The 111,837-nt window shown below is 69.7% G+C and carries 114 protein-coding genes, 1 tRNA gene, 5 pseudogenes and 1 riboswitch (2 of these 121 only partly in view); of the genes and pseudogenes, 61 read left to right on the plus strand and 59 right to left on the minus strand.

From position 1 onward, the window contains the following. The 7 genes in view from leuC to H4F70_RS00575 are tightly spaced (at most 51 nt apart) and all read right to left on the minus strand, a layout consistent with a single transcriptional unit that may run on beyond the window. Positions 1–524, minus strand: the 5' end (the start) of a protein-coding gene (gene leuC / locus H4F70_RS00545; RefSeq protein WP_443735776.1) for a 3-isopropylmalate dehydratase large subunit. It extends 907 nt beyond the left edge of the window; the window shows 524 of its 1,431 coding nt (coding positions 1–524); the start codon lies at positions 522–524; the stop codon falls past the left edge of the window. 6 nt (positions 525–530) lie between these two features. After that, the gene (locus H4F70_RS00550; RefSeq protein ID WP_182358612.1) at positions 531–2,123 is read right to left on the minus strand and encodes a sulfatase family protein; all 1,593 of its coding nucleotides are present in this window, start codon (positions 2,121–2,123) and stop codon (positions 531–533) included. Further along, entirely contained in the window at positions 2,120–3,682 is a 1,563-nt protein-coding gene (locus tag H4F70_RS00555) for a class I adenylate-forming enzyme family protein (RefSeq protein ID WP_182358613.1), read from the minus strand. Before H4F70_RS00555 ends, H4F70_RS00550 begins: the two co-directional genes overlap by 4 nt. 41 nt (positions 3,683–3,723) lie before the next feature. Beyond that, on the minus strand, positions 3,724–4,557 hold the full coding sequence (locus H4F70_RS00560; protein WP_235681260.1) for an ATP-binding cassette domain-containing protein: 834 nt from the start codon (positions 4,555–4,557) through the stop codon (positions 3,724–3,726). After that, complete coding sequence (locus tag H4F70_RS00565) at positions 4,557–6,767, minus strand: dipeptide/oligopeptide/nickel ABC transporter permease/ATP-binding protein (RefSeq protein WP_182358614.1); 2,211 nt, start codon at positions 6,765–6,767, stop codon at positions 4,557–4,559. Before H4F70_RS00565 ends, H4F70_RS00560 begins: the two co-directional genes overlap by 1 nt. Further along, positions 6,764–7,708: an ABC transporter permease gene (locus H4F70_RS00570; RefSeq protein ID WP_182348942.1), complete on the minus strand. Its 945-nt coding sequence runs from the start codon at positions 7,706–7,708 to the stop codon at positions 6,764–6,766. The genes H4F70_RS00565 and H4F70_RS00570 overlap by 4 nt, the downstream gene beginning before the upstream one ends. Positions 7,709–7,759: 51 nt before the next feature. Continuing rightward, positions 7,760–9,283 (minus strand): ABC transporter substrate-binding protein, encoded by a 1,524-nt coding sequence (locus H4F70_RS00575; RefSeq protein ID WP_182358615.1) that lies wholly within the window; start codon positions 9,281–9,283, stop codon positions 7,760–7,762. Between the two features lie 197 nt (positions 9,284–9,480). Between H4F70_RS00575 and H4F70_RS00580 the strand changes: the two genes are divergently transcribed. The 7 genes from H4F70_RS00580 (at position 9,481) to H4F70_RS00610 (ending at position 15,994) form a co-directional block, all read left to right on the plus strand. Next, positions 9,481–10,053: a VOC family protein gene (locus H4F70_RS00580; RefSeq protein WP_182358616.1), complete on the plus strand. Its 573-nt coding sequence runs from the start codon at positions 9,481–9,483 to the stop codon at positions 10,051–10,053. 92 nt (positions 10,054–10,145) lie between these two features. After that, a complete protein-coding gene (locus H4F70_RS00585) occupies positions 10,146–10,751 on the plus strand; it encodes a TetR/AcrR family transcriptional regulator (RefSeq protein ID WP_182358617.1) in 606 nt (201 codons plus the stop codon). Between the two features lie 76 nt (positions 10,752–10,827). Next, the gene (locus tag H4F70_RS00590; protein ID WP_182358618.1) at positions 10,828–11,940 is read left to right on the plus strand and encodes an alpha/beta hydrolase family protein; all 1,113 of its coding nucleotides are present in this window, start codon (positions 10,828–10,830) and stop codon (positions 11,938–11,940) included. Between the two features lie 49 nt (positions 11,941–11,989). After that, positions 11,990–13,171 carry a thiolase family protein gene (locus H4F70_RS00595; protein ID WP_182358619.1) on the plus strand — a complete coding sequence of 394 codons (1,182 nt, stop codon included), beginning with the start codon at positions 11,990–11,992 and terminating at the stop codon, positions 13,169–13,171. A 31-nt stretch (positions 13,172–13,202) separates the two neighbouring features. Beyond that, positions 13,203–14,369, plus strand: coding sequence for an enolase C-terminal domain-like protein (locus tag H4F70_RS00600; protein WP_182358620.1), 1,167 nt, complete (start codon positions 13,203–13,205; stop codon positions 14,367–14,369). Positions 14,370–14,392: 23 nt separating this feature from the next. Continuing rightward, complete coding sequence (locus tag H4F70_RS00605; RefSeq protein ID WP_182360066.1) at positions 14,393–15,313, plus strand: ketopantoate reductase family protein; 921 nt, start codon at positions 14,393–14,395, stop codon at positions 15,311–15,313. A 42-nt stretch (positions 15,314–15,355) separates the two neighbouring features. Further along, the gene (locus H4F70_RS00610; protein ID WP_182358621.1) at positions 15,356–15,994 is read left to right on the plus strand and encodes a nitroreductase family protein; all 639 of its coding nucleotides are present in this window, start codon (positions 15,356–15,358) and stop codon (positions 15,992–15,994) included. A gap of 114 nt (positions 15,995–16,108) precedes the next feature. On the opposite strand, the gene H4F70_RS20300 is transcribed toward H4F70_RS00610, so the two are convergent. Further along, the gene (locus H4F70_RS20300) at positions 16,109–16,837 is read right to left on the minus strand and encodes an integrase catalytic domain-containing protein (RefSeq protein ID WP_235681261.1); all 729 of its coding nucleotides are present in this window, start codon (positions 16,835–16,837) and stop codon (positions 16,109–16,111) included. Further along, entirely contained in the window at positions 16,834–17,370 is a 537-nt protein-coding gene (locus tag H4F70_RS21030; protein WP_420883144.1) for a hypothetical protein, read from the minus strand. The genes H4F70_RS20300 and H4F70_RS21030 overlap by 4 nt, the downstream gene beginning before the upstream one ends. A 157-nt stretch (positions 17,371–17,527) precedes the next feature. On the opposite strand from H4F70_RS21030, the gene H4F70_RS00620 reads away from it, so the two are divergent. Then, positions 17,528–18,154 (plus strand): hypothetical protein, encoded by a 627-nt coding sequence (locus H4F70_RS00620; protein ID WP_182358622.1) that lies wholly within the window; start codon positions 17,528–17,530, stop codon positions 18,152–18,154. 163 nt (positions 18,155–18,317) lie between these two features. Here the strand turns inward: H4F70_RS00620 and H4F70_RS00625 are convergent, their stop codons facing one another. Beyond that, positions 18,318–19,340, minus strand: a complete 1,023-nt coding sequence (locus tag H4F70_RS00625) for an ABC transporter substrate-binding protein (RefSeq protein ID WP_268968420.1) — start codon at positions 19,338–19,340, stop codon at positions 18,318–18,320. Here H4F70_RS00625 and H4F70_RS00630 point away from each other — a divergent pair. Together H4F70_RS00630 and H4F70_RS00635 are read left to right on the plus strand one after the other, a co-directional pair. Continuing rightward, a complete protein-coding gene (locus H4F70_RS00630; RefSeq protein ID WP_182358624.1) occupies positions 19,239–19,463 on the plus strand; it encodes a hypothetical protein in 225 nt (74 codons plus the stop codon). The genes H4F70_RS00625 and H4F70_RS00630 overlap by 102 nt on opposite strands. A gap of 15 nt (positions 19,464–19,478) precedes the next feature. Next, positions 19,479–19,661, plus strand: a complete 183-nt coding sequence (locus tag H4F70_RS00635) for a hypothetical protein (RefSeq protein ID WP_182358625.1) — start codon at positions 19,479–19,481, stop codon at positions 19,659–19,661. Positions 19,662–19,679: 18 nt separating this feature from the next. Here the strand turns inward: H4F70_RS00635 and H4F70_RS00640 are convergent, their stop codons facing one another. Together H4F70_RS00640 and H4F70_RS00645 are read right to left on the minus strand one after the other, a co-directional pair. Further along, entirely contained in the window at positions 19,680–19,898 is a 219-nt protein-coding gene (locus tag H4F70_RS00640) for a hypothetical protein (protein WP_182348953.1), read from the minus strand. A gap of 110 nt (positions 19,899–20,008) precedes the next feature. Further along, the gene (locus tag H4F70_RS00645; RefSeq protein ID WP_182358626.1) at positions 20,009–20,395 is read right to left on the minus strand and encodes a hypothetical protein; all 387 of its coding nucleotides are present in this window, start codon (positions 20,393–20,395) and stop codon (positions 20,009–20,011) included. A 194-nt stretch (positions 20,396–20,589) separates the two neighbouring features. On the opposite strand from H4F70_RS00645, the gene H4F70_RS20765 reads away from it, so the two are divergent. Next, positions 20,590–20,715 carry a hypothetical protein gene (locus H4F70_RS20765; protein ID WP_268968290.1) on the plus strand — a complete coding sequence of 42 codons (126 nt, stop codon included), beginning with the start codon at positions 20,590–20,592 and terminating at the stop codon, positions 20,713–20,715. Between the two features lie 27 nt (positions 20,716–20,742). Here the strand turns inward: H4F70_RS20765 and H4F70_RS00650 are convergent, their stop codons facing one another. The 6 genes from H4F70_RS00650 to H4F70_RS00675 all read right to left on the minus strand — a co-directional run bounded on the left by H4F70_RS00650 (position 20,743) and on the right by H4F70_RS00675 (position 26,536). After that, on the minus strand, positions 20,743–21,774 hold the full coding sequence (locus tag H4F70_RS00650) for a phosphotransferase family protein (RefSeq protein ID WP_182358627.1): 1,032 nt from the start codon (positions 21,772–21,774) through the stop codon (positions 20,743–20,745). Then, positions 21,771–22,982, minus strand: coding sequence for an acyl-CoA dehydrogenase family protein (locus tag H4F70_RS00655; RefSeq protein WP_182358628.1), 1,212 nt, complete (start codon positions 22,980–22,982; stop codon positions 21,771–21,773). Before H4F70_RS00655 ends, H4F70_RS00650 begins: the two co-directional genes overlap by 4 nt. Positions 22,983–23,115: 133 nt before the next feature. Beyond that, positions 23,116–23,736, minus strand: a complete 621-nt coding sequence (locus H4F70_RS00660) for a TetR/AcrR family transcriptional regulator (RefSeq protein WP_182358629.1) — start codon at positions 23,734–23,736, stop codon at positions 23,116–23,118. A 43-nt stretch (positions 23,737–23,779) separates the two neighbouring features. After that, the gene (locus tag H4F70_RS00665; RefSeq protein ID WP_235681262.1) at positions 23,780–24,970 is read right to left on the minus strand and encodes an ABC transporter permease; all 1,191 of its coding nucleotides are present in this window, start codon (positions 24,968–24,970) and stop codon (positions 23,780–23,782) included. 3 nt (positions 24,971–24,973) lie between these two features. Next, the gene (locus H4F70_RS00670) at positions 24,974–25,921 is read right to left on the minus strand and encodes an ABC transporter ATP-binding protein (RefSeq protein ID WP_235681263.1); all 948 of its coding nucleotides are present in this window, start codon (positions 25,919–25,921) and stop codon (positions 24,974–24,976) included. A gap of 93 nt (positions 25,922–26,014) precedes the next feature. Next, positions 26,015–26,536 carry a hypothetical protein gene (locus H4F70_RS00675; protein WP_182358630.1) on the minus strand — a complete coding sequence of 174 codons (522 nt, stop codon included), beginning with the start codon at positions 26,534–26,536 and terminating at the stop codon, positions 26,015–26,017. Positions 26,537–26,768: 232 nt separating this feature from the next. Between H4F70_RS00675 and H4F70_RS00680 the strand changes: the two genes are divergently transcribed. Next, positions 26,769–27,128, plus strand: a complete 360-nt coding sequence (locus H4F70_RS00680; protein ID WP_182358631.1) for a DsrE family protein — start codon at positions 26,769–26,771, stop codon at positions 27,126–27,128. Positions 27,129–27,176: 48 nt separating this feature from the next. Here the strand turns inward: H4F70_RS00680 and H4F70_RS00685 are convergent, their stop codons facing one another. The 3 genes from H4F70_RS00685 to H4F70_RS00690 form a co-directional block, all read right to left on the minus strand. Then, complete coding sequence (locus H4F70_RS00685) at positions 27,177–28,142, minus strand: sulfite exporter TauE/SafE family protein (RefSeq protein ID WP_220471748.1); 966 nt, start codon at positions 28,140–28,142, stop codon at positions 27,177–27,179. A gap of 58 nt (positions 28,143–28,200) precedes the next feature. Further along, complete coding sequence (locus H4F70_RS21035; protein WP_372497646.1) at positions 28,201–28,314, minus strand: putative leader peptide; 114 nt, start codon at positions 28,312–28,314, stop codon at positions 28,201–28,203. Between the two features lie 106 nt (positions 28,315–28,420). Continuing rightward, positions 28,421–29,131, minus strand: coding sequence for a TetR/AcrR family transcriptional regulator (locus tag H4F70_RS00690; RefSeq protein WP_182358632.1), 711 nt, complete (start codon positions 29,129–29,131; stop codon positions 28,421–28,423). Positions 29,132–29,306: 175 nt separating this feature from the next. On the opposite strand from H4F70_RS00690, the gene H4F70_RS00695 reads away from it, so the two are divergent. Next, positions 29,307–30,833, plus strand: a complete 1,527-nt coding sequence (locus H4F70_RS00695) for an MFS transporter (protein WP_182358633.1) — start codon at positions 29,307–29,309, stop codon at positions 30,831–30,833. 45 nt (positions 30,834–30,878) lie between these two features. Here H4F70_RS00695 and H4F70_RS00700 read toward each other — a convergent pair whose 3' ends face one another. After that, a complete protein-coding gene (locus H4F70_RS00700) occupies positions 30,879–31,772 on the minus strand; it encodes an AsnC family transcriptional regulator (protein ID WP_182358634.1) in 894 nt (297 codons plus the stop codon). 247 nt (positions 31,773–32,019) lie between these two features. Here H4F70_RS00700 and H4F70_RS00705 point away from each other — a divergent pair, with 247 nt between their 5' ends. Next, positions 32,020–33,516, plus strand: a complete 1,497-nt coding sequence (locus tag H4F70_RS00705; protein ID WP_182358635.1) for an MFS transporter — start codon at positions 32,020–32,022, stop codon at positions 33,514–33,516. 48 nt (positions 33,517–33,564) lie between these two features. On the opposite strand, the pseudogene H4F70_RS21040 reads toward H4F70_RS00705, so the two are convergent. After that, positions 33,565–33,807: pseudogene (locus H4F70_RS21040) on the minus strand (GNAT family N-acetyltransferase); the annotation flags it as partial. A gap of 97 nt (positions 33,808–33,904) precedes the next feature. Here H4F70_RS21040 and H4F70_RS00715 point away from each other — a divergent pair. Then, positions 33,905–35,164: an integrase catalytic domain-containing protein gene (locus tag H4F70_RS00715; RefSeq protein WP_182360070.1), complete on the plus strand. Its 1,260-nt coding sequence runs from the start codon at positions 33,905–33,907 to the stop codon at positions 35,162–35,164. 60 nt (positions 35,165–35,224) lie between these two features. Here the strand turns inward: H4F70_RS00715 and H4F70_RS00720 are convergent, their stop codons facing one another. Further along, positions 35,225–35,593, minus strand: coding sequence for a hypothetical protein (locus H4F70_RS00720; RefSeq protein WP_182358636.1), 369 nt, complete (start codon positions 35,591–35,593; stop codon positions 35,225–35,227). 115 nt (positions 35,594–35,708) lie between these two features. After that, positions 35,709–36,907 (minus strand): annotated as a pseudogene (locus H4F70_RS00725) (IS256 family transposase). A gap of 136 nt (positions 36,908–37,043) precedes the next feature. On the opposite strand from H4F70_RS00725, the pseudogene H4F70_RS21045 reads away from it, so the two are divergent. After that, positions 37,044–37,465: pseudogene (locus H4F70_RS21045) on the plus strand (IS30 family transposase); the annotation flags it as partial. Here the strand turns inward: H4F70_RS21045 and H4F70_RS00740 are convergent. From H4F70_RS00740 to H4F70_RS00760, 5 genes are all read right to left on the minus strand, one after another. Then, complete coding sequence (locus tag H4F70_RS00740) at positions 37,425–37,700, minus strand: hypothetical protein (protein ID WP_182358638.1); 276 nt, start codon at positions 37,698–37,700, stop codon at positions 37,425–37,427. The pseudogene H4F70_RS21045 and the gene H4F70_RS00740 overlap by 41 nt on opposite strands. Positions 37,701–37,765: 65 nt before the next feature. After that, complete coding sequence (locus H4F70_RS00745) at positions 37,766–38,023, minus strand: hypothetical protein (protein ID WP_182358639.1); 258 nt, start codon at positions 38,021–38,023, stop codon at positions 37,766–37,768. Between the two features lie 175 nt (positions 38,024–38,198). Continuing rightward, a complete protein-coding gene (locus tag H4F70_RS00750; protein WP_182358640.1) occupies positions 38,199–39,380 on the minus strand; it encodes a hypothetical protein in 1,182 nt (393 codons plus the stop codon). Between the two features lie 83 nt (positions 39,381–39,463). Beyond that, the gene (locus H4F70_RS00755; RefSeq protein WP_182358641.1) at positions 39,464–39,700 is read right to left on the minus strand and encodes a hypothetical protein; all 237 of its coding nucleotides are present in this window, start codon (positions 39,698–39,700) and stop codon (positions 39,464–39,466) included. Positions 39,701–39,844: 144 nt separating this feature from the next. Further along, positions 39,845–40,465 (minus strand): MspA family porin, encoded by a 621-nt coding sequence (locus H4F70_RS00760; protein WP_182358642.1) that lies wholly within the window; start codon positions 40,463–40,465, stop codon positions 39,845–39,847. 235 nt (positions 40,466–40,700) lie between these two features. Between H4F70_RS00760 and H4F70_RS20770 the strand changes: the two genes are divergently transcribed. Together H4F70_RS20770 and H4F70_RS21050 are read left to right on the plus strand one after the other, a co-directional pair. After that, positions 40,701–40,835 carry a hypothetical protein gene (locus H4F70_RS20770; RefSeq protein WP_268968348.1) on the plus strand — a complete coding sequence of 45 codons (135 nt, stop codon included), beginning with the start codon at positions 40,701–40,703 and terminating at the stop codon, positions 40,833–40,835. Positions 40,836–41,336: 501 nt separating this feature from the next. Next, a pseudogene (locus H4F70_RS21050) lies at positions 41,337–41,579 on the plus strand (helix-turn-helix domain-containing protein); the annotation flags it as partial. A gap of 87 nt (positions 41,580–41,666) precedes the next feature. On the opposite strand, the gene H4F70_RS00770 reads toward H4F70_RS21050, so the two are convergent. After that, complete coding sequence (locus H4F70_RS00770; protein ID WP_182358643.1) at positions 41,667–42,902, minus strand: PucR family transcriptional regulator; 1,236 nt, start codon at positions 42,900–42,902, stop codon at positions 41,667–41,669. A 148-nt stretch (positions 42,903–43,050) separates the two neighbouring features. Between H4F70_RS00770 and H4F70_RS00775 the strand changes: the two genes are divergently transcribed. Continuing rightward, positions 43,051–44,598 carry a flavin-containing monooxygenase gene (locus H4F70_RS00775; protein WP_182358644.1) on the plus strand — a complete coding sequence of 516 codons (1,548 nt, stop codon included), beginning with the start codon at positions 43,051–43,053 and terminating at the stop codon, positions 44,596–44,598. Positions 44,599–44,606: 8 nt separating this feature from the next. Here the strand turns inward: H4F70_RS00775 and H4F70_RS00780 are convergent, their stop codons facing one another. The 3 genes from H4F70_RS00780 to H4F70_RS00790 form a co-directional block, all read right to left on the minus strand. Continuing rightward, complete coding sequence (locus H4F70_RS00780; protein ID WP_182358645.1) at positions 44,607–45,527, minus strand: LysR substrate-binding domain-containing protein; 921 nt, start codon at positions 45,525–45,527, stop codon at positions 44,607–44,609. Between the two features lie 71 nt (positions 45,528–45,598). Further along, positions 45,599–49,003 (minus strand): pyruvate carboxylase, encoded by a 3,405-nt coding sequence (locus H4F70_RS00785; protein WP_182358646.1) that lies wholly within the window; start codon positions 49,001–49,003, stop codon positions 45,599–45,601. Positions 49,004–49,056: 53 nt separating this feature from the next. Further along, complete coding sequence (locus H4F70_RS00790; RefSeq protein WP_235681264.1) at positions 49,057–49,995, minus strand: alpha/beta hydrolase; 939 nt, start codon at positions 49,993–49,995, stop codon at positions 49,057–49,059. Between the two features lie 223 nt (positions 49,996–50,218). On the opposite strand from H4F70_RS00790, the gene H4F70_RS00795 reads away from it, so the two are divergent. The 15 genes from H4F70_RS00795 (at position 50,219) to H4F70_RS00865 (ending at position 62,717) form a co-directional block, all read left to right on the plus strand. Continuing rightward, a complete protein-coding gene (locus H4F70_RS00795) occupies positions 50,219–51,694 on the plus strand; it encodes a 2-hydroxymuconic semialdehyde dehydrogenase (protein ID WP_182358647.1) in 1,476 nt (491 codons plus the stop codon). Positions 51,695–51,779: 85 nt separating this feature from the next. Continuing rightward, positions 51,780–52,559 (plus strand): 2-keto-4-pentenoate hydratase, encoded by a 780-nt coding sequence (locus H4F70_RS00800; RefSeq protein ID WP_182358648.1) that lies wholly within the window; start codon positions 51,780–51,782, stop codon positions 52,557–52,559. After that, a complete protein-coding gene (locus H4F70_RS00805) occupies positions 52,556–52,993 on the plus strand; it encodes a RidA family protein (protein ID WP_182358649.1) in 438 nt (145 codons plus the stop codon). Before H4F70_RS00800 ends, H4F70_RS00805 begins: the two co-directional genes overlap by 4 nt. Positions 52,994–53,017: 24 nt before the next feature. After that, positions 53,018–53,539, plus strand: a complete 522-nt coding sequence (locus H4F70_RS00810; protein ID WP_182358650.1) for a 3-hydroxyanthranilate 3,4-dioxygenase — start codon at positions 53,018–53,020, stop codon at positions 53,537–53,539. A gap of 2 nt (positions 53,540–53,541) precedes the next feature. Then, a complete protein-coding gene (locus H4F70_RS00815) occupies positions 53,542–54,573 on the plus strand; it encodes an amidohydrolase family protein (RefSeq protein WP_235681265.1) in 1,032 nt (343 codons plus the stop codon). A 167-nt stretch (positions 54,574–54,740) separates the two neighbouring features. Next, positions 54,741–56,087 (plus strand): MFS transporter, encoded by a 1,347-nt coding sequence (locus H4F70_RS00820; protein ID WP_182358651.1) that lies wholly within the window; start codon positions 54,741–54,743, stop codon positions 56,085–56,087. Positions 56,088–56,305: 218 nt separating this feature from the next. Next, positions 56,306–57,142 (plus strand): MBL fold metallo-hydrolase, encoded by an 837-nt coding sequence (locus tag H4F70_RS00825; RefSeq protein ID WP_182358652.1) that lies wholly within the window; start codon positions 56,306–56,308, stop codon positions 57,140–57,142. Between the two features lie 29 nt (positions 57,143–57,171). Then, positions 57,172–58,122, plus strand: a complete 951-nt coding sequence (locus H4F70_RS00830; RefSeq protein ID WP_182358653.1) for an ABC transporter substrate-binding protein — start codon at positions 57,172–57,174, stop codon at positions 58,120–58,122. Continuing rightward, the gene (locus tag H4F70_RS00835; RefSeq protein WP_182358654.1) at positions 58,119–58,952 is read left to right on the plus strand and encodes an ABC transporter permease; all 834 of its coding nucleotides are present in this window, start codon (positions 58,119–58,121) and stop codon (positions 58,950–58,952) included. Before H4F70_RS00830 ends, H4F70_RS00835 begins: the two co-directional genes overlap by 4 nt. Position 58,953: 1 nt before the next feature. Further along, positions 58,954–59,712: an ABC transporter permease gene (locus H4F70_RS00840; RefSeq protein ID WP_182349248.1), complete on the plus strand. Its 759-nt coding sequence runs from the start codon at positions 58,954–58,956 to the stop codon at positions 59,710–59,712. A gap of 59 nt (positions 59,713–59,771) precedes the next feature. Next, a complete protein-coding gene (locus H4F70_RS00845) occupies positions 59,772–60,554 on the plus strand; it encodes an ABC transporter ATP-binding protein (RefSeq protein ID WP_235681266.1) in 783 nt (260 codons plus the stop codon). Between the two features lie 53 nt (positions 60,555–60,607). Further along, positions 60,608–60,838: a CopG family ribbon-helix-helix protein gene (locus H4F70_RS00850; protein ID WP_182358656.1), complete on the plus strand. Its 231-nt coding sequence runs from the start codon at positions 60,608–60,610 to the stop codon at positions 60,836–60,838. Further along, positions 60,825–61,172 carry a type II toxin-antitoxin system PemK/MazF family toxin gene (locus tag H4F70_RS00855; RefSeq protein WP_182358657.1) on the plus strand — a complete coding sequence of 116 codons (348 nt, stop codon included), beginning with the start codon at positions 60,825–60,827 and terminating at the stop codon, positions 61,170–61,172. The genes H4F70_RS00850 and H4F70_RS00855 overlap by 14 nt, the downstream gene beginning before the upstream one ends. A gap of 70 nt (positions 61,173–61,242) precedes the next feature. Then, positions 61,243–61,707, plus strand: a complete 465-nt coding sequence (locus H4F70_RS00860; RefSeq protein ID WP_182358658.1) for a pyridoxamine 5'-phosphate oxidase family protein — start codon at positions 61,243–61,245, stop codon at positions 61,705–61,707. Positions 61,708–61,745: 38 nt separating this feature from the next. Continuing rightward, on the plus strand, positions 61,746–62,717 hold the full coding sequence (locus tag H4F70_RS00865; protein ID WP_182358659.1) for a zinc-binding dehydrogenase: 972 nt from the start codon (positions 61,746–61,748) through the stop codon (positions 62,715–62,717). 52 nt (positions 62,718–62,769) lie between these two features. On the opposite strand, the gene H4F70_RS00870 is transcribed toward H4F70_RS00865, so the two are convergent. After that, on the minus strand, positions 62,770–64,302 hold the full coding sequence (locus tag H4F70_RS00870; RefSeq protein ID WP_182358660.1) for a DHA2 family efflux MFS transporter permease subunit: 1,533 nt from the start codon (positions 64,300–64,302) through the stop codon (positions 62,770–62,772). Positions 64,303–64,425: 123 nt separating this feature from the next. On the opposite strand from H4F70_RS00870, the gene H4F70_RS00875 reads away from it, so the two are divergent. Further along, positions 64,426–65,058, plus strand: coding sequence for a TetR/AcrR family transcriptional regulator (locus H4F70_RS00875; RefSeq protein WP_235681267.1), 633 nt, complete (start codon positions 64,426–64,428; stop codon positions 65,056–65,058). 23 nt (positions 65,059–65,081) lie between these two features. Here H4F70_RS00875 and H4F70_RS00880 read toward each other — a convergent pair whose 3' ends face one another. After that, a complete protein-coding gene (locus tag H4F70_RS00880; protein ID WP_235681268.1) occupies positions 65,082–65,867 on the minus strand; it encodes an IclR family transcriptional regulator in 786 nt (261 codons plus the stop codon). Between the two features lie 81 nt (positions 65,868–65,948). Between H4F70_RS00880 and H4F70_RS00885 the strand changes: the two genes are divergently transcribed. The 3 genes from H4F70_RS00885 to dmpG are packed head-to-tail and all read left to right on the plus strand — an operon-like array spanning position 65,949 to position 68,812. Next, positions 65,949–66,803 (plus strand): 2-keto-4-pentenoate hydratase, encoded by an 855-nt coding sequence (locus tag H4F70_RS00885; RefSeq protein WP_182349238.1) that lies wholly within the window; start codon positions 65,949–65,951, stop codon positions 66,801–66,803. Then, positions 66,800–67,780: an acetaldehyde dehydrogenase (acetylating) gene (locus H4F70_RS00890; RefSeq protein WP_182349237.1), complete on the plus strand. Its 981-nt coding sequence runs from the start codon at positions 66,800–66,802 to the stop codon at positions 67,778–67,780. The genes H4F70_RS00885 and H4F70_RS00890 overlap by 4 nt, the downstream gene beginning before the upstream one ends. Before the next feature lie 3 nt (positions 67,781–67,783). Continuing rightward, the gene (gene dmpG, locus H4F70_RS00895) at positions 67,784–68,812 is read left to right on the plus strand and encodes a 4-hydroxy-2-oxovalerate aldolase (RefSeq protein WP_182349236.1); all 1,029 of its coding nucleotides are present in this window, start codon (positions 67,784–67,786) and stop codon (positions 68,810–68,812) included. Between the two features lie 62 nt (positions 68,813–68,874). Here dmpG and H4F70_RS00900 read toward each other — a convergent pair whose 3' ends face one another. Both H4F70_RS00900 and ribB read right to left on the minus strand, forming a co-directional pair. After that, positions 68,875–69,318: a VOC family protein gene (locus H4F70_RS00900; RefSeq protein ID WP_182358662.1), complete on the minus strand. Its 444-nt coding sequence runs from the start codon at positions 69,316–69,318 to the stop codon at positions 68,875–68,877. 11 nt (positions 69,319–69,329) lie between these two features. Beyond that, positions 69,330–70,643 (minus strand): 3,4-dihydroxy-2-butanone-4-phosphate synthase, encoded by a 1,314-nt coding sequence (gene ribB, locus H4F70_RS00905; RefSeq protein WP_235681269.1) that lies wholly within the window; start codon positions 70,641–70,643, stop codon positions 69,330–69,332. A gap of 48 nt (positions 70,644–70,691) precedes the next feature. Next, a riboswitch (FMN riboswitch) is annotated at positions 70,692–70,887 on the minus strand. A gap of 158 nt (positions 70,888–71,045) precedes the next feature. On the opposite strand from ribB, the gene H4F70_RS00910 reads away from it, so the two are divergent. Beyond that, positions 71,046–71,870: a siderophore-interacting protein gene (locus H4F70_RS00910; RefSeq protein ID WP_182358663.1), complete on the plus strand. Its 825-nt coding sequence runs from the start codon at positions 71,046–71,048 to the stop codon at positions 71,868–71,870. Here the strand turns inward: H4F70_RS00910 and H4F70_RS00915 are convergent. From H4F70_RS00915 to H4F70_RS00935, 5 genes and pseudogenes are all read right to left on the minus strand, one after another. Then, on the minus strand, positions 71,836–72,447 hold the full coding sequence (locus H4F70_RS00915; RefSeq protein ID WP_182358664.1) for a DNA-3-methyladenine glycosylase I: 612 nt from the start codon (positions 72,445–72,447) through the stop codon (positions 71,836–71,838). The two genes, H4F70_RS00910 and H4F70_RS00915, sit on opposite strands and share 35 nt — an antisense overlap. Beyond that, on the minus strand, positions 72,447–73,208 hold the full coding sequence (locus H4F70_RS00920) for a methylated-DNA--[protein]-cysteine S-methyltransferase (protein WP_182358665.1): 762 nt from the start codon (positions 73,206–73,208) through the stop codon (positions 72,447–72,449). The genes H4F70_RS00915 and H4F70_RS00920 overlap by 1 nt, the downstream gene beginning before the upstream one ends. A 149-nt stretch (positions 73,209–73,357) precedes the next feature. Continuing rightward, a pseudogene (locus H4F70_RS00925) lies at positions 73,358–73,819 on the minus strand (RNA polymerase sigma factor); the annotation flags it as partial. A 184-nt stretch (positions 73,820–74,003) separates the two neighbouring features. Next, on the minus strand, positions 74,004–74,495 hold the full coding sequence (locus tag H4F70_RS00930; RefSeq protein ID WP_235681270.1) for a methylated-DNA--[protein]-cysteine S-methyltransferase: 492 nt from the start codon (positions 74,493–74,495) through the stop codon (positions 74,004–74,006). Positions 74,496–74,561: 66 nt separating this feature from the next. After that, complete coding sequence (locus H4F70_RS00935; RefSeq protein WP_182358668.1) at positions 74,562–75,071, minus strand: hypothetical protein; 510 nt, start codon at positions 75,069–75,071, stop codon at positions 74,562–74,564. Between the two features lie 243 nt (positions 75,072–75,314). On the opposite strand from H4F70_RS00935, the gene H4F70_RS00940 reads away from it, so the two are divergent. Genes H4F70_RS00940 through H4F70_RS00950 form a run of 3 tightly spaced genes read left to right on the plus strand, consistent with a single transcriptional unit; the run spans position 75,315 to position 77,988 of the window. Then, positions 75,315–76,139, plus strand: a complete 825-nt coding sequence (locus H4F70_RS00940; protein ID WP_235681271.1) for an acetoacetate decarboxylase family protein — start codon at positions 75,315–75,317, stop codon at positions 76,137–76,139. Then, positions 76,136–77,194, plus strand: coding sequence for an ATP-binding cassette domain-containing protein (locus H4F70_RS00945; RefSeq protein ID WP_182358669.1), 1,059 nt, complete (start codon positions 76,136–76,138; stop codon positions 77,192–77,194). Before H4F70_RS00940 ends, H4F70_RS00945 begins: the two co-directional genes overlap by 4 nt. Further along, the gene (locus tag H4F70_RS00950) at positions 77,191–77,988 is read left to right on the plus strand and encodes an ABC transporter permease (protein WP_182358670.1); all 798 of its coding nucleotides are present in this window, start codon (positions 77,191–77,193) and stop codon (positions 77,986–77,988) included. The genes H4F70_RS00945 and H4F70_RS00950 overlap by 4 nt, the downstream gene beginning before the upstream one ends. 113 nt (positions 77,989–78,101) lie before the next feature. On the opposite strand, the gene H4F70_RS00955 is transcribed toward H4F70_RS00950, so the two are convergent. Further along, the gene (locus tag H4F70_RS00955; protein WP_235681272.1) at positions 78,102–79,358 is read right to left on the minus strand and encodes an integrase catalytic domain-containing protein; all 1,257 of its coding nucleotides are present in this window, start codon (positions 79,356–79,358) and stop codon (positions 78,102–78,104) included. Positions 79,359–79,526: 168 nt separating this feature from the next. Between H4F70_RS00955 and H4F70_RS00960 the strand changes: the two genes are divergently transcribed. Continuing rightward, positions 79,527–79,952, plus strand: a complete 426-nt coding sequence (locus H4F70_RS00960) for a large conductance mechanosensitive channel protein MscL (protein ID WP_182358671.1) — start codon at positions 79,527–79,529, stop codon at positions 79,950–79,952. Between the two features lie 47 nt (positions 79,953–79,999). On the opposite strand, the gene H4F70_RS00965 is transcribed toward H4F70_RS00960, so the two are convergent. Then, positions 80,000–80,191, minus strand: coding sequence for a hypothetical protein (locus tag H4F70_RS00965; RefSeq protein WP_182358672.1), 192 nt, complete (start codon positions 80,189–80,191; stop codon positions 80,000–80,002). 58 nt (positions 80,192–80,249) lie between these two features. Continuing rightward, a complete protein-coding gene (locus H4F70_RS00970) occupies positions 80,250–80,447 on the minus strand; it encodes a hypothetical protein (RefSeq protein WP_182358673.1) in 198 nt (65 codons plus the stop codon). Between the two features lie 97 nt (positions 80,448–80,544). On the opposite strand from H4F70_RS00970, the gene H4F70_RS00975 reads away from it, so the two are divergent. After that, positions 80,545–81,087 (plus strand): peptidylprolyl isomerase, encoded by a 543-nt coding sequence (locus H4F70_RS00975; protein ID WP_182349224.1) that lies wholly within the window; start codon positions 80,545–80,547, stop codon positions 81,085–81,087. A gap of 2 nt (positions 81,088–81,089) precedes the next feature. Further along, complete coding sequence (locus tag H4F70_RS00980) at positions 81,090–82,052, plus strand: rhomboid family intramembrane serine protease (RefSeq protein ID WP_182349223.1); 963 nt, start codon at positions 81,090–81,092, stop codon at positions 82,050–82,052. A 153-nt stretch (positions 82,053–82,205) separates the two neighbouring features. Here the strand turns inward: H4F70_RS00980 and H4F70_RS00985 are convergent, their stop codons facing one another. Together H4F70_RS00985 and crgA are read right to left on the minus strand one after the other, a co-directional pair. Then, on the minus strand, positions 82,206–82,679 hold the full coding sequence (locus H4F70_RS00985) for a PH domain-containing protein (RefSeq protein ID WP_182358674.1): 474 nt from the start codon (positions 82,677–82,679) through the stop codon (positions 82,206–82,208). Positions 82,680–82,776: 97 nt separating this feature from the next. After that, the gene (crgA, locus tag H4F70_RS00990; RefSeq protein WP_182349221.1) at positions 82,777–83,052 is read right to left on the minus strand and encodes a cell division protein CrgA; all 276 of its coding nucleotides are present in this window, start codon (positions 83,050–83,052) and stop codon (positions 82,777–82,779) included. A gap of 212 nt (positions 83,053–83,264) precedes the next feature. On the opposite strand from crgA, the gene H4F70_RS00995 reads away from it, so the two are divergent. Then, the gene (locus H4F70_RS00995) at positions 83,265–84,035 is read left to right on the plus strand and encodes a DUF881 domain-containing protein (protein WP_182360077.1); all 771 of its coding nucleotides are present in this window, start codon (positions 83,265–83,267) and stop codon (positions 84,033–84,035) included. Between the two features lie 53 nt (positions 84,036–84,088). Beyond that, complete coding sequence (locus tag H4F70_RS01000; RefSeq protein WP_182358675.1) at positions 84,089–84,739, plus strand: aminodeoxychorismate/anthranilate synthase component II; 651 nt, start codon at positions 84,089–84,091, stop codon at positions 84,737–84,739. A 39-nt stretch (positions 84,740–84,778) separates the two neighbouring features. Here H4F70_RS01000 and pknB read toward each other — a convergent pair whose 3' ends face one another. The 7 genes from pknB to H4F70_RS01035 all read right to left on the minus strand — a co-directional run bounded on the left by pknB (position 84,779) and on the right by H4F70_RS01035 (position 94,649). Continuing rightward, positions 84,779–86,683, minus strand: coding sequence for a Stk1 family PASTA domain-containing Ser/Thr kinase (gene pknB, locus H4F70_RS01005; protein WP_182358676.1), 1,905 nt, complete (start codon positions 86,681–86,683; stop codon positions 84,779–84,781). Further along, positions 86,680–88,101: a serine/threonine-protein kinase gene (locus tag H4F70_RS01010; protein ID WP_182358677.1), complete on the minus strand. Its 1,422-nt coding sequence runs from the start codon at positions 88,099–88,101 to the stop codon at positions 86,680–86,682. Before H4F70_RS01010 ends, pknB begins: the two co-directional genes overlap by 4 nt. 1 nt (position 88,102) lies before the next feature. Beyond that, complete coding sequence (locus tag H4F70_RS01015) at positions 88,103–89,593, minus strand: peptidoglycan D,D-transpeptidase FtsI family protein (protein WP_182358678.1); 1,491 nt, start codon at positions 89,591–89,593, stop codon at positions 88,103–88,105. Continuing rightward, positions 89,590–91,053: an FtsW/RodA/SpoVE family cell cycle protein gene (locus tag H4F70_RS01020; RefSeq protein WP_182349166.1), complete on the minus strand. Its 1,464-nt coding sequence runs from the start codon at positions 91,051–91,053 to the stop codon at positions 89,590–89,592. The genes H4F70_RS01015 and H4F70_RS01020 overlap by 4 nt, the downstream gene beginning before the upstream one ends. Next, on the minus strand, positions 91,053–92,510 hold the full coding sequence (locus tag H4F70_RS01025) for a PP2C family protein-serine/threonine phosphatase (RefSeq protein WP_182358679.1): 1,458 nt from the start codon (positions 92,508–92,510) through the stop codon (positions 91,053–91,055). The genes H4F70_RS01020 and H4F70_RS01025 overlap by 1 nt, the downstream gene beginning before the upstream one ends. Next, complete coding sequence (locus H4F70_RS01030) at positions 92,507–92,971, minus strand: FHA domain-containing protein FhaB/FipA (protein ID WP_182349174.1); 465 nt, start codon at positions 92,969–92,971, stop codon at positions 92,507–92,509. The genes H4F70_RS01025 and H4F70_RS01030 overlap by 4 nt, the downstream gene beginning before the upstream one ends. Before the next feature lie 280 nt (positions 92,972–93,251). Then, on the minus strand, positions 93,252–94,649 hold the full coding sequence (locus H4F70_RS01035) for a DUF3662 and FHA domain-containing protein (protein ID WP_182358680.1): 1,398 nt from the start codon (positions 94,647–94,649) through the stop codon (positions 93,252–93,254). Between the two features lie 220 nt (positions 94,650–94,869). Between H4F70_RS01035 and H4F70_RS01040 the strand changes: the two genes are divergently transcribed. From H4F70_RS01040 to H4F70_RS01060, 5 genes are all read left to right on the plus strand, one after another. Further along, positions 94,870–94,952, plus strand: a tRNA-Leu gene (locus H4F70_RS01040). Between the two features lie 682 nt (positions 94,953–95,634). Next, positions 95,635–96,642, plus strand: coding sequence for an amidohydrolase family protein (locus tag H4F70_RS01045; protein WP_182358681.1), 1,008 nt, complete (start codon positions 95,635–95,637; stop codon positions 96,640–96,642). Positions 96,643–96,666: 24 nt separating this feature from the next. Further along, on the plus strand, positions 96,667–97,896 hold the full coding sequence (locus H4F70_RS01050) for an FAD-dependent monooxygenase (protein ID WP_182358682.1): 1,230 nt from the start codon (positions 96,667–96,669) through the stop codon (positions 97,894–97,896). Between the two features lie 51 nt (positions 97,897–97,947). Further along, positions 97,948–99,336 carry an FAD-binding oxidoreductase gene (locus H4F70_RS01055; RefSeq protein WP_182358683.1) on the plus strand — a complete coding sequence of 463 codons (1,389 nt, stop codon included), beginning with the start codon at positions 97,948–97,950 and terminating at the stop codon, positions 99,334–99,336. Between the two features lie 22 nt (positions 99,337–99,358). Further along, positions 99,359–101,029, plus strand: a complete 1,671-nt coding sequence (locus tag H4F70_RS01060) for a CocE/NonD family hydrolase (RefSeq protein ID WP_182358684.1) — start codon at positions 99,359–99,361, stop codon at positions 101,027–101,029. 4 nt (positions 101,030–101,033) lie between these two features. Here the strand turns inward: H4F70_RS01060 and H4F70_RS01065 are convergent, their stop codons facing one another. From H4F70_RS01065 to H4F70_RS01075, 3 genes are all read right to left on the minus strand, one after another. Continuing rightward, positions 101,034–101,930, minus strand: a complete 897-nt coding sequence (locus H4F70_RS01065; RefSeq protein ID WP_235681456.1) for an Lrp/AsnC family transcriptional regulator — start codon at positions 101,928–101,930, stop codon at positions 101,034–101,036. Between the two features lie 214 nt (positions 101,931–102,144). Further along, the gene (locus H4F70_RS01070; RefSeq protein ID WP_182358686.1) at positions 102,145–102,789 is read right to left on the minus strand and encodes a dihydrofolate reductase family protein; all 645 of its coding nucleotides are present in this window, start codon (positions 102,787–102,789) and stop codon (positions 102,145–102,147) included. Between the two features lie 88 nt (positions 102,790–102,877). Next, on the minus strand, positions 102,878–103,507 hold the full coding sequence (locus H4F70_RS01075) for a mycothiol-dependent nitroreductase Rv2466c family protein (RefSeq protein ID WP_235681457.1): 630 nt from the start codon (positions 103,505–103,507) through the stop codon (positions 102,878–102,880). A 146-nt stretch (positions 103,508–103,653) separates the two neighbouring features. Between H4F70_RS01075 and H4F70_RS01080 the strand changes: the two genes are divergently transcribed. The 5 genes from H4F70_RS01080 (at position 103,654) to H4F70_RS01100 (ending at position 108,706) form a co-directional block, all read left to right on the plus strand. Beyond that, on the plus strand, positions 103,654–104,430 hold the full coding sequence (locus H4F70_RS01080) for an SDR family NAD(P)-dependent oxidoreductase (RefSeq protein WP_182358688.1): 777 nt from the start codon (positions 103,654–103,656) through the stop codon (positions 104,428–104,430). Between the two features lie 22 nt (positions 104,431–104,452). Continuing rightward, positions 104,453–104,968: a GNAT family N-acetyltransferase gene (locus H4F70_RS01085; RefSeq protein WP_182358689.1), complete on the plus strand. Its 516-nt coding sequence runs from the start codon at positions 104,453–104,455 to the stop codon at positions 104,966–104,968. Positions 104,969–104,993: 25 nt separating this feature from the next. After that, positions 104,994–106,331 carry a DUF2252 domain-containing protein gene (locus tag H4F70_RS01090; protein WP_220471750.1) on the plus strand — a complete coding sequence of 446 codons (1,338 nt, stop codon included), beginning with the start codon at positions 104,994–104,996 and terminating at the stop codon, positions 106,329–106,331. A gap of 116 nt (positions 106,332–106,447) precedes the next feature. Further along, on the plus strand, positions 106,448–107,116 hold the full coding sequence (locus H4F70_RS01095) for a YoaK family protein (protein ID WP_182358691.1): 669 nt from the start codon (positions 106,448–106,450) through the stop codon (positions 107,114–107,116). Positions 107,117–107,203: 87 nt separating this feature from the next. Beyond that, positions 107,204–108,706 carry an MFS transporter gene (locus H4F70_RS01100; protein WP_235681273.1) on the plus strand — a complete coding sequence of 501 codons (1,503 nt, stop codon included), beginning with the start codon at positions 107,204–107,206 and terminating at the stop codon, positions 108,704–108,706. Positions 108,707–108,716: 10 nt separating this feature from the next. Here H4F70_RS01100 and H4F70_RS01105 read toward each other — a convergent pair whose 3' ends face one another. Beyond that, a complete protein-coding gene (locus H4F70_RS01105) occupies positions 108,717–109,103 on the minus strand; it encodes a VOC family protein (RefSeq protein ID WP_182358693.1) in 387 nt (128 codons plus the stop codon). 151 nt (positions 109,104–109,254) lie between these two features. On the opposite strand from H4F70_RS01105, the gene H4F70_RS01110 reads away from it, so the two are divergent. The 4 genes from H4F70_RS01110 to H4F70_RS01125 all read left to right on the plus strand — a co-directional run. Continuing rightward, positions 109,255–109,815, plus strand: coding sequence for a maleylpyruvate isomerase family mycothiol-dependent enzyme (locus tag H4F70_RS01110; RefSeq protein WP_182358694.1), 561 nt, complete (start codon positions 109,255–109,257; stop codon positions 109,813–109,815). 102 nt (positions 109,816–109,917) lie between these two features. After that, positions 109,918–110,565: a phosphatase PAP2 family protein gene (locus tag H4F70_RS01115; protein WP_182358695.1), complete on the plus strand. Its 648-nt coding sequence runs from the start codon at positions 109,918–109,920 to the stop codon at positions 110,563–110,565. 65 nt (positions 110,566–110,630) lie between these two features. Beyond that, positions 110,631–111,281, plus strand: a complete 651-nt coding sequence (locus H4F70_RS01120; RefSeq protein WP_182358696.1) for a TetR/AcrR family transcriptional regulator — start codon at positions 110,631–110,633, stop codon at positions 111,279–111,281. Beyond that, positions 111,278–111,837: the beginning of a carboxylesterase/lipase family protein gene (locus H4F70_RS01125; RefSeq protein WP_182358697.1), read on the plus strand. It continues 1,078 nt past the right edge of the window; the window shows 560 of its 1,638 coding nt (coding positions 1–560); the start codon lies at positions 111,278–111,280; its stop codon lies off the right edge, out of view. Before H4F70_RS01120 ends, H4F70_RS01125 begins: the two co-directional genes overlap by 4 nt.

Consider the following 111,837-nt stretch of genomic DNA (forward strand, 5'->3'; position numbering starts at 1 on the left):
TCCATGGCGTGCGGCCGCGGCATCCACAGTGTCTGCGTGGCCAGCACGTGCTCCACCTCGGACGTGCCTATCCCGAAAGCGAGCGCGCCGAAGGCGCCGTGTGTCGCGGTGTGCGAATCGCCGCACACCAGCGTCATCCCGGGCTGGCTGAGGCCCTGCTCGGGGCCGATCACATGCACGATTCCGTTGCCGGCGCCGCCCATCGGGTTGTGCGGCACACCGAACGCGGCGCAGTTGCTCCGCACCAGATCCAGCTGCAGTCGGCTGAGCGGGTCGGTGACGGCCGCCTCGCCGCCGAGCGTGGGCACGTTGTGATCCTCGGTGGCCATGGTCAGGTCGGGCCGCCGCACCGCCCGGCCCGCGGCGCGCAAACCCGCGAAGGCCTGGGGAGAGGTCATCTCGTGCAGCAGATGCAGGTCGACGTAGAGCAGGTCGGGGCGGCCGTCCTCGCCGGGCACCACCACGTGCTCGTCCCACAGCTTGTCCAGCAGCGTGCGCGGCGCGGTGGGTCCGGGCGGGTGCATCATCGGTCAGGCCATCGCCGTGGGACGCAGTGTGGCGTCCGTGTGGTCGAGCTGGGCCTGCATCAGCGTCTGCAGCATCCGCGTCTTCAGTCCGGCATACCCGGGATCATGCCAGCGGTTGTGCATCTCATCGGGGTCCTCGGCGTGGTCGTAGAGTTCCCCGTCGTCGCTGCCGTGCAGGACGGTGATCCGGGCGTCGTCGGAGATCGCCGTGCGCATCTGCATGGGGCGTCCGACCCGGAAGACGTCGAACATCTGGTCTTCTTCGATGTACACCGCGTCGCGCACTGTCGCTCGGGGGTCGGCGAACAGCGTCGTGAGCGGTGTTCCCTGCATGCCCTGGAACAGGGGGGTCCCGGCGAGCTCGAGCACCGTCGGACCCAGGTCCAGCGAGGAGACGAGCGAGCCGCTCGCTCCCGCGGCTATACCGGGCCCCGCGAACACCATCGGCACCCGCACGCATCCCTCGTAGTGCATTCCGAGCTTGAGCATGAGTCCGTGGTCGCCGAACATGTCGCCGTGGTCGCTGGTGACCACGATGACGGTGTTCTCCAGCACGCCGGCGTCCTCCAGCGATCGCACGATGGCGCCCACCGCGTCGTCGATGAAGCTGATCGCCCCGTACTCGCGTGCGGCGGCCTCGCGGAACTGCTCCGCGGTGGGCGCGAACGGGGCCATGACGCTGCCGCGCTGCTCGCCGCGGTGCGCGACGAGGTTGCGCAGCCGCTTCCATGAATGCTCGTGCGTGTCGTGGAAGGTCGCGGGCAGCGGGATGTCCGCGGGGTCGTACATGTCGTAGTAGCGCCCAGGAGGGGAGAACGGGTGGTGCGGGTCGGGGAACGAGCATTGGATGAAGAACGGCGCATCGTCTGCGGCGGCCTCGGAGATCATCTCCGCGCTGCGTGAGCCCACCCACGCGGTGGGATAGCAGTCCTCGGGCATGTCCGGCTGATACACCTGGTCCCAGCCCGCGTACGCCTGCTTCGCGTGCTCCACGCCGCGACGTGCGGGGTCGACGCCGCGCTCACGCAGCCAGTGCTCGTAGTGGCCGCCGGCATAGTCTGCATGGTCGATGGCCAGCTCGACCCGGTCGAACCCGTAGAAATCCGGCGGGATGTCCACCCACTGTTCACGGTGCAGGTCGATGTCCTCCCACCGGTCCCAGCCGGGCTCGCGGCGGCGGTCCGCCCCGGGGGAGGCCGGATCGTCGGCGGTGATCCGCGCGGCGAACTCCCGGTTGTTGCCGATGTTCTGGAAGTGCGCCTTGCCCACGAGCATCGTCCGGTAGCCGTCGCCGCGCAGTGCGCGGACGAAGGTGTTGGCGTCGGGATCGAGGGAGATGCCGTTGAACCGGGTGCCGTGCGCCGAGGGCACCCGGGACGTGAGCAGGCTCGCGCGGTTCGGCATGCACACGGGATTGGCCACGTGAGCCCGGTCGAAGCGGGTCCCCCTGGAGGCGATCGCATCGAGGTGCGGGGTGCGCACCACCGCGTTGCCGCCGAAGCCGAGGTGGTCGGCGCGCAGCTGGTCGGCCATGATGAGCACGACGTTGGGGCGGCGCGCGCCCTCGCTTCCTGCGTTCGTGTTGCCGGTGCTCATGCCACGCCCCGTTCGTTTCCGGCCCAGTGTTTGTCGCGCAGCGTGCGTTTGAGGATCTTTCCGGTGGCGTTGCGGGGCAAGGTGTCGAGGAACTCGACCGACGCGGGGCACTTGAACCCGGCGAGACGCTCGCGGCACCAGGCCCGCACCGCGTCCTCGTCCTGCGACAGCCCCGGCTCGAGCACGAGCACCGCGTGCACCGCCTCGCCCCACCGCTCATGGGGGACGCCGATCACCGACACCTCGCGCAGTCCCGGGTACCGGGCCAGCACCGATTCGACCTCGGCGGGGTAGACGTTCTCGCCGCCGCTGACGATCATGTCCTTCTTGCGGTCGACGATGGTGAAATAGCCGTCCGCGCTGCGGATCGCGACGTCGCCGATGCGCCAGTAGCCGTCGGGCGTCATCGCGTCGGCAGTGGCCTCCGGGTTGTTCCAATAGCCGTCGATGGGGTCGGAGCCGCGCACGATGATCTCGCCCGGCTCCCCGTCGGGCACGTCGTCGCCGACGTCGTCGACCAGCCGCACATCCCAGCTCAGCGCGGCACGGCCTGCCGTGTTCAGGTGCGGCGAATCGGGATGGTGGTCCGCAGGCTCCAGTGTGGTCACGGGGAAACCCCCCGTCTCGGTGCAGCCGTAGTGCTGCCGGAACCGGCAATCCAACGTCTCGATCGCCGCGCGCAGCGCCTCCGGGTCGATGGGGGACGCGCCATAGCAGATCTCGGTGAGCGCGGACAGGTCGACGGGCGTGGTGCGACCGCGGACCTCCTCGACGGCCATGGTGATCGCGCTGGGCACCAGGTTGGTGAAGTTGATCCGCTCGCCGGCGAGCGCGTCGACGAAGTCGGCGGCGCGGAACGACGATTGGATGCGGCAGGTGCCGCCGGTGAACAGCGGGAAGGTGATGTTCGCCAGCCCGGCCATGTGGAACATCGGCATGGCGCGCAGGTGCCTGGCCCCCTCGCCGGCCTCGGGGATGACCAGCTTGAGGTACGCGGCGGATGAGACGAGCCGTCCATGCGTGATGGTGATGAGCTTGGGCACCGCACTGGTGGTGCCGCTGGTGTGCAGCAGCACGCACGGCGACGACGAGCGCAGGTGGTCGGCGGGCCATGCCGGTGCGGGGCCGTGGAAGTCGTCGGATGCGCGCCCGGCGATCGTTCCGTCCGGGCCGGGCGCGCGCAGGACGACGCGCTCGAGGTCCGGCGCGGCCTCGGTGAGCAATTCCAGCTCCGCCTCGTCGACGACGGCGGCGCGCGGTCGCATCACGTCCAGCAGCGTCCGCAGCTCGGGGGCGGCGAGCCGCCAGTTGACGGCGGCGGGCACCGCGCCGACGCGGGCGAGCGCGAACATGTGCGTGATCCAGTCCACCCGGTTGCGCGCGATGATCGGCACCAGGTCGCCGGGGCGCACGCCGAGTCCGGCCCAGCCGCCCGCGAGCCGTTCGACCTCGTCGGCGAGCTCGCCGTAGGTCAGCGACTGGCCGTGGTCGTCGGCGAGGGCGAGCAGGTCGGGGTGGCGCTGGGCGCGCCACTGGAGAATGTGGATCCACGAGATCACGGTGATCGTCCTTTTCCTCTGGATTTGCGGTGCGCGTGGGGTCAGGCGGCAGTGGTGGAGGCGCGGCGAAGCTCCCGCTTGCGGCGTTGCTCGGTCGGGTCGAACCCCGGCGCCGCATCCAGCAGCATCCGCGTGTAGTCCTCGCGCGGGTCGCGGTAGACGTCCTCGGCGGGGCCCTCCTCGACGAGCTTCCCGTGGTACATCACCGCGAGCCGGTCGCTCATGTGCCGCATCAGGCCCAGGTCGTGGCCGATGAACAGGTAGGCGACGCCGGTGTCGCGCTGCACCTGGTTGAGCAGGTTGACGATGGTGCTCTGGGTGGAGACGTCGAGGGCGCTCACCGGCTCGTCGCACACGATGAGGTCCGGCTGCGTCGCCAGCGCGCGGGCGATGCCGATGCGCTGACGCTGGCCGCCGGAGAACGCGGCGGGCCGTTGATGGTCCAGCGCCGGATCCAGGCCCACCTGATCAAGCAGCGTCGCCACGCGCCCGACGATCGCGCTCCCGCGCAGGTCCGTGTGCACCCGCAGCGGTTCGGCGACGATGTCGCGCACCGACCACGAGGGGTTGAGGCTGGCGGTGGGGTCTTGGAAGATCGCTTGCACCCGGCGGCGATACCAACGTGGGACCCGGCCGAACTCCGTGACTTCGGTGCCGTCGAACCGGATGCTGCCGGAGGCGGCCCGGACCAGGCGCAGCACCGCCCGGGCGGCGGTGGTCTTACCGCTGCCGGATTCGCCCACCAGGCCCAGCGTCTGCCCGCGGCCGATCGACAGGCTCACGTCGTCGACCGCGACGAACGGGTCCTTGCGGCGCAGAAATCCCGGACTGCGGTACTCCACCCGCAGGTTCTCGATCTCGAGGAGTGCGGACATCAGACCATCTCCAATCCGTCTGCCGCCGGAACGGCTGCGGGGTGGGGCAACGGAACCGCGTGCCCGGACCGAGGGTGGATGCAACGAACGGCGGAGTCGCCGTCGACGGTGAGCGCCGGCGCGGCGGCGGTGCAGTCCGCGGTGGCGAAGGCGCAGCGCGGGGCGAAGCGGCAGCCGGTGGGCCGGTTGCCGGGAGAGGGCACGCTGCCGGGGATCGTGCCCAGCTCGGTGCCGCGGGGCGTGCCCTGGGCGCTCGATTCGAGCAGGGCCGCGGTGTAGGGGTGGCGGGGTGCGGCCATGAGCTCGTCGATCGCCCGCTCCTCGACCACCTCGCCCGCGTACATCACCGCCACCCTGTCGGCGACCTCGGCGACCATGCCCAGCTCGTGGGTGACGAACACCATCGACATCCCGCTCTCTTGCTGGATGTCCTTGAGCAGGTCGGCCACCTGGATCTTCAGCGTGACGTCGAGGGCGGTCGTCGGTTCGTCGGCGATGAGCAGCGCGGGGTCGCAGCTGATGGCGAGCGCGATCATGACGCGCTGCGCCATGCCGCCGGACAGCTCGTGGGGGTAGCTGCGCATCCGCCGCCGTGGCTCGCGGATGCCCACCCGCTCGAGCAGGTGCTCGGCCTTCTCGCGGGCATCGGCCTTGCTCAGGCCCTTGTGGTGACGCAGCACCTCGATGATCTGGTTGCCGATGGTGAACGCCGGGTCCAGCGCCGAACCCGGCTCCTGGAAGATCATCGCCATCCGGCTGCCCCGCACATCCCGCAGCTGCGCGCCGGACATCGCCGCCAGGTCGGCGCCGTCGAGCCAGATGCCGCCGCGGGTGCGGCGCGCGTTCTGCGGCAGCAGGCCCATGACGGCCAGCGCGGTCATGGTCTTGCCGCTGCCGGACTCGCCGACCAGACCGAGCGTCTCGCCGGGGTGCACATCCAGCGACACGTCGTCGATCACGGGGATCACCGAGGATGCGCGGGCGGCGAGCACGTCCATCCCGCGCACGCTCAGCGTGGCGTGGGGATCCGGGGCGCCGGTGTCCGGCGACTGCGTCCGAGGCGCCCCGGTGGTGGATGCGGGGGTCGTGGATGTGCGGGTCGTGGCTGCGCGGGTGGCGGAAGTCCTGGACGGAGTCGCTGCGGTGGCACTCTCCCCGGGCGTGGCGACCGGGGTCAACGCCGCACGGTGCTTGCGCCAGCGGGTGCGCACCGGCTCGTCGCGCAGCGCGCCGAGCACGGTGTCGGCCAGCACGTTCAGGCTCAGTACGGTCAGGCCGATGGCGATGCCGGGCGGGAAGATGAGGAACGGATCCTGCGCGAGCATCGTGCCGGCCTCGGAGATCATCACGCCCCAGCTGGCGTCCGGGGGCTGCGCGCCCAGCCCGAGGAAACTCAGCGCGGCCTCCACCAGCAAGGCGGCGGCGAGGGTGAGGGAAACCTGCACCGCGATGGGGCCGACCACGTTCGGCAGGATGTGGCGCACCATGATCGCGGGCGAGCGCGTGCCGATCACTTCGGCGGCCTCGACGTACTGCTGACGCCGCGCGGAGAGCACCTCGCCGCGTGTCACCCGCACGAATGTGGTGGAGAAGACGAGGCCGACGGCGAGCATCGCGTTGTGGATGCCGGGGCCCATCGCGGCGATGACGGCGATGGCCACGATCAGGCCCGGCAGCGAGGTGAACCCGTCGACGATGCGCATGACGATGTTGTCGAGCCGACCGCCCACGAAGCCGACGATCAAGCCCACGGGGATGCCGATGAGCATGGCGATCCCCGCGGCCTCGGCGGCGGCGAGCACCGCGATGCGGCTGGCGAACACCAGGCGCGAGAACACGTCCCGGCCCAGGTTGTCGGTGCCCAGCCAGTGCGCCCCGGAGGGTCCTTGAAGCGCGTCGGGCAGGTTGGTCGCGATGGGATCGTGCGTGGCGATGACGCCCGGGATGAGCGCGCACACCACGACGATGACCAGCACGACGAGCGCCGCCATGGCGACCGGATCGTGCAGCACCCGCCGGCGGATCTTGCCCCATCGGGTGCGGGGCGGTTCCCCGGGAAGACGTCGACGACGCTGCGGTGCTTCGCTCTCGGCGGTGGTTCCTCCGCCCGCCCCGTCCGGGATGATTCCGGTCGTGTCGTCCATCGTGCTCACCTCGTCGGATTGCTGGGGTTCGCGTCGGCTGCTGCGATCGGCCGTTGTCGCGGTCATGACACCCGCACCTTCGGGTTGAGGTAGCCGTACGCGACGTCCACCGCGAGTTGTGCGAGGGCCACGCAGATGCCGGTGGTGACGATGACGGCCTGGATGATGGGGATGTCGCTGTTGATCACCGCGTTGAGGGCCAGATCGCCCATGCCCGGGATGCCGAACACCTTCTCGATCACGACTGCGCCGCCGAGCAGGTAGGCGAATTGGAAGCCCATCGTCGTGACCACCGGGCTCAGTGAACTCTTCAGCGCGTGCTTGCCGATCACCGCGCGGGCGGGCAGCCCCATCGCCCGGGCGGTGCGGATGTGCGGCATCTGCAGGACCTCGATCATCGAGGCGCGGGCGTGCCGGGCGAGCATCGCGGTGACGATCAGGCCCAGGGCGAACCCGGGCAGGATCACCGACCGGAACCAGGCGGCGGGGTTCTGTGTCAGGGGCACGTACCCCGTCGCCGGGAGCCAGCCCAGCTTGAGCGCGAACACCGAGACCAGGATCAGGCCGATCCAGAATGCCGGCATCGCCAGCGCGACCGACGCGAGCACCGTGATGGCGCGGTCGATGAGAGACCCCGAACGCAGTGCCGCGAGGGTTCCCGCCGTCACGCCGAGCACGATGCCGATGATCGCGGCGACCACGGCCAGCGACAGCGTCACGGAGAGCCGGTCGACGACCAGCGTGAGGACATTGCTGCCGTCGATGAGCGACTGGCCGAAGTCGCCGCGCACCGCCCCGGTGAGCCAGTTCCAGTACTGCTCGTACCAGGGCTGGTCCAGCCCCAGACTCGACTGGATCTGGGCGATCTGCTCGGGAGTCGCGGCCTCGCCGGCGATCCTCTCGGCCGCGTTGCTGGGCAGCAGTGCGGTGAGGCCGACGCTGACGATGCTGATCACCAGCAGCACCGGTACGAGTGCCAGGATCCGGTACCCGACGAGTTTGAGCATGGCGGGCTCCTCAGGAGGTGTGCGGTTGCGTTGTGGTCACGGCGGAGACGGTCAGCCGACGGTGACGCCGCGGAAGGACGGGCCCATCGGCCAGCCGACGGTGTTCTGCACGCCGTGCACGGCCTTGGAGTTCCAGCCGACGACCGACTGGTCCTGGAACAGTCCGCACCAGAGCGCGTCGTCGGCCACCGCCGTCTGCATGTCCGCGTAGGCGGCGACCCGCCCGTCTTCGTCCGTGGCCTGCAGCGCCGCCTCGTGGGCCGCGTCGACCTCGGGGTGGTTCACCTTGAACGGGTTCTGCGGCCCGTCCGCGGCGAGGCGGTCGACGAAGAGCTGCTCGGGGTGCACCTGCTTGATCGGTGTGATGATGGCGGGGAAGTTGGTCTGGCGGTTCTCCTTGTCCAGCGTGCCGGGCTGCACCAGGGTGATCTGCATGTCGATGCCGACATCGCGCAGGTTGCCCTGGATGGCCTCGTCGATCGGCTTGATCGGGCCGAACGCGGGCACCGAGAAGCTCGCATCGGTCACGCCCGACTCGGCGAGCAGCCGGCGGGCCTGATCCTGGTTGTACGCGTAGATGTCGTCGAGCGCGTCGACGTGGAACCGGTTGCCCTGCGGGAACACCTGACTCTGCGCGGTGCCGTGGCCGAAGAAGGTCGTCTGGACCACCTGGTCGGCGTTGATCGCGGTGCACACGGCCTGCCGGAACTTCTTGTTCTTCAGCGCGGGTGCCACGGTGCCGTCGAGATCGGTGAACTGCAGCATCCAGTAGTTGCCGGGGAAGGTGCCGATCTCGATGCCCGACGACTTCGCCGCTTCCACCTGGCTGCGGGCGATCTGCGCCAGATCCACCTGGCCGGAGCGCAGCGCCGAGGCGCGGGCCGCATCGTCGGTGAGCACGCGGATCTCGATGCGGTCGAGGGTCTGCTGACTCTTGTCGGTGAACTTGTCGTTGGGCGTGTAGACGTACTTCACGCCCTTCTTGGAGGCGGTGGCGTCGAGCACGTACGGGCCGGATCCGACGGGGTTGGTGCCCAGGTCGGGGGCGTCGAGCGCGTTCGGCGCCACCAGAACGCCGGCCACGTCGGTGAGCGCGATGGGGAGAGCGGGCGACGGCGCCGACAACTCCAGCGAGACCTCGGTGGGGGAGACGACGGTGACGTCCGCGACGTTCTCGAACGCACCCGATGCGGGGCCGGCCGAGGCCTTGCGGCTGACGATGTTGGCCTTGACGGCCTCCGCGTCGAGCGGTTCGCCGTCGCTGAACACGCGGCCCTGCTCGAGCGTGAGGTCCAGGCTCTGCGGCGTGAGCTCGAACGCGGTGGCCACGCCGGGCACGACGTTGCCCTTCGGGTCGGTACGCAGCAGCGTGTCGTACACGGGGTCGAGGAACACCCGCTGCCCCTGGCCGGGATTGACCGCCGGGTCGAAGCTCTGCACGTCGACGAGTGTCGCGACGGTGAGCTGACCGGGCGTCGCGGAACTCGCGGCCCCGCCGCAGGCGGCGAGGGTGCCCGCCGCGATCATCGCGGCTGCCGAGGCCGCGAGGGTTCTGAGGGTCTTCTTGCGCGTCATGTCTGGGTCCACCCGCCTGTGACTGAAGGCCTGCCGGATTACAAATCTGACTTCAGATTTAGTTATAGAGTGTGACGCAGGTCGCTGTCAACCACCGAATGTGACCCGGGATGCTCCGCTCTCTAGCGCAAATCTAAATCTGATGTTAGCGTCAGTTGTGTTGGACGACACACCCCGCGATGCAGAGGAGAGAACCGATGGCAGGGACGAACGAGCAGTTCGAGATGCGCGGCTTCAGCCACGTCGCACTCGTCTGCGCCGACATGCAGCGGACGGTCGACTTCTACACCCAGGTCCTGGGAATGCCGCTGATCAAGACGGTGGAACTGCCGGACGGCAGCGGACAGCACTTCTTCTTCGACGCCGGCAACGGCAACTCACTGGCGTTCTTCTGGTTCCCGGATTCGCAGGATGCCGTTCCGGGTGTTTCGGCTCCTGTGACGCTGCCCGGGTTCGGGGAGTGGATCAGCGCGGTCTCGTCGCTCAATCACGTCGCGTTCGACGTGCCGGCCGACAAGTTCATCGAGTACCGGGCCAAGCTCAAGGCCAACGGCGTGCGGGTGGGGCCCATCGTCAACCACGACAACTCGCCGTCCCAGGTGGCGATGGAGATGAACGACGACGTCTACGTCCGCTCGTTCTACTTCCAGGATCCCGACGGCATCCTGCTGGAGTTCGCCTGCTGGATGCGCGAGTTCACCCCGGACGATGTGGGCCACACGCCCAAGACTGCGGCCGATCGGACCGGTGCCCCGCTCGTGGAGGCGTGAGCGCGACACCCGCCGGGATCGCCGGTCTCCTGACCGCGGCGCCGGGTTCGGGTAGAACTACTCGTGAACGCACCCGGGAAGGAACGGACACCGTGACGGAGCAGGCGGTCAAGCCGACGAGGCGCGGGCGCGCCACGCAGGAGGCCATCGACGCGGCCGCCCGCAAGGTGATCGCCGAGAAGGGCTTCCTCAAGATGACGGTGTCCGACATCGTCAAGGAGGCGGGCAAGTCGCCGGCGTCGTTCTACAACTATTACGACTCCAAGGAGGCGCTCCTCGAGTCGTGGGCGCGTCAGTTCCAGGAGGAGGCGCGCCGCCGGGTCAGCGAGGGCGAGCGCGGCGGTGATACCCGGGAGCGGGTGCACGCTGCCGCGCGCGGACACTGGGAGACCTACCGTGAGCACCTCGCGGAGATGGTCGGGGTGTTTCAGCTCGCGATGATCAACGACGACTTCGCCCGGGTGTGGGACGAGCTCAGCCGCGAGGCCGTCGACGGCATCGTGCACGGCGTCTCGCGCGCGCAGGAGAAGGGGTACTGCCCCGGCCAGGACCCGCGGCTGGTGGCGCGGGCGATCGTGAGCATGCTGCACCAGTTCTGCTACGAGAACCTGGCCAACGGCCGCGCCGCCGACGCGGACGACGAGGCGTGCATCGCCACGCTGACCGAAATCTGGTACCGCGCCGTCTACTGGCGCTGACACCATGCCGTGCGCGCCGAGCGGCGACGCACGCGATCAAAAATAAATCTAGCGTCATATTCATATAGGAGCGACCATGGCCATCGAACGCGAATTCATCGGTCTTCCCAGCGTCAACCTGCCCCGGTTCGGCGCGGGCGGACACCCCTGCCAGGGCCTTTACCACCGCCCGGCCGGCAAGAACCCGAAGATCGCCGTGATCGCCACCCACTACCAGATCGACTTCTCCGAGCACTACATGGCGGAGTACCTGGCCGAGCGCGGGTACGGATTCCTCGGCTGGAACACCCGCTTCCGCGGGGACGAGTCGCACTTCATCCTCGACTTCGCCCTGAGCGACATCGGTGTGGGCGTGCGCTGGCTGCGCGAGCAGGCCGGGGTGGAGACCGTCGTCCTGCTGGGAAACTCCGGCGGCGGCTCCCTCATGGCGGCGTACCAATCGCAGGCGGTGGCGCCGTCGGTCACCCCGCTGCCCGGCATGCGGCCGTGCCCCGGCGTCGAGGAGCTCCCCGCGGGCGACGCGTACATCTCCTCCGCCGCGCACCTGGGCCGTCCGGACGTGCTCACCCACTGGATGGACGGCTCCGTCACCGACGAGAACGATCCCGTGGCCACCGACCTGTCGCTCGACCTGTTCAACCCCGACAACGGCCCCGCCTACGGCGAGGAGTTCCTCGGCCGCTACCGGGCCGCCCAGGTGGAGCGCAATCATCGCATCACCCGCTGGGCCAAGGCGGAGCTCGAGCGGCTTGCCGCCGCCGGCTACCACGACCGCCCCTTCTCGGTGGCGCGCACGTGGGCCGATCCGCGCATGGTCGACCCGACGATCGAACCGACTCAGCGTGAGCCCAACAGCTGCTACGCGGGCGTGCCGCAGCGGGCGAACCGCTCCGTGTTCGGCATCGCGGCCGCGACCACGCTCCGCTCGTGGCTTTCGCTGTGGAGCCTGGAGGACTCGCAGACGCGGGCGCATGCGCACCTGCCGAACATCACGGTCCCCGCCCTGGTGATCAACGGCAACCGCGACACGGGCGTGTTCCCCAGTGACGCCGCGGCCATCCGGGACCAGCTCGGCGCGGACGACAAGGAGAACCACGAGCTCGACGCCGACCACTACTTCTTGCGTCCCGGCGCGCGTGACGAGCAGGCCGACCTCGTCGCGGCGTGGATCGAGAAGCGGTTCGGCTGACCCGGCACCGCCGTCCCTCCTCATCGACCTCATTTCAAAGGAACAACCCATGCGCAATGCAGTGATCGTCGACGTCGTCCGCACCGCCTCCGGCCGGGGCAAGCCCGGGGGCGCGTTGTCCTCGGTGCACCCGGTCGAATTGCTCACGTCCGCGCTCGATGCGCTGATCGAACGGACCGGCGTCGACCCGGCGGCGGTCGACGACGTCATCGCCGGCTGTGTCGGCCAGGCCGGCGAACAGGCGCTGAACATCGGCCGCCAGGCGGTCCTGGCGGCCGGGTGGCCCGTGTCGGTGCCGGCGACCACCATCGACCGGCAGTGCGGTTCGAGCCAGCAGGCGGTGTCCTTCGCGGCGCAGGCGATCATGTCGGGATGCGCCGACATCGTCGTCGCGTGCGGTGTCGAGTCGATGAGCCGGGTGCCGATGGGGACCGCGCCGATGGGCCAGGACACGCTGGGGCCTTCGCTGCGCGCCCGCTACCCGGAGGGCCTGGTGGGGCAGGGCGTGTCCGCGGAACTCATCACCGGCAAGTGGGGCTTCACCCGCGGCGAGCTCGACGAGTACGCCGCCCGCTCGCACGCGCTCGCGGCGGAGACTGCGGCCGGCGGCGGGTTCGACGCGGAGATCATCCCCGTCACCACGCCCGAGGGGGTCGTCGTCGACGCCGACGAGACGATCCGGCCGGCGACCACCGCCGAGGGGCTCGCGGGTCTGCGCCCTGCGTTCGCGGCCGACGAGATGCGTGCCCGGTTCCCCGACCTCGAGTGGTCGATCACCCCCGGAAACTCTTCGCCGCTCACCGACGGCGCTTCCGGTGCGCTGATCATGGGTGAGGACACGGCGGCTCGGCTGGGGCTGCGGCCGCGCGCCGTCCTGCGCTCGTTCTCGGTGGTCGGTGACGACCCGCTGCTCATGCTCACCGGCCCCATCCCGGCCACCCGCAAGGTGCTCGAACGTGCGGGAATGGGCATTGACGATATCGACGCCTTCGAGGTCAACGAGGCGTTCGCGCCCGTGCCGCTGGCCTGGTGCCGCGAGCTGGGCGCCGACCCGGAGCGGATGAATCCCCGCGGCGGCGCGATCGCGCTGGGGCACCCGCTCGGGGCGTCCGGAACCCGGCTGCTCACCACCCTGGTCTGCCACCTCGAGGCCACCGGCGGGCGCTTCGGGCTGCAGACGATGTGCGAGGGCAACGGCATGGCCAACGCCACCATCATCGAGCGGGTCTGAACCCGACCGCGCCGGCAGGAGTGGAGAGCACATGAAGATCACGGAGATCCGGGAGGCGGCCGTGCCGCTGAGCGGCGCGGTGTCCAATGCGGTCGTGAGCTTCGACCGGCACACGGTGTCCCTGGTCTCGGTGCACACCGACGTGGTGAAGGCCGGCCGGCCGCTCGTGGGCGTCGCCTTCAACTCGATCGGTCGGCACGCGCAGGGCGGCATTCTGCGCGACCGGATGATCCCGCGCGTGCTCGAGGCGGATCCGGCGTCGCTGGAGGACCCGGGCAGCGGTCTGATCGACCCGGCCCGCGTGCTGGCACGGATGCTCGTCGACGAGAAGCCCGGCGGGCACGGCGACCGCGCGGCGGCGGCCTCCGCCGTCGAATTGGCCTGCTGGGACCTGCTGGCCAAGTACCACGACGAGCCGGCGTACCGCACGATCGCGCGCGCACACGGCCGCGCGCCGCTGGCCGACGGCGCGCCCGTGTACGCGGCCGGCGGCTACTACCAGCCGGAGGACGGTGTCGCGCGGCTGCGCGCGGAGATCGCCGGCTATCTTGACGCCGGCTACTCGGCGGTGAAGATCAAGATCGGCGGCCTGCCGCTGGGGGAGGACATCGACCGGGTCGCGGCGGCCGTCGACGAGGCCGGGTCCGGCGCGCGGGTGTCCGTCGACGCCAACGGCCGCTTCGATCTGGACACGGCGCTGGCGTACGCGGAGGCGATGGCGCCGTTGGGGCTGCGGTGGTACGAGGAGCCGGTGGACCCGCTCGACTTCCACCTGCATCACGAGATCGCCGACGCCTACCCCGGCGTACTGGCCACCGGCGAGAACCTCTTCTCCGCGCGTGATACCGAGAACCTGCTCCGCTTCGGCGGGCTGCGTGCCGACCGCGACATCCTGCAGATGGACGCGGGACTGAGCTACGGGCTCACCGAATACGCGAAGATGATCGCGCTGATGGAACAGCGGGGCTTTCCGCGCACATCAGCCATGCCGCACGGCGGGCACCTGCTCAACCTGCACATCGTCGTCGGTCTCGGCCTCGGCGGGTGCGAGGCCTATCCGGGGGTGTTCCAGCCCTTCGGCGGCTACAGCGACGATTGCGCGCTTGAAGCCGGGCGTATCCATCCGTCGGACGCGCCCGGGTTCGGGCTCGAGCGCAAGGCCGATCTGGCCGGAGAGATCGAAAGGCTGTTGTCATGAGCAACGGTGCAACATCGCAATGGATGCGCATCGCCGTGGTCGGCTGCGGGGCGATGGGCTCGGTGTACGCGGCGCGGCTGGCCCGTGCAGGCCACGACGTGCTCGTCGTCGACGCCTGGGCGGAGCACGTGCGCGCCATCGGCGAGAACGGGCTGCACGTGTCGGGGCCCGACGGTGCGTTCGCGGCGCCGGTGCGGGCCCTCACTTCGGCGCCCGATGAGCCGGTGGACCTGGTCGTGCTTGCGGTCAAGGCCGCCGATGCCGCGGCCGCCGCGCGCACACTGGGCGGACTCGTCGGCCCCGACACCGTGGTGCTGACGATCCAGAACGGTCTCGGCTCCGCGGAGGCCGTGGCGGCAGAGGTGGGCGGCGCGCGGCTTGCGGTCGGCATCGCCAAGGGATTCGGCGCCTCCCTCGAGGGGCCCGGACGCGCCCACCACAATGCGATGCGGGCGCTGCGGTTCGGTTCCTACGACTCGCTGGCCCCCGGCGAAGTCGAACGGGTGGCGGATGCCTGGCGCGGTGGCGGGTTCGATTGCGCCGCAGTGGACGACATCGCCGCAATGCAGTGGGAGAAGCTCATCTGCAACGTCGCCTACAGCGCGCCGTGCGCGCTCACCGGCATGACGGTGGGCCAGGTGCTCGAGCACACGGAGATGGGGACGGTGAGCCGTGACGCCGCGGCCGAGGCGTGGGAGATCGCCCGCGCACGGGGGATCGCCGTGCAGGTGGACGATCCGGTGGAGTTCGTGCGCGACTTCGGCGCACGGATGCCCGACGCCAAGCCGTCGGCCCTCCTCGACATCGAGGCGGGACGTGTGAGCGAGATCGGCTTCATCAACGGCGCGATACCGCGCGAGGCCGATAAAGTCGGTGCACACGCGCCCGTGAACGCCACGCTGACGGCGCTGGTGCACACGCGCGAGGCGGTGTTCGGGGCGTAGGCGGGCCGTCAGCAGGACACGAGCGGTGTGCGGGAGGCGACCATGGACGTGATCGAGGCGATGAGGACCACCGGAACGTGCCGGTACTACCGGGACGATCCGGTGCCGGATGACGTCTTGTACGCGGCGTTCGACGCGGCCCGCTTCGCCCCGCAGGGCGGCAATCGGCAGCCCGTGCGCTGGATCGCGGTGCGTGACCAGGCGCTGAAAACTGCGCTGGCGGAACGCTACCTGCGGCTGTGGCGCGAGGAGTTCGCGCCGACGGGCCCGTCGGCGCCGGTTGCGGACCGGCACAGTAAGGCCCTCACGCCGTCGCGGGATCATGCCGAGCATTTCGCCGATGCGCCCGTGATCCTGGTGCTGTGCGCGCGGGAGTCGGCGCTGAAGGTGACGGACTCGAACCTGGGGCGCACCAGCGTGGTCGGCGGCGCCTCGATCTATCCGACGATGCAGAACCTGTGCCTGGCGTTGCGCAGCGTGGGCGTGGCGACGACGGTGACGACGATGCTGTGCCGGGAGGAGCCGGCGGTACGCGAACTGCTGGGCATCCCGGACGAGTACCTGACGGCGGCGTACGTGTGCGCCGGATACCCGGCCCGGCCGTTCCCCGCGCGTCTGCGGCGCCGGCCGGTGGAGGAGTTCGTCTACCTGGATCGGTTCGGGGATCCGCTGTACGAGTGAGGGGTTGGGCGCGCCGGCGAAGAGTTTCCAGCCGGGACGAGGTGCCTCACGTAAAAGTGAGCGCGAAGCGGGTGGCCGGTGCCTCACGCAGTGTGAGCGCGTGGGAGGCTTGCGCTACTTCGCCTGGGCCAATCGGTTGATTGACGGTTGTAATGCTTCCAGGTCCATGTGGCGGGCGGCGGCGAGGGCTTCGGTCTTGTCTCGCGCCAGGTCGAGTAGCTGCATCTGGATGGCGTTGATCTGCCGGGTCAAGTCGGCCGGGTTGATCCCGTCGATCCGAGCCGAGACCCGCGAAAGTTGTTGTGCATCAAGGGTTCCCGAGTCTTGCAGGCGCTGCCATGGGGTGGCCGGCTTGTCGTAGATCCGCTTTCTGCGGCCGTCCGCGCCGGCGGTGTAGCCGACGGCTTTTTTCGTGGGGGTGAAGAAGTTCAACCGCAGCGACACCAGCCGCCACAGCCGGTCGAGCAGCTCGAGTTCGTCGGCGGTGTCGTAGCGCCAATAGAAGGCGTGTTTGCGCACGACGTGGTTGTTCTTCGACTCCACGTGCGCCTGGTCGTTCTTCTGGTACGGCCGAGAGCGGGTCTGTGCGATGTCGCGGTCCTGCAGCCACCCGGCGACCTCATGGTTGATGAACTCCGAACCGCAGTCGCTGTCGAAGGTGGTCATGGCGAAGGGAAACCAGCCCTGCAGCTGTTCGATCCCGTGGAGGATCCACTTCGAGGCGTTGTTGCGGATCGAGCAGTTCTCCGTCCACCCGGTCACAATGTCGGTCATCGTCAGCGTGCGGGCGAACTCGCCGATCAGCGTGGGGCCGCAGTGCGCCACGGTGTCGGCCTCGATCACCCCTGGCGTGTCGGGTGCCTCGTCCGTGCAGGTACGGATGGCAATCGAGTTCCGCAGCAGCGGTGACGGCGCGTCGTCGTCGATATGCCCTTGATCCGCATTCTGTCGCGTGCCGGTTTCAAGTACCGGTCAACGGTCGCGGCGCTCATCGCTTTCAGTTCCGCGGTCGTCTCGTCGGTGGCGAACGGCGTGTCCAGATCACCCGCCTCGGCCAGCAGCGGTAGCCACAGATCGACCATGACGACCAGATACTTGCCGCACGGCATGCCCATCAACGCCCACACATGCTCAAGCAGGGTCCTGGCGTCGTCGCTGAAGCGCCGAGTGCGCAGTGTGCGTCCGTCGACCTGCTCGGCCGGGTCCGGCAGCGCAGGGCCGCGAAGCATCCGCCGTGCGGTCGAGCGGCCCACACCCGTGGTCTCCACCACGCGGTCGAGGATCTTGCCTTTGTCCGCCTTCGACGCCTTGCGGTACTGATTCCGCAGCTTGTTCGTCACCTGCCGTCTCGCGGCCATGTCGATCTTGCCTTCCACATCGGGCAAGCTTTCCTGGCTACGCGCTCAAAGTAGGTGAGGCACCACCCGGCGCCACGCGCTCAAAGTAGGTGAGGCACGCCGCGGGATGGGCCCTGCTCCCTGGACGTGGCCTAGGATGACGCCCATGGGGCATGGGTCGGTGAAATCGGGCGGCGTGGTCGCACTCTGTGCGCTGGCGGCATGCGGCTTATCGGCCTGCGGCTCCGGCGGCGACGGCGGAGCCGCGGTGGACGACACCTGGTTCATGCAGAACGGTGCGCAGGTGCAGGGAATCGTCACGGCCACGGCGGGGGAGGACGCCGTCGGCGGGTTCATGCTGACCGAGGTGGAATTCCGCGACGGCGACGACGAGGTGGTTGCGAGCGCGCAGGGTCCGGCAATGGTGTCGTGGGCGGATCAGCAGTTCGCCGTGCCGGTCGAGGCCACCGTGCCGGGCGACGCGGCGGTGGAGTCGATGACCGCGACGACGCGTGTGAGCGACGAGAAGTTCTCCGACTCGTGGACCCGGATCGAACCCGCCGACTCGTACGCAATCACCGGCGACGGACCGAGCGAGTTCACGGCGCAGTTCCTGCTGCACGATCTGCCCGACGAGACGCAGGTGGGTTCCGGCGTCACGATGAACCTGGGAGTGGCGTGCTACGACGCGGCCGGCGGGCTGATCGGCGGCACCGCGAAACAGGTCCCGGTGCCGGCCACGGGCGGGCTTCTCCGGGTGGACGCGCAGGTGGCCGCCGAGGGCCGGCCGGACTCGTGCCGGGCGTTCCCGGGGCATCTCTGAGAAATCAGTTGAGGAACTTCCGCAACGTCCCGGCGCTGAATCAGCAAGGCGCCGAACCGATCGGCATTGTTTGGCGGTAGGCGGCAGCGCGGAGAACGCCGGGGCCCGCACTGGGCGCGCGGGCCCCGGGGTTCACCTTGTCGGCTCGTGTGGAGGGAGTCCCCTACTGCGCGATCCAGGTGTTGCCGAGCAGCATGATGCCGTCGTTGCTCGGGGTGGCGCCGTGCACGTCCGGGGTCCAGGCGACGAAGTCCGCTCCCCAGCCCAGCCCCAGGTAGGGCACGTCGTCATGGATCTTCTGCTCCACCGCCTGCAGCGCCGCCTTCTTGGCATCGTGGCCCACGGCGGTGCGCGCGGCGTCGAGGAGCGTGTCCATCTCAGGATCGCTGTAGCCGACGAGGTTGTTGGGCGAGGTGCTGCGCAGCGCCGCGTCGATGCGCAGCACCGGCACCGCGTCGGATATCGATCCCGAACCGTAGGTCAGGTCGAAGTCGTGGTCGACGTAGAGGCGCTTGACCATGTCGGTGATCGTCGCGGTGTACTGGACGTCCACGTTGAAGCCCACCGCATTGAGCATCGCCTGCGTCGCGGTCGCGATCGCCTGGGCCGCTGGGCTGTTCACGCGCACATAGGTGATCTTTCCGTCGAACCCGTTCGCCTTGGCGGCGTCGACGAGCTGCTTGGCCTGCGCGGTGTCCTGCGTGAACGCGGGCACGTCGTTGTGCCACTCGGACCGCTCGGCGAAGATCTTCGTTGTCGGGTGTCCGTCGCCGCTGAACGCGCGCTGATAGATCACACCCGGGTCCACGGCCAGGGCGATGGCCTTGCGGATGTTCGGGTCCGCACCGGGGTGCCCCTCGCGGTTGATGCCGGATCGCCGGATCAGGATGCCGGCCGCGAAGACATGGAGCGGGGAGAGATGACGCAGGCGACGACCGACGATCCGCGCCGCATCCTTGTTCGCGAAGTAGTGGGAGATGTACCCGGTGGTGGTGCCGAGGCGCGCGGCGACCCGCCGCATCGTCGCGCGCTCCAGGCCGCCCTCTGCCACCAGAGCGCAGGCCGCATCCGCGATCTCGCGCTGTTGCAGGCGGCGCTCAGCGCCGCGCTCGACGACGTCACCACCAGAGTGACCGCGGTCGGCGGATCCTCGGGGCTCGAGGAGTGGCTGGGGCTGGTCGAGCAGGCGTTCCCGCACGACGAGGCGTCCGAACGGTTCTGGCGGGTCCTCGTGGCATTCGAGGCGGCAAGCCTGGTGAGCGACAAGCTGTCCCGGGTCCTGCAGACCTACGCCGCGGACGGCGAGTGACGGCTGGCCGAGCTTTTGGCCGCGGAACTGCCGGACAATGCCGACAACGAGGTGCGCAGGACGGCGCGGGCGATCTGGGTGGTGGTCGACGGGATCGGCACCACGGCCGTGACCAACCCGGGCGCGCTCACGGCGCGGCAGCGGTCCGTGGTGCTGTGGTCATCGGTGCGGGCCCTCATCGAGGCGGCGGGGGTGTGACCGGGGCGGTGTGTTGGATCAGGCCGGCCGCTGATCGTCGATGCCGTCGACAATGCGGAGAGCTTCGGTGAGACTGCGCCGCAGGTCCTGAAGTCCCGCGTCGGGGGAGAGTGATTTCTCTGCGTCCAGCCGTTCGAGCACCCATCGACGCATCAGTGCGGAAGGTTGCTCGCCCAGTTCGTGTGCAGCGCGGCGAATCTCCTCCAGCCGATCGACGGGCATGCGGATCGTGTACACCTGGCTTGCTCCGCGTGATCCCGATGTGCTGCGGTGCATTCGGCCTGGTGCTGTAGTTGCGCGTTCTTCCGCGGAGGCGGCCTCGGCGGCCAGGGTGTTCCGCACGGTGTTCATGGCAACTCCTCGTAGTAGCGACGATCCGCCCGGTTGGCGTCCATGGCTGTGGCTCCCCACCAACGACTCCTGGGCGGATGATCCTTGGGTATGACGATGACCTTCAGCAGCCGTCCGAAGCCGTTTCCGTGCCTTGCGGGTGCGCTTGGCGACCAACCGAGGACCAGCACGGCGATGCCGGAACGGCTCCGGGCGGAGCCGACGAGACGACGTGGATCGGATAGCGCCTCGGAAGCCCACTCGGGTTCCACGTCGAACTCGTTGGTGCGGCCGGTTCGTCGTGACCGGGTTCGGATATGGAGCGCTGATTCAGTCCAATCAACCTCCCTGAAGCTTAGTTGCTCGTACGCCACCCCGTCGTATTCATCTTCCCCCGCGTGCACTCGTCAAGTGTATCACGTTCGTAATACATTCGTGCTGATTGCGAGTGCGCCACCGGAGGGCATGGTTTTAATTCAATGAGAAGAGTAGTGTCTGGGGCGCAATCGCGCGCCGCCTGCCCGCGTGGCCCACGAGCCCGCATCGGCTGAGCCGCCCGCACAGGCGACGCCGTAACTCTCCAGGCCAAGGAGGAATCATGGGATCGGAAGTCGTCTTCGGCAGCCTCAGCGACTGGATCACGGACAATCTGAACACCAGCCCGTTCGCCCGCTTGTCCGCCGTGGTGCTGGTACCGATCTTCGCGCTGTTCCAGTCGTTGTGATCGGATCGCGGGCCGCACGGCCCGCGATCACCCCCGGCCCGCCAGTGCCGCGAGGCCCAGGCTGATGTACTCGGGTACCGCGGCGGCGGCGTGGTCCTCGCCGGCGTCGGCCCCGGCCTTCGTGCGATGGGCGATTCCGGCGGCGATCACCCCGATCTTGAGGTAGGCCAGGCCCATGTGGAAGTCCCAGTGCGGCAAGTCCGCGCCGGTGGCCGAGGCATAGCCCTCCGCGAGGTCGTGCGGTGCCGGGATGCGCGGCTGCGTCCACGCCGCCGGGAACCCCAGCACGCTGTCCAGCGCCGGGTGCCGGTAGGCGCACATCATGGCGACGTCCGCGAGCGGATCGCCCAGCGTGGACAGCTCCCAGTCGACTACGGCGACGATCCGTCCGGGGTCGTCAGGAGCGAGCATGACGTTGTCGATCCGGTAGTCGCCGTGCACGATCGACGCGGCCGACGATGCGGGGATCCGCTCCAGCAGAAGTCGTCCCAGCGTCTCGACGTCCGGCAGGTCGCCCGTCGCCACGTATTCCCACTGGCGCAGCCACCGCGTGGCCTGCCGCTCCAGGTACCCCTGCGGGCGGCCGAAGTCGCCCAGCCCCGCCGCCGCGTAGTCCACCGCGTGCAGCGCGGCGAGCACCCGCATCATCTCGCCGGTGCACGCCGTGATGTCCGCGTCGGAGAGTGCCGCGAGCTCGTCGGCGGTGCGGACGACCGACCCGTCGACGAAGCCCATGACGGTGAACGGCGCGCCGATCACGGACTCGTCCTCGCACAGCGCCACCGCGGGCGCCACCGGGACCCCGCTGCCCGCCAGTGCGCTGGTCACCCGGTATTCGCGGGTCATGTCGTGTGCCGACGGGGTGAGCCCCGCGAGCGGCGGCCTCCGCACCACCCACGCCGTGCCCGCCTCGTCGGCGACGCGGAACGTCAGGTTGGACTTGCCGCCCGCGAGCCTCGTCGCGGTGAGGGCACCGACGACGTCGGTCTGCTCGGCGAGATATGCACCGAGGGGGTCCAGCGCCAGGGCGCGCTCGGTGTCGGCCGCGTTGCTGCTCATCGTGACCCTTCTTCCCGGGAGTGCACGGCGCGCCGCACGGCCCTCTTTGCGATCGACCACCGGTGGACTTCGGAAGGCCCGTCGTAGATGCGGAACGGGCGCACCTCGCGCTGCAGACGGCTCAACGGCAAGTCCTCGGACACGCCCATTCCTCCGCACAGTTGGATGCTGCGGTCGACTACCCGGTTGATGGCCTCCGCCCCGTACACCTTGGCGATGGAAGCGGAGGTGGCGCCCAGGTCCCCCGCGTCCAGGTCGGCGCACGCGGTGAGCAACAGCGCGCGCGTCGCGGCGAGGTCGATCTCGTTGTCCGCGATCATCTTCTGCGCCATGCCCAGGTCGCCGAGCCTGTGGCCGAACAGCCGCCGGCCCGCGCTGTAGTCCAGCGCGATGTCGTGGGCGCGGCGCGCCGACCCCAGCCACCGCATCACGTGCGTCATCCTCGCGGGGCCCAGGCGCACCTGGGCGTAGCGGTACCCCTCGTCCACCTCGCCCAGCACGGCGTCGTCGGACAGCTGCAGCCCGTCGAACGCCACTTCGCAGTGCCCGCCCACCATCGAGCGGTCGATGGTGGGGATGTGCCGGCCCACGCGGATGCCGGCGGCGTCGGCCGGGGCGAGGAACATCGTCGCCCCGCCGCGGTCGCCAGGTGCACCTGCCGTGCGCGCCATGATGATGAAGAATCCGGCGCCGTCGGCCCCGGTGATGAACTGCTTGGCGCCGTCGATCCGCCAGCCGCCGGGCACCCGCGCGGCCGTCGTGGCGAGTGCGGCGGGATCGGCGCCCGCACCCGGTTGCGGTTCGGTCATCGCGAACGCCGAGCGCACCTCGCCGCGGCACAGCGGCGCCAGGAAGCGTTCCTTCTGTTCGGCGGACGCGATGTGGGCGAGCATGTGGATGTTGCCCTCGTCCGGGGCGGCGATGTTCAGGGCGGCGGGCCCGAACACCGAGTATCCGGCCTCTTCGAACACCGACGCGCGGTCGCGCATGTCCATGCCCAGGCCGCCGTACTCGGTGGGGGCGTGCGGTGCGAACACCCCGGCATCGCGGGCGAGCTGCTGGATTGTTGCGCGGAACGCGTCCCCGCCGGCGGCGGTGATGTCGCCGGCGTGTGCGTTCTCGAGCGGCAGGATGCGTTCGCGGACCAGCCGCCGCGTCGCCTCTGCGACCTGGCGGGCCTGCGCCGTGTGCGTGAGGTCGATGGCCATGGGCACCTCTTCTGTGCGGGGTGTCGGCGCAGGAGCCCTCCGGTGTTGATGCGTGGTCGGGAAGGCGATCCCACGAAACCGACCGAGCGATCGATCGGTCCGTGCCAAGGTTGGCACCGGCCGCGCACGCCTGTCAAGAGTCGTCGGCGGACACGACGGGGGGAGGGAGACCTGCGATGCGGCGTGCGATCTCGAGCTGGCGCGCGACGACCTCGTCGGCGGACAGCGCGCCTGCAGGGTCGTACCAGCCAGCGACCGCCACGCACAGCGATGCCGCTGCGCGAGCCGCATCACCGACGTGACTGCAGCGGAACGTCCCGTCGGACACCCCCTGCGCGATGATGTCCGCGATCATGCGCTGCTGCTCGTCGCGCTGCGCGATGTGCCGGCGCAGCAGCGTGTCGTCCATGCTCCGCATCTCCGTGGACGCGACGAACGCGTCGTCGCGCCGGAGCATGTGGAACCGCAGCAGGCACTCCAGGACGTTGTCGAAGCGGCCGAGCGCGCTGCCGTCCGCATCGGCGTCCGCGGCGCGCGTGTGCGTCAGCATGCGGTCCATGGTCGCGTCGACGAGGGCGCCCAAGATCGCCTGCTTGGACCTGTGATGGTGGTACAGCCCCGGCACCGACAGCCCGGCCGCGTCCGCGACCGCGCGGATCGATGTCGCGTGGTAGCCATTGCGGGCGAACAGCCCGCGCGCCGCACGGAGCGTGTCCGTCAGCCCGTCGTCGGAGAAGTCCCGCCAGTCCGTCACGACACGAGCGTAGCGAGCGAGCACTCGGTCGGACAATGGGTGATCAGGCGATCCGGACAGCCTTCGGGAGCTTGCGTGCGGGCACGCGCAGTCGGCGCGCGGCGAGGACCACCCCGATGCCGCCGAAAACGAAGTTCGCCAGCAGGCCGAGTGGCCAGCTATCGCCCACATGCGATTCCGCGTGGGCATTCTGAGCTTGATAGAACGACCGGCCGGAAGTTTCATAGGTGCGATATCCGGTCACCAGCTCATTACAGCGCGGAGCGCCGAGGTAGGGGCCCGACCGCGCGCTGGACAGCAATCCTGCGATCGGGGCGACGATGGTCCGGTCAGGAGGCCGGTGGCCTGTGACCCAGCCGTTGTCGGGGCCCGGGTCGTCATGCCCGGCGACAACGTCCGGAAGAAGGAGGAACGGGTTCGGCGCGAGAAGCCACCAGATCCGCTCGGTGTGGTGAAAGGTTTCGTTCTGCTCGACGTCTCGGCAGACAGGTTCCTCTGCAGACGACGCGCCTGGCGCGACGGAAAGCGCTGGGTAGCTGAATTTCCCGCGGACGACTGGGTGATCCTGCGACGTGGTGGGGTACAGGAGCCCGAACAGCGCCGGCAGGCCGAGGATCAGGAAGAACACCGTGGCCTGTGTGAGTACCGCGGAACCCGCCGGCCGGGCGGTGAGGGCGGAGAAGCCCAGCCCGATGCCGCCGTAGCAGGCGAACAACAGGCACAGGACGACCACGCCGAGCAATCCGGTCCCGATGCCATACGGTGCCTCGATGATCCCCCAGACGAGGAAGGGGGCAGCGATCACGACCATAGCCAGGCAGGACACCCAGTTTCCAGCCAGCTTGCCCAAGGTCAACTGCCAGTTGCTGATCGGTGTCGCCTGGACCACCGCGAGAGTGGCGTCTTTACGATCGCCGTTGATGGCGGTGGCGGTCAGCGTCGGTGCCAGGATGATGCCGAAGAACAGTTCGACCGCCATCACGATCACGTACAGATTCCGCGCCCAGTCGCGGTAGCTTGCACCGCCGGAGACCATCGCAAAATACATCGAACCGAAGACGGCGACGGCGAGCACGAACAACGCGATGCCGAGCGTCGTCTTCCACCGGGTGGTCCGCAACCGTTGCCGGAGCTCGAGTTGTGCGAGGACGCCGACGACAGACCACCATCGGGCAATCCGGTCCAAGCGCGAATCCGAAACATCGACGCCGGGATCGTGCATTGTGCTGGTCACAAGTCAGGTCCTCTCGGCGTCCGACGCGAGGTAGGCATTCTCGAGGGCGGAGTCGATCGGGGAGAACTCGGCGATCTGCGCTCCGTCGGCGATCAGGCCGTGGAGGTGGCGTGCGGCGGCCTCCTCATCGGCGAAGCTCATTGTCGTGGCGGAGGCCCCCGAGCGACCGGCTTCGCGGATCCGCCAGAGACGAGCGTCTGGCCGCGTCGAATCCCGGGTGCGGCCGTCCGTCATGATCACCACGTCGTCGACCAACTCCGACAGTTCGGTGAGAATGTGCGATGAAATCAGCACAGCGCAGCCCTCGTCGGCCATCGCACGAAGATGATCCCGCAGCTCCCTGCGCGAGCGTGGATCCATTCCGGATGCGGGCTCATCGAGCAGGAGCACCCGTGGTCGGTGGACGAGTGCTCGCGCGAATCCGAGCCGTTGCTTCTGGCCCCGCGAGAGTTCGTGAGCCGGGCGATCAGCGAACTCGTCGAGATGAACCAGCTCGAGGAGCTCGGCTGCCCTCAGGCGTGCATTCCTGGTCGATCGTCCGTGCAGGCGTCCGAACAGAATCAGAATCTCCGTGGCCGTCAGGCTGTCCCAGGTGCCGAACGCGTCCGGCATCCATCCGATCTCCGTGCGCAACTGCGTCGACTCCGCTTCGACGCCGTCGAGCTCGATGCAACCGGAATCGGGGGCGAGGAGTCCCGCGAGCATCAGGAGCAATGTCGTCTTGCCCGCGCCGTTGGGCCCGACGAGTCCGGTGATCCTGCCGGAACTCAATGTGACGGCAGCGTGCTCGACGGCGACATTCCGGCCGAAGGTGCGCGTCAGGCCGCGTGCGGTAAGTCCCATCCCGAGACTGTATCGACTGTTCACCGTCGCGCGTGAAGTCGATTGGGTTTGTGCTCTGAATCCATTGCGGGAGATCGGAAAGCGCGCCCCGCGGGGCCCTGCGTGCACAGTGCGCACTGGTACGGACGGCGCACGGCGGCTCAATCAATGCGTAGGCGGTCCCGGGGCGCGGAAGCCGGTTTCCGCGCATGCCGGCGGGTGTCAGGAGATGAGAATCGAGAGTCCGGGGAGCACACCATCGGCCACCGGCGGCGACATGTACTCGGTGCGGAAGTGCGTCACGGTCGCCACGACGGGGCCGCTGCCGGTCTGCACGGTGGCGGCGGTGGGCAGGGTCGCGGGGAACCCGGGCGGAAGGTTGGGCGTGCCGCCGGACTCCTCGAGGCTCTGCCAGTACCGCAGCGGCACGTCGCCCGATGCCCCCGTCTGCAGGTTCTGCCAGTGGACTACGACGAAACGCGAGGCGTGCATGTAGTAGTACGGGAACGGCTGGGGGACCGAGAACGTCGTCTCGCCCGGGGCGCGGCCGTCGGAGGCGGCGACGTGGATCAGCGGGAACATCCCCTCGGGCGTCGACGCGGGCCCGATGTCCGGTCCGCTGATCACGGGGGTCTGCCACAGGGTGTGCACGGGGTTCGCAGACGCTGCGCCCAGGCCGAGGATCCCGGTGGCGAGGACTGCGGCGCCGGCCGCCGCCGCGGTGCGCAGGAGGGTGCGTCGCATGATGTCGTCCTTCCCGGGCCCGCTCGACGCCGACCCCGCCGCCCCGGGCCGTGTTCGTCCGTATCCTCCGTATCGTCCCGCGGTCCGGCGCGGTTAGCAGGGTGACCAGAAAAACAAGCCGGTCATCCGGCCGTGCATCGGTTGGCCCGGTGGAAACGGTGCGCGGGAACGACGCGACAATGGAATCCGCACCGCGGCACCGCGCCGCGTCGACGAGGGGAGCACGGTACCGATGAGTCCGCAGACCGCAGCGACCGGCGGCGTGGTGGTCCACCTGCCGGAGGCCGATCCGCAGCGCCAGGCGGCGGTGCTCCGCAATACGGCCAACCTCATTCGCGCGCTGGGGCCGGACACCGAGGTGGAGGTGGTCACGCACGGCCCCGGCGTGGAGCTGTGCACGGGCGAGACGGGTCTGGCGGAGACGGTGGCACGGTTACGGGGGCAGGGCGCGACCGTGTGCGCCTGCGCCAACACACTGACGGCCCGGAAGCTGTCCGAGGACGACCTGCTGCCCGGTGTCGCCGTCGTCGACTCGGGAGTGGCGCACCTGGTGCGCCGGCAGCGCGAGGGGTGGTCCTACCTGCGGCCGTGAGCAGCCGTGCGTGCCGGCCCGGAGTGCGCCGGACCGCGGTGTGCGGACCTACAGGAAGTGCGGCACCGCCTTGACCAGCATCGTCACGCCCGTCACCCCGAGCAGGGTGAGCACGAGCGCGCTGAACACGGACGGGTTGATGCGGCCCCAGCGGCGCAGCGCCGTCCCCGCCGCGAGGCCGACCAGCGTCACCAGCGCGATCACCGAGCCCAGCCACAGCAGCTGCGCGGTCATGAGGCCGTTCACCGACATCTGGCCGATGCGCTCGGCGAACACCAGCGTGAACACCAGGGACATGCCACCGATGTAGCGGCGGGCGTCGCGCTCGAAAGTGTGCAGGTAGGCGGGCAGCAGCGGGCCCATGTTCACCGCGCCCAACAGCACGCCTTCGGCCACGCCGACTGTGCCCAGCGAGACGGGGTGCGCGGTGCCGGTGGCCGGCTTGCCCTTGCGCGCCACCGACCAGATCACGTAGCTGACCAGCACGACGCCGATGATCACGCCCAGCAGCTGCTTGGCGGGGAAGTTCTTGAGGATGAAGACCCCGATCACCGAGCCCACGAGCGCCGCCGCGACCAGCGACCAGTGCTGCCGCAGGTACTGCCAGCCGGTGCCCGTCTCGCCCACCTGGAACAGATTCATCACCAGGGCAGGGACGGCGAGCACGATCACGGCCACCGACGGGTCGATGAGCACCGCGGCCAGCGGCGTGGCGATCAAGGCGTACCCGAAGCCGGAGAGTCCCTTGACCGCGGCGGCGACCAGTGCGATGGCGACGAATGCCAGCAGGTGCGCCATCGTAAAGCCGTCGTTGAGGCCCTCGGTGAGCGCCTCGCGGCTGGTGCCAGGGAACAGCACGATCGCCGGGATCAGCACCAGCAGCACGGCGATCGTCATCATGGTGCGCCGGTAGTCGAAGAACGCACGCAGGCGCGCGGGCGTGGTGGCGACGGTGGCCGCAGGAGCGTCGGTAGGCGAGGCGGCGTCGGAATCGGAGACGGCAGCGGTGGTCACGGGGGTACCTCGGGATCTCGGGGAACGCGCCGCGGGCGGGGGCCGGGCGGCGGGGGGCTCAGCGAGAAGCGGTACAGCCGGAGCTGCTCACGCGCAGCAGGTCCACGTGCCGCCGCATGGTCAGCCGCACGCCGCAGCCGTGTCCGCGGAGCGGGACGGTGATGCGGCGCATGGGGACCTCATGACAGGAGAGCGGGCGGAACGGGGGCGGGGCGGCCGGAATGCCGCCTGCGGGTCAGTATACGGTGCCGGCGCCGAGATCAGGCCGCGTGACCCGATCAGCGGGTGACGGGCGCCGTCCACAGCCCGGTGAGCGCGTCGACGAGGTCGGCGCTGAGTTCCTCCCAGGTGCCGGCGTGATCGTCGGCGGGGGCGCCCGCCCAGTGCGGCTGCCCCGGGTCGGCGGTGCCGGCGGCGGCGAGGGCGAGGTCCCGCTCCCGCTCGGAACACATGTGGACGAGAAGTTGGCGCGCCATGTCGGCGCGGGTGCGCCGGATACGGGGCGGGATCGCGCCGGCCGTGGCGCGCAGGCCCTGGAGCGTCTCCTGCAGCGACGTCGAGGCGAGAGCGTCCTCGTAGATGAGCGCGCGCAGGGCGGGATCGGTCATCACCTGGGCGTTGAACCGCGCGTACCAGGACGGCGCGCCGAGGACGGCGAAGTGCTCGGTGGACGGCAGGACCAGGCACCGGATCCAGTCGCGGATGTCCGCGGAGCCGCGGACGCTCTCCAGCATCGGCGTGCGCCGGGCCTCGATGTCCTGCGCGTGATTGCGGATGATCGCCCGGATCAGGTCGGTCTTGGTGCCGAAGTGGTAGGCGACGGCGGTGTTGTTGGCCTGCCCGGCGGCCTCGCCCACCTGCCGGTTGGACACCGCGGCGACGCCGCGCTCGGCGAAGAGCCGCTCGGCCGCCGACGTGATGGCGGCGCGGGTCGCGGCGGTGCGCGCATTGCGCGTGCCCGGGGTTGTCGGGGCGGTCGCGGGGGTCATGAGGCCGAATCCTTCCAGTGCGCCGGAGAGCGTTTCCGGTCCGAGAGTTCCGTCACCCTACCGCGAAGACGGTTGTTCTAAGTCAGGTGACTGATATATCGTCGCGCAAGTCACTTGACTTAAAATGCCGTCGCGGTCGATCGCCCGCCGGCGGCGTAGATCAGATCGGACGCGTATGCCAGTGAGGACAGGACCCGCCGGCTCGGCAGAAGCCGCAGGGGTGGACGACAAGAAGAACTCCGCCATCGTCGCGGTACTCGCGCTCGGCGGCATCGTCGTCGCGCTCATGCAGACACTGATCATCCCGATCATCCCCGACCTTCCGGATCTCGTCGGGGCATCGGCGGGCGACACGGCCTGGGCGATCACCGCGACGTTGCTCGCCGCCGCCGTCGCCACCCCGGTTATGGGCCGGCTCGGCGACATGTACGGCAAGCGCCGCCTGCTGCTGGTGAGCCTGGTGATCCTCGTGGCCGGATCGCTCATCGCCGCGTTCGCGACCAGCCTGGCGCCACTGGTGATCGGCCGCGCCCTGCAGGGATTCGCGTCCGGCGTGATCCCCCTGGGCATGAGCCTGATGCGCGACATCATGGCGCCGGAGAAGCTCGCCGGCGGGGTCGCCGTGATCAGTGCGTCGCTCGGCGTCGGGGGTGCGCTCGGGATGCCGCTCGCCGCATTCATCGCGCAGTACGCGGACTGGCACATGCTCTTCTGGGTGTCCGCCGGTCTCGGCGTTCTCTCGTTCGTGCTCACCGTGATCGTAGTGCCGGAATCGCACCTGCGCGCCTCCGGCTCGTTCGACTACCTCGGGGCCGTGGCCCTGTCCGCCACGCTCGTGTCGCTGCTGCTTGCGATTTCCAAGGGCGCCGATTGGGGCTGGGGCTCGGGTCTGACGGTGGGCCTGTTCGTCGCTGCGGCCGTGCTGGCGGTGGCGTGGGTGTTGTGGGAGCTGCGCGCGCCGCGCCCGCTGGTCGACGTCCGGGTGGCGGCGGGCAAGCAGGTGCTCATGACCAACGTCGCCTCCGTGGTGTTCGGCTTCGCGATGTTCGCGCAGTCGCTCGTGGTGCCGCAGATCATCGAGATCCCCGAGTTCACCGGGTACGGACTGGGCCAGTCGATCCTGGTGGCCGGCCTGGCGATGGCGCCCGGCGGTCTGCTGATGATGGCGATGGCCCCGGTCTCGTCCCGCATCACGATGACCGTGGGCCCCAAGTACACGTTGATGACGGGCGCCGTCGTGGTGGGCCTCGGCTACCTCATGGGCGTGTTCTGGATGAACTCGGTGTGGCAGCTCGTGGTGCTCTCCGGCATCATCAGCGCCGGCATCGGACTGGCCTACGCGGCCATGCCCGCCCTCATCATGGGTGCCGTCCCGCCGGAGGAGACCGGCGCGGCCAACAGCTTCAACACGCTCATGCGCTCGCTGGGGACCTCGTTCGCCAGCGCCGTGGCGGGCGTCATCGTCGCCTCGGTGACCATGGAGATCGGCGGAGCCGTGTTGCCGAGCAACTCCGCGTTCCAGATCGTCATGGGCGCGGCGGCGGGGGCGTCGCTGGTGGCTCTCGTCATCGCGGCGCTGCTGCCGAAGTACCGTCCTTCCCAGGGCGACGAGCAGACGGTCGAGGTCGAGGCGGTCGAGGGTGCCGCGGGGATCGCCGGCGAGGCGGACGACGCCGAGGGCCTGGCGGCGTCCCGGGCCTGATGCCCGGCCGCGCGGCGACGCCGGGGCAGGGCGCGCGACTCGGGATCACACCGCGTTGCGTTTCAACGACCGGCCCATGGGGACGATCTCCACTCCGGCGACGCCGAGGTCGGCGAGGACGCCGTCGACGAAGTCCACCAGTGCGGGCCCGTCGAGCACCTGCACGTGCGCCACGAGGTCGCACCGTCCGCTGGTGGCGGCGGTGAAGCGTACATCGTCGCGGCCGCGCAGGGCGGCGCCGACGGTGCGGATGCGGCCCGGCGGCACGGACATCCACAGCATCGCGTCGCCGGTGCCGCCGAGCGCGGCGGGATGCACGTCGGCTTCGAAGTAGAGGATCCCGTCCTCGACGAGGCGCCGGCGACGTCGGGACACCGTGCTCGCGTCGACGCCCAGGCGCGCAGCGATGCCCCGCAGATCGCCGCGACCGTCCACGGCGAGCTCCGCCATCAGTGCGGAATCGAGCGCGTCGATCTCACGGGAGGGGCGCAGCACCGCGTCACGGACCGCCCCCCACACGTGCAGCAGCTCCATGGTGTCGAGAGAACGCAGCGCCGGCTCCGAGGGGAGGCCGACGAGGACCGGATCGCGGGCCGGATCGTGTGTCACCACACCGCACATCAGCTCGGAGCCGTCGCGCGAGATGCGCACCCAGCGCGAGTTGTCCTCGGCCGCCACGGCGGCGGCCAGACGCGCGACGGCGGCCGGCGCCGCCTGCGCGCGCGCCAGGTACGCATGCCCGCCGTCGAACCCCGGAAGCGTGCGACCCACGACGCGGACCACCGAGTGCCGGCGCAGCCGCCGGTAGCGCGCGGACAGCGCCGCCGGTCCCACCGGCAATCCCTCCGCCAACTCGGCGAACGGGGCCGTGGGCCGGTGCATCAGTGCCAGCAGCAGCCGGCGGTCGAGCGGGTCGACGCTGATCGGTGGTTCCGCCATCGCCGTCGCCCCGCCTCCGTGTCGCCACCCGCCTCCGTGTCGCCGAACCGGGATCCCATGCGACACCAGTGTCACGCCCGGTGCGATGTGATGCAACAGGAATGATCCTGTTGTGAATCCAGCGGAGACAGAGGGGATGTTCCGCAGTGCGTTGCATTTCTGACCGGTTTCGATGCACGACATGATTGCCTGTCGGCGACGCGACCGCGGTGTGCGGCGCGCAGTCGCACAGGAAGGTGCCCCCACCGTGTCCACCAAAACCCCACCCGCAGGCGACGGGCCCGTGACGCCGCCTCCGCCGCACGCACGCGCCGATGCTCCGACAGGTAAGAACTCACGCCCCGGCACCGCGCTCATCGTCGTGGCAGGCTTCTCCTGCCTCGTCGTGGCCCTGCAGCAGACGCTCGTGGTGCCCGCGGTGCCGGAGTTCCCCGGGATACTGGGCACGACGCCGGAGACCGTGTCGTGGCTCGTCACAGCGACGCTGCTCACCGGAGCGGTGGCGACGCCGATCCTCTCCCGGCTGTCCGACATGGTCGGCCGCCGGCGCATGATGATCGCCGCGATGCTGTTCGTGCTCGCCGGATCCGTCCTCGCCCCGCTGGGCGGGATCGCCACACTGATCGCGGGGCGGGCTCTGCAGGGGATGGGGACCGCGCTCGTCCCCGTCGCGATGGCGCAGATGCGGGACGGGCTCCCGCGGCACCGGGTGGCGCCGTCGCTCGCAGTGCTCAGCGCGACGCTCGGGGTCGGCGGAGGGATCGGCATCCCGCTCGGCGGCGTCATCCTCGACGCTGTGAGCTGGGAGTGGATGTTCTGGTTCTCGGCGCTGCTCTCGGTCGTCGCCATCGTGGCGATCGCGGTCGTCGTGCCTCCGCGCGCTCGCGTGGAAGGCTCGGGCGGGTTCGATATGACCGGTGCCGTGCTGCTGACCGTCGGCCTTGTCGCGTTGTTGCTGGGCATTTCGCAGGGTGAGACGTGGGGATGGGGGAGCGCCCCGACGGTCCTCGCCTTCCTCGCCGCGGTCGTCGTGCTCGTGGCGTGGGGCCGGCAGCAGTTGCGCAGCGCCGACCCGATCGTCGACCTGCGCGCCACCTCGACGGCGCCGTTGTTGTTCAACAACATCGCCTCGTTGCTGCTCGGGATCGTCATGTTTGCGAACTTGCTCCTCACCACCGAGCAGTTGCAGGGCGCCGTGGGCGAGGGAGGTTTCGGCTGGTCCTCGGCATCGGCCGGCCTGGCGATGCTGCCGAACGCCGCCGCGATGTTCGGCGTCGCACCGCTCACCGCGTGGTTGGCGCAGCGGTGGAGTCCGCGCGTGGTGCTGGGCATCGGGGGTGTCGTCACCGCGCTCGGCTATCTGCTCCGGATCGTCGCATCGCCGAATCCGGCAGCGGTCATCGTGTGGGCGACGGTGATCGGCATCGGTGTCGGCATCGGGTACGCGGCGCTGCCGATGATCATCGTGCGGCACGCGCCCGGCCACCAGATGGGCGCGGCCAACGGGGTCAACGCGCTCGTGCGTGCGATCGGCACGTCCATCGCCAGCGCGGGCGTGGGTGCCCTCGGCGTCGCCATGGCGGTCGAGGCCGGCGGGCGCTCGGTCCCGTCCGCGACGGCGTTCTCAGTGATCGCGGCGATCGGCGGCGCCGTCGCCCTGGTGACGGTGGCGTGCGCGGTGCTCGCCGGCGGAAGCCACAGTGCGCCGGCACCGGTCCGGAACGGCGCAAGCACGCCGGAATAGTCGGTCGGCGATTGGCTCGACCTCGGGGTTCGCAGTGCGGTGGACGGCTCAGGCCGTGCGCTCGTAGTGGATGAGCGCGAGGGCGTGGCCCGACGGAGCGGTCCCCATGACGCGTCCGGTCTCGGCGAAGCCGGCCCGGGGGAGGACGCGCCGAGACGCGGCGTTATCGGTGGCGGTGCGGGCCGTGAGCCGCGCCAGGCCGCTGCGGCGCGCGAACTGCGTGCTCAGGTCCAGTGCGGCGGAACCGGTGCCGCCTCCGCGGTGGTCCGAGTGTACCCGGAAGCCGACCTCCCCGCGGTCCCCGCGGCGTGCCTCACCTACTTTGAGCGCGTGGCGCCGGGTGGTGCCTCACCTACTTTGAGCGCGTAGCCAGGAAAGCTTGCCCGATGTGGAAGGCAAGATCGACATGGCCGCGAGACGGCAGGTGACGAACAAGCTGCGGAATCAGTACCGCAAGGCGTCGAAGGCGGACAAAGGCAAGATCCTCGACCGCGTGGTGGAGACCACGGGTATGGGCCGCTCGACCGCACGGCGGATGCTTCGCGGCCCTGCGCTGCCGGACCCGGCCGAGCAGGTCGACGGACGCACACTGCGCACTCGGCGCTTCAGCGACGACGCCAGGACCCTGCTTGAGCATGTGTGGGCGTTGATGGGCATGCCGTGCGGCAAGTATCTGGTCGTCATGGTCGATCTGTGGCTACCGCTGCTGGCCGAGGCGGGTGATCTGGACACGCCGTTCGCCACCGACGAGACGACCGCGGAACTGAAAGCGATGAGCGCCGCGACCGTTGACCGGTACTTGAAACCGGCACGCGACAGAATGCGGATCAAGGGCATATCGACGACGACGCCGTCACCGCTGCTGCGGAACTCGATTGCCATCCGTACCTGCACGGACGAGGCACCCGACACGCCAGGGGTGATCGAGGCCGACACCGTGGCGCACTGCGGCCCCACGCTGATCGGCGAGTTCGCCCGCACGCTGACGATGACCGACATTGTGACCGGGTGGACGGAGAACTGCTCGATCCGCAACAACGCCTCGAAGTGGATCCTCCACGGGATCGAACAGCTGCAGGGCTGGTTTCCCTTCGCCATGACCACCTTCGACAGCGACTGCGGTTCGGAGTTCATCAACCATGAGGTCGCCGGGTGGCTGCAGGACCGCGACATCGCACAGACCCGCTCTCGGCCGTACCAGAAGAACGACCAGGCGCACGTGGAGTCGAAGAACAACCACGTCGTGCGCAAACACGCCTTCTATTGGCGCTACGACACCGCCGACGAACTCGAGCTGCTCGACCGGCTGTGGCGGCTGGTGTCGCTGCGGTTGAACTTCTTCACCCCCACGAAAAAAGCCGTCGGCTACACCGCCGGCGCGGACGGCCGCAGAAAGCGGATCTACGACAAGCCGGCCACCCCATGGCAGCGCCTGCAAGACTCGGGAACCCTTGATGCACAACAACTTTCGCGGGTCTCGGCTCGGATCGACGGGATCAACCCGGCCGACTTGACCCGGCAGATCAACGCCATCCAGATGCAGCTACTCGACCTGGCGCGAGACAAGACCGAAGCCCTCGCCGCCGCCCGCCACATGGACCTGGAAGCATTACAACCGTCAATCAACCGATTGGCCCAGGCGAAGTAGCGCAAGCCTCCCACGCGCTCACACTGCGTGAGGCACCGGCCACCCGCTTCGCGCTCACTTTTACGTGAGGCACCTCGCCCCGGAGATGTCGAAGAGCACGAGACTGCCTGCGAACTCGTCCGTGTCGGGTCGGGCGATCGCAAGAACCGCCAGGTCGCCGGGATCGAAGCCGACGCGAATGTCGCCGTCGAGGTCATCGCCCGCGAGTCGGTCGGTTTGCTGGACGCCGGCGGACTCCGCGCGCTGACGGTCCGCGCGCTGACGGTCCGCGCGCTGACCGTCCGGGCGGTGGCGGCCCGCCTGGGGGTAGCGCCTGCGAGCCTGTACTCGCGGGTGCAGTGCGTCGAGGATCTGTTCGACCTCGCTCTCGACCAGGCAATGTGCGATGACGAGAGCGTGCAGGAAGCGTTGCGCGAGTCGAACATCCACGACCTCATGCTCGCCTTGCACCGGCATCTGTTCGAGCATTCGTGGGCCTGCCAGGTCATCGGCTTGATCAAGCCCCTGGGAGTGGTGCAACTGAATTGTGATCCTTCGTTGGTGGTCAGGCTGGTAGTTGCATCAGTGGATCGGTGGTCACCTCCGTCTGTGAGCTGGTGTCGGTGGCGATGGTCAGTCGGCAGCGGGTGAGGACTTCGAGGCCGAGGTAGCGGCGTCGGATCTCCCGGTTGAGGCGCTCGGTGGGATTTTTGGACCAGATCTGGCGCCACACGTCGTCGGGGAATGCGGTGAAAGCGAGCAGGTCCTCGCGGGCGTCGCCGAGGTGGTCGGCGACCTCGGGCAGGCGGTCTTCGGTGTACTCCAGTAGCCGGTCGAACTGGGCATTGACGGCTTCGGCGGTGGGTTGGTCATAGACGCTGTGCAGCATCGCTTTCACGGCCGGCCACATCGACTTGGGGCACGCTCCCATCAAGTTCGCGGCGTAGTGGGTGCGGCAGCGTTGCCATGCGGCGCCGGGCAGGTTCGCCGCGATCGCCTCCACGAGCCCGGCGTGGGCGTCGGTGGTCACCAGCCGCACTCCGCCGAGGCCGCGGGCGATCAGGTCGGCGAAGAAGGTGTTCCACGAGGCCTTCGTCTCGCTGGTGGCGACCTGCATGCCGAGGACTTCGCGGTGCCCGTCGCCGCCCACACCGGTGGCCAGAAGCACCGGAGCCTTGACGACCTGCTTGTTCTCGCGGACCTTGATCGTGAGAGTATCGGCGGTGACGAAGGTGAACGGGCCGGCCTCATCGAGGCGCCGGTGTCGGAAGGCGGCGACGTGCTCGTCGAGGTCTTCGGCCATGCGTGAGACCTGCGACTTCGACAGCGAGTCGATGCCCAGGGTCTTGACGAGCTTGGGGGTACCGCCCGCTGCGATAATCGCGAAGCGCGCAGCGGGGGAGCCATCCGGCGGGTGGAGACTCCGGCGAGGTAGCAGTCGGCGACGACGGTGATCAGCGCCGACTCGGCCCGTTTGCGGCGCTCGAGCAGCCACTCGGCGAAGTCGCTGGCTGAACGCAGTTTGGGGACGGCGATGTCGACGGTGCCGAGCCGGGTGTCCAGCGGGCGGTGCCGGTAGCCGTTGCGGCGGTTGGTGCGCTCGGTGGTGCTCGTGTTCCATTCGGCGCCGCATACGGCGTCCGCATCGGCTGAGATCAGCGCGTTGATCATGGTCTGCAGCAGGTCACGCATCAGGTCCGGTGATGCTTCGGACAGGGCTTGGCCAAGCAGGCCGGCAGGGTCGACAATGTGGGGTGCGGTCATCGTGATGACTGAAGTTCGAGGGTTCTGTGAGAGGTTCACTCGAAGGATCACACGGTGGCCGCACTGCGTCCGTCAACGACGCGGCGTCACAGACGAACTCGGCCACCGAGTTACACCACTGTATGGGGCACTACTCATGATCTGCGGCCTTCCTGCAGGTAAAAGCGCCGATGGGCTCGCGGATGTGCTCATCGATACCGTCAGCGACATGCCGAAACACATCCTCGGCGCGCTCACCTGGGACCAGGGCACCGAGATGGTCCGGCACGCCGCGCTCACCACGGCAACGGATCTGCCGGTCTACTTCGCCCACCCGCACTCGCCGTGGGAGCGGGGCACCAACGAGACTCCCCCAAGCACTCCGTGCAGGGAGGTACCCCCACCAACGGCCTGATCCGCGAGTACCTGCCCAAGGGCACCGAGATCACCGACCACCAGCCCTACCTGAACGCGATCGCCGACGAGCTCAACGACAGGCCGCGAGCGACGCTCGGCTTCCTGACCCCGCGGGAGGTGTTCACGAAACTACTGACCGAGCCTGTTGCTTCCACGAGTTGACACCGCCGAGCCATTGGCCGCGATACGGGTCCCAATACGACAGCGGCGTCGGTGGCTCTCCGACGGGCTCGACGACGAATCGGTGCCACACGCCCGCATCGGCGTCGTACTGGAGGTCTTGCGTGCCGAACCGGTTATCGGCCGACACGGGAGCATTGTCCTGATCGCCCGCGATCGATTCGCCGTCCGGCCCGACGACGCGCCTGCCGTCCTCGTCGTCGATCAGCGTGTACACCTGGCCACCGACTCCTGTTCTATGTCGATTGTAGGAAAATACATCGTCAGGAGAACGGGACGCAGTTATTTCTGGCAGAATTCGCCAAGCTCATCTATGCGCTGGTTTATTTCCCTGAACTTGTTGTTCAGTTCAGACAGGCATTCTTGATTCACCGCTTGATCACAGCCGGAGAAGTCCACCACGGCGCCGAAAGCGCTCGCAACATGCGCCAATGACTCAGACAACTGTTGCGTATTCACCCTACGTGAGGCGTCATCGTACACTTCCTCCAAGTGCCTGTAATTATCAAGTTTCTCATTTCTGTATTGTTCGTAACTCATTTCACCTTGGGGAAACTCCCTTGTGTTCGCGAGTATCGCGTTACGCGAGCTGTTTACCTCTGAAACAATATCGCAATCCATACGGTTCGCTTGGTGTGTGGATCCACCTCCCGAACAGGCTGTGCATAGGACCGCCGCAAGCGCGATTGCGCCTCTGCCCGTGTGCATGCGAACCCTACCGTGCAGAAGGAACATAGAACTGAGCATCAGGGTTGCTCCGAATAATTTCGTGCATGGTTGCTGCATCTATATATTCCCATTCGGATGGCAATGGGTAAAGGGCGGATTTTCCGGCTACATTCTGCTGCACCACTGTTGACTTCATCATCTCGTAGTTGTACGAATAGTATGTTTCTTTATAATACTGTCCTCCATCTTCTACGACATGCACTTCTTGAGCAGTCATGCTGACAATCCTGAACCGATATTGTACATACACGTCACCCATAGTCTGGTCCATTGTGTCACCTGCGCGGATCTGGCTCGACCAGCCCCCGTAAATCGGTTCATCCAACTTGATGTACTCGTCCGCAAACGGCCCATAGGGGAGGTCCTTGCTTGGCAGTGGATTCGGGTCGCGAACCCACTTTCCATCAGCGGGGCCGATAGACGGGAGACTCAATGCTGCATCTTTACGGCTAAATCGAGCCAAGTGGCGAGTACGAAATCGAGGTGCTCCCTTTATTGCTCCGGCTAGGCCGATCAGTAGCAGCAGTAATTTCTCGGCCGGTGCGGGCTCCTCGTCGCCGCCGGAAGGTTCCACCTGCGGCGGCGGAACAGCACCGCCGTCGTTCGCTGTACTCGGCGTGCCCTGCGTGCCCGGTTCGGCTCCGGTCCCGCCGGCAGGCTCGTCGGCGGTTCTCGGCGCGGATCGGTTATTGGGGCCCACGGGGGCCGCGGGATCGGATTCGCTGCCCGGCTGCACGTGCGCTTCCGGTGCGGGGGCGTCCTGCGGCGCAGTCGTATCTCCCGGCAGGGGTGCCGTGGACTCGGGTGGGTGTTCCGGCACAGGCACGATCACAGCGCCGGGCGGTGCGACCGGGATGTCGGTGGGCGCGTTGGTCCCCACCGAAGGGCCCGGCTGATTCCCGCCGATGCCGGTCGTTTCCGTACCGTCGGTCGTCGGGTTGTCCTCTTGGGCCCCCGGCGCGAAGGACGGGTCCTCCGGTACGCACGGGTTCACGTATTCCGGAGGCGGCGGTGTTCCGGGCGGCAGCTGGGCGACCATGTCGAGCCACAGCTGATGGTCCCGTGCCCGCACCGCCTCACACTGCTGCTCGGGGGTCATACCGTCGTAGCCAGGGATATCCGACGTCCCCGGGGCAGCGGCGGCCACCGCCGCCGTCATCGTGCCCACGAATCCCACGGCGAGCGCGGCACACGCGGCCCGGGCTGCCGCAGCACCGGCCAGGCTGCGGACGGTCCTCCGCGCGGCGCCCGTCACTCGTCCGACGGGCCGCCGGCGGTGTGCGGCCGCGCGGTCCGAAACTCGGCGATGAGGGTGTCGACACCCCACCAGAACACCCTGCCGAACACCGAGGCGTAGAGGAAGAACCCCAAGTACACCCACGCACGCCCGTACTCGAGCGCCCACATCTGGACACGGTCCAGGTGCGCGAAACCCACCAAGAGCCCTATCACGCCGATCAGCACCGCTGCCGTCGCTCGCAGCGTCATCGACGCTCCGGCGGCACCCTCGCCCGCCGGCTCGCTACCTGTGGATCTATCGCGTTGATCGTCGACCTCTCGATCAGCCGAAGTCACTGCCGTCATCGCTGTCCTCCCCGTCCCATGCAATGTCTCGTTATGGCTGCGTGCCGGTTACAGCCACGTCGGATCGGAGTAGACGTAGGCACTGTCGTCGGAGGTGTCGGTCGAGATCGCCACCATCGCGAACGTGCGGACCGAGACGGGCCCCCAGCATCCGTCCACCTTGAGATGGACGCCGTGCGCGGAGATCGTGGCCGCCGGGCCCTGCATCTGCTTTTCCCCCAGCGACAGTGAGGTGATCTGCCCCGGCTTGACCTGGATCGATACCGACGGGCCTGCCGTCGCACTAAGTCCGGCTGACGGGCCCGCCATCGTGATGCCCACGTTCGGGCCGAAGGTCGCGTTCAACCCCAGCGTCGCACCACTGGACACATCGACTCCGCAGCCGATCTGAATGCCCTGCTCCACCTTGCCTGAACGCACTGGTGCAGTGCCCTGACCCTGCACCTCGCCGGTGACCGTCGCGGAGACGAACCCCTCACGGGTGAAGGGGGAACCGGCCAGATTCGGTACCGGGTGGACCGACAGATCCGATGCCGTCACCGATACATCCCAGCCGTCGACCGTCGTGACCGTAGCCGTGCGTGGCGCCAGTTCTTCGGCCGACGCCGTGCCGGCAGACAGGAACGCGGCCGCCGCCCCGAGCGCGGTTGCCACTGCGGCGGTGCGCACAACTATTGAGAACCGAGTCATCAATACTCCCCTGAAAAGACCGATCCGCTCCCCTCCTGAAGCGGATCACCGGCACGGACCTTAACAGCACCCGTACGTGCCAGAGCGGTCAACCGAGGCCACACGACCTTGTTCGGCGACGCCTGGCCCGTTCCCGCAACCGGGCGCGGCCGCAGTAGTGCCCCATACAGTGGTGCAACTCGGCCACCGAGATACGCCACTGATGGAGGGCCCGGTGAACACGCAGATCACGAGAGTGGCGGCGGTGGACGCCGCCGCGCTGGCGGTGCTGGCGTGCGGTGTCGCGCTGCTGCGATCGCCCGGACACGAATCGGAGCAACGACGCCGGAGGCGTTCGCGGCAGGCGTGACTGTCGCTAGACCGGCACGCCTGCGACCCTGGCATGGACGACCACGGCATGGACCCTGTGACCGCCTCTGCGCCCGTCGGAGCCACCCGCGTGGTGTGGCTGTGGGCCGGTCATGCCGCATACCTGGGGCCGTCGTTCCAGCTGGGGGCGCATTCGACGCCCGTGCACTGCTTCGCCCTCGGTGTCGACGGCCCGTTCAGCGTCACGACCGCTGCCGATGGAGCACGCACATGCCGCAGCGCGCTGATCCCGGCACGCACGACCCACCGGATCGACTCCGGTGACGGGCGCATGCTGTTCTCCTACACGGACCCCCGCTCGGTGCACGCCGACCGCCTCCGCTCTGCAATGCGGGACCGGGCGGGCACCATCACGTCGACTCATCGCGCCGAGGGCCGGTTGCTCGCTGCGTTGCGCGGCGATGTCGATCCCGGGCACCTGTGCCGGACTCTGCTGGGCGGCGATCAGCGCGATACCGTCGACCACCGTGTCCGGCAGGCGATGGACAGGATCCTCGACGACCCGGCGGCGGACGCGGGCCTGTCGACCTCGCGATTCCTGCACGTGTTCTCCGCGGGTGCCGGCACGAGCCTTCGGCGCTACCGGCTGTGGTCCCGGCTGCTGGCAGTGGCGGCGGCGATCGAAGAGGGAGGCGGCATGACCGATGCCGCTGCCGACGCGAGCTTCGCCTCGCCGAGCCATTTCAGCGACACCTTCCGCGCGATGTTCGGTCTCACCGCCACGGACCTGCTCGCCCGGGGGACCACGATCATTCCGGTCGACCGACGGTCGGCGCGACCATGGCCCGGGACACGAGCATCCGGACCGCGGTCACCGTGCCCCGGCGTGGCCGCCGGCGCCCCGCCAGTGCACGATGTCCAGCGCCACTGCCACGTCGACCGGGTTGTCGGCCAGCGGCCGGGGCAGCGCCTCCTCGGCGCGTTCGAGCCGCCGCAGCAGCGTGTTGCGGTGCGTGTAGAGCAGCTCGGCGGCGCGGGTGGCGTTGGACTGACTGCGCACGTAGGTCGACACCGACTCGCGCAGTGCGATGTCGGCGTGCTCGAGCCCGCCCAGCGTGCGGGAGACGAAGCGGGCCGCGCGCTCGGAATCCTCGGTGGCCAGCGCCACCAGCGCGATAGCGTCGTAGTAGGCGACCTGCCTGGTCGACCCCAGCCGGGCGAGCATCCGCTGCGCCGTCAGCGCGTCGAGGTGCGTGCGCCGGAATCCCGTGACCCCGTGCGCGGGCCCGGCCAGGGCCACGCGCACGTCCGGCGCCGCGTCGGCCGCGGCCTCCACTGCGGCGAGGTCCGGCGCGGACTGGCTCCACACCCACCGCGTCCCCGATCCCGCCGACACCATCAGCGACGGCTCCCCGCCCGCCGGCCGGGCCAGGATCTCCGCCACGTGGTCCACGGTGGTGACGTCCGGGTCCGGCCCCTCGCTCCACACCACCGCCGCATGGTGGGTGCGCTCCAGTGCGTAGCCCAGCCGGGATTCGGCGCGCTCGCGGGTGATGGGGGCGCCCTCGAGCAGCAGCGCGATCACCTCGCGGCGCTCGGCCTGCGAGCCGCGGGTCAGCTCGGCGCGCTCCGACCGCATCCGGGTGGCGAGCGCGGTGACGACGTCGTCGACGAACGCCGAGATCGACTGCGACGTGACGTCGAGCAGCTCCTCCAGCTCGGCCGGATCGCGGGTGAGCGCGAAGGCGATCTTCATCCAGTACCGCCAGGCCACGCTCTGCCCGGCTCGGTAGGCGTCCAGCGCCGCCTCGTCCAGGCCGCGCCGCACCATGTCCCGGGCGACGGCGATCTGCGCGTCGTCCACCTGTGCGGTCACCGGCTCCCCGGGGGCCCGCACGTTCGCGGCTGCCCAGGTGAGCAGGTTGGCGCGGTTGGTGCGACGGGTGGCCTCGGCGAGCACCGGATCATCGGCGATCCGGCTGCGCGCCGCGCCCGAGAGCGTGACGGTGTCCAGGTCCGCCATCCACTCCTCGGGCACGTGCAAGGCGATGCCGGCGCCCTGCCGGATCAGCTCCTGGACGCGCGGGGAGGGGGTCGGCCACGGCATGGTGCCCACCATAACCGGCCCGGATGGTGCACACTGCACAAGTTGCTGTGTATGTAGGTGCACATTGACATTCCGCGCGGTGACGACGGCGGGGAAGATGGAATCAACGAAGACGGCAGCGCAACCAGACGACAGGGCAGGAGCGGGCATGACGGCGACGGATCTCATCGACAGCAGCACCGGCGCGGGCGCGGGCGGCCCCCGCGAGCACCTCGACGTGATCATCATCGGCGCGGGGATCTCCGGCATCGGCGCCGCGTACTACCTGCAGCGCGAGCATCCGGGGCGCAGCTACGCGGTGCTCGAGGCGCGCGGCGGCACCGGCGGCACGTGGGACCTGTTCCGCTACCCGGGCATCCGCTCCGACTCCGACCTGCACACCTTCGGCTACGACTTCAAGCCGTGGAACGACGACGACGCCATCGCCCCGGCGGGAAAGATCCTGTCGTACCTGCGGGAGACGGCGGCAGAATTCGGGATCGACGAGCACGTGCGTCTGCACCACAAGGTGGTCGGCGCGTCGTGGTCGTCGGCCGACGCGCGCTGGACCATCGACGTCGAGCACACCGACACCGGTGCGCGGTCCGCGATCACCGCGAACTGGGTGTTCTCCGCCGGCGGCTACTACCGCTACGACGAAGGCTTCACGCCGCACTTCGAGGGCCGTGCACGGTTCCGCGGAACCGTGGTGCACCCGCAGCACTGGCCGGAGGACCTCGATTACGCGGGCAAGAAGGTGGTGGTCATCGGCAGCGGCGCCACGGCCGTCACGCTGGTGCCGTCGATGTGCGACGACGCGGAGCACGTCACCATGCTCCAGCGCACGCCCACCTACATCATCCCGCTGCGCTCCGAGGACTTCGTGGCCAACACGCTGCGCAAGGTGTTCGGCGAGCGCATCTCCCACCCGGTGGCGCGCACGAAGAACATCATCCGCCAGCAGATCATGTTCCAGCTGTGCCAGCGGTTCCCGCGCCTGATGCGCCGGGTGATCCTGGGCATCAACAAGCGGCTGCTGCCCAAGGGCTATCCGGTGGAGACGCACTTCAACCCGCCGTACGACCCGTGGGACCAGCGGCTGTGCGTGGTGCCCAACGGCGACCTGTTCCGCGCCATCCGCGGCGGGACGGCCTCCGTGGTCACCGACCGGATCGCGGAGTTCGACGAGACCGGTATCCGCCTCGAATCCGGCGGGCACCTGGAAGCGGACATCATCATCACCGCCACCGGGCTCAACGTGCAGCCGTTCGGCGGGGTGCCGTTGATCGTCGACGGCCGCGAGATCGACCTGCACCAGACCCGCGCCTACAAGGGGTTCATGCTCTCCGGGGTGCCCAATCTGGCGTTCGCCATCGGCTACACCAACTCTTCGTGGACGCTGAAGATCGGCATGCTGTGCGAGCACTTCTGCCGCCTGCTGGGTCTGATGGACGCCCGCGGCGCCGACACCGTGGTGCCCGAGGCGCCGGAGGGCATGCCGACGCGGCCGTTCCTCGACTTCGGCGCCGGCTACATCCAGCGCGCGGTGGATCGCCTGCCGCAGCAGGGCGATCGCGCGCCGTGGCTCACGTCCATGAGCTACTGGCAGGATGTGAAACTGCTGCGCAAGTCGCCCGTGGAGGACGACGAGAACCTGCGGATGAGCGCATCGGGCGATCGCACGGCTCCTACCGCCTCGGAGCGTGCGACGGCCTGATCGAGCCCCTACCGCAGCCCGGCCGCCACGGCGCGCAGATCGTCCACGAGCACCAGGGCGGACGGGCCCAGCGGCCGGCCGGCCACCAAGGTGAGTCCCACGCTGTGCCCGATGGTGCTCAGCGCCACCGGCAGCACGCTGAGCCGCGCGTCGCTGTGCCCGATGAGGCTGGGCAGCACGGCCACGGTGTCGGTGTCGTGCAGCAGCTGCCGCACGGCGAGGAACGACGTGGCCTCCACGCGGTTCTCCGGCAGCGGCACGCCGGACCGCGCGAACGCCTGCTCCAGCTCGGCGCGCAGCGCCGTCTCGATGCCCGGCAGGATCCACGGGTAACCGTGCAGGTCGTGGAGGGTCAGCGCGTCGGCGCCGACGAGAGGATGGTGCGCCCCGGCGAACACCTCCACCTGTTCCTCGTACAGCGGGGCCCGCACGATGGAGCTCGTCGACGGCGCGGTGAGCCGGCCGACGATGAGGTCGATCCGCCCGGCCTCCAGGTCCACCATGAGCGCGTCGGGGGCGCCCTCGCGCAGGACGACCGTGAGCAACGGCCGGCGGGACTTCAGCCGCGCGATCGCCTGGGGCAGCAGGACGTTCGACCCGGCCAGATGGGTGCCGACCACCACCGTGCCCCGGTCGGCGTCCGCGAGCTCCACCACGTGCCGGCCCGCCTGCCGCAGCTGCGCGAGCACCGCGCGGGCGTGGTCGGTGAACGCCGACCCGAAAATGGTCGGCGTGACCCCGCGCGGGCCGCGCTCGTAGAGCTCCACCCCCAGGATGGTCTCGATGTCCCGCAGGCTGCGGGTGGCCACCGGCTGGGTGATGTGCAGCTCCGAGGCCGCGCCGATCACGCTTCCCTGCCGGGTGAGAGCGTCGATGAGCACCAGGTGCCGGATCTTGAGCCGCCCGTCCAGCAGCTTGGGCAGGTCCACTCCGCCCTCCTGGGGATCGCCGGGCCGTGTCGCCCCCGAGCGTAGTCCGTCATGGGGCCCGTCGACGGCCGTCAGGGTTCGATCACCACCAGCAGGTCGCCGCCCTCGACCCGGGCGATGTCCGCGACGGCGGCGCGGGTGACGGTGCCCGCCACCGGCGCGGTGATCGCGGCCTCCATCTTCATCGCCTCGATGCTCCCGACGACATCGCCCGCCGACAGGCGGGCCCCGGCCTGGACGGCCAGGGTGACCACCCCGGCGAACGGCGCCGGCACGTGACCGTGGTTGCGCGGGTCGGCCTTCTCGGCGCGCGGCCGGGCGTCCTCGACGGCCCGGTCGCGCACCACCACCGGGCGCAGCTGCCCGTTGAGCGTGCACATCACCGTGCGCATGCCCCGTTCATCCGGCGGCGAGATCGACTCGAGCCCCACGATCAGCGTCTTGCCCGGCTCGAGTTCGATCCGGTGCTCCTCGCCCGGGGTGAGCCCGTAGAAGAACTCACGCGTGCCGATGGACGCGGTGTCGCCATACCGCCCGCGGTGCTCCGCCATCTCCCGCGCCGGCCCCGGGAACAACAGCTCGTCGAGCATCGCCCGCCGCCCGGCCGACCCGCCTTCGAGCGCCTCCCGCTGCCCGGCGGTGATCTCGACCACCGGCTCGGGGGCCGCCCGCCGCCCGCCGAGCACCGCGGTGCGCAGCGGCTCGGGCCAACCGCCGGCGGGCACGCCCAACTCGCCGCGGAAGAATCCGGTCACCGAATCGGGAATGTCGAACGCGCCGGGGTCGGCGGCGAAATCCGCCGCCGACCCGCCCGCACCCACCAACGCGAGCGCCAGGTCGCCGACGACCTTCGACGACGGGGTGACCTTGATCAGCCGGCCCAGCATCCGATCGACCTCGGCGTAGGCGGTCTCGATGTCCTCGAACCGGTCGCCGAGCCCCAGCGCCACCGCCTGGGTACGCAGATTCGACAGTTGCCCGCCCGGAATCTCGTGGGTGTACACCCGGCCCGTCGGGGCGGGCAGCCCGGCCTCGAACGGCTTATACACCCGCCGCAACGCCTCCCAATACGGCTCGAGCCCGCACACCGCGCCCAGATCGAGGCCCGTATCCGATTCGGTGTGCGCGGTCGCGGCGACGATCGCCGACAACGACGGCTGACTCGTCGTCCCGGCCAGCGGCGCCGCCGCCCCGTCCACGGCGGAAGCGCCGGCGGCCGCCGCCGCCAGATAGGTGGCCAACTGGCCGCCCGCGGTGTCATGAGAATGCACATGCACCGGCACCTCGAACTCCTGTACGAGCGCTCCCACGAGGCGCGTGGCCGCCGCGGGGCGCAGCAGCCCGGCCATGTCCTTCACCGCGAGGATGTGCGCCCCGGCGGCGACGAGCCGCTCGGCGATCCGCAGGTAATAGTCCAGGGTGTACAGGTCCTCGGCCGGGTCGGCCAGATCCCCCGTATAGGCGAGCGCCGCCTCGGCGACCGCGGTGCCGGTGGCGCGCACCGCGTCGATCGCCGGGCGCATCTGATCGACATTGTTGAGCGCGTCGAAGATGCGGAAGATGTCGATGCCGGTGGCCGCGGCCTCAGCGACGAACGCGTCGGAGACCGCCGCCGGATACGGGGTGTAGCCGACGGTGTTGCGCCCGCGCAGCAGCATCTGCAGACAGACGTTCGGCACCGCCTCCCGCAACGCCGCCAGCCGCTCCCACGGATCCTCACGCAAAAACCGCAGCGCCACATCATAGGTGGCCCCGCCCCACGCCTCGATCGAGAGCAACTCCGGGGTCATCCGCGCCACATACGGGGCCACCGCCACCAGATCCCGCGTCCGCACCCGCGTGGCCAGAAGCGACTGGTGCGCATCCCGGAACGTCGTGTCCGTCACCCCGAGCGCCGACTGGTCGCGCAGCGCCGCGGCGAACCCCTCGGGGCCCAGCGCGGCGAGCCGCTGGCGTGACCCGCCGGGCGGCGGCGCCGACAGGTCCAGCCCCGACACACCGGCCGCGGGCAGTTTCACCGCCGGCCGCACCCCGGCCGGCCGCTCACCGTGCGGGGCGTTGACCGTCACATCGGCGAGATAGTCGAGGATCTTCGTGCCCCGATCGGCCGGGCGCCGGGCGGTGAGCAGCCCCGGATGGGCGGCGATGAACCCCGTATCGACCGGGCCGGCGGTGAAATCATCGTCATCGAGCACGGCCTGCAAGAACGGGATGTTCGTCGCCACCCCACGGATGCGGAACTCCGCGAGCGCCCGCCGCGCCCGCGATAGAGCACTGCCCCGGTCTGCGCCGCGGCAGGTGAGCTTGACGAGCATCGAATCGAAATAGGCGCCCACCTCCGCGCCCACTGAGGTGCCCCCGTCGAGGCGGATGCCCGCCCCTCCCGGGGTGCGGTACGCGGTGATCCGGCCGGTGTCCGGGCGGAAATCGTTGGCCGGGTCCTCGGTGGTGATCCGGCACTGGATCGCCGCGCCGCGGACCCCGATCGCCTCCTGGGACAGGCCCAGCTGCGCGAGCGTGGCCCCGGCGGCGATGCGCATCTGCGCGCCCACCAGGTCCACGTCGGTGATCTCCTCGGTGACGGTGTGCTCGACCTGGATCCGCGGATTCATCTCGATGAACACATACCGGCCCGCCGCGTCGAGGAGGAACTCCACCGTCCCGGCACACCGGTAGCCGATGTGCCGGGCGAACGCGACCGCGTCCGCGCACATCCGCGCCCGCAAACCGGCATCGAGGCCCGGGGCCGGGGCCTGCTCGATGACCTTCTGATGGCGGCGCTGCACCGAGCAGTCCCGCTCGAACAGGTGCACCACCTCGCCGGCGGAGTCGGCGAGGACCTGCACCTCGATATGCCGCGGGCCGAGCACGGCCTGCTCCACATACACCGCCCCGTCACCGAACGCGGTCGCCGCCTCGTGCGAGGCCGCTTCCAACGCTCCGGGCAGCTCCGCCGGATCGTCGACCCGGCGCATGCCCCGCCCGCCGCCGCCGGCGACGGCCTTGACGAACACCGGAAACCCCATCGCCGCACCCTCGGCGGCCAGGACGTCGAAATCGGTGCCCGGCGCCGTCGACGCGAGCACCGGCAACCCGGCGGCCCGGGCCGCCTCGATGGCACGCGTCTTGTTGCCCGCCAGCCGCAGGATGTCCGCGTCCGGGCCGATGAAGACGATCCCCGCCGCCGCACACGCATCGGCCAACTCCGGATTCTCCGACAAGAACCCGTAGCCCGGATACACCGCGTCCGCCCCGCACTCACGGGCCACCCGCAGAATCTCGTCGACGTCCAGATACGCGCGCACCGGATGACCCGGCGCCCCGATCTGGTAGGCCTCGTCGGCCTTGAGCCGATGCGGCGAGTTGCGGTCCTCGAACGCGTAGACGGCGACCGTGCGCGCACCGGCCTCGACCGCCGCACGAAACGCGCGGATCGCGATCTCACCTCGATTGGCCACAAGGATCTTGCTGAACATTCGGACCTCACTGGGGATGGGAGACCCGCCGGTGACGGGGGGTTCTCCGGTGGTCAGGATGCGCTGCCGGCCCGCACCGCCGGGGCCGCTGCGGCACCGGCGGTCGTCGCGAACAGGCCTGTGAGCGCCTGGAACAGGTCGGTGGAGGGATCGGCCAGGTCGAGGAACACGTCGTAGTGGTTGCGTCCCGGGATCGTCAGCAGCTTGGCGTCGGCGCGGCGTGACCAGGTCTCATGGAAGCGCCGGCTCTGTTCCAGGAAGCCCTCGCCGTCGTGCTCGGCCACCGCGATCACGGCGGGCGGCAGGTAGGAGCCGACGGTGGGCTGCAAAGCGGGGCTGAGCGCGGCAGCGTCGTCCGGGCTGAGCGACAGCCACTCGTTGGGCGACGCGTGCACCAGCGGGCGCAGGTCGAACAGCCCGCTGATGGGCATTGCGGCGCGGACGGCGTCGCGCGGCACGCCCGTCTCCTCCTGCCAACCGGGCGTCATCACCGCGCCGGTCAGGTGCCCGCCCGCCGAGCTGCCGCCGACGACGATCCGCCCGGTGTCCAGCCCGTATGCGCCGCCGTGACGGTGCACCCAGGCGACGGCGGCGCGCACCTGGCGGACGATCTCGTGCAGCCGCGTGTCGGGGGCGAGCCCGTAGTCGACGGTGACGGTGGCGATGCCGTGGTCGGCCAGCGCCCGGGCCATGAACGCGGTGTCGTGGCGGGACAGCGCCCGCCAGTAGCCGCCGTGGATCACGACGAACACCGGGCGAGGGGACGCCGCGGTGCCGGGGGCCCAGACGTCGAGCTGCTGCCCGCTCGCGGCGTCGTAGACGAGGTCGCGGTGGCCGGCGAGGCCGCGCACCGCGTCGTCGGAACGCGCCCGGTAGGCGGCCATGTTGGCGTCGAACACGTCGGGGGTGACGGTGCGGCGGACGTTGTAGAGCGCCTCGATGCGCGGGTCGATCACGTGCGCCTCCCGGTCCGGCGGTGTGCGGGCAGTCATGGGTGTCAGGGGTGGAGCGTCAGGGGGTGGGGGTCTCAGGGGATGGTTCATCTTGTGCCGCCGGACACATGCCTGTCCAATGTTGCAACGGTGGCGAGATATGCCCATTTCGGCATGGTGTGCGGCGCGCGAGCGCGAGGACTGCATCGGCATAGCCATTTTGGCATACCCCCTTTCGGAATGAGTATTGGAATCGCATGGCGATGGGGATCACAGTGGAGTCATGACCGCACAGCCTGAGCAGTGGATTCGGAACTACGTGGACGGCGGTTTCGTCGATCCGGACCCGACCCGCGCGTTCCCGGCGATCGACCCGGCCGCCGGCACCGCGTACGCGCGGGTCCATGAGGCGGACGAGGACCTGGTCGACCGCGCCGTGCGCTCTGCGCGCGCCGCGCTGGACGCCGGCTGGGCCGATTCCGCGGTGAGCGCGCGCGCCGCCCTCATGCGCAAGGTGGCCGACCGCATCGAGGAGCGGTTCGACGAGTTCGTCGCCGCCGAGATCGCCGACACGGGCAAGCCCATCACCCAGGCGCGCAAGCTGGACGTTGCCCGCGCGCCGATGAACTTCCGCGCCTACGCCGACGTGGTCTCGGCCGCCGGGCAGGACTCGTTCATCACCGAGACGGCCGACGGCGGGCGGGCGCTCAACTACGCGGTGCGCAAGCCCCTCGGTGTCGTCGCGATCATCGTGCCGTGGAACCTGCCGCTGCTGCTGCTCACCTGGAAGGTGGCGCCGGCGTTGATGAGCGGCAACGCCGTGGTGGTCAAGCCCAGCGAGGACACGCCGGCCACCGCGTCGCTGCTCGCCGAGGTCATGGACGAGGTGGGCGTTCCGCGCGGCGTCTACAACGTGGTGCAGGGCTTCGGTGCGGACTCCGCGGGCGCGTTCCTCACCGGCCACCCGGGCATCGACGGCGTGACGTTCACCGGCTCGTCGGCCACGGGCACCCACGTGATGAAGACCGTCGCGCCACGCGTGCGCCCGGTGTCGCTGGAGCTGGGCGGCAAGAACGCCGCCGTCGTGTTCGACGACGTGGACCTGGGCGAGGCGATCGACGGGCTGTCCCGTTCGATCTTCACCAACACCGGGCAGGTGTGCCTGTGCACCGAGCGCGTCTACATCCAGCGCGGCATCTTCGACGACGTCGCCGCCGGGCTGGTCGAGCGTGCGGAGAAACTGCGTCTGGGCCCGCCCACCGACTTCGACACCACCACCGGCCCGCTCATCTCGCAGAAGCACCGCGAGAAGGTCCAGCACTACATGGACCTCGCCGTGCAGGAGGGGGCGCAGGTCATCACCGGCGGCGGCGTGCCCCGCATGGAGGGCGGACTGGCCGGGGGCTCGTGGATCGAGCCGACCCTGTGGACCGGCCTGACCAACGACGCCCGCGTGATGCGCGAGGAGGTGTTCGGCCCCGTCGCCGGCCTGGTCCCCTTCGACTCCGAGGACGAGGCGATCCGCCTGGCCAACGACACCGAATACGGCCTGGCCGCGGCCGTGTGGACCAACGACCTGCGGCGCGGCCACCGCGTCGCGCAGAAGATGAACGTCGGCATGTCCTGGGTCAACACCTGGTATCTGCGCGACCTGCGTTCGCCATTCGGCGGCGTGGGCCTGTCCGGCATCGGCCGCGAGGGCGGCGAGGCGGCGCTGCACTTCTACACCGAACCCACCAACGTGTGCGTGGCGCTGTGACGGCCGCATTCGCGGCCGACACCGCACGATCAGACACAGCACCGCCTGCGAGTCCCGCACCCGCACGGATCCCCGAGGAGACCCGATGAGCGACACCACCACCGACGCCGGCGTCGACGCGCTGGCGCGCCGGCTCGACGACGCGCAGACCTCGCGCACCGAGACCCCGAGCATCGAGGCCGGGCAGCCGCTCGACGTCGACACCGCCTACCGGGTGCAAGAGGCGCTCGTGGGCCTGCGCACCGGCCGCGGCGAGCGGGTCGTCGGCGTCAAGCTCGGCTTCACCAGCAAGGCCAAGATGGCCCAGATGGGCGTGTCCGACGTGATCGTCGGCCGCCTCACCGACGCGATGCAGGTCCGCGACGGCGGCGGCACCGACCTGACCGCCTACATCCACCCCAAGGCCGAGCCCGAGGTGGCCTACCGCCTGGCCCGCGACGTGGACCTGGACGACCCCGACGAGGACATCCTGGGCGCGGTCGACGCCGTCGCCCCGGCGATCGAGATCATCGACTCGCGTTACCTCGATTTCAAATTCACCTACGCGGACGTGGTGGCCGACAACACCTCCGCCGCCGGGTTCGCCGTGGGCACGTGGTCGCCGATGCGCAGCGCCGCCGACCTGGACGTGCGCCTGTCGGTGGGCGACGAGGAGAACGCCGGCACCACCGCCGCGATCCTCGGCGACCCCGAGCAGGCGCTGCACGCGCTGCTGGACATGTGCCGGCGCCGCCGCATCCCGCTCAAGGCCGGGTACGTGGTGCTCGCCGGCGCGGCCACCGCGGCCCTGCCGCTGGGGGAGTCCGAGGCGCGGTGCGCCGTCGCGGGACTCGGCGAGGTCAGCCTGAAAGGAGAGCGCAAGTGAGCACGGCGAAAACCGAATCCGGCGGCACCGTCGTCGAGGGCAAGGCCACGCCCCGCGGGCGCTTCCCGCACGTGAAGGTCGTCGGCGACCTGGTCTTCGTCTCCGGCACCAGCTCTCGCCGCCCCGACAACACCTTCGAGGGCGTCGAGGTGGACGAGATGGGCAGCACCGCCCTGGACATCAAGGCGCAGACCCGCGCGGTGATCGAGAACATCCGCGACATCCTCGCCGAGGTCGGTGCGGAACTGTCGGACGTCGCCCAGATCACCACCTTCCTGGTGAACATGAACGACTTCCGCGGATACAACGAGGTGTACGGGCAGTACTTCGACGAGGCGGGCCCCACGCGCACCACCGTCGCGGTGCACCAGCTTCCGCATCCGCACCTGCTCATCGAGATCCAGGCCATCGCGCACAAGCCGCAGGGCCGCTGACCATCCGCATCGGAGCTGATCACAATGACGAACATCCCCCCGGTCATCGACTTCCAAGGCTGGATCAAGGACCACGAGCACCTGCTCAAGCCGCCGGTGAACAACCAGATGATGGCGCTGGGCGACGACTTCATCGTCCAGGTCGTCGGCGGCCCCAATGAGCGCTACGACTACCACTTCGAGCCGTACGAGGAGTGGTTCTACCAGATCCGCGGCGACATCCACGTCAACGTCATGACCGAGGACGGCCCGCACCGCGTGGACATCCGCGAGGGCGAGACGTGGCTGATGCCGTCGTGGATCCCGCACTCGCCGCAGCGCCCCGACCCGGACTCCATCGGGCTCGTCATCGAACGGGTCCGCAAGGAGGGCACGCTCGAGAGGTTCCAGTGGTACTGCGAGGAGTGCCACGCCAAGGTGCACGAGGTGGAGCTGCAGGTGCGCAGCCTCGTCGACGACATGCCGCCCGTGTTCGAGAACTTCCACAATGACATCGACGCTCGCACCTGCCCGCAGTGCGGCGCCCTGCACCCCGGAAAGGGCTGAGAATGGCCGCACAGGACCCGTCGTTCACGGGGGAACCGGTGAAGCACAAGATGATCGACGTCCACACGCACTACGTGCCCAAGGGCTGGCCGGACGTCACCGCGGAGGGCGGCGCCGATGCGCCGTGGCTGCGGCTCGAGTCCGAGCACGAGGCCATGATGATGACCGGGACCACGGAGTTCCGGCGCATCCAGTCCGACTGCTGGGATGCCGCCGTGCGGCTGGCCGACATGGACGCCGACGGCGTGCACACCCAGGTGGTCTCGCCCACCCCGGTGTTTTTCAACTACGGCCGCAGCGGCGAGCAGTCCGCGAAGATCGCGAAGATCTTCAACGATCTGGCACTGGAGATCACGGCGCCGGCCGGTGAGCGGATGATCCCGTTCTGCCAGGTCCCGCTGCAGGATCCGGACCTGGCGTGCGCCGAGCTGGACCGCTGCCTGGACAACGGGCACAAGGGCGTCGAGATCGGCAATCACGTGGGCGACCGCGACCTCGACGACGAGGGCGTGGTGACCTTCCTGCAGCACTGCGCGGAGCGGGACGTGCCCGTGTTCGTGCACCCGTGGGACATGGCCAACTCGCCGCGGCTCGACCGGTGGATGGCGCGCTGGCTGGTGGGCATGCCCTCCGAGTCGCACCTGTCGATCCTGTCGATGATCCTCGGCGGCGTGTTCGACCGGGTGGACGAGCGGCTCAAGATCTGCTTCGCCCACGGCGGCGGGTCGTTCGCCTTCTGGCTGGGGCGCATGGAGAACGCCTGGCACGGTCGCAACGACATCATCGGCACCTCCGAGTACCCGCCGTCGCACTACCTGGGGCGGTTCCACGTCGACTCGGTGGTGTTCGACGAGCGTGCGCTGCGGCTGCTCGTCGACACCGTGGGGCGCGATCGCGTGATGGTGGGCAGCGACTACCCGTACCCGCTGGGCGAGCGCCCCGTGGGCGAGGTGGTGCGTAAGAGCGAGTTCCTCGATGACGCCACGCGCGCGCTGATCACGCACGGCAACGCGGAGCGGTTCCTGGGGCTGTAGGGCCGCGGGGAACGGAAACGAGGACGCGCCCGGAGCCGGTGCGGGGCGGTGCCTTCGAGCTATTGCCGTGAGGGCATAGCCCGAGGGAAAAGAGCATTAGTGTGCGGCACGCCACCGGGCTCTACTGGATGAGACCTTCGTCTAGTAGAGCCCTGGGAGGCCGCACGATGGACAACCAACCGGCACGGCGACTCACGGTCGGGGCGGCGCGCCGCCGCACCGCCGCCGCGATGCTCGTCGGCACCACGCTCGAGTGGTACGACTTCTTCCTCTACGGCACCGCCGCGGCGCTGATCTTCAACACGCAGTTCTTCCCCGAACTCAGCCCCACGGCGGGCACCCTGGCGGCATTCAGCACCTTCGCCGTCGGCTTCGTGGCGCGCCCCATCGGCGGCCTGGTGTTCGGCCACTTCGGCGACCGCATCGGCCGGCGCAACACACTGATCGTGTCGCTGCTGATGATGGGCCTGGCGTCGACGGCCATCGGCCTCATCCCGAACTTCGACGCCATCGGGTTCTGGGCGCCGGCACTGCTGGTGATGGCGCGGGTCATCCAGGGCATCGGCCTCGGCGGCGAGGGCGCCGGCGCCACACTGATGTCGATGGAGCACGCTCCGGCGGGCAAGCGCAACCTGTATGCGGGCTTCCCGCAGATGGGCACGCCGGCCGGGCTTGTCGTCGCCAACATCGTCTTCCTGAGCACCAGCGCACTCCTGCCGACGGGGGCGTTCGAGTCCTGGGGCTGGCGCATCCCGTTCCTGCTCAGCATCGTGCTGGTGGCGGTGGGCCTCGCCATCCGGCTGCGCGTCGAGGAGTCCCCGTCGTTCTCACAGGTCGTCGAGGACAAGGGCGTGGCGCGGTTCCCGCTGCGCGAGGCGCTCGACGCCGGCTTCCCCCGCCTGGGGCTCACGCTGTGCGCGGTGCTCGCGAATTCCGCGGTGGCCTACGTGTTCATGGTGTTCACGCTCTCCTACGGCACCAAGCAGCTCGACTACAACAAGGACTTCCTCATCGCCTGCGTCTCCGTCGCCGCCGTGGTGTGGTTCGTGAGCATCCCGTACTGGACGGGCGTGGCCGACCGCTTCGGCCGCCGGCGGATGTTCGTCTGGGGATCGCTCGCCATCCTGGTGTGGTGCATCGCGTTCCTGCCCATGCTCAACACCGGCAACGTGGTGGTCGCGGCGCTCGCGTTCCTGGGGATGGGTCTCATCGTCCCGGTGACGCACAGCGTGCAGGGCGCGATCATCGCCGACACCTTCCCGGCGTCCGTGCGGTACTCGGGCACGTCGCTGATCCTGCAGCTCGGCGCCATCCTCGGCGGCGGCCTGGCCCCGATCATCTCCACGGCGCTGGTCGGCGGCTCCGGCGGTTCGGCCGGCGTGACGGTGTACCTCGTCGTCATCTGCGCGATCAGCCTCACCGGCGCCGTGGCCCTGTTCCGCCGGGTGCCGGAGGGCGAACGGGACGACGAGGCGATCGTCGCGGAGGTCCGACTGGCGGAGGTCGTCGAGTAGCAACCCCACGCTTCTTCCTGGGCGGGGCGCCCGGCACCGCACGGTGCCGGGCGCCCCGTTTGCGTGCGCCGGAGTCACTATGCGCAAAAGGGCATGACTCGGTGGGGAATCGGCATTAGACGCGCATCACGTGTGACCCTAGTCTCATTACTGCGACCTTGTAGACCAGCAACACAGTGCGCGTAGCCGACGAGGCGCAGTGCAGCCGAGGAGTGGTGATGGAACTCGTGATCCTGGGAAGCGGCGGCGGCCCGCAGCCGAATCCCAGCCGCAGCGCGCCGGCGATGGCCATCGAGCACGACGGCGCCGTCTACGTGGTGGACTGCGGCAACGGCGTGGCCCGTCAGCTCGTCTCCGCCGGCTACCGGCTGCGCGACCTCGGCGGAGTGCTGCTCACCCACCATCACATCGACCACAACGCCGACTACGGCAACCTGGTCGCGCTGGCGTGGACGGCCGGCCTCGTCGATCCGGTCCCCGCCTACGGCCCGACGCCGATGGCGCAGATCACCGACCAGTACGTCGCAATGAACACGATCGACGTCGACCATCGCGAGGCTCTCGGCCGACCGAAGCTGCGCTCGCTGTTCGACCCCCAGGACGTCGCCGGCGACGGCACGGTCTTCAGCGTCGACGGGCTCACCGTCACCGCGGCGGCCGTCGAGCACCCGCCCCTGGAGGCGTACGGCTACCGCTTCGAGACCGAGCGGGGCGCCATCGCGGTCTCCGGCGACACCACGTACTGCCAGGCGATGGTGGAGCTCGCGCGCGGGGCCGACGTGATGGTGCACGAGGCGTTCTCGCCCGAGCACCTGCACCTGCTCACGCGCGGGACCAACACGAAGGTCGAGCGGCTGCAGCAGCACTTCCGGCAGGCCCACACCACCGCGGAGGACGCGGGCCGGGTGGCGGCGGAGGCCGGAGTCAAGACCCTTGTGCTGTGGCACCTGATCCCCACCGAGGGCGTCACCGACGACGAATGGATCGCTCAGGCCCGCAAGCATTTCGACGGCGAGGTCCTCGTGAGTCGCGACCTGCTGCGCGTCACGGTCTGATCCGCCGCCCCACCAGCAAAGGAATCACGATGAAGAAGCTGAGCGCGCTCCTCGCGGCGGTGACCGCGTGCGCCGTTCTCGCTGCGTGCGGAACCGCCTCGGGCGAGGTCGAGGGCAACACATTCCACGTGGGCACGATCCCCAACCCCAGCGACGTCGCCATCTACCTCGGCAACACGCAGGGCTTCTACGCCGACGCCGGGCTGACGGTGGAACCCAAGATCGCCACCGGATTCGCGCCCAACCTGGCCTCCGTCATCAACGGCGAAAGCCAGGTGGGCTTCGCAGCGGTGGTGCCGCTGATCGTCGCCAAGTCCAAGGGCGCGCCGATCACGATCATCGCCGGGGCGGACAAGGCGCCCGCCGAGTACGACCCCGCCACCGACCCGGACCGCGTCTTCGTGGCCGCCGGCAGCGACATCGACTCGCCGAAGGACCTCGAGGGCAAGACCGTCGCGGTCAACGCGCTCGGATCCATCCAGGACCTGGGCATCAAGATCATGGTCGAACGCGACGGCGGCGACCCGGGCAAGATCAAGTTCCTCACCCTGGCGTCCAACGACATGGCGGCGGCCATCGCAGGCGGCCGCGTCGACGCCGGGGCACTGAGCGAACCGTTCAGCACCGCCGCGGGCAAGCAAGGGCTCAAGCCGCTGTTCTCCTACGTCACCAGCCCCACCCCGGGTGCCCCCGTGGGCGCGTACTTCACCAGCGAGGCGACGGCGGAGAACAACGTGGGGCTGATGGACGCATTCGTCGCCGCGCTGACGAAATCCAATGAGTTCGCGCAGCAGCACCCCGAAGAGGTGCGCAAGGAACTGGGCGAGTACACGAGGATCCCGGAGAACCTCATCAACGAGATCAACACCTTCGAATACTCGTCGACGATCACCGACGAGCAGATCGCGCGGCTGTCCGACCTGCTCATCGAGTACGACTACATCACGAAGCCCGTCACGGGTGAGGAGATCCTCCGATGACCGTCGCAGTCAGTACCCGCAGCGTGCGGAGCATCGGCGCAGACGCGCTGGGCCCCGCCGCGCAGAAGATCCGCAACGGCCTGATCAGTGGGGGCACGCTCGTCGCCTTCGCTCTGATCTGGCAGTGGCTCGGCGTCATCGACGCCTTCGGCCACAACGTGCTGCCCACGTTCACCGACACGATGCGCGCCCTCGGCGAGGTCGTCACCACCGGTCAGTTCTGGCAGAACGTGCGCCACACCATGGTCCAGTGGGCGATCGGCCTCATCGGCGCCGCGCTCATCGCCATCCCCGTCGGCCTGTTCCTGGGCCGCGGCCGGCTGCGGCACAGGTCCACGCGCACCACCATCGACTTCCTGCGGACCATCCCGCCGGTGATGCTGCTGCCGCTGTTCGTCCTGGTGTGGGGCACCGGCCTGCAGATGGTGGTGCTGCTGGCGATCTACGCCGCCGTGTGGCCGATGCTCACGCAGACCATCGACGGCGTCCGGCAGATCGAGCAGATGACGCTCGACACCGCGACGGTGTTCAAGATCAGCAGGCGGCGCACGTTCTTCAAGGTCCTGTTGCCGTCCGTCGCCCCGTTCATCACCAGCGGTGTGCGCGTGTCCGCGGTCATCTCGCTGTTCATCGCCATCGTCTGCGAACTCGTGGCCGGCAGCCCCGGACTGGGGCAGGCGCTGGCCCAGGCGCAGCACGGCGGCGACTCGCCGCTGATGGTCGCGCTGATCCTCGTCACCGGCGTGCTCGGCGTCCTCATCAACCTGGTGTTCCGGTACGGGGAGCGCAGGCTGCTCGCCTGGCACCCGACCTACGCGAAGGAGGCATGACATGTCACGCCGCATGGTCACTGTTCTGCAGATGTTCGCGCTGCCGGTCCTCTTGATCGTGGCGTGGTGGATCATCTCCACCGTCGCGTCGTCGCTGTACTTTCCGCCGCTCGGCACGATCCTCGCCAACCTCGGCGACTGGCTCACCTCCGGCGGGTTCGTCGACGACGTGATCCCCAGCGTCGTCAATCTGCTCGTCGGCTACGCGCTGGCCGTGCTCGGCGGCATCGTGTTCGGCATGCTCATCGGGCGGATCCGCGTGCTGGAGACCGCCTTCAACCCCATCATCACCTTCGCCCGCTCCATCCCGCCGGCCGCCATCCTGCCGTTCTTCATCCTGGCCATGGGCGCCACCGACTGGATGCGCATCACCGTCATCGCGGTGGGCTCGGTGTGGCCGACGCTGCTGGCCACCATCGACGGCGTCCGCGGCCTCGACCCCCTCGTCGAGGACGTCACCCGGATCTACAAGACGTCCCGCATGCGCCGGATCTTCAAGGTGCTGCTGCCCGCGGCGAGCCCGCTCATCCTCGCCGGCATGAAGACGTCGCTGGCCTTCTCGATCATCCTCGTGGTGGTCAGCGAGATGATGGCCTCCACGCAGGGCATCGGCCACTACATCTTCTCGTCGCAGCAGTACTTCGACATGCCCGGCCTGTGGGCCGGCACCATCGCCATGGGCGTGCTCGGCTACCTGCTCAGCGAGATCTTCTTCGCGGTCGAACGCCGCGTCCTCGCCTGGAAGGGTGACCAGTCATGACCGGCGCGACCGCAACCCGTACGCCCGCCCCGCACCGCACCTACGCTGAGGAGAATCCCGTGACGGTCAACGCACTCGAGGTGGACCGCCTCGCCAAGAGCTACGGCAAGGGCTCCTCGACCAAACAGATCCTCAAGGAGATCAACGTCTCCGTCGCCAAGGGCGAGCTGGCGTGCATCGTCGGCCCGTCCGGCGCGGGCAAGACCACGCTGCTGCGGTGCCTCGCCGGCCTGCAGCCGCCCACGGCCGGGACCGTCAGCGTCGACGGCCAGGAGATCGCCGGGGTGCCCGACAACCTCGCCGTCGTCTTCCAGGACTACAGCCGCTCGCTGTTCCCGTGGCTGCGTGTGGCGGCGAACGTGGAGTTCCCGCTGTTGGAGAAGAAGATGCCGAAGGCCGAGCGCACCGCGCTGGTCGACCAGATGCTCGCGGCGGTGGGTCTGTCCGCGCACGCGAAGAAGTATCCGCGCGAGCTGTCCGGCGGCATGCAGCAGCGCGTCGCCATCGCCCGCGCGCTGGCCTACCGGCCGACGATCCTGCTCATGGACGAGCCGTTCGCCGCGCTCGACGCGCAGACCCGCGCCGACCTGGAGGACACGGTGCTCAAGCTGCGCGACGAGTTCGGGGTGACGATCGTGTTCGTCACCCACGACATCGACGAGGCCGTCTACCTGGGCGACAAGGTGGTGGTGCTCTCCGGCGCCCCGGCCACCGTGGACGAGATCGTCGAGGTGAAACTGCCCGCGCCCCGCAATCAGGTGGACACCAAGGCGGAGCCGGAGTACGGCCGGCTGCGCGGCGAGGTGTTCAAGCGCATCGCGCAGGCGCAGCACAACAACTGACGCGGTGCGGTGATACCGCCGACGCATCGTGGCCACCGTAGTAGCATCCAAGTATGAAGATCAGCGTGAGTCTGCCGGAGGAGGACCTCGAGATCCTCGATACGTACATGCGCGAATCCGGGCTGCCGTCACGTTCCTCGGCAATCCAGCGGGCGGTCAGGATGTTGCGGAATGTCGACCTGGAGGACGACTACGCGGCGGCGTGGAGTGAATGGGAGTCGTCCGGGGACGCCGGCGTGTGGGAGTCGGCCTCGGGGGACGGTCTCGCCGATGCTGCGCGGTGAGGTGCGGCTGGTCGATCTGGAGCCTGCTCGGGGAGGCGAGGCGGACAAGCGACGGCCGGCGGTCATCGTCAGCAATGACGGAGCCAACGCGACGGCGGCGCGCCTGGGCCGGGGAGTGGTGACGGTGGTGCCGGTGACCAGCAACACCGCTCGGGTGTTTCCGTTCCAGGTGCTCCTCGATACCGAGACCACCGGGCTGCGCATCGATGCGAAGGCGCAAGCGGAACAGGTGCGTTCCGTGGCGGTCGAACGGGTCGGACCGGCTATCGCACGACTGCCGGGGCCGGTGATGGGCGCAATCGACGATGCGCTCCGACTGCATCTGCAGCTGTAGGCGGCCACCGGCAAGAGTAGTAAGGATGGCGGGGCCGGCGCGGGGCCGGCCACCGGCGAGGAGGACTCCGATGGCGATGATCACCGAAGACATGCGGCGCATTGTGGCGGATGCGATGCTCTCGTTCGCGGCGACGGTGTGCGAGGACGGTGCGCCGAACCTGTCGCCCAAGGGATCGGTGTTCGTCTACGACGACGCGCACCTGGTGTTCATGGACATCGCCTCGCCGCACACCATGGCGAACCTGCGACGGGACCCGCGCATCGAGATCAACTCCATCGACGTGTTCCGCCGCCGCGGGTACCGGTTCAAGGGCACGGCCGAGATCCTGCCGCCGGGGAGCGGACCGTACGAGTGGCTCAACGAGAGGCTGCTGGCCGCCAACGGCCCCGGCTATCCGGCCAACGCAGCGGTTCTCGTCGCGGTGGAGCGCGCGGCGGCGATCGACTCGCCCGCCTACACCTTCGGTGGAGCGCAGGAGGCGGAGTTGACGGCGGCCTGGCGCGACAGGTACCTGCAAGCCCATCGGACCTAGCGCGGCGGTGCGCCCGGCGGAGGCGCACGATGGAGGCCATGCGCGCAGTGTTCATCAACAGCCTCGGCGGGCCGGACGTCATCGAGACCGGGGAGCTGCCGGTGCCGGCCGGTGGACCGGGCGACGTCCTGGTGCGCGCCGAGGCCGTCGCCGTCGACCACGTCGACCGGTTCGTGCGCTCCGGCGCCTACGCGACACCGACGCCGTTCCCGTTCGTCATCGGTCGCGACGCGGTGGGCACCGTGGTGCGTAGCGGCGCGGCGTGCGCGCACGCGTTCGCGCCCGGCGACCGCGTGTGGACGAACAGTATGGGCCACCACGGACGCCAGGGCGCGTTCTCCGAGTATGTGCTGGTGCCGGCCGACCGGCTGTACCCGCTGCCGGACGGGGCGGACGCGGTCGCCACGGTGGCGCTGCTGCACACCGCGGCCACCGCCTATCTCGGGTTGTTCCGGCATGCGCGGCTGGCCTTCGGAGAGACGGTGGTGATCGAGGGTGCCGCCGGCGGGGTCGGCAGCGCCGCAATCCAGCTGGCCGCGGCGGCGGGCGCCCGTGTGGTCGCCACCGCCTCGGCCGCCGACGCGCAGTGGTGCCGCGACCTGGGCGCCGAGCATGTGGTGGACTACCGCGCCGGCGACCTCCCGGACCGCCTCGGCGCGGCGCTGCCCGACGGCGCCGACGTGTGGTGGGACAACTCGGGGCGCAACGACCTTGAGCTGTCGATCCCGCTGTTGGGGCATGGCGGGCGGGTGGTGCTCATGTCGGGGCTCGGCGCCCGGCCGCCGCTGCCCGCCGGTGGGATCTACACCCGCGACGCGTCGATCACGGGCTTCGCGATCTCCAACGCCTCCCTCGATGACCTGGCCGCCGCGGCAGTGGTCATGAACCGGATGCTCGCCGCCGGGGCACTGCGGGTCCGCCCGCCCCGGGTGCTGCTGCTGGAACAGGCCGCCGAGGCGCACCGGCTCATGGAGGACGGGGTGAAGGAGCGGATCGTGCTCGTGCCGTAGGGCGGGGCGGGTCTGCCGCAGTCGGGTTCGAACTTCGAAGGCGACGTGATCGTCACGCTCGAACTTCGGGCGCGACAAGTGTCGGTGCTGGTGCGCGGTCACCAGGTGCGGGATCAGCCGGCGCCGCGCCGTCCGATGGCGCCTGCGGACCCGCCTCCGCGCTCCGCCCCGGCAGAAACAGCGCGGCCACGGCGCCGGCGGCCACCACGGCGGCGCCGACGAGCAGCGCCGGCTGCAGCGCCCCGTCGAAGCCGACAGGCGAGATCTGCCCGCCGGCACCGAGGAACACCGACGTGAGCACCGCGATGCCCAGCGCCACGCCCACCTCGCGCAGCGTCGAGTTGGTCGAGCTCGCCGCCGCATGGTCCGCGTCCGCGAGATCTGCGAGCACGGCGGTGGCCACCGGTGCGAAGGTGAGGCCCATGCCGACGCCGGCCATCACCATCGCGGGGATGAGCGCGGCGTACTCCATCGGCGGGCCCAGCAGCGCGGCCATCCAGGCGAGGGAGCCGGCCTGCAGGGCGAGCCCGGCGGTGAGCAGCGGCCGCAGCCCCACCCGCGGGGCGAGTGCTCCGGCAAGCGGGGCGACGACCATGGGTGCCGCCGTCCACGGGAGCGTGCGCAACCCGGCCTCGAGGGGGCTGTACCCCATCACCACCTGCAGATACTGCACCAGCAGGAACACGGCGCCGAACATGCCCAGCGAGAACGCGACCGCGATGATGTTGGCGAGCGTGAAGTTGCGGGAACGGAACAGGCGCATCGGCATCACCGGCTGGCGGGCGCGCAGCTCCCAGGCAACGAAGGCCCCGGCCAGGGCGGCGGCGACGATCAGCGGCACCACGACGCCGGGCGACCCCCACCCGTCGTCGTTGCCGTGCACGATGGCCCACACCGTGAGGAACACGGCTGCGCCGGCGAGCAGCACGCCGCCCGGGTCCAGGTGCACGCGCATCGACCGGGTCTCGTCGACCGTGGCGAGGACCAGCGGGATCGCGATGACGGCGACGGGCACGTTGAGCCAGAAGATGGCCTGCCACGAGATGCCGTCGACGATCGCACCGCCGATCACCGGGCCCAGCGCCACGCCGAGACCGGACACGCCGCCCCACACGCCGATCGCGAGCGCCCGCCGCGATTCCGGCACCGCTCCCGCGAGGAGGGCGAGCGACAACGGCAAGATCGCGGCCGCGCCGATGCCCTGCACGGTGCGGCCGATGATGAGCGTCTCGGGGCTCGTCGACAGCGCCGACGCGATCGAACCCGCGGTGAACAGCGCGATGCCCCAGACGAACACGCGCCGGCGACCCCACCTGTCGCCGAGGCCGGCCGCCGCGAGCATCAGCGTGGCGAAGGCGAGTGTGTAGGAGTTCATGAACCACTCGAGCTGCGTCACCGATGCGTGCAGGTGCGCCTGGACGACGGGCAGCGCGCTGGTCATGACGAGGTTGTCGAGCGTCGCCATGAACATGGGCAGCGACACCGCGAGCAGGGTGAGCCACAGCGGCCTGGCGCGGAGCCGGGGTACGGCCGCTTCGCCGTGGGTCGACGGGGACGGGAGCTCCGGCGTGGATGCGGTGGTCATGATGTGCACCTCGATTCGGTGGGGTCGTGGGACGGTGCTGCGGAAAGGCCGCGGAGTCAGTGGTAAGCATCGACTGATTACTTAGGGATCCGAGTATTAAGCATCGACTGATAACCTGTCAATATGTCCGCCCAGAAAAGCACCGAACGCAAGCCGGAGCGGGTCGTCGACGAGGCCCCGGCCGCGCGCATGAGCCGCGAGGACCGGCGGCTCTCGATCATCGCCGCCGCCACCGAGCAGTTCGCGCGGGGCGGTTACGCGGGCACCACCACGGACGAAGTGGCGCAGGCGGCCGGCGTCTCGCAGCCCTACGTGGTGCGCATGTTCGGCGGCAAGAGCAAGTTGTTCCGCGCGGTGGTCACGGCGGCGTTCGAGCGCACCGTGGCGGTGTTCGAACAGAAGCTGGACGAACTGGACCGCACCCCCGCGATCACCGCGGACACGGCCGAGTACTGGGAGTCGCTGGGCGGCGCATACAAGGAGCTCGTCGCGGACCGCTCACAACTGCTCGTGCTCATGCACGGGTTCGCGGCGGGGGCGGAGCCGGAGATCGGCGAGCTCGCACGCGGGGGGATGGCGAGCATCTACCGGCTGCTCGTCGCCCGCACCGGATGCAGCCCCGACCAGGCACGCGACTTCCTCGCGCACGGGATGCTCATCAACGTCCTGCTCGCCATCGAGGCGCCCGCCCACGTCGCGGGCGACGATGCGTTGGCGGAGCTGACCGGCTGCACCATCGACGTGCCCGGGCGGTAGCCGGCGGGCCCCGCTGCCGCCGCTCACCCCTCGCGCAGGCCCGCGCGGCGTTGCAGCGTGGAGGCGATGCCGCCGGCGGCCGCCCGCACGGCGGCGACGTGCGCGTCGGGCCGGAACCGTGCCACCGGCCCGGTGACGCTGATCGCGGCGACGGGCGCGTTGGTGGCGACGTCGAGGATCGGCGCGCCCACGCAGGCGATGCCCATCGTCGATTCCTCGTACTCGAACGACACGCCCTGCTCGACGACGGCGTCCAGCTGCCGGGCCAGCAGCCCGGGCGCGACGATGGTGCGGGGCGTGCGCCGTTCGAGCGGGCCGCCGAGCACCTGGCGGCGCAGCTCCGGGCCGGCGTGCGCCAGCAACGCCTTGCCGATCCCGGTGCAGTGCAGCGGCATCCGGCCCCCGGTGCGCGAGGGGGCGCTGGCCTGCCGGTGGCCGCCGATCTTCGCCACGTACACCACCTCGCGGCCGTCGAGCACGCCCAGGTGCACCGTCTCGTGGGTGCGCTCGTAGAGGTCCTGGAGGAAGGGCATGGCCAGTTCGAGCAGGCTGCGTTCCACCGACGCGCGCATGCCCAGCTCGAACAGCCCACCGGAGAGCCGGTAGCCGCCGGCGACGCGGTCCAGCAGCCGGACCGCGGTGAGCTCCTCGGCGAGACGCCGCACGGTGGCCTTGTGCAGGCCCGTGCGCCGGACGAGCTCGGCCAGGCCCACGGTGTGATCCTCCGCGGAGAACGCGCGCAGGATCAGCACCACCTTGCCGATGACGGTGTCCCTGTCCACGCCGCCCCGGTCCGCGCCGTCGTCCACGCCTGTCACGGTACCCGCGCGTGTATCGCTCAGCGATACGCAAGCCTGGTGGGCGCGCCCCGCGCGGGCCATGCTGGTCTCATGACGCAATCCATCGACGGCGCCGGTGCGCCCACCGCGGAGCAGCTCGCGGCCGAGGAGAAGGCCGCCCAGCGGCTGCTCGACGCGCTCAATTCCCGCGTGGCCTGCGACCCGGTGCGCGAGTTCATCGGCTCCACCGACCTGCCCGCCGCCTACCGGGTGCAGGAGCGCCTCACCCAGGGCCGGCTGGCCGGCGGCGCGAAGATCGTCGGCCGCAAGATCGGGCTCACCTCGAAGGCCGTGCAGGCGCAGATGGGCGTCGACCAGCCCGACTTCGGCGTCCTGTTCGACGACATGGACTACGCCCCCGGTCACATCGTGCCGATGGGCCACCTGCTCCAGCCCAAGGCCGAGGCAGAGGTCGCGTTCGTGCTGGCCAAGGACCTCGCCGACGGCGACCTGGACGCCGCGCAGATCCGCGACGCCATCGACTACGGCATGCCCGCCATCGAGGTGTGCGACAGCCGGATCGCCGGATGGGACATCCACTTCGGCGACACGGTGGCCGACAACGCGTCCGCCGGCGTCTACGTGCTCGGCGCCGAGCGCAAGACGCTGAGCGAGTTCACCCCGGTGGAGGTCGGCATGACAATGCTGATCAACGGTGAGGAGGTCTCCTCGGGCACGGGTGCCGACTGCCTGGGCGACCCGCTCAACGCGGTCGCCTGGCTGGCCCGCGCGGCCCGCGATTTCGGCGAACCGCTGCGCGCAGGCCAGATCATCCTCTCCGGGGCGCTCGGCCCGATGCGCCCCATCAGCGCCGGCGACGAGGTCACCGTGGAGATCAGCGGGCTCGGCAGCGTCACCGCCCGGTTCAGCGAAGGCGCGGACACTTATGAAGGGAATGACAAGTGAGTACTAAGACCAAAGTCGCGATCATCGGCTCCGGCAACATCGGCACGGACCTGATGATCAAGGTGATCCGCACCGCCAAGCACCTCGAAATGGGCGCCATGGTGGGCATCGACCCCGATTCGGACGGCCTGGCGCGCGCGAAGCGCATGGGCGTCCCCACCACCCACGAGGGTGTCGAGGGGCTGCTCAAGCTGCCGAACTTCGACGAGATCGAGATCGTCTTCGACGCCACCTCGGCCAAGGCGCACGTGCACAACGCGGAGATCCTCCAGCCGCTGGGCAAGCGCATGATCGACCTGACCCCCGCCGCCATCGGCCCCTACGTGGTGCCGGCGGTGAACCTGGGCGAGAACCAGGACGCGCAGAACGTCAACATGGTCACCTGCGGCGGCCAGGCCACGATCCCCGTCGTCGCCGCCGTCTCCCGGGTGGCCCCCGTCGCCTACGCGGAGATCGTCGCGTCGATCGCCTCGAAGTCCGCGGGCCCCGGCACGCGTGCCAACATCGACGAGTTCACCGAGACCACGTCCGAGGCCATCGAGAAGGTCGGCGGCGCCGAGCGCGGCAAGGCCATCATCATCCTCAACCCGGCCGAGCCGCCGCTGATCATGCGCGACACGGTCTACTGCCTGGTCAAGGCCGACGATCCGACGATCCACGAGGAGATCAAGCTCTCGGTCGACAAGATGATCGACGAGGTCGCCTCCTACGTGCCCGGCTACCGGCTCAAGCAGAAGGTGCAGGTCACCGAGATCGACGAGAACCGCCCGGTGGACACGCTGCTCGACGACGACATCGCCGACGACGACAAGCCCACCCACCAGGTGTCGGTGTTCCTCGAGGTCGAGGGCGCCGCGCACTACCTTCCGGCCTACGCCGGAAACCTCGACATCATGACGTCCGCGGGCCTGCAGGTGGCCGAGCGGATCGCGGCCGGCAAGACCGTCCCGGCCGGCAGCCAGGCGCAGGAGGCATAACACATGAGCACCCCCATCTTCGTCCAGGACGTCACGCTGCGCGACGGCATGCACGCCGTGCGCCACCAGATCAGCACCGACGACGTCAAGCGCATCGTCACCGCGCTCGACAAGGCCGGCGTCGACGCCATCGAGGTCGCCCACGGCGACGGGCTGGCCGGCGGATCGGTCAACTACGGGCCCGGCTCCAACACCGACTGGGAGTGGATCGCCGCGGCCGGCGAAGTGCTCGAGAACGCGCGCCTGACCACGCTGCTGCTGCCCGGCGTCGGCACCGTCGAGGAGCTCAAGAAGGCCTGGGACCTGGGCGTGCGCTCGGTGCGCATCGCCACCCACTGCACCGAGGCCGACGTCTCGGCACAGCACATCGAGGCCGCCCGCGAGATCGGCATGGACGTCGCCGGCTTCCTCATGCTCAACCACATGGCCGAGCCGGCCGTGCTCGCCCAGCAGGCCAAGCTCATGGAGTCCTACGGCGCGCACTGCGTGTACATCACCGACTCGGGCGGGCGCCTGACGATGAAGGGCATCCGCGACCGCGTCCACGCCTACCGCGACGCGCTCAAGCCGGAGACCGAGATCGGCATCCACGCCCACGAGAACCTGTCGCTGTCCGTCGCCAACTCGGTGACCGCGGTGGAGGAGGGCGTCTACCGCGTCGACGCGTCGCTCGCCGGCCACGGCGCGGGCGCCGGCAACTGCCCGCTCGAGGCGTTCGTGGCGGTGGCCAACCTCGAGGGCTTCGAGCACCGCTGCGACCTCAACGCGCTCGAGGACGCGGCCGACGACATCGTGCGTCCCCTGCAGGACCGCCCGGTGCGCGTCGACCGCGAGACCCTCACCCTCGGGTACGCGGGCGTGTACTCGTCGTTCCTGCGCCACGCGGAGACGGCGGCCAAGCGCTACGACTTGGACGTGCGCGACATCCTCATGGAGTGCGGCAAGCGCAAGCTCGTCGGCGGCCAGGAGGACATGATCGTCGACATCGCCCTCACCCTCGTCGCCGAGCGTGAGGAGGAAGGCGCGGCCTGACCTCACACACTGTGGTGCCCTGACGACGGCGCCGACGTCCCCGGGGCGTCGGCGCCGTCGTGTCAACCGAGCTCGACGTTCCCGTCGGCGTCGACGTGCCAGCCGGGATTGTGCGCGATCTCCCAGACGATGCCGCCCGGGTCCTCGACATGCGCGTGGAAGACCCCGCCGAAGGCGCCGTCCGCGGGTTCGGTGCGCACAGTGCCGCCGACGCGGCGCATCGCGTCGACCACGCGGGAGACCTCGTCGCGGGTGCCCACGTTGTGGGCGAGGGTCACGCCGGAGACCCGCGTACGGGTGGACGCGTCGCCGACGCCGCGGGGCAGGTCCTCGTCGAACTTGCGTGCGTCGAACAGACCGAGCACCTGTCCGGGGGCGCTCTGGAAGAAGATGATCTCCCCGGCCACGTCCAGCAGCGGCGTCCAGCCGAGACCGTCGACGTAGAAGCGGCGCGCGGCGTCGAGGTCCTCCGTGGCGAAGGTGATGAAGTCGATGCGTTGATCCACGGAGCCCCAGGTTACGCGGTGGCGGCGGCCGTATCGGGGTTTCCGCCGACGACGGGGGCGACCTCCACGACGTCGATGCCGTGCCGGGCGAGGATCTGCCTGCCGGCACCCGACAGGGCCGACTCGTCCGCGTCGCAGGACAGGAGCCGGACGGAGTCGAAGCCGAGATCGGCCAGCATCTGTGCGGCGACGTGCAGATCGCCCGCAGTGGGGGCCGGGGGCATCGCGACCGCGGCGGACTCGTCGGCGGCGAAGGAACGCAGCGTGTGCACCAGCCCCTCTCCGCGCGCGGACTCCTCCCGGAGGTAGAGGACGACGCCGGAGTCGGCGGCCGACACCGCGTCCATCGCCGAGCCCAGGTCGTGGCCGCAGCCGCAGCGAGTGGACCCGAACACGTCGCCGGTGAGGCACTCGGCGTGGATGCGCACCGTGGCGGGGCCTGGCGTGGGGGCGGCCTCGGCGGCCGCCGGTGCGGTGGGCTTGCCGGAGAGCAGCGCCACGTGCTCGCGGCCGTCGACGACGCCGGTGTATCCGACGGCGCGGAAGGTGCCGTGCGTGGTGGGGACGTTCGCCACCGGCCCGCGCGTGACGAGCTGTTCGTGGGTGCGCCGCCATTCGGCGAGGTCGGCGATGGTGATCAGGGCCAGGCCGTGCGTGTCGGCGAACGCGCGCAGTTCGGCGGTGCGCGCCATCGTGGTCGGGTCCTTCTCGCTGACGATCTCGCACACCACGCCCACCGGGTTGAGCCCGGCGAGGCGGGTGAGGTCCACGGCGGCCTCGGTGTGGCCGGGACGCACGAGCACCCCGCCTTCGCGGGCGCGCAGGGGGACCACGTGGCCGGGGCGTGAGAAGTCGGCGGCCGCGGAGCCCCTGTCGGCGAGGGCGCGGATCGTCAGTGCGCGGTCATGGGCGCTGATGCCCGTCGTGACGCCGGCGCGCGCGTCGACCGTGACGGTGTAGGCGGTGTGGTGCGGGTCCTCGTTGGACCGGTGCATCGGCGGCAGGTCGAGCCTGTCGCAGTCGTCGCCGGTCATCGGCACGCAGAGGTATCCGGAGCTGTAGCGGACGGTGAACGCGACGAGCTCGGTGGTGGCAGCCTCCGCGGCGAAGATGATGTCGCCTTCGTTCTCCCGGTCCTCGTCGTCGACGACCACGACGGCCTTGCCCGCGGCGATGTCGGCGATGGCACGGTCGATGCCATCGAACCGGCTCCCGGCGACGCGATGATGCTCTGCTCCGGTGGGGTGCGACCGGCGTCCCTGTGCACCGTGCCCGACGATCTGCGCGTCTCCGGTCAACATGTCCTCGCCCACTTTCTCGATCACTACGGTGATCCCAGGGCGGTGGCCGACGGTATACGGAAACCCCGTCGGTGGCGTTCTCTCTCATCCGGACTATGACCGTCGGCTCCGGGATCGCACCGGAATCTGCTCGTCCCCCCGGGCGGATCACACCACCCGAGGGCGCTCGCGGGCTCGATGCCGACGCGCAGTGCGGCCCTGTGAGGAGGCCACTGCGCGCGGCGTCATTACCGCCGGTGGGGAATTGCACCCCGCCCCGAGAACTTCCGGCTCCGACGTTACCACCCGGTGCAGTGGTCCTGTCGTGCCTGTTTCCCGCCGGATGGAACTGCGGCGCCCGGCCCGTCAGATCTGACGCAATGAGGTTAGGCTGAGCTAAGTAACGACGGGGTGGCGGTGCAGCCGCCCGGACGCAGGGGAGGCCGGATGGCGCGCGAGAACATGAGATCCCGGGGCATCAAGCCCGAGGACGCCGAGCTGCTGACGCTGAAGGTCGTAGGGTCGCAGCGGCTGTCGAAGACGTTCACCAGGGTGACCCTCGGCGGCGGGGAGGCCGACCGGTTCCGGTACATGGGCTTCGACCAATGGTTCCGCCTGTTCATTCCGGTGGCGGAGGATTCGTTGTCGCGCCTGCCGGCGAAGCTCGACACCCTCGCCTACATGCGGTACCTGACGATCTCGAAGACGACGCGGCCGGTGCTGCGCAACTACACCGTGAGCGGCTATCGCGCAGACGGCCCGCACGGGCCCGAGCTGGACGTGGACTTCGTGCTCCACGGCCAGGACGAGCCGGGCTCGGCGGGACCGGCCGCGGCGTGGTCGCTCACCTGCAGCCCGGGGGATGCGGTGGCCATTTATGACGAGGGCGTCGGCTTCAACCCGGATCCGTCGCTGCGCAGCGTGGTCCTCGCCGCCGACGAGTCGGGGCTGCCCGCGATGGGCGGGGTGCTCTCGTCGCTGGACTCCGACGTGACCGGCACGGCGTTCATCGAGGTACCCGATGCGGACGATCGCCGCGCCCTGCAGCACCCCGAGGGCGTCGACGTGCAGTGGATCGTGCGCGATTCCCGCGTGGCCCCCGGAAAGTCGGTGCTGGCCGCGGCGTGTGCGGCGGTACCTCCGGCGGAGCCGTTCTACGGGTGGGTGGTCGGCGAGCAGAGCCTGGCGTCGGGGCGGCGCCGCCACTGGGTGCGCGGCGGCGTCCCGAAGAACGACATCATGTTCTGCGGCTACTGGCGCAATCGGCACTGACCCCGCGGCGGTGGCAGCCGGCCAAGTGGGTGTCGATGATCCCCGTCGCCTCCATCAGCGCGTGACACGATGTGGGGCCGACGAAGCGGAAGCCGCGCGCGCGCAGGTCCTTCGCCATCGCCTCGGAGGCGGCGCTGCGGGTGGGCACCTCCTCCGCCGTGCGTGGGGCGGCCGGGTCCGCGTCACGGTAGCCCCACAGCACCGCATCGAGGCCCTCCCCGTCGCGGAGACGTTGCACGGCACTGGCGTTGCCCACTGCAGCCGCGATCTTGGCGCGGTTGCGGACGATCGCGGCATCGGCGAGCAGCCGCTGAACGTCGTCATCGGTGAAGGCGGCGACCTTGTCGACGTCGAAGCCCGCGAAGGCGTCGCGGAACGCGGGCCGCTTGCGCAGGATGGTCAGCCACGACAGGCCGGCCTGGAACGACTCGAGGCAGATCCGCTCGAACAGCGCCCGCTCGCCGTGGACGGGCACGCCCCACTCCATGTCGTGGTACTCCGTGTTGAGCGGGTCGGTGACCGCCCAGGGGCAGCGGGCCACGCCGTCCGCGCCGACGATCGCCGTCGTCTCCGGCATCACGCGCCCCCCGTCCCGCCGCACGCGGCGTGTCCGTCGCCGGGGGCTCCGGTTTCCGAGGGCTGCCCGGCGGTCTCGAGGTCCAGCAGATACTTCTTGGCCGCGGGACCGGCGATATACCCGCCGAGGGAACCGTCGCTGCGCGTGACCCGATGGCAGGGCACCAGGATCGGGATCGGGTTGCGGGCGCACGCGGTTCCGACGGCGCGGGCCGCACCCGCGCTGCCCGCGGCCTGGGCCACCTGTGCGTAGCCGGCGGTGCCGCCGCGCGGGATCTCGGGGAGATGTTCGAGGACGCTGCGCTGGAAGCCGTGCGCCAGCCGCAGGTCCACCGGGACGGTGAACGCTGCGCGGACGCCGCGGAAGTACTCGTCGATCTCCGTCGCGACGGCGTCGAGACGCCACGGCATGCGGAGCACCCGCGGCGAGACCCGTGCGGCCAGATCCTCGAGGACGGCATCGTGTCCCTGCACGCTGAACGCCACCCGGACGACCCCCGACGGCGTCGCGGCGATCAGCAGCGGTCCGAGCGGCGAATCCATCGTGCGGTATGCGACGTCGATCAGGCCCTCGTGATCGGCGCCGGACAGGATGCCGGCGAACAGTTCCTCGACCAGAGAGCGCTCGCCGGCGTCGGGGCCGGCCGCCTGCAGGAGTGCGAGCGTATCGAGCGGATCGGTGCGGGCGGCGCCGGCCGCGCGCACGGACGCGGAGTCGTGGGGGGCGGATCCCGGGTGCACCGGGATCGTCGTGGAGTTCATGGCCTGTTTCCTCCGGTCGTGGGATCTGTGCGGCCGCCGGCCGCTGCGGTGGGCCGCCGCGGCGAGGGGGCGCGTGGGATGTCGGTGGTCTGCCGAGTGTCGGGGGTGGGCTGCACGTCGGGGGTGGACTGGGCGTTCGGGGCCCGATCGGCGAACGTCCTGCGCAAAGCCGCGACGCCGTCGGATCCGGCGCGGCGTGCGGCTGTCGCGGAGTTTCCGATGATCGTGGCGGCCTCGGCGTATGGCATACCGACGAGGTGGTGGTAGACCACCGCCTGGCGCTGTACGAGCGGCAGATCTCCCAAGGCCTGCCACAGCGGGGCGAAATCGTCCGCGGCGCCGGGGATACCGACGCTGCTGTGCGCGGGCGGCGGCTCGGCCACCGGCACGGGATTGCGGCCCCGGGCGCGGAGCATGTCGATGCACTTGCGTTGCGCGATGGTGACCAGCCAGGCCTCGATGTTGCGGCCGGGTGGCAGCTTCGGGTAAGCGCGCAGCGCGGCGAGGAACGTCTCCGACCAGGCGTCATCCGCGTCCACCGGCCCGACCAGGGCGCGGCACACCCGGAGCACGGAGACGCCGTGGGCCTCGACGACCCGTTGGAACGGCATGCCCGGAGCCGCGGTGGTGCCGGCCCCTGCAGCGGCGCTGCGGGGCGGGGTGCGGGAGCGGCTCATGTTCACAGTATGTATACGTCGGGGAGCGCCGGAATGTGAGACGAGCCCGGAAAGCCGAGGTCAACGGGGCGCGTCGGGGTTCGGCAGGGTTCAACTGGGCTCTCCGCAGGGGCGGCGGTCAAAACAGCGCGTCTTGACCGCCGCCGGCCTCGAGGCGCAGCAGGAACTCCTTGCGCGCCAGGCCGCCGCCGTAGCCGACGAGGCTCCCATCGCTCCCGATCACCCGGTGGCAGGGCACGATGATGCTGATGGGGTTGCGTCCGTTGGCCGCCGCGACCGCGCGCACCGCCGACGGCCTGCCCAACTGCGCGGCCACGTCGGCATAGGAGCATGTCCGGCCGTACGGTATGGCGCGCAGCCGGTCCCACACCGCTAGCTGGAACGGGGTCCCGTGCGGCGCGAGGGGCAGCGTGAACCGCTCCCGCTCGCCGGCGAAGTACTCGCCGAGCTGTTCCGTGGCCTGGGCGAGCGTGCCGTGCACGTGCTCGCCGAGGGCGTCCGCGGCCGGCGGGTGGCGGCGCGTCTGCATGTACAGCCCGCACAGCACTCCGTCGTCGCCGATCAGCGTGAGAGGGCCGATGGGCGAATCGATCACGGTGTGGGTGCGCACAGGCACCGACGTTACGCCCGCTCCGCGGCGGCGCCTCGGCTCAGGACGCGGCCGGCACGCTGGGGATCAGGCGGTGCGCCAGACGCTGTAGCGGCCGTTGTCGAGCGCCACGACCGCGGCACCGTAGGACCGGGAGGCGTCGGGGAGCATCGCAGGGAAGACGAAATCGACGATGACGGACTTGCTCTGCACGTCGGGGCCGCAGGCGGAGATGATCTCCTGACCCACCGGTCCCGCATCGGAGCGGGTGGCGCCGGCGACGTATGCGCCGGCGACATTCCTGTCCGGGAAGCTGTTACCCAGCGACTGCTGCGCCACGTCGGTGGCCCGGTGAAGCGCATCGGGCGTCAGCGTGTCAAGCCCGGTGGGGCACTGCGTGGCAGCAGCCGCTGTGCCGCTGAATGCGAGCGCCGCAAAAGCCGCCGACACTACAGTCGCCGCTCCCGTGAGCAGCATCCGGCGTGCAGTCTTCTGTGCCATGATCGTCCAGTTCCTCGGCGTCAGTACCGATAACGTAACCGATTCGTTACTGTTTCGCATCCCGGCAGTGATATTCAATGAGGTTGCGATCGTCACCTGTGCTGAGACCCCGAGGTCGAAGGGTGTTGCGGTCGGAATATGTCGGGCGTCACACGTACGATGGTTCGGCGCGGCGCGGAGGTGCGCCCGGGTTGTCCGGCGGCCGGGCCGTTGCGCGCTCGGAACTGTCATGCGCCTCGATGCGGTCATCCGTCCAGGTCGGGTGGTCCCACGGGGTGCTGCTCACCCCGAGGCGCGTCCGCAGCCCGAACCCGCACGAGGCCCACAGGAGGCGAGGACGTGTCGACAACCTTCCGCATTCTCGGCGAGCAGATCGCGATGCCCGTCCACATCCGCGACGCCGAGGTGTACGCGGCGATGTTCCCAGTGCCCGCCGCGCGCGCCCAGAACGTGATCGAATATTCGGGGCTCTCGGTGCTCCCGTATCGCCCCGGCCGCACGGTGTGCGCGTTGATGTTCATCGAATACCACGACGGGGATCTGCACCGGTACAAGGAATTCGGTGTCGGCTTTCTCGTGCACGCGGAGGCGGGCGGCGGCCCGGCCGGCGCGTTGGGCGACCTGCGTGCGCTGCTGACGGGAGGCGCCGGCGCCTTCGTCCACCGGCTTCCCGTCACCGAGGAGTTCACCTGTGCGGCGGGCCGGACGATCTGGGGGTTTCCCAAAGTGCTGTCGCGGATCGACCTCACCCGCTCACCGGCCGGCGCCCGCGGCGTCGTCCGCATCGACGACCGGCTGGTGGCCGACGTGCGGTTCTCCCGCGGAGTGCCGGTGCCGGTGCCGGGGGCGGGCGCGGCATCGTCGGACATCGACGTCTACTCGCACATGGACGGTGTGACGCGCAGGATCCCGTGGACACTGTCGGCCACCGGCGCCCGGATGCGCCCGGGCGGCGCCGACGTCATCCTGGGGCCGCACCCGTGGGGCGAGGAGCTGCGCGGGCTGGGAATGCCGCGGCGGGCCCTTCTGACCAGCGGCATCGCCCACGCGCGCATGCGATTCGACGAGGCTGAGGTGGTGGCCCGTGGAAGCGGCCCGGCCGCAAGCGCGGGCCCGGACGGGCCCGTCGGCGAGGCGGCGGGCGACGGCGAGGCCCGCGCATGATCCACGCGCAGGGCCTGGCACGCACGTTCCGCAAGCGCCGCCGGCAGGTCCGCGCGGTGGACGGGGTGGACCTGGACGTCGAGGCGGGCGAGATCGTCGGCTTCCTCGGCCCCAACGGCGCAGGCAAGACCACCACCTTGCGCATGCTCACCACACTGCTCCGGCCGACGGAGGGCACGGCCACCGTCGCGGGCTGCGACCTGCGCAAGGACCCGGTGGGGGTGCGACGACGCATCGGCTATGTCCCCCAATCCGGCGCGGCGAATCCGGAGGCGCGTGCGGGGGAGGAACTCGTCGATCACGCCATGCTCTACGGGATCGGCAAGGCGCAGGCCACGGCGCACGGCAAGGAACTGTTCGAATCTCTCGACCTGCACGGACTGTGGGAGCGTCAGCCCAAGGCGATGTCCGGCGGCCAGAAGCGCCGCCTCGACATCGCCATGGGCCTGGCGCACAAACCTGGCTTGGTGTTTCTGGACGAGCCCACCACCGGTCTCGATCCGCAGGCGCGGGCCAACCTGTGGGAGCACATCTCCGGGCTGCGAGACCGCCGCGGGACCACCGTCTTCCTCACCACGCACTACATGGACGAGGCTGATTCGCTCTGCGACCGCATCCTCGTGATCGACTACGGGCGCATCGTCGCGGAAGGGACCCCGGATGCGCTCAAGGCGCGGGTCGGGGGCGATGTGATCGATGTGGAGCTCGAACGGCCCGAGGAGGCCGCCCGCGTCGGCGACCTGCTGGGAAGGCTGCCCGGGGCGGACGCCCCGAGCGCGAGCGGGACCCGGGTGGGCGTGCGGGTCCCGCACGGCGGAGCGGCGCTGATCGCCCTGGTCCGCGAACTCGACGCGGCCGGGATCACCCCGCTCTCGCTGGAGACCCGGAGGCCGAGCCTCGATGACGTGTTCCTCACGCTCACGGGACGATCGCTGAGGGAGGGCGATTCCGGGGCGGTCGAGGGCGGCGACGCGGCGATCACGGGCGAGGACGGGCCCCCGGGAGCAGACCGGGCCCGGGGCGACGCGGAGCACGGAGCGGAGGGACGACGATGAGCGCCGACGACCAGACTGCGCCGGCCGCGGCGCCGAGGAACTCGCTGTGGCGGGACTCGCTGCTGATCTTCCGCCGGTCCATGCGGATCTCGCTGCGCAATCCGGCATGGGTGGCCATCGGACTGTCCCAGCCGATCCTCTATGTGGTGCTGTTCGGCCCCTTGCTCAAACCTCTGGCCGGGCAGCTGGGCACCGGCAATGCCTACCAGCTGTTCGTGCCGGGGATCCTGGTGCAGTTGGCGATCTTCGGATCGTTGTTCGTCGGGTTCGGCCTGATCGCCGAGTACCGTGCCGGCGTGATCGAGGCGCAACGCGTCACGCCCGCCTCCCGGCTGTCGCTGTTGCTGGGCAGGGTGATGCGCGACATGATCGTCCTGCTCTTCCAGAGCGTGATCCTCACACTCGTGGCGATTCCGCTGGGGCTGCGCGCGCCGATCCTCGGGGTGGTGCTCACCCTGATCATCGTGGCGTTGCTGGGGTTCACGTTCGCGTCGGTCTCCTACGGCCTCGCGCTCACGCTCAAGAGCGAGGACGCTTTCGCTCCGCTGCTCAACATCTTCGCGCTGCCCGCGCTGCTGCTGTCGGGCATCCTGCTGCCGATGACGCTGGCCCCGGGCTGGCTGAACTGGATCAGCAACATTAACCCGCTCAAACACGTCGTCGACGGCGTGCGCGACTTCTTCGACGGCGAATACGGCACGGCCACGGCGTGGTGGGGGGTGGGCCTGACGATCGCGATGCTGTTGCTCGCCGCCTGGTTCGGATCACGGCGGTTCAAGAAGGAGGCGGGGTGACCGGCTGCGCGGGATCCTGTCGTGCGAGAACGTCCCTGACCGCGTGGTGCCTCATGTCAAGATGCCCGCGAATCTCTTCCCGTGCCTCATATGAGAATGCCCGCGTAACCGCGCTAGCTTGCCGGCCGGATCTTCACGCCGCGTCCGGTGTCCGGCGACGCTGTGGTGGCCTGGGCCTGCAGGGCAAGCGTGGCATCGCGGGCCAAGCCTGTGAGTCGATCCTGGATGGTCTGGATGCGCCGTGCGAGGTCGGCCGGGTTGAGGCTGTCGCGGTAGGCGATCAGTTCCGCTTCCTGCGCCGGTGAGAGCACGCCGGCGTCGAGCAGGCGCTCGAGCGGCGTCGCCGGGGTGTCGTAGACGCGTTTGCGGCGGCCCGCCGCGTCGGTGGTCCAGCCGATGGGCTTCTTCGTCGGCGTGAAATAATTCATCCGGTCACCCACCAGCGGCCACAGCGCATTGAGCAGCTTCAACGCCTCGGGAGTGTCGTAGCGCCAGTAGAACCCGTAGCGGCGCACCAGGTGGTTGTTCTTCGACTCGATCGTGGCCTGGTCGTTCTTCTTATACGGCCGCGAGCGGGTGAAGAAGATGTCCCGTCCGGCGGCCCAGCCGATCACGTCGTGGTTGATGAACTCGCTGCCGTTGTCGAAGTCTAGGCCGGTGATCATGAACGGCACAGATGCGACAGCCGCATCGAGCCCGGACAGGATGTGCACGTGTGCGTTGTTCCGGATCGAGCGGGTGAACACCCAGCCGGTGCACATGTCGGTCAGGTTCAACGTGCGCGCGAACTCCCCCTTGAGCGTCGGGCCGCAGTGCGCGACCGTATCGCCCTCGAAGAACCCGGGCTCGCCCTCGGCCTCGTCGCCGGCCTTGCGCACTCGGATCGAGTTACGCAGCAGCGGAGACGGTTTCGTCGTGGACTTGCCGTACAGCGGGTCGCGTGCCCGGGCCGGGGCCAGGTACCGGTCGATCGTCGCCGCGCTCATCTGTTCGAGTTCGGCGCGCACGGCGCGGCTGTAGCGGCGCTTTCCGGCCACGAGCTCACCGTGGCGTTCGAGCGAGTCGAGCAGCGTCGGCATGGCCACGGCCAGGTACTTGCCGCACTCGTAGCCCGAGAACGCCCACACGCGTTGGAGCACTTTGAGCGCGTCGTAGGAATACTTACGGGGCCGGCGCCGCCGACGCGGGCGCGCCGGCCGTGGCTTCGCGGCGGTCCGCAACTGCCGGCGGGCGTTGTCGCGCGACCAGCCGGTGACCGCCACGACCCCGTCGAGCAACCGGCCCTTGTCCTTCTTCGACGCCCGGGCGTACTGCCGGGCGTACTTCGCGGTGATCTCCGCTCGCGCGGCCATGGACAACCCACTTCCCATGCCCCTGAGCGTCGTCGCTTTCGCGGGCATCGGTACGTGAGGCACCGAAGATGTTTCGCGGGCACATTAGGTGAGTCTCGTCGGACCGTTGCGCACCGGCAGTCACCGCTTTAACATTCGGGAGTATTGCTGTTTCCCATTGAGGGCGAGGGACGGAAAGGTTCAAGCATGCTGAAGGGTTTCAAGAACTTCATGATGCAGGGCGAAGTCGTCGTCGTGGCGGTCGGCCTCGTCGTCGCCACTGCCTTCAGCAATCTGGTCAAGGCGTTCACCGACAACGTCATCAACCCGCTCGTCGCGGCAGCCGGCGGCAGCGGCGACAGCATGGGGCTCGGCTGGCTCATCAATGAGAACCAGCCGGAGACCTTCGTCGACATCGGAGCATTCATCTCCGGCGTCATCTACTTCATCATCTTCATGGCCGTGGTGTACTTCGTCATCGTGGTGCCCTACCGCGCCTATCAGGCGCACCGCGGCAACGAGGTGTTCGGCGAGCCGGCACCCACCAAGAGCTGCCCGGAGTGCCTCTCGAGCGATCTGCCGATGAAGGCGACCAAGTGCAAGTACTGCGCGAGCCCGGTGTCCGCGGCCTGAGCCGTGCCGTCGCACGACGGCGCGGCCTCCGGTGACCGGGGCCGGGGTCAGCGATCCGGGTCGTCGACGCGCGGCGGGTGCGCGGCCGGCGGCGGCAATGTCTTCCTGCCGCCTCGCACCGCAGCGGCGATTCCTCCCGTGAAGACGGTGATCACCGCGACCGCCGCGGCGAGAACCGCGATCCGCACGGCCCACGGCGGGCTGGTCGGACGGTTCGACAGGGCACGTGCAGAAGTCATGCCGTCCAGCATGGCACACGCGCCGTAGCAGGACCGGGACCCGCGGGCGGCACCACGCTCAGGTCTGCGGGGCGGACGGCAGATCGGGGTGGCGGGCCATCGCCTCGAACTCGTCGCGGTGCAACTGCGCATACACGGCTGCGCCCAGCGCCGAGGCGATGCCGACTGCCGCCGCCGCCTTGCGCCCGCGTCGCGCCGGAGCGGGTCCGGCTGCGGTGGCGTGGCCCGGTGCGGAGTGCGATGAGGTCTTCGGCATGGGAACTCACCTCGTGGGGTCGGGGGTGTCCATGCCTGTGAGGATAGTCCCGTCGAGGCGGCGGGGTAATCCTCCCGAGCGCGTCGATGATGGCACGATGGTGGTCGTGACTTCACCGATTCAGACCGCAACAGCGACCCTCCACACCAACAAGGGCGACATCAAGATCGCCCTCTTCGGGAACCACGCCCCGAAGACGGTGGCCAACTTCGTCGGCTTGGCCGACGGCACCGCCGAGTACAGCACCCAGAACGCCTCCGGCGGCACCAGCGGCCCGTTCTACGACGGCGCCGTCTTCCACCGGATCATCGACGGGTTCATGATCCAGGGCGGCGACCCGACCGGCACCGGCCGGGGCGGCCCCGGCTACCAGTTCGCCGACGAGTTCCACCCGGAGCTGCAGTTCAGCAAGCCGTACCTGCTGGCCATGGCCAACGCCGGTCCCGGCACCAACGGTTCGCAGTTCTTCATCACCGTCGGCAAGACGCCGCACCTGAACAACCGCCACACCATCTTCGGCGAGGTGGTGGACAAGGATTCGCAGGCCGTGGTGGACGCGGTCGCGACCGTCGCCACCGACCGGGCCGACCGGCCCAAGGACGACGTCGTCATCAACTCCATCACCATCGAGCAGGGCTGACGATGAGCACTCCCGGCGGGGGAGAGATGCATCAGCCCCTGCCGGGGTGCTTCCGTCATCAGGACCGGCCCACGGGTCTACGCTGCTCGCGCTGCGGCCGGCCGGCCTGCCACGAGTGCCTGCGGCAGGCGCCCGTGGGGTTTCACTGCGTCGACTGCATCGAGCAGGAACGTAAGGGCGCCGCGGCGCGGATGCCACGTGCGGCGCGGCCCGGCACGGCGACCGCAGGCCTGCGCACCACGCTGTCCGCGCACCCCACGGTGACCTACGCGCTCATCGGGCTCAACGTCCTCGCCTACCTGATCACCGCCGTGCAAGCCGGCAGCATCCTCGACAACAACCGCGGATCGGCGCTGTATGAGCGGTTCGCGCTGGTGCCGGGGCTCGTCGCCAACGGCGAGTGGTGGCGGCTGATCGGCAGCGGCTTCCTGCACTTCGGCATCCTCCACCTGGCCGTCAACATGTATGCGCTCTACGTGGTGGGCATCGCGTGCGAGAATGCGCTGGGCAAACTCCGATACTCGCTGGTGTATCTGGTGGGCCTGCTGGGCGGGTCCGCGGCAGTGATGTTCGGCGCCTGGAACGGCCAGACCGCCGGCGCCTCGGGCGCGATCTTCGGTCTGTTCGGCGCCGTCCTGATCATCCTGCTGCGTCTGCGCCGCAATCCCAACATGATGATCGCCGTGATCGTCATCAACGTGATCATCTCGGTGTCGGTGCCCGGCATCTCCTGGCTCGGCCACCTCGGCGGCTTCCTGGCCGGGACCGCGGCGACGGCGGCGATCGTGTACGCGCCGGAGGCGCTGCGCGCCGTCGGAATGCGGGCGCCGACGCGCAAGGCGGTCGTCGGCGCGGGCTTCGGAGTGCTCGGGGCGCTGTTCGTCGTCGAAATCGTCCTGATCGCCGTGCAGGTGGCGTCCATCCAGGACCGGTACGCGCTCATCCTTCCTCATCTGCGGTTCTGATCAGGACGGCGGCACCCCGCGGCGACGCCCTGGCGATCCGCGGGTGCCCGCGCAACTTTCCCCACGTTATCCACAGGCCTATCCCCAGCTGTGAGCAAGTTACACCGATGTTATTCACAGGCCCGCGGACAATGCGTGCGCGGCGGGGCGTGGTCAGAGTCCGTGGGGCTCCGGCGGCACCGCGCGGGCCTCGACGAGTGCGGAAAAGACCCGGTCGGGGTTGGTGCCCAGATCCCACCGTGAGAGCAGCAGCAACCGTTCATCGGGCTCGCGCACGTCGATCTCGAGGATCGGCACCTTGCGCGCCAGGCGCGGGTAGCGGACCACGCGCAGGCGGTAGATCTGGTCGATGCGGTACTCGCGGCTGGTGAAAGGCGTGCGCACGGCCAGCCGGGGCGGCGTGCCGCCGGTACCGGGGACCACGCGCAGGCGCGGGCGCACCAGGCCGCCGATCGCCGCGATGATCAGGAGCAGCACGGCGGCGAGTCCGAGGAGACCGCGGCCGACGACGTCGTCCGAATAGGATGCGGAGCCTGCGCCCAGAACCGCGGCGCCGACGAGCGCGGCGAGCACCGTCGCCCATTTCGGTGCCCACGCCAGCTGGGGCGTCGCTTCCGGCCCGGTCATCGCCACATCCTGTCCCCAACATTATCCACAGGGCTTCTCCACAGGTGTGGAGAAGTTACATCAGTGTCATTCGCCCGCCGGGCGGACACAGCCGGGGTTAGCGCCACCCCATCGTCATCAGCAGTCCGGCGATCATGAAGCCGAATCCGATGAGGTAGTTCCAGCCGCCCAGGTCCGCCATCCACGTGAGCCACGACGCCGAGCCGGACAGGTACATCAGGATCAGCCATGCCAGGCCGATGATCATCAGGCCGAGCATCACCGACACGTAGAGGGTGCTGGACGGGCCGCCGGAGACCTTGACCGGCGTGCGGTTGGACGGGGCCGCCGCGGCGGCGCCGGCCTTCTTCTTGCGAACCTTCGACTTGGGCATGGGTCCTCACTTGCTCGCGTCCTGCTACGGGTGGGTGGGCGCCGTGTCCTCCCCGGGGGGCGCGTCCGCTCGTGCGACGCGCCGCCTCCGGCACCCTCGCCTACACGCTAACCTAACCGCAGGGTATGACGCATGGACGGAACCGGCTGCACGGTTGGAAGGTGTGATCGTCCGTGACGGACAATGACGCGCAGGATCCGCGGGACGGCCCCATGCCCGACGGCCCTGTGCGCGATGACGGGCCCCGGCGCGGCCGGACGTCGGCGTGGCGCTGGGGTGTTCCGGTCGTGTGCGCGGTGATGGGGCTGCTCATCGCCCTCACCTACGTCAGCTCGCAGGGCAGGGAGCTGCGCACGGCCGACTCCGCTCGCCTGTCCGACCTGGTCCGCCAGGCGCGCGACGACACCGACGCCGCCCGAGCCGACCGCGACGGCCTGCAGTCGCGGCTCGACGCGGCGCAAGCGCGCGCCGCGCGCAGTGATGCGGGGGTCGCGGGGCTGCTCGACCAGGCGGAAGCGCTCGGCGAGCAGGCCGGCAGGGAGGCCCTGACCGGCCCCGGGGTCACAGTGACGCTCACGGACGCGCAGCGTGATGCCGCGGGCAACTACCCGGCCGGCGCACGACCGGACGACCTGGTCGTGCACCAGCAGGACGTGCAGTCGGTGCTCAACGCGCTGTGGGCGGGCGGCGCCGACGCCATCCAGGTGCAGGATCAACGCGTGACCACTCTGTCCGCCCCGCTCTGCATCGGCAACACTCTCCTGTTGGGCGGCCGCACCTACAGCCCGCCCTACATCATCACGGCGATCGGGCCGGTCGAATCGCTGCGGCGCGCGCTGGACCGGGAACGCGGCGTGCAGATCTACAAGCAGTACGCCGAGCGCTACGGGCTGGGATACGACGTGACGAGCTCCGATGCGCAGCACGTCGCGGCGGCCGGCGCCACCCCGCCGCTGCGGTACGCCAGACCGCTCGGCGGCTGACTGCGGCGCACCGACCTGCAGCGATGACAGCGCACGCGGGTAACATCCGCGCCATGCGGATCCTCGTCATCGACAACTACGACAGCTTCGTGTTCAACCTGGTGCAGTACTTGGGCCAGCTGGGAGTGGACGCGGACGTGTGGCGCAATGACGACGAACGGCTCGCCGGCCTGGACGCGGTGCTCGACGGGGTGGACGGCGTGCTCATCAGCCCCGGCCCGGGCACCCCGCAGCGGGCCGGCGCGTCGATGGACATCGTCCGCCGCTGCGGTGCCAAGCGGATCCCGCTGCTGGGCGTGTGCCTGGGGCATCAGGCGATCGGCGCGGTGTTCGGGGCCACGGTGACCCGCGCCCCCGAGCTGTTGCACGGCAAGACCAGCGTGGTCACGCACGACGGCTCGGGCGTGCTCAGCGGCGTCCCGAGCCCGTTCACCGCGACCCGCTACCATTCGCTCACGCTGGACCCGGCGACGGTCCCGTCGGAGCTGGTGGTGACGGCGCGCACGGACTCTGGCGTGGTGATGGCGGTGCGCCACCGCGACCTGCCGATCGACGGCGTGCAGTTCCACCCCGAGTCGGTGCTGTCCGAGGGCGGGCATCGCATGCTCGCGACGTGGCTGCGCTCGTGCGGGCTCTCCGTCGACCCGCGGCTCGTGGACCGCCTCGAGGCCGAGGTGGCGGAGACCGCCGCGGGCGCGCGCTAGCGACACCGCCCCGCCGGGATGCGGCCCGGCGGGCGCGGCTCAGTCGGGGATGCCGAGTTTGCCCACATCCACGTTGACGATGCCGTTCTTGGCGACGGGCTGCCCCGCGGCAGGCGACTGCTTGATGATCTTGCCGACGTCGGCCGGCACCAGCGTCGACACCGGGTGCTGGGTGACCGCGGTACCGGTCCAGCCCACCTCGCGGAGCGCGCTGGTGGCCTGCGACGGCGTCATCCCGGAGAGGTCAGGCATGGTGACCTGATTGCCGCGCGAGACCGTGATGGTGATGGTCTTGCCCTGTTCCAGCTTGCTGCCACCGCCCGGATCGGTGCTCAGGACCGTGCCGCTGGGCTGGGTGCTGTCCGCCTCGCGGACGGTGAACTGGAATCCGGCACCTTCGATGTTGCCCTGCGCGCGGCTGATGTCCTGGCCGACGACGTCGGGCACGCGCACCATCTGCGGTCCGCTGCCCAGGGTGAGGGTGATGGCGGTGCCGGCGTTGACGGTGACCCCGGCCGACGGATCCTGGGCGACCACCTTGCCGGTGCGCCCGTCGGTGGACGGCTTGTGCTCGACCTCGTCGGCGACGATCAGCCCCGCGTCGGCGAGCGTCTTGGCGGCGTCCTCCTGGGTCAGGCCGTCGAGTCTGGGCACCGACACCTGTTTGGGCCCGTCCGAGACGACGAGGGTCACCGTGCGCCCCTTGTCCACCACGGTCCCCGCGGCGGGTGCGGTGTCGATGACGGTGTCCTTGGGCACGGTCGGGTCGGGTTTGCGCTGAAGCAGCACGTGCAGGCCGAGATTCTGCAGCGACAGCTGAGCGTCGGACGCGGACTGGTCGGTGACGTTCGGCACCGTCACCTGGCCGCCCCCGCCGGATCCCACCCGATTGACGAGGAAGAACGTGGCTCCGCCGACGACGATGAGTAGCGCCACCAGCGCGAACACCCATCGCATGCGCGAACGGTGTGCGGGCGGCGCCTGCTGCGGCTGGTCGGCGACAGCGGCCGCGGTGACCCCGCCGATCCTGTGCGGCGCCGCCGGCGCGGTGCCGAAGATGGTGGTGCGCTCTTCGTCGGACATCACCAGTGGGGCGCTCGGCCGTTGGCCGGAAAGCACCTTGACCAGGTCGGCGCGCATCTCGGCGGCGGTCTGGTAGCGGTTGGCGGGATTCTTGCTCAGCGCCTTGAGCACGATCGAGTCCAGATCGTCGGACACGTCCGGGTTCACCAGCGACGGAGCGGACGGCTCCTCGCGCACGTGCTGGTAGGCGACGGCGACGGGGGAGTCGCCGGTGAAGGGGGGCTCCCCGGCCAGGACCTCGTAGAGCACGCAGCCCAGCGAGTAGATGTCCGAGCGCGAGTCCACGCGCTCGCCGCGGGCCTGCTCGGGCGAGAGGTACTGGGCCGTGCCCACCACCGCGGCCGTCTGCGTCATCGTGCTGGTGCTGTCGGACATCGCGCGCGCGATGCCGAAGTCCATCACCTTCACCTCGCCGGCCCGGTTGATCATGATGTTCGCGGGCTTGATGTCGCGGTGGACGATGTCGTTCTGGTGGCTGAAGTCCAGGGCGGAACAGACGTCGGCGATGACGGCGGTGGCGCGGCGCGGATCCATGGGCCCGTCGCGGCGGACCAGGTCGCGCAGCGTGTCGCCGTCGACGTACTCCATGACGATGTAGGGCAGCGGCCCGTCGTCGGTCTCCGCCTCGCCCGTGTCGTAGACGGCGACGATCGACGGGTGGTTCAGCGCGGCGGCATTCTGCGCTTCGCGGCGGAACCGCAGGTAGAACGAGGGGTCGCGGGCGAGGTCGGCGCGCAGCACCTTGATGGCGACGTCGCGGCCCAGGCGGTCGTCGCGGGAGAGGAACACCTCGGACATGCCGCCGAAGCCGATCGTCTCGATCAGCCGGTATCGGTTGGACAGTTCGCGCGGCGTCGTCATGGCGTCAATTCTCGGGAGTCAGCGGCGGTGGTGCGCTGGGCGGTGGTGCGCCGCGGGGTGGAACGTTCGGAGGTGCTCTGGTTCGAGGCGCCCTCGTTCGTCCCGCCGGTGGTCGTCGGGGCGGTGGTGCGGGTGGTGGTCCGCCGGCTGGTGGTGGTCGGCGGAGCGGTGGTCGTGGTGGTCCGTTCCGTCGTCGTCGCGGGCGTCGTGGTGGTGGTCGGGGCCTGGGTCGTGGTGGGCGGTCGCGTGGTGGTGGGGGCCTGCGTGGTGGTGGGCGGTGCCACCGTGGTGGTGGGGATCAGCGGCGGTGTGGCGTCCGTGCCCCCGCCGCCGTCGACGGCGTCGGCGAACAGGATGCCGCCGGTGATCATCGCCGCGGCGAGCAGTACCAAGGCCGCGGCCCAGGCCACGGCCTTCTGCCCGGTGGTCCACTTGCCGCGGTCTGTGGCGCCCGCGGCGGGGACCGCGGCGGGCGCGGCGTGCGTCATCCCCGTACCGGCAGGGCCGCCCATGCGGGTCGGCGGCATGGCGGACGTGGCGGGCGCCGCAGCCGCGCCGGCGACGCCGAGCGGACGCGGCGGGCGGCCACCGGCGCGCACGGCGGCGACGGCGGCCGCGAACTCGCCGCCGTCCCGGTAACGCTGCGCGGGGTCCTTGGTGAGAGTGATCTGGACGAGCTCACGCACCGGCGCGGGAATGGACTCCGGCAGCGGCGCGGGCGCCTCGCCGATGTGCTGCTGCGCGATCGCGACCGTGCTCTCCGCGCGGAACGGCCGGGCGCCGGTGAGCGTCTCGTACGCGATCACGCCCAGCGAATAGACGTCGGACGCGGCCGTCGCCTCCTGCCCCAGCGCCTGCTCGGGCGCGATGTACTGGACGGTGCCCATCACCATGCCGGTGCGGGTGACCGGCGCGGCGTCGATGGCCTTGGCGATGCCGAAGTCGGTGACCTTGACCTGGCCCGCAGGCGTGATGAGGATGTTGCCGGGCTTGACGTCGCGGTGCACCAGGCCCATCCGGTGGGCCGCCTGCAGGGCGTTGCCGCACTGCTCGAGCATGTCCAGCACCAGGTCCACCGGCACCGTGCCCATGCGGCGGATCACCGCGTTGAGCGGCTCGCCACGTACCAGCTCCATGACCAGGTAGGGGATCGAGGACCCCTGCGAATCGGTGGTCTCGCCGTAGTCGAACACCCCGGCGATGCCGGGATGGTTCAGCCGCGCCGTGGTGCGCGCCTCCGTGCGGAAGCGCTCGAGGAACTCCGGGTCGTCCGAGTACTCCGGTTTGAGGATCTTGACCGCCACGTCGCGGTCCAGCCGCAGGTCCACCGCCTCCCACACGGCGCCCATGCCGCCGGTCGCGATGTGCCGCTGAAGCCGATAGCGCTCGGAGATGATCGCGCCGCCCTGCAACGCCATGTCACTGCCCCCCTTGCACGGCGGCCTCGATGACCGCACGCCCGATCGGCGAGGCGATCTTGCCGCCGGTGGCGGACAGGCCCGCGTTTCCGCCGTCCTCGACGATGACGGCGACGGCGATGACCGGGTTCTGCGCGGGCGCGAAAGCGATGTACCAGCCGTGTGGAGGCGTCTGCTTGGGGGTGGAACCGTGTTCGGCGGTGCCCGTCTTGGAAGCGATCTGCACCCCGGGCACGCTGCCCGCGCCGGTGGTGCCCTGCTCGGAGGCGATCATCATCTGCGTGAGCTCGTCGGCCACATCCGGCGGGATGGCCTGCCCGGGGGAGGTCGGCGCAGTGGTGGACAAGGTCTTCAGATCCGGGCCCTCCAACTCTTCCACCAGGTAAGGCTGCATCCGCACCCCGCCGTTGGCGACTGTAGCCGCGATGACGGCGTTCTGCAGGGGCGTGAGGGCGACATCGCGCTGCCCGATGCTCGACTGGCCCAGAGCGGCGGCGTCGGGAATGGTGCCGACGGTGGAGTCGGCGACCGGCAGCGGGATGGACGGCGTGTCCGGCCCGATCCCGAAATCTTCGGCGGTGTCGCGCAGGGCGTCGGCACCGTACTTGATGCCGAGCTGCGCGAACGCCGCGTTGCAGGAACGGGCGAACGCCTCGATCATCGGCACCGTGTCGCCGGGGCCGCAGCGCTCGTCGGCATAGTTGTGCAGCACGGTGTTCGTGCCCGGCAGCGTGAGCCCTGCGGCGGCCGTGAGGGGGTCGTTGATGGTGGCGCCGTTCTCCAGCGCGGCGGCCGAGGTGACCACCTTGAACGTCGAACCGGGCGGGTAGGTCTGCGAGATGGCACGGTTGAGCATCGGTGAACGCGGGTCGGTGTGCAGACGTTTCCAGTTGGCCGCAACCTCGGCGCCGTCGTGGCCGGCCAGCAGGTTCGGGTCGTAGCTGGGCGCGCTGACCATGGCGAGGATCGCGCCCGTGCGCGGATCCAACGCCACCACGGACCCGGTGAGGTTCTGCGAGGTGAGTTGGTCGTAGGCAAGCTGCTGGAGGACGGGGTTGATCGTCGTCTCCACGTTGCCGCCGCGCGGATTGCGCCCGGAGACGAGGTCGAACAGGCGGTTGCCGAACAGCCGGTCGTCGGAGCCGCTGAGAATCTGATCCTCGGCCTTCTCCAACCCACTGCTGGCGTAGTTGAGCGAGTAGAAGCCGGTGACCGGCGCGTTGGCCTCGGGGCTGGTGGGCGCGTGGGGATTGGCCGGGTACACCCGCAGGAACTTGAAGCGGTCGCCGGATTCGACCGACGCGGCCAGCACCTGGCCGTCCGCGGAGATCTGGCCGCGCTGCCGCGAGTACTCGTCGACGAGCACGCGCTGGTTGCGCGGGTCGGCGCGCAACTCGTCGGCCTTGAACACCTGAAGATAGGTGACGCCGGCGAGCAGCACGACGACCATGGCCATCACCAGCATGGCGACGCGCCGCATGGGTGTGTTCACTCGACCCTCCTCACCATCTCCGTGGGGGCGTCCCCGATGGGCGTGGGATTGCGGCGCGCGGGCGGCGCCGGCGGCCGGCGGGCCTCGTCCGAGACGCGGACCAGGACCGCCAGCAGGATGTAATTGGCGAGCAGCGACGAGCCGCCGTAGGACATGAACGGTGTGGTCAGTCCGGTGAGCGGAATGAGCTTGGTGACGCCCCCGACCACGACGAACAGCTGGAAGGCCAGCGTGAACGCCAGGCCCGCCGCGAGCAGCTTGCCGAAGCTGTCGCGGACCGCGAGCGCGGTGCGCAGGCCGCGGATCACCAGGATCGCGAAAAGCATGAGCACGGCGGCCATGCCGATCAGCCCGAGCTCCTCGCCCACCGTGGCCATGATGAAGTCGGTCTTGGCGAACGGCACGGTGTTCGGCTGGCCGCTGCCCAGGCCCGTCCCTGCGAGCCCGCCCGTGGCGAAACCGAACAGCGCCTGCGAGATCTGGTAACCGCTGGTGTTGTAAGTGGCGAAGGGGTCGAGCCACACCTCCACGCGCTGCTGGAAGTGGTCGAACATGAAGTACGCGGCGGTGGCGGCCAGCAGGAACAATCCGATGCCGATGAACAGCCAGCTGGCCCGGTCGGTGGCGATGTAGATCATCACCAGGATCGTCCCGAAGATCAGCAGTGCGAAGCCCAGGTCCTTGTTGAGCACCGCGATGCCGATCGCCAGGACGACGGCCACCAGCAGCGGGGCCAGGTCGCGCGCGCGGGGCACGTCGAGGCCGAACACGTGCTTGCCGGCGGTGGTGAACAGGTCCTTCTTGGACACCAGGAACGCTGCGGCGAACACGATGATGAGGATCTTGGCGAACTCGCCCGGCTGGATCGAGAACCCGGCGAAGCGGATCCAGTTTCGCCCGCCGTTGACCTGGCTGAACCGGGCGGGCAGCAACGCGGGGATGATGAGCAGCACCAGGCCCGCCAGGCCCAGGGTGTAGCTGTAGCTGGACAGCACGCGATGGTCGCGCAGGAAGTACAGCACCACCGCGAAGCAGACCAGCCCGATGAGCGTCCAGATGATCTGCTGGTTGGCGTCGGAGCTGGGCGCGGGGTGACCGAGGAATGCCTGCGTCTCCTCGTCGGCCAGGTCCAGGCGGTGTATGAGGACCAGTCCGAGCCCGTTGAGCAGCGCCACGATCGGCAGCATTATCGGGTCCGCGTACGGCGCGAACCGGCGGATGACCAGGTGCGCCAGCACCATCAGCACCGTGTACGCGGCCGCGTACTTGGCCAGATCCCACGTGAGGTGCTGTTCCATCGCCACCTCGACGATGACGAGCGCCGCGAATACGACGGCGATCGCGAACAGCGTCAGCCACAGCTCCGCCGTGCGGCCGCTCTTGGTCTGCGGCGGAGGTGCGAAACCGCCGGGCGGGCTGTGGAAGGCGGTGTCCTCGGCGGAGGGCTCGGGCGTGCTCATCAGGCGCCCACCCGGCAGTTCTGCCCCGGGACCTGGCCGGGCGCGAGTTCAGTGCTCCCGGTCGGTGCGGCATCGGCCGGCGCGGGCGTAGTGGTGGTCTCCGCAGGGGAGGAGGGTTCTGCGGGCGCGGTGGGCTCGGCCGGCGGCGGGGCGCCCGGAGCCACGTCCGGCCCGGGTGCGGGCGCCGCCGGCTCGGCGGTGCGGCACACGGGCAGCAGCTCGGTGCGCACCAGCTGGCCGATCTGCTGCTGCGCGTTCTCCAGGCTGCCGCCGGGCAGGCCGGAACGCACCTGCTCCCGCGCGGCGGGCTGCAGGTCGTCGATGGTGAGCACGTCGCAGTCGGCGGGGTCGGCGTCGGGCGCCACGAGCTGCAGGGTGCCCTCGTCGTTGACGCACCCCACCTGCTGCACGCTCTGCATCGAGATGCCGAGGACGCTTCCGGGCACGCCGCGGTGCACCGCGACCAGGCCGTCGGATTCGCCGACGTAGTAGCTGCTGCGGATCCACATGACCGCCACGGTGACGCCGATGCCCGCGAGGACGACGAGCAGCGCCGCGACGAAGCCGATACGCCCCCAGCGCCGCTTCGCCGCCGGGGCCGGCTGGGTGGCGAGGACCCGGCGCGGTTTGGCGGCCGGCGGGCGCATCGCCGCAGCACGACCGGCCGAGGTGTCCGGGGGAGGAGCGTCGTCCTCCTCGTCCGAGGCCGCGCCGGCGACGATCGGACGGCTCTGTCCGTAGTCGAGGTCGATCACGTCGGCGACGACGACGGTGATGTTGTCCGGCCCGCCGCTGCGCAGGGCCAGCTCGATGAGGCGGTCCGCGCATTCGCGGTGATCGCCCTGGCGCATGGTGTCCGCGATGGTCTCGGTGCTGACGACGTCGGACAGTCCGTCCGAGCACAACAGGTAGCGGTCGCCCGCGCGGGACTCGCGCATGGTCAGCGTGGGTTCGATGTCGTTGCCGGTGAGGGCGCGCATGATCATCGAACGCTGCGGGTGCGTCTTGGCCTGTTCGGCGGTGATGCGTCCCTGGTCGACGAGCGATTGGACGAAGGTGTCGTCGCGGGTGATCTGTGTGAGCTGGTCGTCGCGCAGCAGATAGCCGCGGGAGTCGCCGATGTGCACCAGGCCCAGGCGGCTGCCGGCGAACAGGATCGCGGTGAGGGTGGTGCCCATCCCCTCGAGCTCGGGCTCCTCGTCCACGTGGTCGGCGATGGCCTCGTTGCCGGCCCGGGTGGCCTCCTCCAACTTGCCGAGGATGTCCCCGCCCGGGTCGTCGTCGTCCAACGGCGCGAGCGCCGCGATGATGAGCTGGGAGGCCACCTCGCCGGCGGCGTGCCCGCCCATGCCGTCCGCGAGGGCCAGCAGCCGTGCGCCCGCGTAGACGGAGTCCTCGTTGTTGCCGCGCACCAGGCCGCGGTCGCTGCGCGCGGCGTACTTGAGTACCAGCGTCACGAGCGCAACTCGATGACGGTTTTGCCGATGCGCACCGGGGTGCCCAACGGGACGGGCGTGGCGGTGGTGACCTTGACCCGGTCCAGATAAGTGCCGTTGGTGGAGCCCAGGTCCTCCACGTACCACTCGGCGCCGCGTGGAGACAGGCGTGCGTGCCGGGCCGAGGAGTAGTCGTCGGTGAGCACGAGAGTGGAATCATCGGCCCGGCCGATGAGCACCGGTTGCGTCCCCAGTGTGATCCGCGTGCCGGCCAGCGCACCCTGCGTGACCACGAGATGCTTGGCGACCTTGGCGCGGCGGCCGCTGATGCGCGCGGGCTTGACCGGGTACCGGGCGCTGGAGAAGCGGGAGCCGGAGGCGGCGTAGACGTCGGTGCGGAGCACGCGGAGGACCGCCCACACGAACAGCCACAGGAGCAGCAGGAAGCCGCCACGCGTCAGTTGCAGCACCAGGGCTTGCACGGTGGTCCACCTCCTGGGGTCGGCGGGTGCGGGCACCCGGCGTTCTCGGGGTCGGTGCGGCCGGGGGCCGCGTTGTCGGGGTCTGCTTCGTCGGTAGGGCACGGCCAGGGCGGGCGGCGCAGATCGCAGCCTACTGGCCGGAACCGCCGTCCGGGCGCGGAGCATGAGCCCGCGCCGGTCGCGTGCGCCACCGAGAGATCATCGTACTTGTGCGGCCGGACATCCCGCCCGTCTCGTCGACATATCCGCCCGCGACCTGCGTCGATGGTGCGGTACGTGATCAGCGGAACTGCACTGCGATGTCCGTGTGGCCCACGCGGATGATGTCGCCGTGCGCCAGTTGCCACTCGGTGACGGGATTGCCGTTGACGACGGTGCCGTTGGTGGAACCCAGGTCCACGAGCAGCGCCACCGCCCCGTCCCATTGGACGTCGGCGTGCTGCCGGGACACCCCGGTGTCCGGCACCCGGAAATGGGAGGCCTGGCCGCGGCCGATCACATTGGAGCCTTGTCGCAGGTCGAAGGTGCGGCCGCTGCCGTCGTCGAGCACGAGCCGCACGCCGTGGGTGCGCGGTTGGGACCAGGCGCCGTAACCGCCCGTCTGCGGGTGGTCCTGCTGCGGGTAGCCCTGCGTGTGGTCCTGCGGCGGGTACCCCGTGCGGGGGTCGGGCTCCGGTCGGCCATAGGCGCGGGGGTCGAAGCCCTGGAAGGCATAGCGTTGTGACGCATAGTCCTGCGATGCATGGCCCCAGTGGTCAGATCCATACTCCTGCGCACCGTGGCCCTGCGGCGGCTGCGGCGACCCGGCGCCATAGGCGGGTGCCGCGTACCCCTGCGAGCTTTGGTCCGGGGGCGGAGAGGCGGGCCGGTCTCCGTACTGCCGGCCGCCGAACTCCCGTCCCGGTTGGTCCTGCCCGGTGTCCGGCCGCTCGGCCGCGAGATCCTGTCCGTAGTACGGCGCCGGAGGAGCGTCCGGCCCGGGATGGCGGTCGCGACCGTAGCCCTGCCCGCCCCACGCGCTGTAGGACTCGCCGCCGTACGCGGGCGGGCGGTCGCCCCGTCCCGTGGGGTCGTGCGGTGGTTGCTGCCAGGCCCCGGGCGCGTCACCGCGCCGCGCGGAAGCGGCGTCGGGCGGCGGAGCCGGGGAGGCGGTGAGCCGGCCCTCGCTGCGCGCACGGTAGCGCTCGGAGGGCAAGCCGCTGTCCGCTGCGCCGGCCTCCTCTCGGGGGGGCTGGGGCCGCTGCGCGGAGTCGGCACGGCGCTGGGGCGCTTGGCCGGGCACGGGATCCGAGGAGACGGAGAAGCCGGCGTCCGGGTTGATCGAACTCTGCGCCCGGAACTGTCCGGTGTGCAGGTTGGGAGACGACTGCAGCTCCACCGACACGTCGCCGTAGGTCTGCCACCCCTGCTCGTCGATGAAACCGGCGAGATGGGTGGCGAACGATCGGAGCGTGAGCTCGGCGTCCGCCGTCAGGTTCTGCTCGTCCGAATCGCTCACCGTGAGCACATAGTGATTGGGGACCACCGGCTGATCGCCCTGCATGCGGAGGCCGTCGGACGCCTCCCGGCGCAGCGCGGCCTCGACCTCCGCCGGCATGATCTTGCCGCCGAACACCCGCGCGAAGGCGTCGTCCACGGCGCCCTCCAACCTGCGCTCGAAGCGTTGCACAAACCCCACCGACTGCCTCCTCTCCCGCCGCGCGGCGTAACCACAGTGAGCAGGAGCGGGGACTCCTGACCCTTAGAGGATACTGGGCGGGTACTGCTACACCGGTCCGTATGGCCTGTCAACCATTGTCGCCGCATCTCGGGCCGCGCGCATCGATGCAGATCACACGTGTGTGAACAGGGGATTTGAGGGGCTGTGAGACGCCGTGCTAGTCTCGATCGCGTTGCTCGGGCGAGTGGCGGAATGGCAGACGCGCTGGCTTCAGGTGCCAGTGTCCTTCGGGACGTGGGGGTTCAAGTCCCCCTTCGCCCACAGTGAGCGGTTCAAGCTAGGAACCGACACGAGGTCAGACTGGATTTTTTCCAGTCTGACCTCGTTTTTTTGTTGCCTTGGACCCCAGGTTGCATCATCTCGGGGCGTGAGGGCGAAGTCCCGCTGTGGACTGGCATTGCGCAGGCGCACCAGGTGGGCGAACAGCGACGTTGCGCCTGCCGAAGATGGTGCGGTCAGGTTCGCCCCCCGACCCGCGGTGGCCGGCCGGGGACTGTTGCACGGTCAGGTGACGGGGTGGGTCCGAGGGTCTCCTTTCCGCGGCGGCGGTGGTAGGTGCGCTCGACCAGGTCTTCGTGCACCGGTGGTCCGGACTCCCTGCCGTTATTGCCGCGCTTCTTACCGAAGACTCCGTTCGAGAGCGCGGTGAGAGGTTCACGCGAAGGGTCGCATCGTGGCCGCACCCTCGTCGGAGACGACCACGTGCGCCATGGGGGACTCGACAGGGAGGGTCAGGGCGCCGAGCGTTGGTGCGTATGGGGTACCCCCGGCCGCGCCAACGTCCGATGCGGTGACGGATTCGTGCACTATCGCGGAGACTGCAGCGGAAAACACGACGATCACGCCGAAAACTACGGATCGCGGAAAAATTGTCATTCCGCGTGCAGGGTGCGCGTTGACTGGTCGTCGCACGGTACCGGCCGAAGCTGGAGGAGGAACCGAGATGACACACGAAGGCGCTGAGACGGGACTCGTCGTTGACGCACACGCGCACGTCTACCCGGCGGCGTACCTCGACAAACTCGAGGACTTCGGGGTGCCGGCGAGTTCGACGGCCATCGCGCGCAACATGAACGCTAGTGACGACCGCGACGAGATGCGTGCGCGGATCGAGATGATGGACATCGCCGGCGTCGATGTGCAGGTGCTCTCGGCCACGCCGCAGCTGCCGCTGGTGGCCGACCCTGCCCACGCCGTCGAAGCTTCACGGATGGTCAACGATATCTATCGTCAGCTCATCGACGACCATCCCGGGCGGTTCATCGCCTATGGTGCGATCCCCTTCACGCACCCGGATGCCGCGCTCGAACAGATCGCCTATTGCCTCGACGAGTTGGGATTCGTCGGAATCGCGATCAACACGATTCTCGACAACCCGGATTCCGCCATCACCGATGAACGGTTCGCACCCGTTTTCGAGGAGTTGGACCGCCGGGGCAGTATCGTTTACATTCATCCGACGGGAAAGTCCGCGCATTGCCCTCCCATGTCCCGGCATGGTCTGGCATGGGTGAACGGAGCGCCGGTCGAGGATGCGATCGCAACGCTGCAACTCCTCAAGGCCGACTACCCCAACGCCTATCCGGGCCTGCGGTTCCATATGGCGCATTTGGGAGGGGACGTGCCGTTCCTGGCACAGCGAATCCAGGACAACTACGAGGATTGGGACGCATTTCCCGTATCGCCGGCCGAAACTCTGCAGCGCATGTGGTTCGACGCGGCGAACTTCTCGGGCGGTTCGCTGCGGCTTTCGGCCGACGTCTACGATCCGGATAAATTGCTCGCCGGATCCGACTACCCCTACTTTCAGCGCGAGAAGTACAACAGGGCGATCGCCTATATCAGCGAGGCCGGGCTGCCCGGCGGCATCGAACGGGCGATCCTTTCCGGGAATGCGAAAAAGCTGTACGGCGACGCGCTCCCGGCCCAGGCGCCCCGCGCCGAGAAGTGAAGTCGAGACGGGAAAGAAATGGAGATGAAAAACAAATCACCAACCGGCAGCGAAATCATCGTCGCCGGCGCCGGCATCGGCGGACTCGCGGCAGCGCTGGCCCTCCATGCCAGGGGTGCCGCCGTCACGGTGCTCGAGTCCGCCTCCGAGCTCGCGCCTCTCGGGGTCGGCATCAATTTGCAGCCGGAGGCGGTGGACGCGATCGCTGAACTCAGGTTGCGCGACGTGTTGGCCTCGTTCGCGATCCCGACATCGCAGTCGCTGTATCTCACGCAGGACGGCATCGAGCTGGCGCGGCGCACGTTCGGGGGAAGGGTCCAGCAGTTCTCCGTCCACCGCGGCCAGTTGCAGATGATGCTCTACGAGGCTGCGTACAAGCGGTTGCCGGAAGGCTCGATCATCACCGGGGCGCGCGTGACCGGTTTCGAAGAAGTGGGCGATGAGGTGGTCGTGCACACCGCCGGCCGGGATGACTTCCGCGGTGCTGCGCTGCTCGGCGCCGACGGCGTCCACTCTGCAGTGCGTTCGCAGCTGCACCCCGGTGCGGACCCCTACCTGTGGGAGGGGACGACGATGTACCGCGGAACCTGCGACTCCGACACGCAGTTCCTCGACGGGCGGTCGATGGTGCTCGTCTACGGGGAGAACGGCACACGGTTTCTCGCCTATCCGATCTCGCGCGAAGCGGAGAAAAGGGGACGGTCGTTGATCAACTGGGTCGCGATGCTTCCCGAACACGGTCCTGCCGAGCTCGGGGACGACGGGACCCGCAACATCCCCGCCACCGCGGCGGACGTCGTTCCGGTGGTACGCGGTTGGGGATTCGAGTGGCTGGACATCGAAGGCCTGGTAGCCGGCTCGCACGATGTGCTCCGGTACCCGATGGTCGATCGCGCACCCCTGCACTCCTGGGGCCGCGGGCGCGTGACACTCCTTGGCGACGCCGCGCATCCGATGTATCCGATCGGCGCGAACGGAGGGTCGCAAGCGATCCTCGACGCGATGGAGTTCGCGCGCAATGCGGCCTCCGACGTGGACATGGGTCTGGTCACGGACGTTGCCGATGCTCTGCACTGTTACGAAGGGGAGCGGCGGCCGTCGACCACCGATGTCGTGCAGGCGAATCGCCGGCTCAACGCCACTGAACGTGCCATCGCGCGGAGAGCCCCGGACGAGCTGCAGGAAATGTCGGCCAGCGGCGAGTTCGACCGTATCCAGTCCGCCTATGCACGTGGAGATTTCGACGCCATCTGACCCACGATGACCGATCGGATCGCACACCACTACGCAGTGAGGGAACAACACTTGAGCAATGAAACGGAACTGGTGCAGGAACTCGGTGCGGCATTGTCCGCGAATGCGATTCTCACCGACAGTGACGTCGTCGAGTCCTACCGCCGGGACTGGAGCATGGATCCCGACGCGGGACGTCCGCTTGCCGTGGTGCGGGCCCGTACAGAGGACGATGTCCGCGCGGTGATGCGGTTCGCCTCCGCCCACCGTATCCCCGTGGTCCCCCGGGGTGCGGGCAGCAGTGTCATCGGAGGCTCGACCGCCGTCGACGGTGCGATCACGCTGAGCGTGGAACACCTCGACGATCTCGTTATCGATCCGGAGACCATGACCGCTGTCGTCGGGCCGGGCGTGATCAACGCCGAGTTGAGCACGGCCGCCGCCGAGCGCGGGATGTTCTATCCGCCGAATCCGACGTCCTCCGACTTCTGCTCGATCGGTGGCAACGTGGCGACGGATTCCGGCGGGCCCAACGGCTGCAAGTACGGCTCGACGGCCGACTATGTGGTCAACCTGAGGGTCGTGCTCGCCGACGGTTCCGTCGCCGAGTTCGGCGGGCCTATGCCGAAGGCGACGACCGGTCTTCCGCTGATGAAGCTGTTCATCGGCGCGGAGGGCACACTTGGAGTGATCACCCGCATCACGCTGCGGCTGCTGCCCCAACCGGCGGAGCACCGCACCGTGGCCGCCTTCTTTGCCACCCGGGAGGCGGCATTCGACGCGTGTGCCGACATCGCGAAGGCCATGCGCCCGAGTGAAATCGCCGTAATGGACCGACCCGCGCTCGACGTCGCCGAACAGCACCTGCACATGGGTCTCGACGATGACACCGCTGCGGTGCTCTTCGGCTATTCCGACGCCGATACCGGCGCCGCGGGCGAAGCCGCTCTCATGGAGAAGATCTGTCGCCGGCACGGGGCGGACGACGTTTTCGTCACCGATGACCCGTCTGAGGGCGCGATGATCAGCCGCCCGCGCGAGGGCGTATTCGACGCACTCGAGGGCAGGCGCGCGCTGATCGTCGAAGACTTTGCCGTGCCTCCGGGGCAGATCAGCGACCTGATCACCGCTGCGTATCGCATTGGCGACGAGATGGGCCAGCAGATTCTCACCTACGCCTATCCTGTTGACGGCGTTGTGCACCCGATCATCCTTTTCGACCCCGCCGATGGGGAGTCGGCCGGCCGAGCCTTCGGCACGCGTTCCCGTCTGCTGGCCGCAGTGGAGGAAATGGGCGGCGGCCTGGCTGCGGAATACGGGATCGGCGCGGACAAGAGGGCGGCTGTCGAAAAGACTCTCGACGACGCGGCGAAGACGCTGCAGCGGCGGACAAAGGCAGTGTTCGATCCGCTTGGCATCCTCAACCCGCGTGCGCTCGTCACCACCGCATCTCACGACTAGGCCGGGAAGGACGGTCCCATTCATGCGAATCGAGCGCGACGCCGCCTTCACCACCGGCGACGGCGAACACGTGAAGGCCGACATCTACCGCCCGGACATGCTCCCGGCTCCGGTCATCCTCCAGCGGACCCCGTACACGAAAGACTGGCACGTGGAGCTCGGTGAGAGGATTGCCCGCGCCGGCTATATCGGGATCATCCAGGACGTGCGGGGGCAGAACGCGTCGACAGGCGCATGGGACCCGTTCGTCAACGAGGCCGACGACGGGGCTGCGGCGGTCGAGTGGGCGGCCGGTGTCGACGGTTGCGACGGTCGGGTCGCGCTGATCGGTACCTCATACGCAGGGGCGACAGCGCTGAAGGCGGCGACCCGCCGCCCGGAGTCGTTGGTGGCGGTTGTCGCCGCCGAGACGCCTGCCGACTATTACGACGACACCGTTTTTCCCGGTGGGGTGTTGGCGCTCGCATTCATCGAGACGTGGTTGCTGCGCAACATCGCCAATTCCGCGGCCGGCCGCCTGTCCGACGGGCCGGACATCCAACGCGCGATGACCGACGTCTACGAGAACCGGATGGACGAGGCGTTTCAATTCACGCCACCCATCGGCCTGCCCGCGCTCCATCCGGACCGCAGCGAGATCGCGCCCTACTTCGCCTCCTGGCTCGGCCCGCACCGCACGCGCACCACATACTGGGATGATATCTCGCTACGGCCGGTGCTCACCGACATCGATGTGCCCGTCCTCGTCATCGGCGGCTGGTATGACGTTTTCGTCGGCGGAACGATCGAGATATTCCAGCGCCTGGCCGCGGCCGGACGCGATACCCGTCTGCTGGTCGGGCCGTGGAGTCACAACATGTGGGGCCGGACGATGAATGGGATCGACTTCGGCCCGTCCGCGGAATTCGACTTTGTCGCCGAGGCGATCGCGTGGGTCGACCGCTGCCTCGGGATCGAGCGGCCGCGAATCAGAGCGGGGGCGAACTGGGGCCACTTCGATTCGCCCGTACGGTATTTCACCACCGGCGACTGTCTCTGGCACACTGCGGACGGTTGGCCTCCGACGTCCTCCGCGCCGATCACGTTGGAGCTCGGTGTCGGCTGCACCCTGGGTGGCGAACCGGGGGAAGAGGGCGTGGTCGAATTCGACTCCGATCCTGCCGATCCGGTCCCCGCGCTGGGCGGGCACAGCTGCTGCTACCAACCGCAATCGCCGATGGGCCCGATGGACCAGCGCCTCATCGAGGCACTCCCCGCCGTGGTGTCGTTTTCCACTGCCGCCGCGGAGCAGGCATGGACGATCGTCGGGCCCGTCGAGGTCGCGCTGGAGATGACCACCGACGTTCCTGACACCGACCTCACGGCCGTGCTCACCGACGTGCACCCGGACGGGACGTCGATAAATCTCACCGAGGGGGTCCTGCGCGCAAGCCATCGGCGGGGCAGCGTCGCCCCCGAGCCGCTCGTCCCGGGCAAGCGCACGGCCTTCGTGCTCCGTCTGCTGCCCACGGCGCACACGATACTGCCGGGGCACCGGCTGCGGCTCAACCTCGCCGGAAGCCTGTTCCCCACCTTCGAACGCAACCCCAATACCGGACGGATCGACGACCCCATCCACGATGCCGCCGTCGCGCACGTCGAAGTGCATGTGGGCGGCGGATCCGGATCAGCCCTCACGCTTCGGCGGGCATAGCCGCTCAGCGTGCTCCGTGCTTGAGAATGCGCGCCATCGGATCGACCTCCTGGGAGACCACGGCGTAGCCCGCCAGCTCGTCGTCCACGAAGGCGACAAGATCCTCGTGGTGCGGAACTACGACGCTGACCACCAGGTCGAAGCGTCCGGACGTGGCGGCGACGAATCGACAATAGGGGTGGCGGCTCAGTTTCTTCGCGAGCTCACCGATCTTTCCGGGCGCCATCGCTATCCAGATCATCGAATCAACGCCGAAGCCCTGGACTGCCGGATCGATCTCGACCTCGTAATAGACGATCCCGAACTCGACGAGCCGATGCGTGCGCCGCGACACCGTCGCAGGGTCGACGCCGACGCGCTTCGCGATTTCCGCGGCCGGCAGACGGGCGTCGCGGCGCAGCTCGGACATCACCGCGCGGTCCACCTCGTCGAGCCGGTATCCAGGAACTTCGACGGCGATCTGCCCGCGCGGGGTCCACACCTTGATCAGCTGCATGATTTCCAGACGACGGATCTTCGCGTCGTCGCTGACCTCGCTGATAATCGGATCGCCCCGTCCCGGGGAAGACAGCAACCCCCACACGACCTGGTGCCCCGACTGCGACACGCGCACCCAGCGCGTGCGCGGTTGCCGTGCGAGTGCCTCGCTGAGTCGGTCGGCGCGGGCGGTGTCGCTCCACGAACGCACCATCCAGGCCACGCCGCCCTCGAATCCCGGCAGCGTGCGGGCCACGACGCGGATGACGCCGAGCCGAACGAGGCGTCGGTAGCGGCGAGCGACTGTCCGTTCGCCGAGCCCCGTCTTCTCGGCAAGTGCCGCGAACGTCGCCGTCGGGTCGGCATCCATCTCCAGAATGAGACGCACGTCGGAGTCGGTGAGCGTCGTGTCCGGGTTGATCATCGAATCCACACCCACGATTATCGGCATATATCGATGTGGTGCTGGGTCTCCCGGCCTCGGACACTGCGTCGTGCGTCCGCTGATCCGCTCCGGGCAACTCCACCGTCGCGTCAACCCTCGGTACAGGCGGAAGCGCCGGAAATATGCTGATCGATCCCGCCGTCGTCGCATTCCGAGGGGCCCGCCGTGGGAGGAACAGCGGGTTCGGCCGACCTCACTTGCGCCAGAACAGATGGTGCGTCACTCCGCTAGGGCTGGGTACGACGTCCCGGTGGAACCGGTCGAGCAGTTCGTCGGGGGATTCCCACAGCCGGGGCCCGGAGCCGAGCGTCATCGGCGCGACAGCCACATGCAGGGTGTCGACGAGGTCTGCGTCGAGGAACTGCCGGATGATGGTGGCCCCACCGCCGAGGCGGACGTCCTGCCCCTGCGCCGCCTCCCTCGCTTGAGCGAGCACCGCGGCCGGATCGCCGTCGACGAAGTGGAACGTGGTGTCGGCGAGCGTGAACGACGGGCGGACGGGGTGCGTCATGACGAACACCGGAGTGTGGAACGGGGGCTCGTCGCCCCACCATCCCCGCCATTCGTGGTCTTGCCAGGGCCCGCGCTGCGGACCGAACTTGTTGCGGCCCATGATCTCAGCGCCGATATTGCGGGCGAAATCACGCGTGAAGTAGTCGTCCAGTCCTCGACTGCCGGGCTCGGAGCGGTGGACGGGCGGGTGGTCGGTGGCGAAGGCCCAAGCGAGCAACTTCCCGGGTTCCGCGTGCCCGAACGGATGCTCGAAGCTCTGCCCCTCGCCGGCGCCGAATCCGTCACTGGAGACGGTGAAGTTCTGGACTCGCAGCAAACCGCTCATGCCTGTCCTCCCGCTTCGCGCTGTCCGACTGGTGGTTGATGGGTGGACCGGCCCGGGCGGGAAGAATCATCGGCGTGTCCGCCGCAGCTCACCCCACGTCTGGTGCGCCGCTTCGCGGCCGCTGGATCTGGAAGAACGAGTCGGCACGGCCCAGTGCGGTTACCGCGTCGAACAGTGATGCCGCCTCGTCCGATCCGGGTATGGACATGAGCACCGGGCCGAAGAACGCGGTGCCGTCGACCGACACGATCGGGCTGCCGCCTGTGTCGCCGAGCGCGCGTTGCCCCGCCGCGTGCGAGCGCTCCACGTGGTCGTCGTAGGAGGAATCCTCCATCGCGTCGGCCAGAGTGGGATCCGCACCGCATTCAGCCAATGCGGCGGAGGCCAGATCGTGGTCCATCCGCTGCGCCCGGCGGTGGTATCGCTCGCCCATCGCCGTGTACACCGCGCCGAGCAGGTCCCCGCCCTGCTCCTGCGCGACCGCGGCCAGCAGTCGGCCGGCGGCCAGCGAATCCGCCATCTCCGCAGCTTCTTCGGCGCCCATGTCTTTGCCGGCATTGAGCACTGCCAGGCTCATCAGATGCCAACGCAACTCGACCCGGCGTTGCGCGGCAGCCGCCGTCAGCCACCGCGAGGTCACCCAGGTGTAGGGGCACACGGCGTCGAACCACACGTCGACGACCACTGTGCGTTGCGCGGTGCTCTCCGCGTCGGTCATATCCTTCACCCGCTTCCTGCGCCGCGCCGGCCGTCTCCGGCGCGTCCATGTGGTTTGCCGGGTCACCGCCCCGCCAAACCACCGTCACCATGGTGTGACCGGGGCCTCATGGTCGACGGTGCGGGCAGTGCTTTACGCTGCGGAATATGGAGATCAGGGGAGCTAGTGCAATCGTCACCGGCGGCGCTTCGGGAATCGGCGCCGCCACCGCCCGCCGGCTGGCGGGGCGCGGCGCGAAGGTGGTCGTCGCGGACCTCAACGCGGAGGCCGGGCAGAAGCTCGCGCAGGAGATCGACGGCGTGTTCGTCTCCGTCGATGTCACCGACACCGCGCAGATCGAGGCCGCCGTCCACACCGCCGTCGAGCTGGCGCCGCTGAAGGCGCTGGTCAACTCGGCCGGCATCGGTTCCGCTCAGCGCACCATCGGTCGCGACGGCGAGTTCGCCTCCGCACACAACATCGACGTGTACAAGAAGGTCATCGCCATCAACCTGATCGGCACCTTCGACGCCGTGCGCCTGGCCGCCACCGCGATGAGCCGCAACGACCCGGGCGAGGACACGGACCGCGGCGCCATCGTCAACCTGGCGTCGGTGGCCGCGTTCGACGGCCAGATCGGGCAGGCGGCCTACTCGTCGTCCAAGGGCGGCGTCGTCGGCATGACCCTGCCGGTGGCGCGCGACCTGTCGGCGGCGGGGATCCGCCTCAACACCATCGCGCCCGGCCTCATCGACACCCCCATCTACGGCAGCGGACCGGAGTCGGAGGCGTTCAAGGCCAAGCTGGGCGAGAGCGTGCTGTTCCCCAAGCGCCTCGGCGTGCCGGACGAGCTGGCGTCGATGGTCGAGGAGCTGCTCACCAACTCGTACATGAACGCCGAGGTGGTCCGGGTGGACGGCGGCATCCGGATGCCACCGAAGTGATCGCCTGAGGACCCCGGACGTCATGCCTGCGACACCGGGGTGGGCGACCCGCGCCGAGACCGCCGCCGATGCGGCGGCGGTCCGGCGCGTTGTGCTGTCCGCATTCGATACGGCGGAAGAGGCGGACCTGGTGGACGCGTTGCGGCAGGACCCGGCGTGGATCGACGGGCTGTCGGCGGTGGCGGTGGACGGCGAGGGAGCCGTCGTCGCCCACGCGCTGCTCACCCGGTGCGCGATCGGGGATCGGCCCGCGGTGTGCCTGGCGCCGTGCTCCGTGCTGCCGGAGCACCAAGGGGCCGGCGCGGGTACGGCGGTGACCCGGGCGGTGCTCGAGGCGGCGCGCCGGCGCGGGGAGAGGTTCGTGACCGTGCTCGGCCACCCGGAATACTATCCGCGGTTCGGCTTCGAGCGCGCGTCCGCGCACGGCGTGCGGATGCGCGCCGCAGTGCCCGACGACGCGCTGATGGTGCTGAGTCTCGACGGCACTGCCGTGCCCGCCGGCGTCATCCGCTACGCCGCCGCCTTCGGCGACATCTGACCGGCAGAAAGGAATCGCGATGGGCATGACACGCGGACAGAGCGATCTCGACGACACGGAGCGTCAGGCACAGATCATCGACGTGTTCGTGGACGCCTTCGGGGAGATGATCGCGGCGGACCCGGACGCGTTCCGCAAGAAGTTCCGCAAGATGGCCGACAACCCGTTCGCGTTCTACCGGGGCTCGGCATGCCTCTTCTACGCCGACATGGCCGAGTTGGACGACCCGTGGGCGAACGAGCGGACAGGTCGCATCTGGATCCAGGGCGACCTGCATGCGGAGAACTTCGGCACATACATGGATTCCGCCGGCCAGATCGTGTTCGACGTCAATGACTTCGACGAGGCCTATCTGGGCGCGTTCACCTGGGACATCAGGCGGTTCTGCGCGAGCATCGCGCTGCTGGCCCGGCGCAAGGCCATCTCCGACGACGATATCGCCGCGCTCATCAGGACGTACGTCCGCGCCTACCTGCGCACCGTCCGCGATTTCGCCCGGGGCCCTCTGCAAGCGGAGGACTTCAAGCTGCACCTGCGCAACACCGAAGGGATCGTGCACGAGGCACTGTTGAATGCGCGGACGCGCACGCGCGTGGCGCTGCTGGACCGGAACACCGTGATCGAAGACCACGAGCGGCGGTTCAGCCCGGGCAAGGGAGTACGCAGGCTGGAGGCCGACGAGCATGCGCGGGTGGCCGCGGCCTTCGAGCGGTACCTGGAGACGATCCCCGCCCACAAGCGGTTCCACAGCATCACCTACGCGGTGAAGGACATCGTGGGCCGCAAGGGGTTCGGCATCGGCTCGGCCGGACTGCCCGCCTACAACATCCTCGTCGAGGGGCAGACGGAGGCGCTCGAGAACGACGTCATCCTGTCGATGAAGCAGGGGAACATCGCTGCGCCCAGCCGGATCGTGCACGATGCGGACGTCGCGGAGTACTTCACCGACCACGGACACCGCACCGCCGTCTCGCAGCGCGCGCTGCAGGCGCACGCCGACCCGTGGCTCGGCCATACCGACCTCGATGGCGTGGGGTACATCGTGTCCGAATTGTCGCCGTACGTCGACGACCTGGACTGGTCCGACCTGACGGAACCGGAGGAGATCCGGCCGGTGCTCGACTACCTGGGCCAGTCCACCGCGTGCATGCACTGCGTCTCCGACGCCGACTCCGACCAGACCCTCGTCGCCTTCCAGAGCGAGGAGGCCATCACCGCAGCGATCGGCGACGACGACGCATTCGTCGAAGACATGGTGGAGTTCGGGGCGCACTACGCGCGGCAGGCCCGCAACGACCGCGAACTGTTCGTCGACGCCTTCCGCAACGGCAAGATCCCCGGAATCAATCCGACGGCAAACTGACCGGGGCCGACGCGGGTGGACGAGGATGGGGCCATGAACACCCCCGTGCCGGGCGTCTTCGATGCACCGGACGCCGGATCCGCGTCGCGCCGCCGCCCCCGCCTGGGCAGTCCCGGATGAAAAGCCACCGCCGGAACGAGATCGCGGTTGCGACTGCGCTGGCCGGTCTCGCCGGTTTCGTCGACGCGGTCGGCTTCATGAAGGCCGGCGGCTATTTCGTGGCCTTCATGAGCGGCAACACCACGCTCGCAGGGGTAGGGCTGGCCCAGGGGCGGTTCCACGATTTCGGGTTGGCGGCCGGGCTGGTGATCACGTTCGTGCTGGGGGTGATCGCGGGCTCGTTGCTCGGCCGCGGCGTGCGCGGCAGCGGCCTACCGCAGTGCCGGCGGATGTCCGTGGTGATGACGGCGGTCGCCGTACTTCTGCTGGTGGCCGCGCTGGCGGAACAGTCGGCCACCACCGCTGTCGTCGTGGCCCCGCTGCTGGCCATGGCCATGGGCGTGGAGAACGCGGTGTTCGAGCACGACGGCAAGGTCACCATCGGACTCACCTACATGACGGGCACGCTCGTGAAACTGGGTCAGAGCATCGCAGCGCTCATGGCCCGCGAACCGGCGTCGCCGTGGCGCCGGTATCTGACCCTGTGGGGCGGCCTCAGCGCGGGGACGGTGATCGGCGCGGTCACCTATGCCACCATCGGCACTGCGGCACTCTGGCTCACCGTGGCCGCCGCGGCGACGGCGGGGGCCGCGCTCTGGCTGAAACCGACGTTGCAGTTCGAATAGCGGACGAGCCCGTCACACCTCGGAATGTTCCCGGCGCCCGCGGCGTTCGGCCGGATTGGGGCGAAGCTCTCGAAGAGGAGGATGTCGGTGGAGTCACGGACCGGTCCCGGCGGCGCCGCGGACGGCGACACTCCGGACCCGGTCCGCTGGCGCATCCTCGCCGTGCTGTTGGTGGCGATCTTCATGTCGCTCGTCGGCGTGAGCATCGTCAATGTGGCCTTGCCGTCGATCCAGCACGGACTCGACGCCGCGCAGTCCGACGTGCAATGGGTGCTGTCCGGGTATGCGCTCACCTTCGGCATCGTGCTCGTCGCCGCGGGCCGGGCCGGCGACTTGATGGGCCGCGGCGGCATCTTCATCCTGGGCGTGGTCCTCTTCACCGCGTCGTCCGTGGCGGCCGGGCTCGCGCCCAACGCGGACGCGCTCAACGCCGCACGCTTCATGCAGGGCCTCGGGTCGGGGCTCCTGAACCCGCAGGGCGTGGGCATGATCCAGCAGTACTTCCGTGGTGCCGAGAGGGGACGCGCGTTCGGCTTCTTCGGCAGCACCGTCGGGGTGGCGGTGGGTATCGGCCCGATCATCGGCGGGCTCCTGATCAAACTGGGCGGCCCGGACATCGGCTGGCGGCTGACCTTCCTGGTGAACGTCCCGATCGGTCTCGCTTGCCTGTCGCTGGCGCTCTGGTGGTTCCCGCGGCCGCTGTTCCGCCGCATCCGGGATGCGGCGACAGGCCGGGCGGTCCGGGTCGGCGACGCGGTGCGTGCGCTCGATCCCGTCGGCTCGATGCTGCTGGGGCTCGCAGTGCTCGCGGTGCTGCTGCCGTTCGTCGAATCCGGCGTCACGGCGTTCATCTGGCTTTCCCTTCCGGCGGGCCTGCTGCTGGCGTACGCGTGGGTGCGGTGGGAACGCCGCTACGCACGCCTGGGCCGCAGCCCGATGGTGGACCTGAAGATCTTCTCCACCCGCAGCTTCACCAACGGCAGCGTCATCGTGGCCCTGTACTTCCTGGGGATGACGAGCATCTGGGTGCTCGTCGCCCTCTACATGCAGGACGGCGCCGGGCACTCCGCGCTGGCGGCCGGCGCGGTCGGCATCCCGGCCGCGCTCATCTCCGCGGTCGCCGCGCACTGGGCGGGCACGCGGGTGATGACCTACGGGCGCAAGGTCGTGATCGGCGGCCTGCTCAGCGCGCTCACCGGGCTGGCGCTCAGCATCGCCGTCGTCGTCCTGCACGAGGCCGGACACATCAGCGAGTGGTGGCTTCTGGGGTCGCTGATCTTCATCGGCATCGCGCAAGGGTCGGTGATCAGCCCCAACCAGACGCTCACGTTGGCGGACGTGCCGCTGTCGTATGCCGGCAGCTCCGGGGCGATCATGCAGACCGGGCAGCGTATCGGCACGTCCATCGGGATCGCGGTGATCACCGCGGCCGTGTTCGCGACGCTCGACGCCGCATCGTGGGCGGTGGCCGTGCCCGTGGGATTCGGACTGATCGCGGTCGTCGTGGTGCTCGCGCTGGGCGTGGGCGTGAAGGACCTGCGTGACCGGGCGCGAACGGGCACGGAGCTGCCGGTGCCCGTGAGGTCTTGACGCAGTGTCGCTATTGCTGCATCTCCATGTGCAGCACCTCCCAGAGGTGCCCGTCGGGATCGCGGAATGCGCCGGCGTACATCGGCCCGTCCTCCATGCGCCAGTCGGTGTGGGTGGCACCGGCGTCCGCGGCCTTGGCGCACAGCGCGTCCACCTCGGCGCGGTCGAGGGCTTGAAAGGCGAGGATCGACTCGGTACCCGAGTGCGGAGCGGTGTCGTGGAAGCCGTGGAAGAAGTCCTGGCGCAGCAGCATCACCGAGGCGAGGTCGTTGATGACCAGGCATGCGGCCTTGTCGTCGCTGAAGTTCTCGTTGAACGCGAATCCCAGTGCCGTCCAGAAATCACGGGCCTTCGTCACGTCTGCGACAGGGAGGTTGGGGAAAATCATGCGGGCCATTTCGTCGCTTCCTTCGTCTGATGCGCTGGGGCGCTGCGGGTGATTCCCTGTGAATCGACCACCGGCCGCCCGGGAACTCATCGGTCCGGGCGATGATTCGTGCTGCAGGCTCCGGTCACCATTGGCATCCGAGTGGCGCGAGGAGGCGGGTGTGCCGGACCCTGTCGAGCTGCTGGAGCGCGCCGTGTCGTACACGCGTGGCGCCTTGCAGTCGGCCGGGGACGACCTGTCGGCGCCGACTCCGTGCAGCCGGTGGAATCTGGGCGAGTTGCTGGAGCACATGTCCGATGCGCTCGACGCGTTCATCGAGGCGAGCGCGGGTGTGGTCGAAGTCCACCCGGCGATCGGGTGCGGGGGCGATCGGACGGTCTCGGTCGGGGCGCACGTCGAGGTGCTGCAACGCAAGGCGTGTGATCTGCTGAGCGCCTGGTCGGCTGCGAGGGCCGGGAGTGTCCGGCTCGCCGACACGCGGATGCGCCCGGGGCTCCTTCTGCAGGCGGGTGCGCTGGAGATCGCGGTCCACGGGCACGACGTGGCGGCGACCGGACCGCGGGGGCCTGTACTTCCGGGCCCGTTGGCGCGGGACCTGCTGCCGGTCGCGCGGATGCTCGTCACGCCGGGCGACCGCGGTGTGCGCTTCGGCCCGCCGGTCCCGCCCGCGACGCCGGCGCCGTCGGCCGTGCTGCTGGGATTCCTCGGCAGGGCGGAGTGACGGCGGAGGGGACCCGGCTGTGCGGCGCACGCCCGGCCGGTCGGCACAATGGTCGCCGTCGATCCGGCGGAGCGGGCCGTCGGGGAGGGAGATCGGAGAGGCATGGCGGATATCGGAGACGGCGCGGGGGCGATCGCGGCGGAGCGGGAGGATTCCGCGGAGGGACGCGCCCCGGGGCGGGCACGGCCCGCGCGCTGGGCGAAAGCAGTCACCGACGTGGGAGCGCCGTGGGTGCTCAACGCCGTCCTTCCCGTGTGGTTCGGCGTCGTGCTGGGGGCGCCGTGGTGGGGGGTGTTCGTCGCGGTGACGGCCGGCGTCCTCCCGATCTGCATGATCGTCGCGATGATGGTGCGCCGGCGCGTGGCCGACGTGCACGTCACCGACCGTTCCGAGCGCACCGCGGTCCTCGGGGGGATCATCGCGCTCGTGCTGGCCGGGGTGGTCATCGAGGCGCTCGCCTCGGCGCCGGCGTGGGCGCTGGTGGTCGGCACCGCGGGCCTGGCCACGATCCTGGCCGTCGGTGCGGTCACCGTCGCGGGCCGCTGGAAGGTGAGCGTGCATACGGCCGTGGCCGGCGGCTGGGTCGTGCTGGCCGCGGCCTTGGTGACGCCGTGGGCGCTGCTCGCCGCACCGTCGGTCGCCGTGATCGGCTGGTCGCGCGTCGCACTGGGCGATCACACGAAACTGCAGGTGATCGCGGGTGCCGTGCTCGGTGCGGTGATCTGCGGGGTCGCGTCGCTGTGGGCATGATCCGCGGGACGTAGGAATCCGAACACCCCTGTACAGCATTGAACAGGGGTGTTAAATTCACCGTGATGGTGGCGCAACGCGAGCGCGGTCGCGGCCGCGGCGAGGATGGTCCGGAAACGTTCATCCGGGGTGCCCGCCGTCGCCAATTGGTCGAGTGCGCCATCGAGGTGATCGCCGAGGTGGGCCTGGCCCGTGCCTCGACGGTGCGGATCGCCGAGCGCGCCGGGGTCAGCCGCGGCGTCCTCACCTACCATTTCCGCGACCGCGCCGAGCTGATCGACCAGGTGATCGCGCGGGTCTATGAACTCGGCGCGCGGGCGCTCGATCCCGGCCTGCGCGATACCGCGACGCCGCGAGAGTTCCTGCTGGCGTTCATCGGCGGCAGCGTCGAGTTCTACGCCGCCTATCCTCGCCACGTCGCCGCACTGCACGCCGTGTTCGCCGGGTACGAGGAGGGCGCCCCCGCCCGCGGGGAGGATCGGCGGCACACCCGCGAGCTCGATCAGTTGTGTGAACTGCTCTGGGAGGGCCAGACGCGCGGCGAGTTCCGCGACTTCAATGTGGACGTGATGGCCCGTACCGTCCGGCAGGCGCTCGACGGCGCGCTCGCGCATGTGGCCGCCGGTGGGCCGGTGCAGCCGTATGCCTCCGAGCTGCAGGCCTTGTTCGACGCGGCGACGCGGAGCGCCGCACCCCGGAGCGGAGAACCCCCATGAGTTCGACGACATCCCCGATCGAGTTCCTTACATGCCTTGTCCGCACGGTCGTGAGCGTGGTGGTGGCCGCGTCCGTCGCGGCGGCGACCGCCGTCACCGTGCACGCGCAGGCGCCGCCGGCCGCGCCGCTCACGGTCGAGCTGGATTCCGGCGCCGTCCGCGGAAGCGCCGACGGATCCACCCGCGAGTTCCTCGGCATCCCCTACGCCGCGCCGCCCGTCGGTGCGCTGCGATGGGCTCCGCCGCAGCCCGTCACACGGTGGGAGGGCGTCCGCGACGCCACGGTGGCCGGTCCCCGCTGTGCACAGGCCGCGTCGGGTGCGGCCTCGTCCCTTCGGCCCGGGCGGCCGACCGCGGAGGATTGCCTCCACCTCAACGTCACCACGCCGGCCGACATGCCGCCCGGCGCGCGGCTGCCCGTGATGGTGTGGTGGCACGGCGGCGGCTTCACCAGCGGTTCGGGCGGCGAGTACGACGCGACACGCCTGGCCGAGCAGGGGGACGTCATCGTCGTCACCGTCGACTACCGGCTCGGCGTCTTCGGATACTTCGGACT

It is taken from the genome of Tomitella gaofuii, assembly GCF_014126825.1.
In the GTDB taxonomy this organism is placed as follows: Bacteria; Actinomycetota; Actinomycetes; order Mycobacteriales; family Mycobacteriaceae; genus Tomitella; species Tomitella gaofuii.

What these genes read in the sequence shown, in the direction of transcription:
- H4F70_RS00830 (WP_182358653.1), top strand. Translation starts at nt 57,172, where the DNA reads ATGAAGAAGCTGAGCGCGCTCCTCGCGGCGGTGACCGCGTGCGCCGTT.
- H4F70_RS00590 (WP_182358618.1), top strand. Translation starts at nt 10,828, where the DNA reads ATGGCCATCGAACGCGAATTCATCGGTCTTCCCAGCGTCAACCTGCCC.
- H4F70_RS00810 (WP_182358650.1), top strand. Translation starts at nt 53,018, where the DNA reads ATGACGAACATCCCCCCGGTCATCGACTTCCAAGGCTGGATCAAGGAC.
- H4F70_RS00550 (WP_182358612.1), bottom strand. Translation starts at nt 2,123, where the DNA reads ATGAGCACCGGCAACACGAACGCAGGAAGCGAGGGCGCGCGCCGCCCC.
- H4F70_RS00680 (WP_182358631.1), top strand. Translation starts at nt 26,769, where the DNA reads ATGAGTCCGCAGACCGCAGCGACCGGCGGCGTGGTGGTCCACCTGCCG.
- H4F70_RS01065 (WP_235681456.1), bottom strand. Translation starts at nt 101,930, where the DNA reads ATGATCAACCCGGACACGACGCTCACCGACTCCGACGTGCGTCTCATT.
- H4F70_RS00695 (WP_182358633.1), top strand. Translation starts at nt 29,307, where the DNA reads ATGCCAGTGAGGACAGGACCCGCCGGCTCGGCAGAAGCCGCAGGGGTG.
- H4F70_RS20765 (WP_268968290.1), top strand. Translation starts at nt 20,590, where the DNA reads ATGGGATCGGAAGTCGTCTTCGGCAGCCTCAGCGACTGGATCACGGAC.
- H4F70_RS00860 (WP_182358658.1), top strand. Translation starts at nt 61,243, where the DNA reads ATGGCGATGATCACCGAAGACATGCGGCGCATTGTGGCGGATGCGATG.
- H4F70_RS00755 (WP_182358641.1), bottom strand. Translation starts at nt 39,700, where the DNA reads ATGACGCTGCGAGCGACGGCAGCGGTGCTGATCGGCGTGATAGGGCTC.
- H4F70_RS00650 (WP_182358627.1), bottom strand. Translation starts at nt 21,774, where the DNA reads ATGAGCAGCAACGCGGCCGACACCGAGCGCGCCCTGGCGCTGGACCCC.
- H4F70_RS00795 (WP_182358647.1), top strand. Translation starts at nt 50,219, where the DNA reads ATGACCGCACAGCCTGAGCAGTGGATTCGGAACTACGTGGACGGCGGT.
- dmpG (WP_182349236.1), top strand. Translation starts at nt 67,784, where the DNA reads ATGAGCACCCCCATCTTCGTCCAGGACGTCACGCTGCGCGACGGCATG.
- H4F70_RS00745 (WP_182358639.1), bottom strand. Translation starts at nt 38,023, where the DNA reads ATGAGTTACGAACAATACAGAAATGAGAAACTTGATAATTACAGGCAC.
- H4F70_RS00690 (WP_182358632.1), bottom strand. Translation starts at nt 29,131, where the DNA reads ATGACCCCCGCGACCGCCCCGACAACCCCGGGCACGCGCAATGCGCGC.
- H4F70_RS01090 (WP_220471750.1), top strand. Translation starts at nt 104,994, where the DNA reads ATGACACGCGGACAGAGCGATCTCGACGACACGGAGCGTCAGGCACAG.
- H4F70_RS00775 (WP_182358644.1), top strand. Translation starts at nt 43,051, where the DNA reads ATGACGGCGACGGATCTCATCGACAGCAGCACCGGCGCGGGCGCGGGC.
- H4F70_RS00875 (WP_235681267.1), top strand. Translation starts at nt 64,426, where the DNA reads ATGTCCGCCCAGAAAAGCACCGAACGCAAGCCGGAGCGGGTCGTCGAC.
- H4F70_RS01010 (WP_182358677.1), bottom strand. Translation starts at nt 88,101, where the DNA reads ATGGCGTTGCAGGGCGGCGCGATCATCTCCGAGCGCTATCGGCTTCAG.
- H4F70_RS00985 (WP_182358674.1), bottom strand. Translation starts at nt 82,679, where the DNA reads ATGACCGGGCCGGAAGCGACGCCCCAGCTGGCGTGGGCACCGAAATGG.
- H4F70_RS00835 (WP_182358654.1), top strand. Translation starts at nt 58,119, where the DNA reads ATGACCGTCGCAGTCAGTACCCGCAGCGTGCGGAGCATCGGCGCAGAC.
- H4F70_RS00675 (WP_182358630.1), bottom strand. Translation starts at nt 26,536, where the DNA reads ATGCGACGCACCCTCCTGCGCACCGCGGCGGCGGCCGGCGCCGCAGTC.
- H4F70_RS00560 (WP_235681260.1), bottom strand. Translation starts at nt 4,557, where the DNA reads ATGTCCGCACTCCTCGAGATCGAGAACCTGCGGGTGGAGTACCGCAGT.
- H4F70_RS01120 (WP_182358696.1), top strand. Translation starts at nt 110,631, where the DNA reads ATGGTGGCGCAACGCGAGCGCGGTCGCGGCCGCGGCGAGGATGGTCCG.
- H4F70_RS01115 (WP_182358695.1), top strand. Translation starts at nt 109,918, where the DNA reads ATGGCGGATATCGGAGACGGCGCGGGGGCGATCGCGGCGGAGCGGGAG.
- H4F70_RS00945 (WP_182358669.1), top strand. Translation starts at nt 76,136, where the DNA reads ATGATCCACGCGCAGGGCCTGGCACGCACGTTCCGCAAGCGCCGCCGG.
- H4F70_RS00790 (WP_235681264.1), bottom strand. Translation starts at nt 49,995, where the DNA reads ATGACTGCCCGCACACCGCCGGACCGGGAGGCGCACGTGATCGACCCG.
- H4F70_RS01095 (WP_182358691.1), top strand. Translation starts at nt 106,448, where the DNA reads ATGAAAAGCCACCGCCGGAACGAGATCGCGGTTGCGACTGCGCTGGCC.
- H4F70_RS00850 (WP_182358656.1), top strand. Translation starts at nt 60,608, where the DNA reads ATGAAGATCAGCGTGAGTCTGCCGGAGGAGGACCTCGAGATCCTCGAT.
- H4F70_RS01060 (WP_182358684.1), top strand. Translation starts at nt 99,359, where the DNA reads ATGCGAATCGAGCGCGACGCCGCCTTCACCACCGGCGACGGCGAACAC.
- H4F70_RS00955 (WP_235681272.1), bottom strand. Translation starts at nt 79,358, where the DNA reads ATGGGAAGTGGGTTGTCCATGGCCGCGCGAGCGGAGATCACCGCGAAG.
- H4F70_RS00700 (WP_182358634.1), bottom strand. Translation starts at nt 31,772, where the DNA reads ATGGCGGAACCACCGATCAGCGTCGACCCGCTCGACCGCCGGCTGCTG.
- H4F70_RS00825 (WP_182358652.1), top strand. Translation starts at nt 56,306, where the DNA reads ATGGAACTCGTGATCCTGGGAAGCGGCGGCGGCCCGCAGCCGAATCCC.
- H4F70_RS00920 (WP_182358665.1), bottom strand. Translation starts at nt 73,208, where the DNA reads ATGAACTCCACGACGATCCCGGTGCACCCGGGATCCGCCCCCCACGAC.
- H4F70_RS01020 (WP_182349166.1), bottom strand. Translation starts at nt 91,053, where the DNA reads ATGAGCACGCCCGAGCCCTCCGCCGAGGACACCGCCTTCCACAGCCCG.
- H4F70_RS00785 (WP_182358646.1), bottom strand. Translation starts at nt 49,003, where the DNA reads ATGTTCAGCAAGATCCTTGTGGCCAATCGAGGTGAGATCGCGATCCGC.
- H4F70_RS00965 (WP_182358672.1), bottom strand. Translation starts at nt 80,191, where the DNA reads ATGACTTCTGCACGTGCCCTGTCGAACCGTCCGACCAGCCCGCCGTGG.
- H4F70_RS00870 (WP_182358660.1), bottom strand. Translation starts at nt 64,302, where the DNA reads ATGACCACCGCATCCACGCCGGAGCTCCCGTCCCCGTCGACCCACGGC.
- H4F70_RS01050 (WP_182358682.1), top strand. Translation starts at nt 96,667, where the DNA reads ATGAAAAACAAATCACCAACCGGCAGCGAAATCATCGTCGCCGGCGCC.
- pknB (WP_182358676.1), bottom strand. Translation starts at nt 86,683, where the DNA reads ATGACGACGCCGCGCGAACTGTCCAACCGATACCGGCTGATCGAGACG.
- H4F70_RS00610 (WP_182358621.1), top strand. Translation starts at nt 15,356, where the DNA reads ATGGACGTGATCGAGGCGATGAGGACCACCGGAACGTGCCGGTACTAC.
- H4F70_RS00915 (WP_182358664.1), bottom strand. Translation starts at nt 72,447, where the DNA reads ATGCCGGAGACGACGGCGATCGTCGGCGCGGACGGCGTGGCCCGCTGC.
- H4F70_RS00595 (WP_182358619.1), top strand. Translation starts at nt 11,990, where the DNA reads ATGCGCAATGCAGTGATCGTCGACGTCGTCCGCACCGCCTCCGGCCGG.
- H4F70_RS00995 (WP_182360077.1), top strand. Translation starts at nt 83,265, where the DNA reads ATGCCCGACGGCCCTGTGCGCGATGACGGGCCCCGGCGCGGCCGGACG.
- H4F70_RS00885 (WP_182349238.1), top strand. Translation starts at nt 65,949, where the DNA reads ATGACGCAATCCATCGACGGCGCCGGTGCGCCCACCGCGGAGCAGCTC.
- H4F70_RS00975 (WP_182349224.1), top strand. Translation starts at nt 80,545, where the DNA reads ATGGTGGTCGTGACTTCACCGATTCAGACCGCAACAGCGACCCTCCAC.
- H4F70_RS00960 (WP_182358671.1), top strand. Translation starts at nt 79,527, where the DNA reads ATGCTGAAGGGTTTCAAGAACTTCATGATGCAGGGCGAAGTCGTCGTC.
- H4F70_RS00970 (WP_182358673.1), bottom strand. Translation starts at nt 80,447, where the DNA reads ATGCCGAAGACCTCATCGCACTCCGCACCGGGCCACGCCACCGCAGCC.
- H4F70_RS00815 (WP_235681265.1), top strand. Translation starts at nt 53,542, where the DNA reads ATGGCCGCACAGGACCCGTCGTTCACGGGGGAACCGGTGAAGCACAAG.
- H4F70_RS00565 (WP_182358614.1), bottom strand. Translation starts at nt 6,767, where the DNA reads ATGACCGCGACAACGGCCGATCGCAGCAGCCGACGCGAACCCCAGCAA.
- H4F70_RS01075 (WP_235681457.1), bottom strand. Translation starts at nt 103,507, where the DNA reads ATGACCGACGCGGAGAGCACCGCGCAACGCACAGTGGTCGTCGACGTG.
- H4F70_RS00840 (WP_182349248.1), top strand. Translation starts at nt 58,954, where the DNA reads ATGTCACGCCGCATGGTCACTGTTCTGCAGATGTTCGCGCTGCCGGTC.
- H4F70_RS01045 (WP_182358681.1), top strand. Translation starts at nt 95,635, where the DNA reads ATGACACACGAAGGCGCTGAGACGGGACTCGTCGTTGACGCACACGCG.
- H4F70_RS00980 (WP_182349223.1), top strand. Translation starts at nt 81,090, where the DNA reads ATGAGCACTCCCGGCGGGGGAGAGATGCATCAGCCCCTGCCGGGGTGC.
- H4F70_RS01000 (WP_182358675.1), top strand. Translation starts at nt 84,089, where the DNA reads ATGCGGATCCTCGTCATCGACAACTACGACAGCTTCGTGTTCAACCTG.
- H4F70_RS00865 (WP_182358659.1), top strand. Translation starts at nt 61,746, where the DNA reads ATGCGCGCAGTGTTCATCAACAGCCTCGGCGGGCCGGACGTCATCGAG.
- H4F70_RS00600 (WP_182358620.1), top strand. Translation starts at nt 13,203, where the DNA reads ATGAAGATCACGGAGATCCGGGAGGCGGCCGTGCCGCTGAGCGGCGCG.
- H4F70_RS00800 (WP_182358648.1), top strand. Translation starts at nt 51,780, where the DNA reads ATGAGCGACACCACCACCGACGCCGGCGTCGACGCGCTGGCGCGCCGG.
- H4F70_RS01105 (WP_182358693.1), bottom strand. Translation starts at nt 109,103, where the DNA reads ATGGCCCGCATGATTTTCCCCAACCTCCCTGTCGCAGACGTGACGAAG.
- H4F70_RS00820 (WP_182358651.1), top strand. Translation starts at nt 54,741, where the DNA reads ATGGACAACCAACCGGCACGGCGACTCACGGTCGGGGCGGCGCGCCGC.
- H4F70_RS21035 (WP_372497646.1), bottom strand. Translation starts at nt 28,314, where the DNA reads ATGCGCCGCATCACCGTCCCGCTCCGCGGACACGGCTGCGGCGTGCGG.
- H4F70_RS00580 (WP_182358616.1), top strand. Translation starts at nt 9,481, where the DNA reads ATGGCAGGGACGAACGAGCAGTTCGAGATGCGCGGCTTCAGCCACGTC.
- H4F70_RS00575 (WP_182358615.1), bottom strand. Translation starts at nt 9,283, where the DNA reads ATGACGCGCAAGAAGACCCTCAGAACCCTCGCGGCCTCGGCAGCCGCG.
- H4F70_RS01080 (WP_182358688.1), top strand. Translation starts at nt 103,654, where the DNA reads ATGGAGATCAGGGGAGCTAGTGCAATCGTCACCGGCGGCGCTTCGGGA.
- H4F70_RS01070 (WP_182358686.1), bottom strand. Translation starts at nt 102,789, where the DNA reads ATGAGCGGTTTGCTGCGAGTCCAGAACTTCACCGTCTCCAGTGACGGA.
- H4F70_RS00605 (WP_182360066.1), top strand. Translation starts at nt 14,393, where the DNA reads ATGCGCATCGCCGTGGTCGGCTGCGGGGCGATGGGCTCGGTGTACGCG.
- crgA (WP_182349221.1), bottom strand. Translation starts at nt 83,052, where the DNA reads ATGCCCAAGTCGAAGGTTCGCAAGAAGAAGGCCGGCGCCGCCGCGGCG.
- H4F70_RS00910 (WP_182358663.1), top strand. Translation starts at nt 71,046, where the DNA reads ATGGCGCGCGAGAACATGAGATCCCGGGGCATCAAGCCCGAGGACGCC.
- H4F70_RS00950 (WP_182358670.1), top strand. Translation starts at nt 77,191, where the DNA reads ATGAGCGCCGACGACCAGACTGCGCCGGCCGCGGCGCCGAGGAACTCG.
- H4F70_RS01085 (WP_182358689.1), top strand. Translation starts at nt 104,453, where the DNA reads ATGCCTGCGACACCGGGGTGGGCGACCCGCGCCGAGACCGCCGCCGAT.
- H4F70_RS00855 (WP_182358657.1), top strand. Translation starts at nt 60,825, where the DNA reads ATGCTGCGCGGTGAGGTGCGGCTGGTCGATCTGGAGCCTGCTCGGGGA.
- H4F70_RS00655 (WP_182358628.1), bottom strand. Translation starts at nt 22,982, where the DNA reads ATGGCCATCGACCTCACGCACACGGCGCAGGCCCGCCAGGTCGCAGAG.
- H4F70_RS00770 (WP_182358643.1), bottom strand. Translation starts at nt 42,902, where the DNA reads ATGCCGTGGCCGACCCCCTCCCCGCGCGTCCAGGAGCTGATCCGGCAG.
- H4F70_RS00570 (WP_182348942.1), bottom strand. Translation starts at nt 7,708, where the DNA reads ATGCTCAAACTCGTCGGGTACCGGATCCTGGCACTCGTACCGGTGCTG.